The organism is Hoylesella nanceiensis DSM 19126 = JCM 15639, from assembly GCF_000379965.1.
Lineage (GTDB): Bacteria > Bacteroidota > Bacteroidia > Bacteroidales > Bacteroidaceae > Prevotella > Prevotella nanceiensis.
The window spans coordinates 57672-173014 of sequence record NZ_KB904333.1 but is presented as its reverse complement, the minus strand read 5'-3'; the positions used below and the strand labels follow the sequence as shown (position 1 = coordinate 173014).

The 115343-nt window shown below is 39.6% G+C and carries 86 protein-coding genes, 1 tRNA gene and 5 pseudogenes (2 of these 92 cut by a window edge); 50 read left to right on the top strand and 42 right to left on the bottom strand.

Annotated elements, in window-relative coordinates:
• The 4 genes in view from A3GM_RS0109625 to A3GM_RS0109610 are tightly spaced (at most 31 nt apart) and all read right to left on the bottom strand, a layout consistent with a single transcriptional unit that may run on beyond the window.
• Positions 1–985, bottom strand: the 5' portion of a protein-coding gene (locus tag A3GM_RS0109625) for an ABC transporter permease (protein ID WP_018363159.1). 74 nt of this gene lie to the left of the window's left edge; 985 of the gene's 1059 nt are visible here — the first part of the coding sequence; the start codon lies at positions 983–985; its stop codon lies beyond the left edge, outside the window.
• 31 nt (positions 986–1016) lie between these two features.
• Positions 1017–2483, bottom strand: a complete 1467-nt coding sequence (locus A3GM_RS0109620) for an ATP-binding cassette domain-containing protein (RefSeq protein ID WP_018363158.1) — start codon at positions 2481–2483, stop codon at positions 1017–1019.
• A 14-nt stretch (positions 2484–2497) separates the two neighbouring features.
• Complete coding sequence (locus A3GM_RS0109615; RefSeq protein WP_018363157.1) at positions 2498–3430, bottom strand: HlyD family secretion protein; 933 nt, start codon at positions 3428–3430, stop codon at positions 2498–2500.
• Between the two features lie 13 nt (positions 3431–3443).
• Positions 3444–4715, bottom strand: a complete 1272-nt coding sequence (locus A3GM_RS0109610) for a TolC family protein (RefSeq protein WP_025830171.1) — start codon at positions 4713–4715, stop codon at positions 3444–3446.
• A 189-nt stretch (positions 4716–4904) separates the two neighbouring features.
• Here A3GM_RS0109610 and A3GM_RS0109605 point away from each other — a divergent pair, with 189 nt between their 5' ends.
• From A3GM_RS0109605 to A3GM_RS11215, 3 genes are all read left to right on the top strand, one after another.
• On the top strand, positions 4905–5771 hold the full coding sequence (locus A3GM_RS0109605; protein ID WP_018363155.1) for a helix-turn-helix domain-containing protein: 867 nt from the start codon (positions 4905–4907) through the stop codon (positions 5769–5771).
• 104 nt (positions 5772–5875) lie between these two features.
• Positions 5876–6181, top strand: a complete 306-nt coding sequence (locus A3GM_RS0109600; protein WP_018363154.1) for a hypothetical protein — start codon at positions 5876–5878, stop codon at positions 6179–6181.
• Positions 6182–6543: 362 nt separating this feature from the next.
• Entirely contained in the window at positions 6544–7395 is an 852-nt protein-coding gene (locus tag A3GM_RS11215) for a PDDEXK family nuclease (RefSeq protein WP_018363153.1), read from the top strand.
• A 196-nt stretch (positions 7396–7591) separates the two neighbouring features.
• Here A3GM_RS11215 and A3GM_RS0109590 read toward each other — a convergent pair whose 3' ends face one another.
• Both A3GM_RS0109590 and A3GM_RS0109585 read right to left on the bottom strand, forming a co-directional pair.
• Positions 7592–8893 (bottom strand): alpha-L-fucosidase, encoded by a 1302-nt coding sequence (locus A3GM_RS0109590; RefSeq protein ID WP_018363152.1) that lies wholly within the window; start codon positions 8891–8893, stop codon positions 7592–7594.
• 146 nt (positions 8894–9039) lie between these two features.
• Positions 9040–9882: a hypothetical protein gene (locus tag A3GM_RS0109585; RefSeq protein WP_018363151.1), complete on the bottom strand. Its 843-nt coding sequence runs from the start codon at positions 9880–9882 to the stop codon at positions 9040–9042.
• 523 nt (positions 9883–10405) lie between these two features.
• On the opposite strand from A3GM_RS0109585, the gene A3GM_RS0109580 reads away from it, so the two are divergent.
• Both A3GM_RS0109580 and A3GM_RS0109575 read left to right on the top strand, forming a co-directional pair.
• Complete coding sequence (locus A3GM_RS0109580) at positions 10406–11692, top strand: Gfo/Idh/MocA family protein (protein ID WP_018363150.1); 1287 nt, start codon at positions 10406–10408, stop codon at positions 11690–11692.
• A 438-nt stretch (positions 11693–12130) separates the two neighbouring features.
• Positions 12131–13033 (top strand): Abi family protein, encoded by a 903-nt coding sequence (locus A3GM_RS0109575; protein ID WP_018363149.1) that lies wholly within the window; start codon positions 12131–12133, stop codon positions 13031–13033.
• Positions 13034–13163: 130 nt separating this feature from the next.
• Here the strand turns inward: A3GM_RS0109575 and A3GM_RS11650 are convergent, their stop codons facing one another.
• Together A3GM_RS11650 and A3GM_RS0109565 are read right to left on the bottom strand one after the other, a co-directional pair.
• The gene (locus A3GM_RS11650; RefSeq protein WP_018363148.1) at positions 13164–13313 is read right to left on the bottom strand and encodes a hypothetical protein; all 150 of its coding nucleotides are present in this window, start codon (positions 13311–13313) and stop codon (positions 13164–13166) included.
• A 257-nt stretch (positions 13314–13570) separates the two neighbouring features.
• The gene (locus A3GM_RS0109565) at positions 13571–14854 is read right to left on the bottom strand and encodes a glycoside hydrolase 5 family protein (RefSeq protein ID WP_025830165.1); all 1284 of its coding nucleotides are present in this window, start codon (positions 14852–14854) and stop codon (positions 13571–13573) included.
• Positions 14855–15099: 245 nt separating this feature from the next.
• Between A3GM_RS0109565 and A3GM_RS0109560 the strand changes: the two genes are divergently transcribed.
• Positions 15100–15426 (top strand): thioredoxin family protein, encoded by a 327-nt coding sequence (locus tag A3GM_RS0109560; protein ID WP_018363146.1) that lies wholly within the window; start codon positions 15100–15102, stop codon positions 15424–15426.
• A gap of 735 nt (positions 15427–16161) precedes the next feature.
• Here the strand turns inward: A3GM_RS0109560 and A3GM_RS0109550 are convergent.
• The 9 genes from A3GM_RS0109550 to A3GM_RS0109510 form a co-directional block, all read right to left on the bottom strand.
• Positions 16162–17565 (bottom strand): leucine-rich repeat protein, encoded by a 1404-nt coding sequence (locus tag A3GM_RS0109550; RefSeq protein WP_018363144.1) that lies wholly within the window; start codon positions 17563–17565, stop codon positions 16162–16164.
• A gap of 64 nt (positions 17566–17629) precedes the next feature.
• Positions 17630–17782, bottom strand: a complete 153-nt coding sequence (locus tag A3GM_RS11850) for a hypothetical protein (protein WP_340139657.1) — start codon at positions 17780–17782, stop codon at positions 17630–17632.
• Positions 17783–18195: 413 nt separating this feature from the next.
• The gene (locus A3GM_RS0109545) at positions 18196–20679 is read right to left on the bottom strand and encodes a glycoside hydrolase family 95 protein (protein ID WP_025830164.1); all 2484 of its coding nucleotides are present in this window, start codon (positions 20677–20679) and stop codon (positions 18196–18198) included.
• A gap of 827 nt (positions 20680–21506) precedes the next feature.
• Positions 21507–23825: a glycoside hydrolase family 3 N-terminal domain-containing protein gene (locus tag A3GM_RS0109535; protein WP_018363141.1), complete on the bottom strand. Its 2319-nt coding sequence runs from the start codon at positions 23823–23825 to the stop codon at positions 21507–21509.
• Positions 23826–23875: 50 nt separating this feature from the next.
• Positions 23876–24874 carry a hypothetical protein gene (locus A3GM_RS0109530; RefSeq protein WP_018363140.1) on the bottom strand — a complete coding sequence of 333 codons (999 nt, stop codon included), beginning with the start codon at positions 24872–24874 and terminating at the stop codon, positions 23876–23878.
• Between the two features lie 66 nt (positions 24875–24940).
• Positions 24941–26716: a SusD/RagB family nutrient-binding outer membrane lipoprotein gene (locus A3GM_RS0109525; protein ID WP_018363139.1), complete on the bottom strand. Its 1776-nt coding sequence runs from the start codon at positions 26714–26716 to the stop codon at positions 24941–24943.
• 58 nt (positions 26717–26774) lie between these two features.
• Positions 26775–29951 carry a SusC/RagA family TonB-linked outer membrane protein gene (locus A3GM_RS0109520; protein ID WP_018363138.1) on the bottom strand — a complete coding sequence of 1059 codons (3177 nt, stop codon included), beginning with the start codon at positions 29949–29951 and terminating at the stop codon, positions 26775–26777.
• Positions 29952–29978: 27 nt separating this feature from the next.
• Entirely contained in the window at positions 29979–31193 is a 1215-nt protein-coding gene (locus A3GM_RS0109515) for a glycoside hydrolase family 5 protein (RefSeq protein ID WP_026216181.1), read from the bottom strand.
• A 228-nt stretch (positions 31194–31421) separates the two neighbouring features.
• Positions 31422–35429 carry a hybrid sensor histidine kinase/response regulator transcription factor gene (locus A3GM_RS0109510; RefSeq protein ID WP_044124965.1) on the bottom strand — a complete coding sequence of 1336 codons (4008 nt, stop codon included), beginning with the start codon at positions 35427–35429 and terminating at the stop codon, positions 31422–31424.
• A gap of 419 nt (positions 35430–35848) precedes the next feature.
• Here A3GM_RS0109510 and A3GM_RS11815 point away from each other — a divergent pair.
• The 9 genes and pseudogenes from A3GM_RS11815 to A3GM_RS11800 form a co-directional block, all read left to right on the top strand.
• Positions 35849–36060, top strand: a pseudogene (locus tag A3GM_RS11815) (transposase); the annotation flags it as partial.
• A gap of 605 nt (positions 36061–36665) precedes the next feature.
• Positions 36666–37082, top strand: a pseudogene (locus tag A3GM_RS11460) (RHS repeat-associated core domain-containing protein); the annotation flags it as partial.
• Positions 37083–37264: 182 nt separating this feature from the next.
• Positions 37265–37585, top strand: a complete 321-nt coding sequence (locus A3GM_RS0109505; protein ID WP_018363135.1) for a DUF2147 domain-containing protein — start codon at positions 37265–37267, stop codon at positions 37583–37585.
• Positions 37586–37617: 32 nt separating this feature from the next.
• Positions 37618–37971, top strand: coding sequence for an Imm40 family immunity protein (gene imm40 / locus A3GM_RS0109500; protein WP_018363134.1), 354 nt, complete (start codon positions 37618–37620; stop codon positions 37969–37971).
• A gap of 639 nt (positions 37972–38610) precedes the next feature.
• A complete protein-coding gene (locus tag A3GM_RS0109495; RefSeq protein WP_018363133.1) occupies positions 38611–39342 on the top strand; it encodes a hypothetical protein in 732 nt (243 codons plus the stop codon).
• A 269-nt stretch (positions 39343–39611) separates the two neighbouring features.
• Positions 39612–40019: a hypothetical protein gene (locus tag A3GM_RS11210; protein WP_044124487.1), complete on the top strand. Its 408-nt coding sequence runs from the start codon at positions 39612–39614 to the stop codon at positions 40017–40019.
• A gap of 53 nt (positions 40020–40072) precedes the next feature.
• Positions 40073–40648, top strand: a complete 576-nt coding sequence (locus tag A3GM_RS11810; RefSeq protein WP_238299377.1) for an RHS repeat-associated core domain-containing protein — start codon at positions 40073–40075, stop codon at positions 40646–40648.
• 59 nt (positions 40649–40707) lie between these two features.
• A complete protein-coding gene (locus A3GM_RS11805; RefSeq protein WP_018363130.1) occupies positions 40708–41331 on the top strand; it encodes a hypothetical protein in 624 nt (207 codons plus the stop codon).
• A gap of 209 nt (positions 41332–41540) precedes the next feature.
• Positions 41541–41831, top strand: a complete 291-nt coding sequence (locus A3GM_RS11800) for a hypothetical protein (protein ID WP_025830141.1) — start codon at positions 41541–41543, stop codon at positions 41829–41831.
• A 255-nt stretch (positions 41832–42086) separates the two neighbouring features.
• On the opposite strand, the gene A3GM_RS0109465 is transcribed toward A3GM_RS11800, so the two are convergent.
• Together A3GM_RS0109465 and A3GM_RS11200 are read right to left on the bottom strand one after the other, a co-directional pair.
• A complete protein-coding gene (locus A3GM_RS0109465; protein WP_018363128.1) occupies positions 42087–42554 on the bottom strand; it encodes a DUF1896 domain-containing protein in 468 nt (155 codons plus the stop codon).
• Between the two features lie 25 nt (positions 42555–42579).
• Positions 42580–43810, bottom strand: a pseudogene (locus tag A3GM_RS11200) (site-specific integrase).
• A 783-nt stretch (positions 43811–44593) separates the two neighbouring features.
• Between A3GM_RS11200 and A3GM_RS0109450 the strand changes: the two are divergent.
• The 3 genes from A3GM_RS0109450 to A3GM_RS0109440 all read left to right on the top strand — a co-directional run bounded on the left by A3GM_RS0109450 (position 44594) and on the right by A3GM_RS0109440 (position 47144).
• Positions 44594–44911, top strand: coding sequence for a helix-turn-helix domain-containing protein (locus A3GM_RS0109450; protein ID WP_009434262.1), 318 nt, complete (start codon positions 44594–44596; stop codon positions 44909–44911).
• A 3-nt stretch (positions 44912–44914) separates the two neighbouring features.
• Positions 44915–46189: a type II toxin-antitoxin system HipA family toxin gene (locus A3GM_RS0109445; RefSeq protein ID WP_018363127.1), complete on the top strand. Its 1275-nt coding sequence runs from the start codon at positions 44915–44917 to the stop codon at positions 46187–46189.
• Between the two features lie 280 nt (positions 46190–46469).
• The gene (locus tag A3GM_RS0109440; protein WP_018363126.1) at positions 46470–47144 is read left to right on the top strand and encodes a DUF2971 domain-containing protein; all 675 of its coding nucleotides are present in this window, start codon (positions 46470–46472) and stop codon (positions 47142–47144) included.
• A 226-nt stretch (positions 47145–47370) separates the two neighbouring features.
• Here the strand turns inward: A3GM_RS0109440 and A3GM_RS0109435 are convergent.
• Positions 47371–49575, bottom strand: a pseudogene (locus A3GM_RS0109435) (glycoside hydrolase family 95 protein); the annotation flags it as partial.
• A 561-nt stretch (positions 49576–50136) separates the two neighbouring features.
• On the opposite strand from A3GM_RS0109435, the gene A3GM_RS0109430 reads away from it, so the two are divergent.
• From A3GM_RS0109430 to A3GM_RS0109420, 3 genes are read left to right on the top strand one after another with little or no spacing between them, the layout of a single operon-like run.
• Positions 50137–51429 (top strand): site-specific integrase, encoded by a 1293-nt coding sequence (locus A3GM_RS0109430; RefSeq protein ID WP_018363124.1) that lies wholly within the window; start codon positions 50137–50139, stop codon positions 51427–51429.
• A 12-nt stretch (positions 51430–51441) separates the two neighbouring features.
• Positions 51442–52764, top strand: a complete 1323-nt coding sequence (locus A3GM_RS0109425; protein ID WP_018363123.1) for a PDDEXK nuclease domain-containing protein — start codon at positions 51442–51444, stop codon at positions 52762–52764.
• Positions 52730–53707: a PGN_0703 family putative restriction endonuclease gene (locus A3GM_RS0109420; protein ID WP_018363122.1), complete on the top strand. Its 978-nt coding sequence runs from the start codon at positions 52730–52732 to the stop codon at positions 53705–53707. Before A3GM_RS0109425 ends, A3GM_RS0109420 begins: the two co-directional genes overlap by 35 nt.
• 142 nt (positions 53708–53849) lie before the next feature.
• On the opposite strand, the gene A3GM_RS0109415 is transcribed toward A3GM_RS0109420, so the two are convergent.
• The gene (locus A3GM_RS0109415) at positions 53850–54755 is read right to left on the bottom strand and encodes an IS982 family transposase (RefSeq protein WP_018363121.1); all 906 of its coding nucleotides are present in this window, start codon (positions 54753–54755) and stop codon (positions 53850–53852) included.
• Positions 54756–54875: 120 nt separating this feature from the next.
• Here A3GM_RS0109415 and A3GM_RS0109410 point away from each other — a divergent pair, with 120 nt between their 5' ends.
• Both A3GM_RS0109410 and A3GM_RS0109405 read left to right on the top strand, forming a co-directional pair.
• Positions 54876–55484 carry a DUF1643 domain-containing protein gene (locus tag A3GM_RS0109410; protein ID WP_018363120.1) on the top strand — a complete coding sequence of 203 codons (609 nt, stop codon included), beginning with the start codon at positions 54876–54878 and terminating at the stop codon, positions 55482–55484.
• 63 nt (positions 55485–55547) lie between these two features.
• Complete coding sequence (locus tag A3GM_RS0109405; protein WP_018363119.1) at positions 55548–56114, top strand: metallophosphatase domain-containing protein; 567 nt, start codon at positions 55548–55550, stop codon at positions 56112–56114.
• A 52-nt stretch (positions 56115–56166) separates the two neighbouring features.
• Here A3GM_RS0109405 and A3GM_RS0109400 read toward each other — a convergent pair whose 3' ends face one another.
• The 6 genes from A3GM_RS0109400 to A3GM_RS0109375 all read right to left on the bottom strand — a co-directional run bounded on the left by A3GM_RS0109400 (position 56167) and on the right by A3GM_RS0109375 (position 60648).
• Entirely contained in the window at positions 56167–56826 is a 660-nt protein-coding gene (locus A3GM_RS0109400) for a hypothetical protein (RefSeq protein ID WP_018363118.1), read from the bottom strand.
• Between the two features lie 21 nt (positions 56827–56847).
• Positions 56848–57771 carry a relaxase/mobilization nuclease domain-containing protein gene (locus tag A3GM_RS0109395; protein ID WP_018363117.1) on the bottom strand — a complete coding sequence of 308 codons (924 nt, stop codon included), beginning with the start codon at positions 57769–57771 and terminating at the stop codon, positions 56848–56850.
• A complete protein-coding gene (locus A3GM_RS0109390; RefSeq protein ID WP_018363116.1) occupies positions 57768–58115 on the bottom strand; it encodes a plasmid mobilization protein in 348 nt (115 codons plus the stop codon). Before A3GM_RS0109390 ends, A3GM_RS0109395 begins: the two co-directional genes overlap by 4 nt.
• A gap of 102 nt (positions 58116–58217) precedes the next feature.
• Positions 58218–59108 (bottom strand): CHC2 zinc finger domain-containing protein, encoded by an 891-nt coding sequence (locus A3GM_RS0109385; protein WP_018363115.1) that lies wholly within the window; start codon positions 59106–59108, stop codon positions 58218–58220.
• A 182-nt stretch (positions 59109–59290) separates the two neighbouring features.
• Positions 59291–60343: an AAA family ATPase gene (locus A3GM_RS0109380; protein ID WP_018363114.1), complete on the bottom strand. Its 1053-nt coding sequence runs from the start codon at positions 60341–60343 to the stop codon at positions 59291–59293.
• Positions 60340–60648, bottom strand: a complete 309-nt coding sequence (locus A3GM_RS0109375; protein WP_018363113.1) for a DUF3853 family protein — start codon at positions 60646–60648, stop codon at positions 60340–60342. Before A3GM_RS0109375 ends, A3GM_RS0109380 begins: the two co-directional genes overlap by 4 nt.
• Positions 60649–61005: 357 nt before the next feature.
• On the opposite strand from A3GM_RS0109375, the pseudogene A3GM_RS11645 reads away from it, so the two are divergent.
• The 5 genes and pseudogenes from A3GM_RS11645 to A3GM_RS0109350 form a co-directional block, all read left to right on the top strand.
• Positions 61006–61092 (top strand): annotated as a pseudogene (locus A3GM_RS11645) (transcriptional regulator); the annotation flags it as partial.
• A 138-nt stretch (positions 61093–61230) separates the two neighbouring features.
• Positions 61231–63069: a KAP family P-loop NTPase fold protein gene (locus A3GM_RS0109365; protein ID WP_018363111.1), complete on the top strand. Its 1839-nt coding sequence runs from the start codon at positions 61231–61233 to the stop codon at positions 63067–63069.
• Positions 63069–63923, top strand: coding sequence for a hypothetical protein (locus tag A3GM_RS0109360; protein WP_018363110.1), 855 nt, complete (start codon positions 63069–63071; stop codon positions 63921–63923). Before A3GM_RS0109365 ends, A3GM_RS0109360 begins: the two co-directional genes overlap by 1 nt.
• Positions 63920–65218 (top strand): Qat anti-phage system QueC-like protein QatC, encoded by a 1299-nt coding sequence (qatC, locus tag A3GM_RS0109355; RefSeq protein ID WP_018363109.1) that lies wholly within the window; start codon positions 63920–63922, stop codon positions 65216–65218. The genes A3GM_RS0109360 and qatC overlap by 4 nt, the downstream gene beginning before the upstream one ends.
• Positions 65218–65916, top strand: a complete 699-nt coding sequence (locus A3GM_RS0109350) for a TatD family hydrolase (RefSeq protein WP_018363108.1) — start codon at positions 65218–65220, stop codon at positions 65914–65916. Before qatC ends, A3GM_RS0109350 begins: the two co-directional genes overlap by 1 nt.
• A gap of 156 nt (positions 65917–66072) precedes the next feature.
• Here A3GM_RS0109350 and A3GM_RS0109345 read toward each other — a convergent pair.
• Positions 66073–66157, bottom strand: a tRNA-Ser gene (locus A3GM_RS0109345).
• A gap of 134 nt (positions 66158–66291) precedes the next feature.
• Between A3GM_RS0109345 and A3GM_RS0109340 the strand changes: the two genes are divergently transcribed.
• A complete protein-coding gene (locus A3GM_RS0109340) occupies positions 66292–68826 on the top strand; it encodes an endonuclease MutS2 (RefSeq protein WP_018363107.1) in 2535 nt (844 codons plus the stop codon).
• A 126-nt stretch (positions 68827–68952) separates the two neighbouring features.
• Positions 68953–69132, top strand: coding sequence for a hypothetical protein (locus A3GM_RS0109335; RefSeq protein WP_018363106.1), 180 nt, complete (start codon positions 68953–68955; stop codon positions 69130–69132).
• Between the two features lie 424 nt (positions 69133–69556).
• Here A3GM_RS0109335 and A3GM_RS0109325 read toward each other — a convergent pair whose 3' ends face one another.
• From A3GM_RS0109325 to A3GM_RS0109290, 8 genes are all read right to left on the bottom strand, one after another.
• The gene (locus A3GM_RS0109325; protein ID WP_018363104.1) at positions 69557–71869 is read right to left on the bottom strand and encodes a carboxypeptidase regulatory-like domain-containing protein; all 2313 of its coding nucleotides are present in this window, start codon (positions 71867–71869) and stop codon (positions 69557–69559) included.
• A gap of 236 nt (positions 71870–72105) precedes the next feature.
• Complete coding sequence (locus A3GM_RS11195) at positions 72106–72246, bottom strand: transposase (RefSeq protein ID WP_238299380.1); 141 nt, start codon at positions 72244–72246, stop codon at positions 72106–72108.
• A gap of 310 nt (positions 72247–72556) precedes the next feature.
• Positions 72557–75283: a fimbrillin family protein gene (locus A3GM_RS0109315; RefSeq protein ID WP_018363102.1), complete on the bottom strand. Its 2727-nt coding sequence runs from the start codon at positions 75281–75283 to the stop codon at positions 72557–72559.
• Positions 75284–75332: 49 nt separating this feature from the next.
• A complete protein-coding gene (locus A3GM_RS11640; RefSeq protein ID WP_018363101.1) occupies positions 75333–75506 on the bottom strand; it encodes a hypothetical protein in 174 nt (57 codons plus the stop codon).
• Between the two features lie 810 nt (positions 75507–76316).
• On the bottom strand, positions 76317–77987 hold the full coding sequence (locus A3GM_RS0109305; protein WP_018363100.1) for a RagB/SusD family nutrient uptake outer membrane protein: 1671 nt from the start codon (positions 77985–77987) through the stop codon (positions 76317–76319).
• Positions 77988–78000: 13 nt separating this feature from the next.
• Positions 78001–81093, bottom strand: a complete 3093-nt coding sequence (locus tag A3GM_RS0109300) for a SusC/RagA family TonB-linked outer membrane protein (RefSeq protein ID WP_018363099.1) — start codon at positions 81091–81093, stop codon at positions 78001–78003.
• A gap of 438 nt (positions 81094–81531) precedes the next feature.
• Entirely contained in the window at positions 81532–82419 is an 888-nt protein-coding gene (locus A3GM_RS0109295) for a carbon-nitrogen hydrolase (RefSeq protein ID WP_018363098.1), read from the bottom strand.
• A 26-nt stretch (positions 82420–82445) separates the two neighbouring features.
• Positions 82446–83519, bottom strand: a complete 1074-nt coding sequence (locus A3GM_RS0109290) for an agmatine deiminase family protein (protein WP_018363097.1) — start codon at positions 83517–83519, stop codon at positions 82446–82448.
• 122 nt (positions 83520–83641) lie between these two features.
• Between A3GM_RS0109290 and A3GM_RS0109285 the strand changes: the two genes are divergently transcribed.
• The 6 genes from A3GM_RS0109285 (at position 83642) to A3GM_RS0109255 (ending at position 90347) form a co-directional block, all read left to right on the top strand.
• Complete coding sequence (locus A3GM_RS0109285; protein ID WP_018363096.1) at positions 83642–84262, top strand: ATP-binding cassette domain-containing protein; 621 nt, start codon at positions 83642–83644, stop codon at positions 84260–84262.
• Positions 84263–84362: 100 nt separating this feature from the next.
• Positions 84363–85127 carry an ABC transporter permease gene (locus A3GM_RS0109280; protein ID WP_018363095.1) on the top strand — a complete coding sequence of 255 codons (765 nt, stop codon included), beginning with the start codon at positions 84363–84365 and terminating at the stop codon, positions 85125–85127.
• 3 nt (positions 85128–85130) lie between these two features.
• A complete protein-coding gene (locus A3GM_RS0109275) occupies positions 85131–86024 on the top strand; it encodes a DNA/RNA non-specific endonuclease (RefSeq protein WP_018363094.1) in 894 nt (297 codons plus the stop codon).
• A 460-nt stretch (positions 86025–86484) separates the two neighbouring features.
• Positions 86485–88503 carry a transketolase family protein gene (locus tag A3GM_RS0109265; protein WP_026216177.1) on the top strand — a complete coding sequence of 673 codons (2019 nt, stop codon included), beginning with the start codon at positions 86485–86487 and terminating at the stop codon, positions 88501–88503.
• 111 nt (positions 88504–88614) lie between these two features.
• Positions 88615–89058: a ribose 5-phosphate isomerase B gene (gene rpiB, locus A3GM_RS0109260; RefSeq protein WP_018363091.1), complete on the top strand. Its 444-nt coding sequence runs from the start codon at positions 88615–88617 to the stop codon at positions 89056–89058.
• A gap of 143 nt (positions 89059–89201) precedes the next feature.
• Positions 89202–90347: an acyltransferase family protein gene (locus tag A3GM_RS0109255; protein WP_018363090.1), complete on the top strand. Its 1146-nt coding sequence runs from the start codon at positions 89202–89204 to the stop codon at positions 90345–90347.
• Between the two features lie 91 nt (positions 90348–90438).
• On the opposite strand, the gene A3GM_RS0109250 is transcribed toward A3GM_RS0109255, so the two are convergent.
• Both A3GM_RS0109250 and A3GM_RS0109245 read right to left on the bottom strand, forming a co-directional pair.
• Positions 90439–91269: a zinc ribbon domain-containing protein gene (locus A3GM_RS0109250; protein WP_009227202.1), complete on the bottom strand. Its 831-nt coding sequence runs from the start codon at positions 91267–91269 to the stop codon at positions 90439–90441.
• Between the two features lies 1 nt (position 91270).
• Positions 91271–92059: a Nif3-like dinuclear metal center hexameric protein gene (locus A3GM_RS0109245; protein WP_018363089.1), complete on the bottom strand. Its 789-nt coding sequence runs from the start codon at positions 92057–92059 to the stop codon at positions 91271–91273.
• Between the two features lie 272 nt (positions 92060–92331).
• On the opposite strand from A3GM_RS0109245, the gene nhaA reads away from it, so the two are divergent.
• The 7 genes from nhaA to pflA all read left to right on the top strand — a co-directional run bounded on the left by nhaA (position 92332) and on the right by pflA (position 102090).
• Positions 92332–93666 carry a Na+/H+ antiporter NhaA gene (nhaA, locus tag A3GM_RS0109240; protein ID WP_018363088.1) on the top strand — a complete coding sequence of 445 codons (1335 nt, stop codon included), beginning with the start codon at positions 92332–92334 and terminating at the stop codon, positions 93664–93666.
• A 99-nt stretch (positions 93667–93765) separates the two neighbouring features.
• Positions 93766–96204, top strand: coding sequence for a C10 family peptidase (locus A3GM_RS0109235; protein ID WP_018363087.1), 2439 nt, complete (start codon positions 93766–93768; stop codon positions 96202–96204).
• Between the two features lie 368 nt (positions 96205–96572).
• The gene (locus tag A3GM_RS0109225; RefSeq protein ID WP_018363085.1) at positions 96573–96827 is read left to right on the top strand and encodes a hypothetical protein; all 255 of its coding nucleotides are present in this window, start codon (positions 96573–96575) and stop codon (positions 96825–96827) included.
• Between the two features lie 147 nt (positions 96828–96974).
• Positions 96975–98174, top strand: coding sequence for a threonine ammonia-lyase (gene ilvA, locus A3GM_RS0109220; protein WP_018363084.1), 1200 nt, complete (start codon positions 96975–96977; stop codon positions 98172–98174).
• Between the two features lie 93 nt (positions 98175–98267).
• Complete coding sequence (locus A3GM_RS0109215; protein WP_018363083.1) at positions 98268–98645, top strand: RidA family protein; 378 nt, start codon at positions 98268–98270, stop codon at positions 98643–98645.
• A 309-nt stretch (positions 98646–98954) separates the two neighbouring features.
• Complete coding sequence (gene pflB, locus A3GM_RS0109210) at positions 98955–101204, top strand: formate C-acetyltransferase (protein WP_018363082.1); 2250 nt, start codon at positions 98955–98957, stop codon at positions 101202–101204.
• A gap of 157 nt (positions 101205–101361) precedes the next feature.
• Positions 101362–102090, top strand: a complete 729-nt coding sequence (pflA, locus tag A3GM_RS0109205) for a pyruvate formate-lyase-activating protein (protein ID WP_018363081.1) — start codon at positions 101362–101364, stop codon at positions 102088–102090.
• 140 nt (positions 102091–102230) lie between these two features.
• Here pflA and A3GM_RS0109200 read toward each other — a convergent pair whose 3' ends face one another.
• From A3GM_RS0109200 to A3GM_RS0109185, 4 genes are all read right to left on the bottom strand, one after another.
• Positions 102231–104525: a GH92 family glycosyl hydrolase gene (locus tag A3GM_RS0109200; RefSeq protein ID WP_018363080.1), complete on the bottom strand. Its 2295-nt coding sequence runs from the start codon at positions 104523–104525 to the stop codon at positions 102231–102233.
• A gap of 25 nt (positions 104526–104550) precedes the next feature.
• Complete coding sequence (locus A3GM_RS0109195; RefSeq protein WP_018363079.1) at positions 104551–106032, bottom strand: glycoside hydrolase family 125 protein; 1482 nt, start codon at positions 106030–106032, stop codon at positions 104551–104553.
• 449 nt (positions 106033–106481) lie between these two features.
• Entirely contained in the window at positions 106482–107285 is an 804-nt protein-coding gene (locus tag A3GM_RS0109190; protein WP_018363078.1) for a TrmH family RNA methyltransferase, read from the bottom strand.
• 21 nt (positions 107286–107306) lie between these two features.
• On the bottom strand, positions 107307–108734 hold the full coding sequence (locus A3GM_RS0109185) for a CCA tRNA nucleotidyltransferase (protein ID WP_018363077.1): 1428 nt from the start codon (positions 108732–108734) through the stop codon (positions 107307–107309).
• 92 nt (positions 108735–108826) lie between these two features.
• Here A3GM_RS0109185 and A3GM_RS0109180 point away from each other — a divergent pair, with 92 nt between their 5' ends.
• From A3GM_RS0109180 to A3GM_RS0109150, 7 genes are all read left to right on the top strand, one after another.
• Positions 108827–109246, top strand: coding sequence for a hypothetical protein (locus A3GM_RS0109180; RefSeq protein WP_018363076.1), 420 nt, complete (start codon positions 108827–108829; stop codon positions 109244–109246).
• A gap of 62 nt (positions 109247–109308) precedes the next feature.
• Positions 109309–109851, top strand: a complete 543-nt coding sequence (locus tag A3GM_RS0109175) for a DUF1599 domain-containing protein (protein ID WP_018363075.1) — start codon at positions 109309–109311, stop codon at positions 109849–109851.
• Complete coding sequence (locus A3GM_RS11190; RefSeq protein WP_026216174.1) at positions 109844–111916, top strand: BT_3928 family protein; 2073 nt, start codon at positions 109844–109846, stop codon at positions 111914–111916. Before A3GM_RS0109175 ends, A3GM_RS11190 begins: the two co-directional genes overlap by 8 nt.
• Before the next feature lie 94 nt (positions 111917–112010).
• A complete protein-coding gene (locus A3GM_RS0109165) occupies positions 112011–112712 on the top strand; it encodes an SPOR domain-containing protein (RefSeq protein ID WP_018363073.1) in 702 nt (233 codons plus the stop codon).
• Positions 112713–112717: 5 nt separating this feature from the next.
• On the top strand, positions 112718–113299 hold the full coding sequence (gene folE, locus A3GM_RS0109160; protein ID WP_018363072.1) for a GTP cyclohydrolase I FolE: 582 nt from the start codon (positions 112718–112720) through the stop codon (positions 113297–113299).
• 219 nt (positions 113300–113518) lie between these two features.
• Entirely contained in the window at positions 113519–114271 is a 753-nt protein-coding gene (locus A3GM_RS0109155) for an exodeoxyribonuclease III (RefSeq protein WP_018363071.1), read from the top strand.
• Positions 114272–114744: 473 nt separating this feature from the next.
• A protein-coding gene (locus A3GM_RS0109150) for an efflux RND transporter periplasmic adaptor subunit (RefSeq protein ID WP_018363070.1) crosses the window boundary here: on the top strand, positions 114745–115343 show its 5' portion. The gene runs 598 nt beyond the window's last position; 599 of the gene's 1197 nt are visible here — the first part of the coding sequence; its start codon is at positions 114745–114747; the stop codon falls past the right edge of the window.

Genomic DNA, 115343 nt, shown 5'->3' with positions numbered 1-115343 from the left:
CTTCATAGTATATTTGTTCTATTCCAACTCCCATAATCATCAGCTTACGCATGGCGCTAATATAGTAGCGAGTTGGTACAACTGCCGACACATATTGCAATATTTTGGGCATCGATTCAATGGGAAACATCATTCCAGAAAGCATTATGATGGGCGTCATTAATACCATTGCCGATATGAGTAGTGCCATTAATTGGGTCTTTGCAATGGTAGAAACGAGTAAACCGAGCGACAAAGCTAAGAGGATATATATTGTTGATACAAAGAAAATCCAAAACAAAGAGCCTTGTATGGGCACGTTTAATACAAATGTTGCCATAAGAAGTATTACAATTAGGATAACAAAAGCAAGTACTAAGTATGGAATTACTTTGGCAACGACAATCATTAAAGGACGTATGGGAGATACAAGAAGCACCTCCATTGTGCCTTTCTCTTTTTCTCGCACAATTGAAATAGACGTCATCATGGCGCAAACCAGCATCAACAACGTGCCCATAATGGCAGGAACAAAGTTGTAGGCAGATTTCATTTGTGGATTATATAGCAACTTTGTATTTACTATATCATTTTCATAATTATTGATTACGGCATTGGCATAGGTTGTCCATTGCTGCGCCATGTTAGGGTCTGTGGCATCAATCATAAGCTGATAGCCAGACTTTCGGCTTGCAAAGTCTTGAGCAAACACCACTGCTATATCTGCTTTTTGTGCACGAATAACTTGCTCAGCCTCTGCAGGTGTGTCGACAACCTTTGTTATTTTGAAGTATTCTGATGCGGCTAAGCGATTGACAACCTGTTGAGTTGCATAGTCAGAGTTGCTCGTAACGATAACAACTCGTATATTTTTAACATCGTTAGTGACGGCAAAGCCAAATAGAAGCATCATAACTATCGGCATTCCGAATAGCATTAGCATTGTACGTTTATCACGAACAATGTGCTTAGTCTCTTTGATAATAAATGAAAAGAATTGCTTCATGTATATTGAACATTTGAGTTGAAAATGTGTTTTAGTCTGAACTGCGTGTAGCTTGGCGTGCAAGATGCGTGAAAACGTGATCCATATCGGGTTGATTAAGTTTTTCTTTCAGTTCTTCGGGTGTACCCAATGCCTTTATTTTGCCGTCTACCATAATAGATATTCTGTCGCAATATTCAGCTTCGTCCATATAGTGTGTGGTTACAAAGATGGTTATTCCACACTTAGCAGCATCATAAATGAGTTCCCAAAACTGACGACGTGTGGCGGGATCTACGCCTCCTGTGGGCTCATCTAAGAACACAATGCCAGGATTATGGAAGATACTTACAGAGAAAGCCAATTTCTGTTTCCACCCTAAAGGTAGACCTGAAACCAGCGTGTTGCGATGTTCTGAGAAATTTAAGCGTTGCAATAATTCATCGGTTTTATGGCTTATCTCATCGTCTTGCATACCATATATGCCTGCAAATAGACTGATATTCTCTGCAACCGTAAGGTCTTCGTATAGCGAGAACTTCTGACTCATATAGCCAATGTGCTTTTTTATCTGCTCATATTCAGTGCGAATGTCGAAACCTACCACTCTTCCTGTTCCGCTTGTAGGCTGATTTAGGCCTGTAAGTATATGCATTGCTGTGGTTTTTCCTGCTCCGTTGGCACCTAAGAAACCAAATATTTCGCCTTTCTTTACCGTAAAAGAGATATCGTCTACAGCGTGAAAAGAACCAAAGGCCTTAACAAGATGTTCTACTTCAATTACATTCTCAGCCTCTTTCTCTATCTTATGTGCTTCTTCACGCACGATGCTTGGTGGGTTAAAGATTTCTTTAAATTCTGTAAGAATCTCGTTAGGGGTTCCTATTCCCTTTATGGTTCCTTCAGAAAGAAAGGCAACTCGTTCGCAACGTCTCACTTCATCAAGGTAAGGAGTAGATGCAACTATGGTTATATCCCGCTCTTTCAGTTGTGCAAGTATTTCCCAAAACTCTTTGCGACTCACTGGGTCTACCCCCGTAGTAGGCTCATCTAAGAAGAGAATACTGGGCTGATGAATTAGCGAACAGCATAAAGCTAGCTTCTGTTTCATGCCTCCTGAGAGTGCACCTGCTTTCCTATTTTTGAACTTTTCGATTTGAGAATAGATGGCTTTTATTGAGTCATAGTTCTCTTCTACCGTTGTATTAAAGAGCGTTGCAAAGAACTTTAGGTTCTCTTCTATTGTCAAATCTTGATAAAGTGAGAACTTACCTGGCATGTAACCGATTCGCTTTCTGATCTCTTTCATTTGCTGAACCACGTCGAATTTATCAACAATTGCAGTCCCATTGTCTGGAAGAAGCAACGAACAAAGTATGCGGTACATCGATGTTTTGCCTGCTCCATCAGGTCCAATGAGCCCAAACACTTCGCCTTTCTTTACAGAAAAGCTAACGTTGTTCAATGCTTGTACCTTGCCATAGCGCTTAGATATGTTGTTTACTTCAATTGCATTCATCTCTTTCTACGTGATTAGAACTTTACTTCTCCATACATTCCGATTTTAGCATAGCCGTCATTTGCGAACTGAATCTTGATGGCATACACTAAATCTGCACGCTCATCATCGGTAAGAATAGTCTTTGGTGTGAATTCAGAGCGGTTAGATATCCATGTAATAACACCATTATATTGTTTCTTTTGTCCGTTTCCATAGTCTGCAAAGACAGTTGCTTTTTGTCCAACTTTAATGCTTTTGAGCTGTTCAGAGGTGATATAAGCTCGCATAAACATCTTGTTTGTATCTGCAACTTTAAAGAGTGGCTTGCCAATAGACACGAATTCGCCTTGCTCTACATACTTTTCTAGTACCGTTCCTTGTAGCGGAGAGAACACTTGAGTGTTGTTAATTTTCTCTTCTATTTGACGTTTTTGTGCCATCACGCCTTGCTTTTGTGCCTGAATAGCACTAATTTGCTTTTCGAGTGAGCTGTTATTGCTTTGTATTTGATTGCGAGTGGCTTCGTATTGTCTTTGTAATACCTGAATTTGATTGTTGATATCATCAAGTTGTTTACGTGGAACTGCGCCATCTTTAACCAATTCTGCGAATCTTTTTTGCTCTTGTTGCTCATGAGTTATTTGCTGAGAGAGCGATGCTAATTGCTCTTTTAGATTTAATTGGCGACTACTTGTTGATGAAGCAGTGGCATCTAATTGCTGTAATACCGCTGTAAGCTCATCTTGTTTCTGTTGAAGTTCGTAAGCATCAATATTGCCAACTACTTGGTTTGCTTTTAAGTTCTCACCTTCATTTAGGGTGAAACGCTTTAGTTCTCCAGATGATTTGGCAGCCACAGTCACCTCAGTAGCTTCGAAAGTACCTGTTGCATCATATTCTTTTTGATTGTTGCTGCATGATGTTATCACAAAAGCAAGGGCAGTTAATAAATATATCTTTTTCATATCCGTCTGTTATTTATTCGTTATTTGTATATTTGAGGTTGTACATTTCTTTAAGCATTTCGATGTCATGTATCGTTTGTTGAATCTTAGCAGCATTCTCATTGTTGATTTCTCGAAGTAGATTATTGACGTCAATGATACCATGTGAGAGCTTAGATTCAGCGGCTTTGCGAATATTTGTGCGCAACATTATGATCTCATCGTCTGTTTGTTTCATTGTATGATATCGTTTGATATTTTCGTTTTGCTGTATTTCTTCGAGTTGATTATTAAAGAGAAATATCTCACGAGCATTCTCCGTCATTTCTCGTTGCAGTCTTAACTTGGCCTTATCATTCTTTAATGAGTAGAGAGCACCTATGTTCCAAGAGAGCTTCACACCCACCATTCCGTTAAGACTCCACTTTCTATTCATCATATCTTCAAACATATTCAATCCTGGATAACCATAAAAACCTTGAGCAAAGATGCCTAGTTTGGGTCGTACTTGACTGTTTAATGCCTTTTCTTTTATGCTAGATAATTGGAGTTGATAATCAAATAGTAGCATTTCAGGTCGTTTATTCGTTGAAATGGTTGTTTCAAAGGGAGCTGGTTTTTGAACATTGCTCACCTTTATACCGCAAAATGTGCTTAATAAGTGCTGTAACATTTGCTGTTGCGACTTCAAACTCTCGTTCTGTTGTTCAACGCTTAGTCGCTCAGCTCTTATATTTTCGAAATCACTTGTTGCAATAGTACCGCCTTTTAGCATATTCGCAAGTTTCTTTTCGCTCGACAACAACAAAGCTTTAACATCGTCGTTGAGCTTGATTTGCTCGTTAAGAAGCAAAAGAGAGAAGTACATTTCATTAACACGTTTTCGCACTTGATATAGGTTTGTCTCCACTTGTGCCTTCTGAACCTTTTCTTCTTGGCGTGCAACAGAACGCAGACTGCTTATCGTTCCACCATCATAAATGGTTTGTTGCAGGTCTATTCCTACCTTATATTGGTCTTTCGACAAGCCTTTCATATTAATTCCGAGTTGCTGAAATGTTCCTTTCATGCTCTCAGGCCACGATGTTACATCGCTTTGGTAGGTGGCTTGCGCTGCAATAGCAATCTGTGGCAACCAACCTTTCTGAATATTTCTAACCGTTAGTTGTGTTGTTTGGCTTATTAAATCATATTGTTTAATCATGGGATAGTTCTTTTCTGCAGCCAATTGGCATTCTTCAAGCGTTTGTGCTTGTATGGCAGTTGCCATCATTATGAGGGCAAAAGATATTATTTTCTTTTTCATATAGCTTACATTTCTTTATTCTAAATGGAACAAATGTTTTGATGTTGCAAATATAGTATGCCGTTCTTTTGTCTTGATTAATCAATACACCGAATAAATTTCCTTTTTATACGATTCTTCTTAAGATCTTTCTTTTATATGATTAAATAATAATATATTTGCAATAAAATCATACAAAAGGGAAATTTTATGGATAAGGCGAAGCAAGTAAACCAGTTTTCATTGAATGATATCGATTTAGAAAGCCTCTTAAAAGTGCAGAATCATTCTTTTGCAAGTGATGATGCTGTTGTTATTTTGAATGGTGATATTCAACGAAGTCCTTTCTTTCACAAAGATGAAGTGTATCAATTTACAGAGCCTCGCATTGTTTTTGTGGTAGAAGGGCATGGAAGTGTTTGTATTAATTTAAAGGATTATCATCTTAAAAAGGGTAGTGTTATCTTGGTAGGAGGTGATACTATTCTTGAAGTGAACGAGATTTCTCCCGACACTCGTCTAACTGCTATTGTGCTTCGAGATAGTATAGACATACCTGAAGAGGTGGTGTTCCAAGCCTCACCAGTTGAGTTCGACAGACTACTACGTATGTTTTATCTTATATGGGACGTCATTCAGCTTAGTCCTTATCGCAAAAGAACAGTCCAAAATCTCTTTAAAGCGATCATTGCTAATATTCAAGAGATAAAGAAAGAGGAAGAAGATAGTGTAAATATAGAGGGCTCTATGCGTACACAAAATGTGTTCTTGCAATTCAAACGCTTAGTGCATCAGCATTGTTTGCAAGAACGTTCCATTCCATTTTATGCTAATTTACTTCACCTTACACCTCACCATCTCTCTGCAGTTATAAAGAAAGCCAGCGGACAAAGTGTGATGTTTTGGATCAATAGAGCCACTATTCAGGCGGCAAAGCTGTTATTGAAAAGCAACGATATGATGGCTTATGAGATTGCAGATCGTATGAATTTCCCTAGTGCATCAGCCTTTTCTAAGTTCTTTAAGCGTGAAACGGGCATAACTCCTCGTGCTTATCAAGAGAGTACACGCAAGTGATTGTAGTTCTCTTAATGCATTTTTAGGTGTGGAGGATATTGTACTAAGGCAAGGAGTATAATGGAATTTCTTATAAAAATGACAGCTATTCGAGGCATATAAATATGAAAATAAAGAAATATATTGCAGGAATTATTATCCTTGGAGGACTATCTTATGTAGTATATCGTTCGTTTATAACCGATATTTTATTGAGATTTGGAAATACAATGAACACGAAAGCGGTTATAGAAGAGCGAATAACGGGAAAGACTTCGTATCCAGTTCTTCGCTATAAGTTCTCTTATCAAAATCAAGATTATATCGGTTTTGCGTCAGAAACCTCAGGTTTGCAGGTCTCTGACACTATATCTGTAGTCTTTTTAGAATCTAATCCTTCGATGAATAGACCGCAGAAGGAAATGGAATAGAGGAGGAATGATAAGCAAAAAACAACTAAAGTAAAAGCTAAAGAGGCATTTATAGATAAAATGAGGCTATTTTTTTTATTTTTAATGGATATGTTTGGTTTAATATGAGAAATAAAGTATATTTGTAATAGTCATAAAATTATGGATTGTGCATAAATCTATAGAAGAATAATTAATATGTCTACTCGTATATGAAACTACGGTAAACAATTTCATTTCTTTAATTTATCTCCAACACTATAACAAATAGAATGTCTAAACTACTAGTATATCGGCAAGGTTGTTTTGTAATGCTTTGAGGTAATAACAAGATAGAAAATATGCATATGCAGTGAAAACAATTATAAAAAAACTATATAATAATGAAAAAAGATATTATTAATTCAGTCGTAGGTACTCCTCGCTCACAGGAGTTAGTAAGAAAAACTATTCCAATTCTTGTAGGTTGGGCTAAGCGTCGAGCTACTAATAAGACTTATGGAGACTTGATTTCTGCTTTGGGTTATACACGTTATTCTGGCATAGGAAGTATACTTGGGAATGTTGAATTGGTGTTACGAGAAGTCAGAAAAATAAAAGGTTATAAAGATGTTCCAACACCTAATGCCCTGGTTAAAAGCTCCAAAACAGATATTCCCTCTCATGGTTTCGAATTTGTATACCCTAATTATGGAAATCTTTCAGATATTGAGAAAAAGATATTTATTGCAGGTATAAATGATAGTGCATACAACTATTCTAAATGGGATGAGGTCTTGCACGAGTTAGGGTTGAAAAATGCTATACTTTTACCACAAAAACAATTAGATGCTATCAAAAATATGCAATGTGGTTATGGTGGTGAAGGGATAGAACATAAGACTTTAAAGGAATATATATGTCACCATCCTGAGAAACTTAAATTACAAAATATAGTTCTTACAGAAACAGAATACACGTTACCTTCAGGGGATAGACTTGATGTATTTTTTGAACTTGGAGACGGAACTCATGTTGCGATAGAAGTAAAACCCAGTAGTTCTCCTGAACTAGACATAATTCGTGGTATTTTTCAGTGTGTAAAATATCAAGCTGTTATGGAGGCTTTTAAAAGGATTGAATGTAGAAAAACAGAAATTAAAGTTATCTTACTTATCGCAAGAGAATTGTCTTCTCAAGAAAGATTGCTTGCAGAAGAACTAGAAGTATCATATATTGAGAATTTTAAGATGTAAATCTTTGTATGCAGTACTCTTATCTTTTTTTGAGATCTCGATCTCTGTGACAGCTACTTGGTAGAAAATAGCCTTATTTGTCTATTCTTTTATCTTTATAAGTGATAAAGATAAATTCGCCATAAAAAAAGTATAATCCGCAGCAACACTTTGGTTGCTGCGGATTTGTTATGAATAATGCCTTTGAAAATCTGCATTACAGACTTAGTTCAACGATATAATCAATGTCGGTGGGCACAGTATCGAGGTTAAGGGTGATGCCCTTGCCTGTCTTAGTGAAGTTAATTCGTTTGTTAGTGCCATAAACAACGGCAGATTTAACCTTGTGGTTGCCTGTTGGAATGAACAAACTAGAGTCCATGCAGTTCATAATATGAATATAAAGTTTGTTTCCTCGCTGTGTACTAACACCCCAATCGTGAGGACCAACGATACCACCACGAGTGCCATAGATGGTCTCTCCATATTTATTCAACCACTCACCGATAGTCTTTAAGCGGTCGAGTGCCAATGAAGGAAGCGCTCCTCCGGGTTCAGGACCAATGTTAAGAAGTAGGTTTGCGTTCTTTCCTGCAGCCCGAACAAGCATCTGAATCAACTCTTTTCCTGATTTATAGTTGCTGTCTGTGATTGAATATCCCCAGTGCTCGTTGATGGTTTGGCACGATTCTAAAGGCAAACGACTGATGTCTTGTCCCGATAATCCCGCCTTATTCTCACCTGGTAGGTCACGTTCAAATATCTGAATATCCTCTCCAGGGAAAGGAGTTGTGTGGTGATTGTTGCCGATGAGGCATTGTGGTTGTAGCTTATGAATGATGCCATACTGCTCTTCTAACTGCCAATCGAAAGGCTTTGCGTCGTTATCATGATCCCACCAACCATCGAACCAAATAGCTCCTACCTCGCCATAGTTGGTGAGTAGCTCGGTTAATTGTGTGTTCATAAAATTAAAGTAACTTGGCCAATTAGCCTTTTCTTTTGGTCTTCCAGTGCCACGGCCCGTTCTTCCTACTGGATAATCTTCTCTTCCCCAATCCAAATGTGAGTAGTAGAGATGCAACTTAATGCCGTGTCGCTTGCAAGCTTCTGCCAATTCCTTGATGATATCTCGCTTAAATGGAGTGCCATCAACTGAGTTGTAGCTACTTGTTGCTGTTTTAAAGAGCGAGAAACCATCGTGATGACGTGTGGTAATGGTGATATACTTAGCTCCAGCAGCTTTAATTGCGCTTATCCAAGCATCGGCATCGAACTCCGAAGGGTAGAAAGTTTTGGCCAATTTAGGATATTCTTGATAGTGAATGTCTCTGTTGGTCATAATCCATTCGGTTACACCCATCATAGAATAGAGCCCCCAGTGCAAGAAAACTCCAAACTTTTGGTCTTGAAATTGTTCACGTGCTTTAAGATTTTCTGCCGATGGTTGATAAGATGTTTGTGCCATGCCGACATAATTCATCAGCAGGGTTGCAACGATTAGTAAAGTTTTTTTCATGTCAGAATTGATTGTTTAGATATCTGCATACAAATATAATGAAAGTTCAGCATATAGATATCGAATTTCTTTAAAATGTGGATTAGATTGTATTGAGAGTATAGAAGAAGAGAGTGAAGGTACTCTTTGTGATGTGTCAAACAGATTTATTGGTGTATAATGGTGGGAGATGTTTGTGATTTAGATATATTTTTATGTAGTTTAATTTCAAATTCAGAATATATTTTTTCGCTATCTCCAGTGATATATCCGAATACTTGGATATCTACTCCTTCGGGACTTTTGAATACATCAGTTACAGCTCCATTCTTTAGGCATTCGTCATAATGATATTCTTCTGATGACTTTTTTAGTAAATCCATTAAAAAAATGGAGTATAGAAATTTCTTTTGGAATTCTTCAAACGTATATATTTTAGTGTTTTGGCGTGTCCTTGTTTGTATTTCTTTAGAATTTGTATCCACATCGTATAACGCATGAGCAAAAGCATTACGAATGATAGAACAATAACCTTTCTCAATAATAGCTCCAAGTTTTGAATCTTTTTGCTTTAAGGGGTTTATTATTTCGTCAACAATGAAGTTGTGTCTTTTATATTCGGGAATTGTTACATTCCATTTGTATCCTTTACCTGTAAGAATATTAGTCAAACGATACAACGATTTGAGGAAATATACAGACTCCCAGAGGTGGGAATAGATCATCATTTCTATCGAAAGATCATCAATTCCACTTGTACCCTCATAGTGAAAGCCTTCTTGATAATAATTTCTATTTAAGTAACGAAGATAAAAACCTTTACGAGTCTCATCGTAGTATTTATCAATTTCATAGTCTACAACGCAATTTGTTCCACGTTGAGCTTTGAGACCTTCTATTATATCACCACGACCAATAAATAAAATAAATGATAGATTATCTTGATTACGAATTTGCTCCATTGTTGTTATAATAACTTCATAGACTTCATCTCTAATTTCTTTAAGCATAGTTTCTGTTTTTAGTTTACGCAAAATTACTCAAAATAGCTTTTGAAGCCAATAAATAAATAATAAATATATAATCTATATGTTTTGTAAATTTTCTATTTCTTCTAAATATGGTATCTGAAAGCTTATTGTATGTAGTATGTTTTACCTTGATATTCCTTATCTTTATACAGACAAATTGAAAAGTGAAGCTTGATGTATATTTCTATTCGTAAGTCTTTTTTAAATGATAAGTAGAAGCTAATATTTTGCGCAATGGGTATGAAAAAGATTTTGGTATTCGTTTAGATGCTATTTTCTTGTGTGCTAATTACATTCTAATTGAGGTCTAATAGCAGTCCTTTTGATGTGTAATAGTTGTCCTTTTAAAAGCCAATAGCACGCCTTTTAGTTGCGTGTTTGGTAACTATTTGGTTTTATGCAACTTATAAAGCAAATATTTAAATTAGCTTTTTCGCCTTTCATCTTTCCTCTTTCTCACTTTTTTAGGTATATTTGCAGTAGAATAAAAAACACAATTACAATGGAAATGATGCCTGCAACACGCCCGTTAGAAACATTTATCCCAGCTCGTTTGGCTGGTCAGCGTGATGTTTTATCGTTAACTCTTGCCCCAATGCCTCAATTAAAAGTGGCTTTTGTGGGTGTGGGAGCACGTGGACAGATGGCTGTTACACGCTGGTGTCATATTCCTGATGTCGAAATTGTTGCGGTTTGCGATGCTTCAAAGCAAGTGACTGATGAGGTTGCACAGCATGTTGAGCAATTAGGAAGGCCTCGTCCTGCTGTGTTTTGGGGCGAAAATGGCTACCTCGACTTATGCAAAGAGCAGGCAATAGACCTTGTTTATATATGCACCGACTGGCTTTCGCATGTGCCAATAGCGGTTTATGCGATGGAACAAGGTAAGTGTGTGGCGGTGGAAGTGCCTGCTGCTCTCACTTTAAAGGATATTTGGGAGTTGGTAGATACGGCAGAACGCACGCAAAAACACTGCATGATGCTCGAGAATGCTGTGTACGATCATTTTGAAATGGCTGTTCTTGAGATGGTTCGAGAAGGCTTATTGGGCGAACTGGTGCATGTGGAGGGTGGTTATGCGCACCCTCTTGGCAATCGTTGGACGCCTTGGCGAATGGAATATACAAGTCGTAATTGTGGTGATGTTTATCCCACACACAGCATAGGACCTGCTTGTAGGTTGCTTGATATACACCGAACCGACCGCATGCACTATCTCACTGCCATGCAGACCGATGCTTTTTTAGGCCAACAGATATATCAAGAGGTGATGGGAGAGACTTGCAATAGTTTTGCGAATGGCGATCAAACGTCTACAATGATACGCACGGTGAAGGGCAAAACGATTCTTATTCAGCATAATGTAATGACTCCACGACCTTATAATCGTATGTTTCAGGCGGTTGGAACGCAAGGATATGTAGCCAAATATCCTATTCCTGAAGTGCTCTTAAGTCCCGAGTCTGCCGCTAAAGTGGGACTTGAACTCGACGATTGTAATGCGCCTTTGACTGCTTCACAAATAGAAACGTTACTCAATCGCTATGCTCCAGCCTTCTCTCAAGAAACAATGAAGATAGCTAAACAACTCGACTCACGTGGCGGAATGTCGTACTTTATGGACTTGCGCTTGGCTCAATGCTTGCAACAAGGCTTGCCTTTGGATATGGATGTGTACGACTTGGCTGAATGGTGTTGCATTGCTGAACTCTCAAAGCTATCTATTGAGAATGGCTCTGCACCTGTCCTCATTCCCGATTTCCTTCGTGGTGCTTCGAAGGTGGGGTGAGGGGGAGTAAATATTGTTATTTGTTGGAATGAAAAATATTTAATAAGATAGACTCTTTTTTGATTGAGGTTGTATTTATAGTCGGTTGTAATCAATTTTTTAATAATCGATATCTTTGGGGAATTGAAGGAGGAGAGGTGAGGATATAAAAGCCATTGTAAAATAAAATGAAAAAATATTGACAAAATGTAGATGTATTTGTAGTAGTTTACTTTATTTTCACAAGATACTATTAAATAAACTTTGATGTGTTCTTATCTTATCTTTGTGTTGAAAAAAGAGAAAATTACAAGAGGATAGTAGTCTTCTGAGATCCGAAAATGATGACGTGCTCAAACAAAATTTTATTAGTGTATAATGGGGTAAAGAGATAAATAATCAAATATATATAATGTAAAATTACTATTTTTTTATTATATTTGCAGAAAAGAATTTTGTATGGGAAGACAAGCAATAAACGTAGAAGAACAAATAAAACTGCTCCGTCAGCGTGGAATGCGTATTGATGATGAAAAAAAAGCCAGAGAAGTTTTACTCGATGTTGGTTATTATCGATTAGGTTTCTATTGGTTCCCTTTTGAACATACATTTCCAAGTAAAAATAACCGAACTCATAAATTACGAAAGGGGACAAACTTTGATCATATAGTAAAGTTGTATTACTTTGACTTTAACCTAAGAAGTATTCTCTCTAAGTATCTTAATCGTATTGAAATTCATCTTAGAACATTGATAATCTACTATGTATCAAACAATAATAAAACTTCTCCTACATGGTTTATTGATCCTGTAGTTGTTACTCCTGCATACATTAGAACGTTTGATCACAAAGTCTATAATAATCAGTTAAAGTGTGCTACTGCAATTCAGCAACACCATAGAAATCACATTAATGATAGGTATGCTCCTGCTTGGAAAACGCTAGAATTCATGACTTTAGGAGGTATTATACACCTTTTCAAAGCACTCAGAGATGAAACCGTTCGTAGAACGATCAGTGAGCAGTTTAAAGTTAGAAAACTTATAGTTTTTAAAAGCTATCTATCTGCTATTCTCACAATAAGAAACTATTGTGCGCATGGTAAAGCTCTTTATGATATTTCGTTGCCAACTTCTATAAGACGAGGTCCAGCGGGAAGAATGGATAGTGAAAGCTATCAAAAACTCTATGGTGCAATCAAAGTCATCTACTATATGACAGGAGTTGTATCTGTGAATCGTCAAGCTGATTTGAAGATAGAGTTGGTAGAATTATTTGATAAGTACAACGATAACGAAGAAGTCTTAAAAACAATAGCAGAAGCTACTGGGATAAAAAATATCAAAGAAATGTTTGTTTGATTCAGATATTAGCATTATCTTTGCACCAAAGAAAGTGCCGATAGAGACTTTAGTCGCTTTATTAGCACTATAAAAGGTGAAAAATGGGGCTGTACACTTAGTCGGTACAGTCCCACTCTTTTTATACCCTTTATGCATCATGGTTATTTCTCTTTTCTTCTGTTGAAGCAAGAGAAGTTGGCTGATTTAGAGCTGGCTTGTCAGGATTACTGCCTTTCTCGAATCCTAACCCACCTTGATCATAATTTAAAATAGCAGTATAAATTACTGAGAACACCATTTATATAACTTCTGTCATTGCCCCCATTTCATGGAACTCATAGAAAGAAAGTTTGAATTACCGAATGTAATACGACTCATTGGTTGTGGTAAAGGCATTCAAATAAGTTGTTGAACAAAACGAAAAATAGCCACGCAAAATCAAACTTTGCGTGGCTATTAGTTTTATTGATAGTGCTCTTACTACACTTTTCTCTTTGTCGAAATGTCTTGATATTTCCTTTAAACAAAAGGATAGGGGAGTATTCGTCGTGTTGATTATTTGCGTTTTGGCAGATTAGCGATACCCGCTTTTATGATATTAATGGTAGATTTGTCTGTTGAGAACACCGAGTAAAGACCCTGTGGCTCTTGTGGTGGGTCGCACATATAGTCGTCTCCAGGCACCCATTGTTCGTGTTTGGGTTGCGCATGACCTCCCCAACCCCAGAAGTTACAACCCTGTAAGTATCCGCCCTTGGCTAAGTCGTCTGCTAATAGCGAGAATACATAGCTGTAATAGGCGTCTCGAGCAGTGGTTGATGATTGTTTAGAGAAAGAAACGCCATCTCGTGGATAACCAAATTCTTCCATAACTAGAGGCTTGTTGATCTTAGCACAGATATCCAAATGGCGGTCTAAATACTCTTTTGTGAGGTCTTTGGCACGTTGCATATTTAGCATTAGCGAGTCTTTCTTAGCCCAACCCCAATTGTAAGGCCAAATATGTATGTTGCAATAGTCTACATTTGGGTCGGAACAGATGCGTTGCCACGAATCATAATCGACCTCACAACCGAACGCTCCTTCTGAACCTATGCTCACTAAGTGTCGCTTATCAATGCTCTTCATTATGGATGCAGTCTTAGCTAACCATGCTTCGAACTGTGGAAGTGCAGCCTTATCGAATGCACGTGGCTCGTTACAAATCTGCCATGACATAATAGCTGGATCGTCCGTGTAGGGCTTTCCCGTATAGCGATTAGTGCGTTTGAGAATGAAATTGACGTGATTGAAGAAGAGTTGTTGCGCCTTTTGATTGGTAGCAAATTGCGATGCGTATTTAACGTAGGCAGAATATCCGACCTCGTTAGGCTGTTGTGCCTTGCCTCCACCTGCGTTTTCGAGGTAAAAACCATAGCCACCACTCCATTCCCAAGAGTTGTTTAGGTAGAGCACAGCTACCATTCCACGGCGTTGAAGCTGCAACATTAGATAGTCGAGACCATCTAATATGGTATCGTTATACACGCCTGGAGAAGGCTGTAGCACGGGAGATGCTTTCCACTTGATTCCTTCTTCGCCGTCACTACCCACCAATATGCGCAGATTGTTTATGCCTAGGCGTTTCATTTCGTCTAGTTCACGGTTCAGTCTTTTTCTGTTTCCGCCCTTTCCTTTCGATCCAAGTATGGCTCCATACCAATAGTTTGTTCCGATAAAGGTGTAGGGTTTACCGTCACGATAGAGCTTTCCGTTCTCTACCGTAACGAAAGATTGCGCCTTAACGGCACTAGCACAAAAAAGAAATAGTGCCATAATGAGGTATTGTATTTTATTCATTTCAGTTTATTTTCTTTATTAATAAAATAATGAGTGTGTGATGTTTGTTATCTTTTTATATCAACTTAAATGCACAACTGCAAATATAGTTACTTTGTTTGATATTTCATCATATTGTTTTTATAAATGATGTCTATAATGCAATTAATGTAAATAAAACGAAGGGCAGTTGAAATAAAATAACTATATTTGTAGTTGCGCACTTTTGTTTGACAACGTACAATTATAATACGAAATAAGAATATATGAACCATCTGACAAATATCACCGAAATAGAAGAGATTATCAGTAAGAACCGTCTGTGCTTATTTTATATTAAGGCTCCCGATTGTGGTGTCTGCAATGTTATGCATGGTAAAGTAGAACGATTAGTAGAGAACTATCCTCAGCTATTATCGTTTTATACAGACATAACAGAGGAACCCTTGATAGCAAGTCGATTCCTTGTATATGCTGGTCCAACCGTATTACTTATATTAGAAGGCAAAGAGGTCTATCGCAGTTCTCGCTTTATAGATTTAGAAGAACTGGAAAGAAAGATTGTTCAACTAATAGAGTTTTTGGAGTTATGAGGTTGCTTGGTGCTTATATATAATTTGTAATGTTTACAATGCAGACTTATTTCATCTTGTTTTTCTAACATCAAAAGTTGGTATTAAAAACAATATCAAAGCCACGAGAGGGTAAATAAATAGACAAAATGGGTGTTTGATGATTAGAAATGCTAACATAGTAATTCTGTTTACAGTTTGATATGTGTTATAACTAAATATAAATGGAAGAATGATAGATTACAACAACATAGCGAAGATGTATGCAGAAAGTAACGGGTATGACTCAGTGCACCCATCAGTTGAACGAAATGGCTACAGATATTTTTATATAGATTATGCCGTTCGCTCCCGTTATTTGAAGCATCCTCATATTATAAAGATCAGTCTTATAGGAAAAATTGAGCGGGTACTTAACTTTGATGAGATATATTGGGTTGTAAAACAGGCTAAAGAGCCGTTGAAAATGTAGTAATATTAAAGTGCTGTAGTGAATTGAGAGCATGTTTTAGTAATGCTCTTTTGTGCTACTAGAAATATTTTCATTTAGTTCTTATATCTTTAGTACGCTAGTTCTATTTTTGGTTTGCATTTCTTTCTTATTTTATAGTCTTAGAGTAAAATCCATAGTGTCTTGTTGTTTTCTTAGAATCATGGTTCGCCTATTTTGAGAGGATTGCAGAAAAAGTAATTTTCCTATTCAATGATTAGGTATTTGGGGGCCATATAAGCAGATGAGTTTCTTTGCCTTATAGTTTACTCCTCTATGACATTGGAGAATTTAGACCAATTCCGTGTTTTACGATAAATAGCTACGGTGCCTTGAGGCACGTAGAGAGTACAACCTTCAACTTTAGGAACTATGCGAATCTCAAGAGGTTCTAACCATTTAAGGTGAAGTTTTGAAACAGAACAACCTAAGAAGGCTTCAACTCCCATATTAACAACTGTAGCTGGAATTGTTAGTTCGTTCAATGTAGATTTTGTAGTGAAAGCTTGATTTCCAATGGAGGTAAGGCTTACGTTGGATGTAAGTTTGATATCTTGCAGGCTAATACATCCATAAAATGCTTTACTATTAATTTCCTCTACATCAGCAGGGATATCTATTGTCTTAAGGCTTTTACATCCAGCAAAGGCTGAATGGCCAACTATTTTCAGATTTTTAGGGAGAATAATGCTCTTCAAATTAGTAGCATTGGTGAAAACTCCCGATGGTATCTCACCATACATAAAAACATCTTCAAATATTTTGGATGAGTGCCAACCGAAATACTCATATGGATTTTGATTACCTGCAACTATATTACATTCTGAGAGGTCTATATCTACAGGATATTGGTATAGGCTTTCATTTGTATCCATGAATAAATTTCTCAACAAGATAAAATCAAGACCATTAATATTACCTATTAGTTTAAGCGATCTGATACGTCGAAGATTGGTTAAATCATTTCCCATGAGCACTTGTAAACAGCCTGGCTTCTCACATATTATGGTCGTTGTGTTAGTAAAAGGTGCAGGCTCCTGAACCAGACATGGGCCACAATCCTGATTTGCAGTTTTCCCATTGACTTTAAAATCAACAGAAGCAACTCTACCTAATCCCTCATTTTTATCAATGGCAACCGTTATTGCATATTCATTGTCACCACTTGGAATAGTCTTAACCACTTTTGCCCATTTACAATCAGTAGGAGAAATTCCTGCGGACAACTTTCCCTTTGCTTTTACATGAATTTCGACATTACCACCATCAGCTCCTTGATAATAGATTTTTTTATCTGTACTAACTTTTGGATTACCATCTTGAAAAACCTTTATAGTAACAATCGTTCCCTGCACTATGAAAATAACATTTCCCTCTCTTGATGAAAGAGTATTATTTTCCAAGATTTCAATGCTCAATTGCCCTTTGCCATTAGAAAAAATAACGGTCGGTTTTATCCAGTTTTCACTAGATGAACTTGATAACTCAATTTGAGTATCCGCAGAGAAATCAAGAGAGATTGTTTTATGTTCAAAATTAGTCTTGATGCCACCGTGAACTATTCTTGCTGCTTCTTGTGTCCAACTAATATCTATTTCCTGTTCATTATTATGGCAGGCTGTCATAATAATTGCACTCAATATGAGTAATAATTTTAGAGTTTTGCGCATAATGATTCTATTTTATAGTAAATATCTTTCAAGTAGAGTAAAGTTTTTTACCCCAGTTACTCGCTTAGAGTCCTATAATTGTATAGTTTTGAAGTATCATAAGAGATATTTTACGTTTGGGAAGTGACTCTACCCACTCCCTTATTCCATAATAATCCAATACTTCGTCTCCATACTCAGCATCGTACAGATTGTACGTTGTCAAATAAAAGTGCACAACTACAAATATAGTTATTTAACTTTATACCTTGTTGTTTTTATTAAAAAAAAAACTTTTGCTAATGGAATTTTGTTTTATCGTTTCTCGTATTTTCCTGACGAAGTTCCTTTACCTCGTCACTTGTTGCTTCACGGACGGTATCACTATCAAGGCGAACTTTGCCAGCCTCTATAAAATCCTTATCCCGAGTTCAGGTTTGATTAGGATTTACTGAATAATTCTTTTTTTTGTTGTTATTGTGCAAATATACTTTTGTTAATAATTATAAATCAATCCCCAAAACTTAATTGGAACTCAAGTTATGCACTTTTGTTAGGCAACGTATAATATTCTATTTTGGAGGAAACAAAAAAGGAATCTGTTCAATAACAGATTCCTTTTTCTTCTTTACAAGATAATTCACTTAATAATTAGTTCTCTTGTACAAACTTTCCGTTGACATAGTTCAATGTGTAGGACTTATTTTTGATTGTCTTCAATACAAACTTGTCTTCTTTGTATCTCAATTCACAGTTTCCTCCATTCTTTGAAAGAATAGTAACAGATTTTAAAATGCCATTCTTCCAGCAAATGTCTAGTTCAAAGTTACCTTTGGCACAAAGACCTTTCACCTCTCCATCTTTCCATACATCTGGTAGTGCTGGTAGTAAGTGGATGAATCCCATGTGACTTTGCATTAGCATTTCGGTTACACCTGCTGTACCACCAAAGTTACCATCGATTTGGAAAGGAGGATGTGTGTCCCAAAGATTATCTAGTGTACCATTCTTTAGCAGGTTTCCATAGAGCTTATATGCACGATTTCCATCGTGTAGGCGTGCCCATTGGTTGAGTTTCCATCCCATACTCCATCCTGTAGCTCCGTCACCACGATGATTAAGAACAACCTTTGATGCTTCTGCTAATGTAGGAGTTGTGATTGGTGAAATTGTATGTCCAGGATGCAATCCGAACAAATGGTTGACATGTCGGTGCTGATCGTTTGGATCATCAATATCTTTCGACCATTCTAACAATTGTCCATAACGTCCTACCTTATAAGGTGCGATTCTTTTTAAGACTTCTTCCCATTGTTTACGCTCCTTTTTATCTACGTCCAAGACCTTTGACGCATCGATGGCGTTCATCAGTATTTCACGAATAACAGCATGGACAAAGGTTGTTCCTTCGTCAATTGGGCCATGTTCAGGTGAAGTTGAAGGAGCTGCTGTGTAAGTTCCGTCTGGCTTTTTCCATAGATAATCTACTGCAAAGATGGCACTACTCTTGATAAGGTCGTAGCCTACTTCTTTTAAGAATTTCTTATCTCGTGTATAGTCGTAGTAATCCCACACGTGAGTAGCAAGCCACGGACCAGCCATCGGGTTGAAGTTCCAAGACATATCTTCGCTTTCCAATGGAGCTGTAAATCCAAAAATATTACCAGAGATAGAAGCAGTCCAACCTCTTGCACCGAAATAAGCTTGAGCTGTTTTTTCACCGGGCTTAACTAATGTACGGATAAAGTCTATCAGTGGGAGTGCACATTCAGACAAGTTTGTCGATCCTGTTGGCCAATAGTTCATCTGTATGTTGATATTATTGTGATAGTCTACACGCCATGGACCGTCTACATTGTTATGCCAGATGCCTTGCAAGTTTGCAGGTAGATTGCCAGGTCTTGAACTAGCAATCAGTAAATAGCGGCCAAATTGGTAGTATAGCTCTTCTAAATAAAAATCTTCCTTACCATTACGATAGTTTATCAAACGCTGTGGGGTAGGGATGTCTGAAGTTCTTTGTTCACTATTTAACATCAAAGAAACTCGGTTGAACAATGAAGCATAATCTTTGTAGTGTGCTTCAAGCAAAGCATCGTAACCTTGTGCCACTGCTTTTTGCATCCATGCAGCTGTGGTTTCAGATGGATTAACACCGACGTATGTTCTTGGGTTCTTATAGTCTGGATTGAAGTTGACTTTATAATCTGTATCAGCGGTAATCAAGAAGACTACTTCATTGGCACCATTGATAGTCAATTTACCATTATCATTATTGATAGTACCTCCTTGGTTTAGAGCCTTGATACGGACTACATACTCCATTTGGTTGTTGTCAAGATGTGCTTTAAACACTAAACCGTTCTTCCCGTCTGTTTCCATCTTGCCAGTCGATACTGGATTTGCTTCGTAACTGAATACCAAATTCTGCTTACCTGGTTGGTCTGCCTTAAAACGAACAACCATAATATTATTGGGATAGGAGATGAAATAGTTACGTTCATATCTTACTCCATCTTTCTTAAACTGTACCACAGCCAATGCTGAATCTAAAGAAAGAGCACGTTTATACTCGCTCGTCCCAACGGAACTCAACCCTGTCTCTATATAGAACTCGCCCATAGTTGTAAAGTTACCAAAGCGGAAAGGCTTTTCCTTCCAAGATTCATAGGGAACGGTACTGTTAAAGTTCTTGCGTGTTAACAATGCAGCCTTCTTTTCATCGCCCTCAATAAATGCCTGTCGGATTTCTTTTAAATAATGTGCAGACTGCTTGTTTACATTCCAATATGCTTCAGCACCTGCTGACGTGTTGGGACCACCACGCCATAATGTTTTTTCGTTAAAGGTGATGCGTTCAGCCTCTATAGAGCCCATAACGTTTGCACCTAAGCTGCCATTGCCAAGGGGAAGAGATTGAGATTCCCAATCGGCATCTGGGTTTTGAGCTGTATCACCTGCTGATATTGGTTTGTTTCCGCCTTTCCACTTCTCAGGTGTATGTCCCCACCAAATAGCTTTGTTTGCTAACGTTGTAGGTCTATCAAACCAGATGGTAAGCCCTTCTTTTATGTCAGTGGCGTTTGCAGATAATGCAAAGCTAGCCATAATTGCTAAATGAAATATTTTGTTCATTATCATATTTATATGAGAGTTCTATTGATTGTTTGATTATTGTAATTCCTATATGGGGAAATAGTGTTATGATGTTGAGAACAAAGATACTGAAATATTTTGTATAGTAAGTGCTTTCCCCTTTTTTTTGAATTGTTGATGTCAAAATATATCCAAAACTTTCTGAAACGTATATTAGTAATTTTATAATGTCAAAAAAATAGCTTGATGGCTAACTATAAAACAGTGGTAGCCTTGAATATGTATAAATGTTCTTTACTGCAGTTATTTCTTTGCACTTTTGTTTGAAATGCTACAATTTTGCCTCAAAAGTGTAGCCAGATTGTAGCCATTGTAGAGTATTTAGGGAGTATTTATCCCCTCTGCACGTAGTCTGAGAAGAAGAATGTATATAAAAGAAAAGTATCATAACAACTTGTAGCTATGATACTTACGTTTTTGTTAGGATTTCTCTATTGGTCTGTTCAGAGTACCTAATGCGGAGAGAGACTCTGTATATGCCGAATGCCTCAGGCTGCTTGAATAAAGAGGATATATTCACAACGATATTAAGGTACATAATGATATTCAAGTTGATAATACATACAGAAGTCTGTTGAACAGATTTGATGTTATTTTGACAAGTTGGTAAGCATGGAATTATATAGTATTTATTGTTATTCTGATGAAGAAAGTGAAAAAGAAACAAAAGTCAAGATAAGTTCAATATGAGCAATATATTTCTCTACCTCATATTCACCAAAGATTTCCCAAAAATCCATTCCTAGCAAGAATACATAGAATATTCTTGCAGGAATGGATCCCAATCTTTATATCTTTATATATGCTTATCTATTGGCTGTCTGCCACAGATAAGTATCTGCACAATGAACAGAGGCAGTTTGGTCGGCAATCATCAACTTGAAGTCGCCTTCCTCCAATCTCCATTTACCATCCCAACCTACAAAAGCCAAGTCGTCTGCCTTTAATTCGAAGGTCACAGTCTTGGTCTCACCTGGCTGAAGTTCCACCTTGTCGAAGGCACGGAGACGACGACCATCTGGCACCATGCTGGCAACGAGGTCGCTGCTGAACAGGAGAATGCTCTCCTTGCCTGCCACCTTGCCCGTGTTCTTCACATCCACGCTCACCTTGATAATGTCTCCATGGCGGAAGTCAGACTTGGAAACCTTCAGGTTGCTATATTGATAAGAGGTGTAGCTCAAACCATATCCGAAGCCCCACTGCTGGGTAATCTTTGCATTGTAGTCGTAAGCCCCTTCCATCGTACCCACCTCCTCACTCTTCTTGAAGTCGTAGTTAGCGAGCGAATTGATTTCCTTAGGATAGGTGTAAGGCATCTTGCCACTGAAGTTTGACTTGCCCGATACCAAGTTTACCAAGGCATCGCCGCCCATGTTGCCAGGGATAAGGATATCGATGATACCCTGTGCCAATGGTTCGATGTCGGCGATGAGACGTGGACGTCCTTCATTCAGTACCAAGATGACAGGCTTGCCTGTCTGAGCCAAAGCCTTGACCAGATTGCGCTGGTTTTCAGAAAGCCAGAGGTCTGTCAGGTTGCCCGGAGTCTCGGTATAGGAGTTCTCTCCAATACAAGCCACAATGACGTCGGCATCCTTCGCTGCAGCCACTGCCCCCAGAATCTGAGGTTCGTTCTCCTCCCAATACTTGCCCTTTTCATTATAGGTAACACCCTGGTTCAAGATAACATTCTCCTTGCCATACTCATTGCAGAATGCCTCATAGATGGTATTATACTTGCCGGCAAACTCATCGGCACGATGGCCCTGCCAGGTATAGCTCCATCCACCGTCCAGACAGCGCATCTGATTGGCATTAGGACCCGTGAGGAGAATCTTCTTGCCATGCTGCAAAGGAAGGATATTACCCTCGTTCTTTAGGAGCACCATACTCTCGGTAGCTCCCTCCAAGGCGAGCTTGGCAAACTCCTCGCCACCAAACTTAGGATAATTCTTCAGTTTCTGGGTTGGGTTCTTGAAGAGATCGAGACGGTACTTCATACGAAGCACACGGCGACAGGCATCGTCGATGCGACTCATCGGAATCTTGCCTTCCTTCACCAATTCTACAAGGTAGCCACAAGCATCGCAAGAATAAGGTTCCATTATCATGTCGATACCAGCATTGATGGCGATGCGGAGTGCATCCTTCTTGTCCTTTGCCACCATTTCACGAGTATAGAGATTGTTGATGTCTGCCCAGTCGGTGATAAGCACACCATCCCATCCTGTTTCTTCCTTCAGCCATCCTGTCAGGATTTCCTTGTTGGCGTGCATCGGCATACCGTTGACGGAAGCGGAATTCACCATCACGGTCAAGGCTCCAGCTTGCAGACCCGCCAGGAAAGGAGCGAAGTGCTTCTCTCGCAAGTTGGCAGGAGAGATATAGGCTGGTGTACGGTCTTTACCAGTCCAAGGCACGCCATAGCCCATGAAGTGCTTCATTGAAGTGGCGATGTGATACTGGTCGATGTTATTTGGGTCCTCGCCCTGGAAACCATAGACCATCGCCTTGCCCATTTCTGAACTGAGGTAGCAATCCTCGCCAAAGTTCTCCCAGATGCGAGGCCAACGGGCATCACGACCGAGATCAACGGTAGGACTGAAAGTCCAAGGCACACTCACCGCACGAGTCTCATAAGCAGTAGCCTCAGCCGAATGGCGAGCAATCTCACGATTGAAGGTGGCAGCTACATTGATGTTCTGCGGAAAGAGGGTACCGTCTTGTGTATAAGTAGAACCGTGGTTCTGATCGAGACCGAAGACGCAAGGGATACCGATGCGCTTCATCGAAATCTTCTGGATTTGCTCGATGTACTTCTCCCACTGCTTGGCGGTTGGTGCGCAAGTGTTAGGAGCGTTGAGGATAGAGCCAATCTTATAGCGAGAAAGGATAGAATCGGTCTTGTGCTCGTCGATATAGAACACACCGTTCTTGTCGTTGGCACCAAAGAGGTCGGTCACCAATTCCATCATCTGACCTATCTTTTCCTCCAAGGTGAGTTTCTTCAGGGTTTGTTCTACTTGAGCCTCTATCTTAGGGTCGCTCTTGATAACTGGAACATTTGCGCTGGTTGTATAAGCAAATGCCAACATTGAAATAGATAATAATAATTTCTTCATAAATTCAAAGGTTTGACGTTTTATAATAAAACGGAAATCTTTCTAATATTTTATTCGATAGTTACTTTCTTTACGGTGTAACCGTCACCCACGAGGAGGAAACCATCCTGCTCTGTCAAACGTTGGATAGATAAGTCGGTCAGTTCAAACTCCCATTTAGCGGGTCCATCCACCATGATGTCGCCACGTTCTGGGTCGCCCTTACCAGTAAGGATGTTGTTCCACCAAGCAGTGGCAGCAGTACCCTGACCATTTCCATTCACATAGACACGGAGGATGGTGCCAGCCTTCACCTTCGAGAGGAAGGTATCCTTCAATGCATCGAATGGTGTACCCCATGTCACGGCAAACTCACCTTCCCAGATGGTGTTTTCCATAGATGGGCGAGCCTCGGTGGTTACCTTGATGGTTCCGCCAGCAAACTGTACACCATTGCCATCTACCAATGTAATGTCGTAATCGCCATTGGCGAGGTCGGAAGGAGCAGTAACTTTCAATGTCGTACCCTCATCGAGAACTTCAAAGGCAACCTCCTTATCAGCGATGAGAACTTTCTGAACGAGACCCAGGCTCTTGCACTCGTGGATGGTTGTAGTTTTTCCTGGAGCTACCCAAAGCTCGATGGCATTGGTACCCAAGGCTGGGTCATCGGCAGCAGGAGTCACAGTAACGTTCAAGGTGCGGGATGTGGTCTTGCCCTTGGTGGTGGTTGCCACAATCTTCAGTTCATGATTACCTACAGGCAAAGTTTGGTCGATGGTAGTACCTTCGGCAATCTGAGTGCCGTCGAGCAACCATGTCACTGTGGTGTAGTGAACAGGAGTCACCTTGATTTCTAACTTATAATTTGTCTTGCGGTCTATCTTGGAATCAGCCAAGTCGGTGTTCAAGATACGTGGATCGTCATTTTCGCTGACAGTGAAGTATGGATCATCGTCAGAAGAGCAAGAAGACAAGGTAGATGTACCAGCCAGTGCGAAACTCATGGCGAAGAGCATCATCATAGCCTTCAAGACTTTTCCCTTATATTGTTTCATTGTCTTATTCATAATTAATTATTCTATCTATTGTCCTATAAAACTTAACATTTAAGACTTAACATTAAACGCTTAACACTACTTGCTGTATCCCTTTCCGAATGGCGGTTTGAAGTCTGGCTGAAGGTTTACATCAGCCTTGTCCCACCAGAGGCGCTTGTGCCAGTCGTCTGTACCACCCATGCGGTCGATGGCAGCCTTGTAGTTGGCACTGTTGTACTGACCTTCCAACTCAGGATACTGCAAACGGACAGGCATTGACCAGTTAGAATCTGTGTAAGTAAAACCATTCTTGGTTAAGAGGTCACGATTCAAGATGGCAGGATAGTCAGAGCGGCGCATGTTTGCCCAACCCTCAGAAGGGTTCATCATGTGGAGAATCCAAGCCTGGGTGTTGATGGTCTCCTTAGGATTGTCACCCAACGGATTATTGGCAATGAACGCATCTATCTCTTCCTTGGAAATCTTGTTGGATGTAAGATAGTGGTTGTTGAGCAACTCCATGCTGGCACGAACACCAGCCTCGTAGTGGCTCTCTGCATCATCACCCCCAACATTCCAACCCTTGGTTGCAGCCTCAGCCTTGAGGAACTCCACCTCGGCATAGCTCATCAAGTCGCCAGGACAAGAAGGCATCTCGAAGTCGATGTTCAGGCAAGGACGACCTGCTCGGGCTATATAATCAGAGTTGGCATAAGTGTTCTCGTCTATCTTTGCATACTTCTTCAAAGTGGGAAGGTCATCAATCGTAGCTGGATTCATCCAGTCTGTGTACCAGGTAGCACCAGGATTGCAAGGCTCTTCACCGAGATCCTTGCTCTGGAAGTAAGCCAGGAAATCATCGGTCAAGTCGATGTTCTGCTCTTTGTCTGGCTTCACCTGACTACGTTTGATATTGTAGTAGTGACGGCAGATGCGATAGAGGCGAGGGTCGTTGGTATTCTGCAACTGATAGAATAAGGTAGAGCATACCATGGTAGGCGATGTGGCATCCTGACCATAGAGAATCTCTCCTAAGGCATTGGTGCGGAAATCGTAGTCGTTGGCTCCATCATAATAAGTATAAGGAGTATCAGCATATCTGATGTAAGCATCATCTGCTGCACTGGCAATAGCACCGGCAGCAACAGCCTTCTCAAACTCTTCCTTTGCCTTCTGTGGATTAACATCTGAAATGCGCATGGCATAGCGCATACGGAGCGCATTGGCATACTTCTTCCACTTGGCTACATCACCACCCATGCTGGTGACATCACCAGAAATGCGGTCGGTACCGGTGCCAAGTTGCTTCTCGCAAGCGTCAAGCTCCTCAAAGAACCAGCTGTAGAGTTCCTCTACGGTATCATACTTAGGGGTGGAGATGCCTGAGATGTAACCCAGACCTGCCTCCAAACAAGGCACGTCGCCGTAGGTGTCTGCCAAGACTGCCGTGAGATAGACACGATGGATACGAAGTGCCGCATTCAAGTTTGTCTTGTCTGCTGAATTGTGGATGGCATCCACAAGGTTCTTGATGCTGACCTCATAGTAGCGGTCCCAGACACGACGAGCGATGTCGTCCTCACGGAAGTTGGAACCTGCATAGTTGGTTACGTTCCAACCACCAGCGAAATACTGTGGAAAACCTGAGATATAGTTACGGTAGGTATCCATCAAACTGAAGTCACCATAAGTCTGCAACAAAGCAGTAGTCAACTGTGCGTTAGGATCGAGCTCGCTCACCTTAGTATTGTCGGTATTGATGTTGCTCAAGGTTTCATCTGAGCAAGAAGTCATCGCAGTGCCAGTTGTCATCAGGGCGAAAGCCATCAGTAGGCTGCTCTTACCTATATATTTCTTGATTATATTGTTCATTTTCTTACATTATTATATATTAGAACTCTTCTAAAGAAATTGATTTATTTTTTCGAGATTAGAACTTCACGTTCACGTTTAAACCATAGCTCTTGCGAGATGGTAGAGAGCCATATTCCAGACCGAGACCAGAGGTATTGTAACTGGAGTCTGGGTCGATGTTAGGAATATTCTTCCAAATAATGAATGGGTTACGAGCCACGAAGGATACGGTCAAGCCCTTGATATACTTGCCCAGGATGCTCTCTGGGAAGGTATAGCCGAAAATAATCTCACGACACTTCACATAAGAGTTGTCGTAAACGAAGGCACTCTGCACGCCATTTGCCACATGCTTCCAGTAATCCTCAGGGTTCACGGCGATGTCGTTCTTGCGATAAGTACCATCGCCATTGTCGATGACACCCTCTACGACAAATCCCTTGCAGTTACCTGCTTCACGCCATGTGCCAAGGTCCATACCCGAAGCCTTGCGAGCCTCCTCGGAAGTGTACCACTCCTCACGACCTGCCAATGTTCCCTTTGCCTTACCTGTCTGGTATGCGGAACGCATGGACATTGAGTAGATGTCGGCACCTACCTTCACATCGAATGCAGCAGAGAGGCGGAAGTTCTTGTAACTGAAGGTTGAGTAGAAACCACCTGTCCAGTCCCAAGAAGAGTTGCCTATGGTCTTGATTTTTTGGTCAACCTTTGGAAGACCAGTAGCTGCATCGACAACCATCTGTCCCTTGTTGTTGTAGAGGAAGTCGTGTCCACGGATGGCTCCATAGTTCTCTCCTACCTTGGCACCAACAGAAACACCGCACCAGTATGCCTTCGCCAACTCGAAGTAGTCCATGCCATTGGTGAGCGACTTCACCTTGTTGGTATTCTTCGAGAAGTTGGCCCCCAAGTCCCAAGCGAAGTCCTTGATCTGCAAGGCACGGGCATTGAGGGCAATCTCGATACCCTGGTTCTGAATCTCACCGGCATTGATGAGGCGGTAAGCATAGCCAGAGGTGGTGGTTGAAGCCAAGCTCAAAATCTGGTCCTTGGAGTTCTGGTTGTAATAGGTGGCATCCAAACCCAAGCGTCCGTTGAAGAACTTCATCTCCAAACCTACCTCGTAAGAAGCTGTCATAGTAGGCTTCAAGTCCTTGTTTGGCTGTGTTGAGTTGGCTATCATACCGATAGTATAACCCGAGTAGCTGTACTTGCCCGTGGTGTAGTTGAGTGCCAACTGGTATGGATCAGTATCGCTACCTACCTTTGCCCAAGATGCGCGAATCTTACCGTAATTGATGAACTTCTTGTTCTTGATAAACTCGGAGAATACCAAACTACCAGATACCGAAGGATATACGTATGTATTGTTATTGGTAGGGAGCGTAGATGACCTATCGCCACGGAGGGTTCCCTCCAGATAGTAAGTATGTTTGTAGCCGAGGCTCGCACTGGCATAGAGGGAAGAAATCTGCTTCTTATATATGCTCTCACGAGTATTCTGCTCCTGATAGTTCATGATGTTCTGTATTCCATTCATCTGCTGGTTGAGACCGACGTTGGTAGTGGTCTTGTTGTTCACCTTGAAGATGTTACCACCAGCGGTAGCATTGATATCGAAGTCGCCCCATGAGTTGTTGTAGAGGGCGAGTATCTCGGCGTTGAGTGTGCGGTTGTTGAAGATTTGGTCGGTAAGCTTTCCGGCAGGAGTACCTGGAGTTGTCTTGGCGATGAAGTCCTCGAAGTTCATGCTGTTGATGTCGGTACCGATGGTACCCTGCAACTTGAGGTGGTTGTCGATGTTCCAGATGGCCTTACCCGTAAAACGGAACACGTCCTTGTCGGATGTATTGCTGTTCTTATAGAGATCCCAATATGGGTTCTTGTTATACTGGTCGTTACCATTCCAGTTGGAATAGTTGCCGTCGGCATCCTCATAGTGCTTCAACCAAGCCTGGTCGTAGGTACCCGCCAGAGTCATGAGGTTCTTACCCACGTTGCTCTGGGAATCGCCAAGGGCAGGACGATTCTTCACCTTCTCACGAGTATAGTTGGCGGTAAAGTCGAAGTCAACAGGACCTGCGGAGGTATTAACACGGAGGTTGAAGTTGTCACGACTCATATTGGTGTTAGGCAGGATGTCTTTGTTGCGCATATCGGTAACAGAAAAACGCATACCCGTCTTACCGGAATTAACAGAGAGGATGGCAGAGTTTTGAGTGGTGAAACCTGTGCGGAAGAAATCGGAGGCGTTGTTAGGGTGCATCAAGAATGGACGCTCCTCGCCATCGAAATACTTGAACATGAAATCATCGGCCTTAGGTCCCCAACTAGCATTGGTGCCAGAGGTGCTGGATGCAGGAAGCTCGCCATTGTAGCCAGCACCATATATCTCCTGGATGTCGTCCCACTTAGCCAACTGGGTATCGACAGTGTAAGAACCATTGTACTCCACGGAAATCTTATCCTTCTCCGCCTTCTTGGTCGTAATCAAGATAACACCGTGGGAAGCACGGCTACCATAGAGGGCAGAGGCAGCAGGACCTTTCAATACGGTCATCGTCTCAATATCATCAGGGTTGATGGCAGAGATTCCATCACCCAGATCATAACCGCCACTTTCACCAGCACTGCCAAAGTTTGTATTATCCAAAGGCACACCATCCACCACGTAGAGAGGCTGGTTGTTGCCTGCCATTTCTGTATTACCACGAAGGAGCACGCGGGTAGAACCAGAAGCACCGCCAGCCGTATTCTGCACGACGAGACCAGCCACCTTACCTGAAAGAGAGTTGATGACGTTGGTTTCCTTTGCCTTACTGAGTTCCTCACCCTTCACTTCCTCCAAGCCATAGCCGAGAGCCTTGCGGTCTCGTTTGATACCGAGGGCGGTGACAACTACCTCATTTAAGGCTTTACCATCCTCTTGCATCTTGATTTTCATACCATTAGCAGCTTTCACGGTCATCGTCTTGTAACCGACGTAGCTCACTTCGAGTGTAGCTCCAGGCTTGCAATTCAGTGTAAAGTTACCATCCATATCAGTAACGGCACCATTTGTTGTACCAGCCACCTTTACGCTTGCACCAATCAAGGTTTCGCCAGTGGCATCCACCACTGTACCCTTGATGCCTTGGTTCTGCTGAACGCTCATAGCAGCATTGCTCATCTGAGCAGCGAGGATGGCAGAAGCAGGCATCCACATCAAACCTGCACCGAACAGGCCGAGAAACATGGTTTTCTTTCTCATAATAGATATTTTGTTTTTAGTTTAACATTATTCTTTCCCAAAGATTCCTTCGAGAATCCAAGGAGCATTCACCTTCATACTCTTGAAACGGTCGAAGATGCCATACTTCTCAGAGCCGTTGCCGAAGTGGTTGTTGTCCCAAACGAAAGTAGAGAAGCCTCGTTTGCGAGCCTCCGTAGTCAAGAACTTACAGTAGTAGGTCATGTTTTCATGTACTTTCTCTGAGTTTGACTTATAGTGATCGGTTACTCCCCATTCTCCTATAACGATACCCAGTCCTTTGTTGCTCCAGGTATTCACCACCTTGTCGAAGAAATCCGTCATCGTCTTCTCGTTTTCTGCAGGTATCTTGCCAGCATCCTTGTAGACATCACCCCAGTAATCGTAGGTGCAATCGCCGGCGTAGCTCCATGGCTGATAGTAGTGAAATTCCACACTCATATAGTTGTTGCCATTGCCTTCGGCATCCTTCGGAATGATGAATCCTCCATTCTCGATGCCAAACCAAGGGTTGCAAACGTAAGTCTGTAAGATGAGGTGGCGCTTGGCATTGTTGCCGCCTGTGGCACGAACCATATCCACGAATATCTGATTGTAAGCATTCTGCACTTCGAGGTTCTCGGCAGTAGGCTTGCTCCAGGTATCCCTGACGTGAACCTCATTGGTTCCGGCGAAAGCCAAGCGGCTGTCATAATTGGCAAACTCAGAGGAGATATTCATCCAGAGGAGCGCAAGCTTTTGGCAGTTTTCATCCTTATATTGATAAGTAGGACGACCTTCTAGCCATTTTTCATGATGCGCATTGATGATAACCTTGAGGTCATTATCCAGACACCAACCCACTACCTCCTTGATACGAGCAATCCAAGCCTTGTCGATGCTCATCGCCTGAGCATTGGTGATGTGGCACTGCCAACGGATTGGAATACGGATAGCATTGAAACCTGCCTTCTTCACGGCTTGTATCATCTTTTTGGTGACAACGGGATTGCCCCAAGCTGTCTCTGCATGGATGGAACCGTCAGGGTTGCCAATCTGCATCGACTCGCCATCCTGTCCAGGAGCTGAGCACTCGAATTCATTGCCGAGATTCCAACCTACTACATCCTTGTTCCATTGCTTGGCGGTAGGAATCGATTCGCTTGTATCAGGCGTATCCACCACCGAAGGACTAGCACTGCAAGAAAATACAGTAAACATACTTACAAATAGCAAGTAGACTTTCAAAAGGTTCCTTTTCATTATTAAGTTTATTGTTGTTTATACTTAATTGTTTATTTATTGCGAGTAATTGTTTGAACTTGGCTACAAAAGTATAGAAAAGAGGAAAAAAACTAGGTTAGAATGCAAACAAAAAAGGTTTCAAATCTAACTTATCTCCAGGTTTGAAACCTTACATTTGTATCTAACTAACTGAATATCAGACAGTAGTATTTTTACTTTCTTTGCCAGCAATTTACACTGCTCATTTTATTCATACTTACTAGGTGACACCCCGAAATGCTTCTTGAAAACTGTACTGAAGTACTTTACGTTTACAAATCCTGTCTTCACAGAGACATCCAAGACGCTATCGCCTTGCTTCAGATACTGGGCTGCCTGCTCCAAACGGATGAGTCGTATGAAGTCTTGCGGTCCTTGTCCTGTCAGAGTCTTCAACTTGCCATAGAAGAGGGTGCGGCTCATCGCCATTTCTCGGCAAAGGCGGTCGATGTTGAAGTTGGTGTCGCTCAGATTATCGAGGACGAGACGGGTTGCTTTCTCAACGAAAGCTTGGTCCATCGGATCCAATTCCGGTTCTTTTTCATCGGAAGATTTATTCTTTTCATCGGAAGCGGATGGCACGGAAGGTTCGCTTGGCAACAGGCTCTTTTGAGACGATTTCCCAGAGTCCTCTCCTCTGACAATGGCGAGACTTTGCTCTATATAGTATTGACTCAGATGGCGACGGTTCTTCAACATGCTCGCTATCTTGCTGGCAAGAATGGCAGAGTCGAATGGCTTGGCAATGTAATCGTCTGCTCCAAGGTCTAGACCTTCTATCATGAAGTCGCGCCCTGCCTTCGCTGTTAGGAGGATGACAGGCAGCCAACTGATCTCCTTGTTTTCCTTGATGCTACGGCAGAGTTCGTCGCCCTGCATACCCGGCATCATCACATCCGATACCACGATGTCACACTCACCATTCTCTGACAGATACTTCAAGGCAGCCTCACCACTCTCCACATCCACCACATGGTATTGGTCTGCGAAAGCCATACGGATGTATTGACGGAGGTCGTCGTTATCATCGACAAAAAGGAGCGTGTCCTTAAGCGATTCTTCTGATTTTATTTTTTCATTAGTAGACACGGAGTTATCGAAAGTTTCTGGCAAACTTGATGGCTTGGAAGAAACGGAAACATCAACATATCCGTTATCAGGCAATACAACCAAGAAAGCAGATCCCTTGCCTTCCTCGCTCTCGAACGTTAACTTTCCTCCCAGTTTCTGCACAAGCTGGCGAGTAAGCATCAAGCCCAATCCACTGCCCATCTCCTGAGAGTTGACTGCATTGGAGGCACGAAAGAAACTCTGGAAGATATGCTTGGCCTCGGTTTTCGGGATACCAATGCCGGTATCGCTTACCTGGATGCTGACTTGCTTACCAACCTCATCAAGCGAAGCAGAGATGGTGATGGTTCCACCCACCTTCGTATATTTTACAGCATTAGAGAGCAGATTCTCGAATATCAGATCCATCATAGAAAGATCGGTAGAGAAGGTATGCTGTCCACAGGTTGCCAACCGAAGATTGATATGTTTCTCCTGGGCTGACATCTGGAACTTATCCACCTGCTGACGCAAGAGAACAGACAGCTCCACTTTCTGCATGTGGACTTGTGTCTTCACTACGGCTATTTTCTGGAAATCAAGCAACTCGGTCACCATCCTCAGAAGCTTGTCGCCATTACGCAGTGCCATCTCCAAGAACTTTCGGCTCTTATCGCCCAGTGTAGTATCTTTCGCCAAGTCGGCAAGAGGAGCCAACACAAGACTCAAAGGGGTACGGATGTTATGGGCGGTATTCACAAAGAAGTTGATCTTGTCATCGTAGTACTTGCGATGCAAACGCTCTCTGTAGTAATCCCAGCCGAAATAGACTATAGCACCTAAGATACAGAGATAGGCAATCCATGCCCACCAAGAGTTCCACCATGGTTGGGCGATATGAATGTGCAAGATGGATTCTCCCAATATGCGTCCGTTACTCCTACCCTTTGCCTTGATATGCAGGGTGTAACTGCCAGGAGGCAAATTGGCGAAACGAGCCTGCTGGTAGGCAGAAGGCACACTCCACTGATGGTCATACCCCGCCAGGTAATACTGATACTGGATGTCGTGCTGATACGGATAGTTGATGCTCTCGAAATGCACGATGAGGGTTTTCTCATCATGAGAGAAACTCATCTTTCCTTCTTGCAACATCTCGAAGAGTTCTGCATGCCAATCTTCCAGTTGGTTAGCCTCATCGAAAGTCTTTCCTTCCACCTCAACACCCGTGATATGAAGAGGAGCCTTGTAGCTCAATCCCCTGGCAAACTTGGATGCCAAGACCACAGCTCCTTCACTGCTTCCGAATATCATTCGCCCGTCTTGGGTTCGGACCACAGCCATACGCTTGTACTCCCGCTCCAATCCCTTGAAGAAGTTGAGATTGGTCACCTTTCCATGATCGATGAAAGCCAGTCCCTTGTCAGTACTCATCCACACCTTGCCAATGGGAGTCTTGACCAAGGCATAGACGGTGTTGGAAGGCAAAGACTGCGAGATGGTATAGTTCTTAACCTGTTGCTTCTGCCAATCGTAGAGGTACAAGCCTCCTCCATCGGTGGCTATCCAGATATGCCGTGCATCCTGAAAATCCATCGCATTGACAAAGAAATTATAATCGACTGACGGAAATTCCGACGGATAGAAGAATCGACTGGCACGAAGGCTTCGCTTGTCGATACGATAACATCCATGGGTCGTTCCCACCGCAATAATCTTCTTATCAGGAGACTCCACGATACTCTGAACTTCATTGATTGGCAAGTAGTTAACGGAGTTATCCACATTTCCATTCTTTTCTAATGATGATGGGATATGTACCAAGTCTCCATCCAAACAACCTATCCACAAGCCTCCTTCGCTATCCTTGAAAATGCTATACACATAGTCGGTCTTTAACTTGCCATTCGACACAGAGTAAGCCCGATTACTGCTTCCATCGGCATGAACCTGAAAGATGCCATCACCATAGGTTCCCACCAAGACCTTGCCATCGGCAGTCTGACAAAGGGTAAGCGCCACCTTATTATATAGGGAATGATGCCACAGATGGGTTTGCTCGTCATAGATGCTCACCCCCTTGTCGGTAGCATACCATATCTTGCTATTGCGACCCTGTGCATCCACGCTCTGCATAACATCGTTCACACCATTATTGATAAGCGACTGGCTGTTGAGATACTCATGGCGCACAAACTCCAAGGTATGCTCCATAGGAATAGCCATATCCACACCTCCTGAATAGGAGCCCATCCAAAGGTCGCCAAGATGGTCCTTGCAAAGGGCATAGACGCCATTGCCATGCAATATATTTTCCGGTCTGCCATCCGTATTCAAAAGTAGATTCGTCTTACAAGTCTTCTTGTCGTAGGCATAGACACCTGCTCCATCTACCGCCATCAAGATGGTGGCTGCATCGTAGTGGATAATGGAACGAACAGGGATGAGCGGAATATCTGATAAGGATGAGAATTGCGTGAGAGAAGACAATGGCTTCCATGTTCTGTCATCGAGCAAGAGAATGCCACGATGGAAAGTTCCCAACCATATCTGATGAGCCTTCACGTCGTGATAAGAAGAAAGCACGGAATACCCTCGCAAGAGCAATCGAGGCTGGGCTGCATTTTGTGAATAGGCGAAGACTCCGGAAGGAGAACCTATCAATAATTGTTTGCCGAAGAATCGGATATGATTAACATATGTGTTCTTCAGAATGTATTTTCCTTTGTTATACGCTGTTTTGTCTTTGCTACCAGCAATAGATAGATGAGCCATCATATACACGCCCCTATCTAACGCCATCCAAAAGCATCCCTTGTCATCAACCAACAAGTCATTGAGCACCACACTTCCTCCAAGTACATTCGTCAGATTGACCTGGAGTTGGAATGTGTCTTTCACCTTATTATATATATAGATCTTTCCTTTATTATCATAGGCATAGATATGTTGTTGGCTATCCTTAGTCAACTTGATGTTTCTACCACTGGCATCACTAAACTGCATATCCGTAGCCAAGGTATAGTTCCGTACCTGTTGACCATTGTACCTGTCAACGCCTCGCTTGGTACTGATCCACATAGCACCATCCTCAGCCTCAACTATCGAATACACACGGGCACTGGAGAGTCCATTGTCCGTATTGAGATTCGACAACATCAGCATATTGCGGGTCAAATGTTCCTGAGCATGGAGCTGAGAACACAGCACCATGCACAAGAGCCACAGGAAATCAACCTGTAATCTTAGGAAATATGATAAGCCTTTATTTTTCATTTATCGGTCCAATGTATTAATTTCTTCCAGTCCCTTGGTTTGCTTCTTCGGCGTTATGCCGAGTCCCTTCAAGCTCTCCACCCTGCGCATTACGTTGTCGCTTCCATAGTAAAGCTGCTACCTTGTCTTATCGAAGGTCCTGGAAAGACGGGTTATCAGATCGTCGATACCCAGGAAGAAGCCGATGGCAAGCCCTATAATGATTCCTATTACTTTTTTTATATTGAAGTTGTCTTGACTTTTTGTTTTGTTAAAATCGAGAGGATTTCTTATCTTTGTATTAGCAAACCAAGCCTCAAATTCCTCTCATGTACAAAGTACTAGACAAAGATACAATAAAAATGAAATTCTACCTCATTTATCAGTTGCAAAACGTGGATATATTTGCCAAAGTAGACTGTCAGAGGTAGTTCCATACATTCTTTATAAGCTTAAGACTGGTTGTCTATGGTATATGCTTCCAGTTTCATCGTTCTTCACAGCAAAGGTTCTTCATTGCAAAACCGTATACGGACATTTTCGCATGCACTTTTGTTTGACAACGTACAAAAGTGGGTCAAGCAGTGGGTCAAATTTTAGGGGGTTCAAAATACCTACATTATTTCATAACTTGTGAGGTTTTGAGAAAATATTTTACAATAAGTAAAAGTGGGTCAAATCTAAATATTTGTACGCTTGCGTATAGCTGTAAATCTCATATTAATAGAGTATATTATGCAATTATATTATTGAGATATCGGTAAAATCTCATATTTTAAAAAGGAGAATTGCTGTCATTAAAGTAACTATATTAGTAGATTTCAATAGTTAGTAGTTTTCCTAAGATAGTAAAATTGTTATATGAATGTCCTTCTAACTATAACCTCTATCTTCTTTATTTTTTAGCTACACAATTTTTTTGTGCTAACATTGTTATCCACTTTTTTCTATTATGTAATGTTAAAACTTAAAAATGGTTATGTAAATCTTATTATTTTTTTATAATTTTGTCTCAATAAATTAAAAACCAACTACTACAATGAATGTATCTTCTAAAATTGGTATTTTGGCCACCTTATTATTAGTAAATGCTAATCTTTTTGCACAAGAAATACCATTTAGGCAAAGGGTGCATCGTATGATATGGTGATGTCGTTAGGACGGATGAGTGAGCCGCTGACCAAGGTGCAGAAGGTGGACTCAACGACGACTGCCAAGTCTTATAACTTCGCTTATAAATATGAGGACAGCAACCACCCGACGGCTTCCAATACAGATTGGACACGATCATTACACCTATGATGCTAATGGTAATCCAACGCTGGTGACAAATGATAGTACCAACACCACGAGGGAGATGTATTGGGATGAAGACAACCGACTCATGGTCTTAAGCGATAACGGCAAGACAAGTCGTTATACTTATAACGCTGCCGCGAACGTATTATGAAGAGTTACGGTACGATGGAGGAAGTGTATATCAATGGTGCACCGCAGGGAATCACGTTCCACGAGACGGATAACTTCACGCTCTATCCAGCCTCAATAATCAGCATTTCACAGTGCGCTATCTAGTAGAGTGACAAAATTATTAGATCCATTTAATTCTCATGATCCTGCGTTTCATATAGAAATCAGGCAGTACTAATTATAGAATCAAAAATTGATAGTCTCATTTAAAAAAGAGACTACACAATTATACTATATTCAACAATTGAGTTATATATTACATAAGATATTCAAATATGAAAAAATGTTTTATTTCAATAGTAGTTTTTATTATGCTGTCTTGCATGGCATCTTCGCCTCAGCATAGTCTTCAGTCCCGATTGTTTGGGACTTGGGCAACAAGTGATGATAAGGTTGCTGTATTCCAAATCGACAAGGATAGTTTGTATTATATTGATGAAGATCCTATTGTGGCAATACCTTATCAGTTTGCAGGCGATAGTATGACTATAGACGCTGACGGAACAACTATCGTACAACATATTTCATTTCGCAAGGATACGCTCGTTATGAAAAATCAGTGGGGCGACGTTAGTCGTTTTGTACCTATTAAATAAGCTGTTAATCGTATATAATATAGTTCCTTTTAATGAAAAAGAAAGATATAATCTCAATAATTCAAGATAATGATATTTCTGAATATTATTCCTTGAAGAATTTAGGTATTGAAGGCTATGCTTTTCCATACCAAGAAGCACTTAAAATAGTGCAAATATGCAAACTTTTAGTGATTCCAATCTTAGGTGGTGATGTATATAGTATGAATAATTCTACTATAGAGAACTCAGATGATAATTGGTATTATGATAGGACTCCAAATGAGTCATATTACAATTATGTGCAAAACAGTTGTAATAAATCCGAATCTTACATAAGGACTTTTAAAAATCATTCTTGTGATAGACCTTTATTTTCCTTTGTCCTTGAAGATCAATTAGAATAATCGAATACTGGCCGAATAGACGGTGCGGCTCTTGGCTGATTGGTTGGTTCTGGCTCTGATCCCGTTCTTCTTGGAATTGCTGGTGATTACTATGGAGGAGAATTTGGAGGATGGCTCTCTGATACTATTCTGTATGATTGTGATTAAACAATGACGAATATGTAGTTCTGCAAATCGAGTCTGGTAAAATGAGATTTCCATGAATATTCAAAAGTCCGGACTCGTCAATACTGGTAAAACTAGAAAATGCAGTGCCATTACTCGCTTCTAAAAAAACATCTACACTGTCAATGCAGTTATATAAAGATCCACCTATAATCACTGTGTCGCAGGTGCAATTTTTGCGACCTCAAAATAGGCTATCTTGTGTGTGTTATCAAGCACTTCCCAATGTGTTAGTCGTGGATTACACAAAAAATAGGAACAAATTGCTCCTTGCTCTGAGAAATTGACGAAACTGTCTGGTAAACTATTATTTTATGTTCAAAACGCGAAGAACTATTAACGTTTTTTTTAAACCAAAACGTTATCATTGTTTAAAGTCTTGCTGCGTTTCTGCTTGATGCTTGCATATTTCGGGAAAAAGGATTAACTTTACATATAGTTTACATTTTATACTAAAGTAAACATTATTGATATATGGCAAATGTGATAATATTGTCAGCAATACTTCTATCCGTAGTTGGAATTAACTATGGTTGTATGAAACTGGCTGTTCTGAATCCAAACATTATATCAGGATTCGAATTGAGTGAGGAACCTGAACAGAGAGAATATGACAAAGCGTGGCTTAGACTATTGCATAAATACATGCGCGCTGCTAACATAGTAACACTTATTGGTGGAATCGTAGGAATTATTAGCGGATTACAGATTATTTACTACCTGTTCTTAGTCCTCCCCATTAGCTTTGCTGCACTATTAGCTTATAGCCGTCGAAAGCTTATAGTTAAGAAAAAAGGGAGAAAGCTCGCAATGGTTATTACCATGTTGTTGGTTATTGGCCTTACTTGCCTGCCCATATTGTATTCATCTCAAAATGATCTCAAAGTAATTCTTTTAGACGATAGAATGGAAATTTCTGGTTTGTACGGTCTTGACATACCACTATGTAAAATAAGTGAGGCGAAATTATGCCAATCGCTTCCCAAAATTAGCATTAAAACAAATGGCTTCGCACTTGGAGAGACTTGTCTGGGACACTTTCGTACTACAGACGGAAAAGACGTAATACTCTTCACGCATTCAGATAATTTTTTTATACAACTTACACAGAGTGATGGGAATACATACTATCTATCATATAAAGACGCAAAAGCTACAAAACAACTCTTCAATAGAATTCAAAAACAAATTGAAATTACAAAATAGGATGGAAATAGAACCATTAATTAAGGAGCCAACTACGCTTACATTTGTTACTACAGAAAAGTGTAGCAGTGCATGCAGTAGTTGCTGCTTTCAGTGCTCGCCAAAACGTAGTAAAAGACTTACAAAAGAGCAAATGGTAGGATATAGAAATACAAAATTTCCTTATGACAATTGGCGCACTGCTGATCCAGGACATATTCATTATAAATGGCGATTAAATGATGAAGACTCATGGCACTGGTTTCGTTAAATATTAAGTAGTACAATTTATGAAATATTTTATTTTAAAGTGGTCATTAGAAAAAAAGCAGAACAATAAAACAAAACGAAGCTTATGGTGTCGTTTGCTGCATAAGATGATCGCTCCACTCAGTGCAAATCCTGATTTTGATGATAAAATAGAGGATGTTACTCTATGGTTTATTGAATATGACGATGTGGTAAATCATATTGCAAACAGAGAAATTGGATTTGCTAAAGATGGTAGGATTATTGTAAAAATGCCAGACGATAGAAATTATGGTTATTGGCTGGATACAAATTGCGAATTGGAAGATTTCAAAAAGATGGGTATAAATATGATAACCGAAAAAGAATTTAACGACTTATGGAATTCGGTCTATTACGATAGAGAAGCAAAAGAATTCAAGCAGACTGTTATCAAAAATGGAGACTAAAGAATGTATGCAATCTTACCTTCACGGACATTTTGGACAGCATCCTTTACGTTATGGATGAGAAGGGCACGAAAGTCTTCGATGCTTCATACGATGCGTGGGGCAAGCAGACGGTAACACTCAACACCATAGGTTTGCACCGTGGTTACACAGGACACGAGATGCTTAGTGAGTTTGACATCATCAACATGAACGGCCGCTTGTACGACCCTGTACTTGGCCGGTTCTTCAGCCCGGACAACTATGTTCAGATGCCGGACAACAGCCAGAACTTCAACCGGTACAGCTATTGTTTGAATAATCCACTGAAATATACGGATCCAAGTGGGGATTTTTGGAACCTTATCATAGGGGCAGCTATTGGAGGAGTTTTCAATTGGGCATCACATGGATTCCAGTTTAATGCGAAAGGACTTGGGCACCTCGTCACTGGAGCTGTTGCCGGAGCTGTTGGTGCAGGATTAGCGTCGGGAGTGAACGTTGCTATGGCTGGTGGTAACTTCTGGACTGGAGCCGCAGGATTGGCGAAGGGAATTTCTTCTACGGGATTCCTTGCAGGCGCTGTGCTTCGGGTGCTAGCGCTGGGTTTGCTGGTGGTTTTATTAATAATGCAGGCAATTCTTGGTTAGATGGACACAGCTTTGGAAAAGGTCTTCTTGCCGGCTTAGGTTCTGGAGGCTTAGGAACTTTGGAAGGCGGTATTGTTGGAGGTCTAATTGGTGGTCTTGATGCTTTAGACAAAGGCACGAACTTCTGGACAGGGAAGACAAACATTGACATAACTGGTGCATATGCCTGTTCAAATTGTAATTCATCAGGCTTTAATCTCAATGAAAAAACCGTTACTGGAAAATACGTAGGAGAATTCGAAGGTGTAAATGTGTTTGAAACCAAGAAACTTGGTAGTTTAGTTACTCCAGAATCTGATGGATACTATCATTATCGAGCAGTTACTGTCCCTGAGCGTGGAATCATTGCTGGAGAAGGTGTCTTCACTAGTGGTCAAAGGGCTGGTCAAGCTATGATGCAACATGAATTTGGACATATCCTTCAGTATCGTATGTTTGGCCCTGCAGCATATTGGCATGTAATCGCTCCAGAAAGTTTCGCCAATGCAACATTCTTCTCATCTTCCCATCATAAATATTGGACAGAGACATGGGCCAACTACCTTGCAAAAGGTCATTTTAGAGGTCTCTGGATAGGGGGAGTTGATTATCCAATAAAAAATATTAGTACCTTTAATTGGTGGAAGATGGTACTTGCTCAAATGCAGGGAATGATGATGGCTAAACCACGTGGATGTATTTAAATCACTTACTAAAATATATGAAAATAGATAAACTAAAATATATGAAAATAGATAAGAAATATAGAAATTTGTTAGGTGGTATTGCGATCATTCTTAGTTTGGTCTCTTCATGCATCCCTATATGTGATTCAAGGACTATCGCCATTTTCACGAATCGTACGAATGACACCTTATTTATAGGTGCCTCCCACTACGATACGATTGATAGTGTGGATTGTCTATTGCAACCTGCATATTTGCCTATTGATAGTGACCTCTATCCTTCTAAGGTGACGTTGTGGAATGGTATTGATGTCCAAGGTGACATCGTATATCCAGACTCGTTGTTTACCATAGATGGCAATTATCTATTCAACAATACCGATACCTGCTATTTCTTCTTAATCAAATGGAAAGATGCTAAAAATCATTTATGGGATGAAATCCGCATGAAGAAGTTATATCGTCGAAAAATAGTTGTTCGAGATTGTAACGGTAAGTTTGATCAGACGATTCAATAGAAAGATCCTAACCATGTCCCATACTCGTCGAAGGATACTATTATCGATTTTGTTCGATGCGTCTGCCTTGATGAAGGCAGGTGTGTGGACATCTTGATTCATGATGATTGTATTCATATCGGAGCTTTTAATAGTTCAAGAGCAGTTACAAGATGCGCAGACTACACAAAGACAAGTGTTTGCAAAACTTTTGTCGTGTGGAGTGGAGCGTTTATCTTGGCTCTTGACACTACAAAAGCTCCCGATGGTATTACATCAAGTCATGTTCTCACTATCGACAGTTGGCAGACCATTAACCTCGATGATCAGAACGATTGTCCCTGTCAGTTCGGTGTAGAGTTTCTCATACTCTGGACTTGCACCAAAGTCGTCTGTCAGTTCATACTTGTCGAAAACGCTTTGCACAGCCTTATTCTTCAGAAGCATTGGTGTTAGTCTTTCAGGAAGAGGAGAAGGGAGTTCTTTCTCGAACTCATTCTCTAAGACATAAACAAGGGTGTCGTACTTGGAGAAATGCAGTCCTTGATACAGAACTTCGCTTGCCATTACCTCTGCCTCTGGATGAGAAAAGCCTTGTGCTACTACATCACAGTAGGCAGTAAGGGCTTCATCGGCTCTTGACGTTATGAATGATTTGTCAGCCAGCATTTCAGGGAAATGCTCACTAAGATAAGTCTCTAACTTCAAACGGAAGTAAGAAAGTTCTTTCTTTGTTGTTGTCATAATCTTCTTGGTTTAGGGTTTTACATTATTTTGAGTTGATGCCCATAGCAACTTTGAACTTGTCTAACTTGCCAGCCAACTGTTCCATATCGTGTTCTATTTTCTTATTGGTAATACGGGCATAAATTTGTGTAGTTTTAATATTGGTATGTCCCAGCATCTTAGAAACTGATTCCATTGAAACACCTTTACTCAATGACATTGTTGCAAATGTGTGGCGAGCCATGTGAAAGGTTAGGTCCTTTTTAATGCCACAAATATCTGCAATTTCCTTCAGATATGAATTGGTTCGCTGATTAGTTAGCATTGGGAAAAGTTTACCATTACGATAGGTCTTGCCACTATACTTTTCGATGATATTCTTCGGAATATCCAATAAAAGAACATTTGTTGCAACACTCGTCTTTTGTCGTTTTGTCATTATCCATCGTTTGTCATCAAGGGTAACAATGTTCTCGGGAGTAAGGTTGGCTACATCAATGTACGCTAAACCTGTGAAGCACGAGAATACGAATAAATCACGAACCAATTCCAAACGTTGTATGCAGGTTCTTATTGACTATCTTTAAAGTTTCTTCATCTGTTAAGAAACCACGATTGACTGGCTCAAGGTGAAAGCGATGATTAAGAAAAGGATCGTGATGGATTACGCCCATTTTTCTTCCTAAAATCGTAATTGTCTTGAAAGTCTTCATTGTCTTGGTAGCTGTATTCGGGTTCTGACCAACTACTGTGCGAAGATAAATATCAAAATCGTGTATGATGATATAGGTGAGTTCAGACAAGCGTATGTCCGAACGTTTGTACTTATCCTGCAAAAAAGTCATAAAGTGTCGTTTGCAGACATTATATTTCTGAAAGGTGGCAGCACTTACAGATATGCCCACTTGCTTGGCAATATCTTTGTTGTGCTTATCGAAGAGTGTCATCATAGTTTCTACCTCTTCTTTCTTACCCAGATACTCCGACTTGATACGCTCCAAAGAAATGGTATCTGTCATTTCCAACTTTTTGAAGATGGTCTGCAATCCGCTTTGGATGTTATCCAATTCGAGATTAGTAGAAAGAACCTCTGTAGTCCTTCCCTTCAGTCGTTCTTTTTCACTATCCCATTGCGACTGCTGAACGGCAATACCTGTTGAGCCAATGGAAAGTCGTTCGTTGTTGAGATAGATTCTCAACATCACGGGTGTTTTACCCTCCTTGTTCACATAGTTGCTTCTTAAATAGAAGACTGCTCTGAAAATGGTTTTCATTTGCGCTGCTGTTGTTTAATTGTAGCCATGGCAAGGAAAGTTGTAGCCAAAATTTAATAATTGTAGCCAGCTTCTAATAGAATTGTAGCCAAAAGATTGAATTTTTAGCAGGATAAACTTCTGTAACCACGCTACAAAGTTCGACATATTTATTTGAATAACAGCAATTTGCGTGTACTCTATGCGTGCTCAGTACGAACTCTTGGCTACAATTTTTATTTTGCCTCAAAAAGTGTAGCCAGATTGTAGCCATTGTAGAGTATTTAGGGAGTATTTACCCCCTCTGTACGTACTCTGATAAGAAGAATAGATATAAAAGAAAAGTATCATAACTACTTGTAGCTATGATACTTACGTTTTTGTTAGGATTTCTCTGTTGGTCTGTTCAGAGTACCTAAAGCGGAGAGAGGGAAGTGGACTTCTATACAAAATCATTAAAGATTTATATCAAATCATATCAAAATTATCAGAACGTCAAGTAGTTACTGATATAATTTGATATGATATTTTATTTATTGATAACTTAGGTTCTAATACTTCGTAAAATAAAGTGGGGCAAAAAGTGGGGCAAAAACAAGGGGTTCAAGAAATCGGTTATTTTACTTTTCAAATTAACTCTGTAGTGAATTTATTTTACATCAGTAAAAAGTGGGGTAAAAAGTGGGGCAAAACTTTATATTTGATTAACTTTGAAATAAAGGTTATCAAATAAATATAAGAAAAACAAATAAAGTATTATAAACTAAACTTTTTATCGTATCTTTGTACTACAAAAGATACATTATGACAAAATTCACCAAAGCCAACTGGATGACCAGAGCACTACAAGAGAAGTTGAATGTAGTAGGAGAGCAATTCCGCCTTGCCCGATTACGAAGAGATCTGACAATGGATCAGGTTGCACAACGTGCGCAATGTACAAGGCTTACTCTCTCACGTTTAGAAAAGGGTGAGCCTACAGTATCTCTTGGTGTGGTAATGAGAGTACTCAATGCCCTGCAGCTTGAAGAGGATATACTCCATTTGGCTAAAGACGATAAGCTGGGGCACATGGTACAGGACCTAGGTATTAAGAATAAGAAACGAGCTTCAAAAAGATAACACATGGAAAAATTAGATGTGATAGCCAATTTCGACTGGATGGATAAGGAAGAGAAGGTAGGCACTCTTGGGCATGAATACCTAAGAGGCTCTGACGTATTTTCTTTTGAGTTTGATAAAAACTGGATCAAAACCTTTCCTAAAATTTACTTTGGGCAAGACCTCCGCCCATATCCCGGGGTACAATATAGCCGAGATAACCACATCTTCGGTTGTTTTTCTGATGCTCTCCCTGACAGATGGGGGCGGCGACTGATAGACTTGCGTACTTCACTTGAGACAGAAGGGAAAGCAAGCCATACCTTATCTGATTGGGACTATCTCAAAGGCGTGGAAGATGAGCTGCGTATGGGTGGTTTTCGCTTTCAGGACCTAGATAGCGGAGCATTTATCAGCTCTACGCCTGGTTACAGCGTTCCGCCTGCCATACACATTGACGAACTTTTACAAGCTGCTAAAGAGATAGAGAAAAGTGAGTATAAGCATTTGGAACCAGAAAAGAAGTGGGTACAAAGGCTTTTTCAACCTGGTTCCTCAATGGGTGGAGCACGCCCAAAGGCTTGTGTGCAGAGTGACGGTCATCTTTATCTTGCCAAATTCCCTTCCATCAATGACAACATCAATGTATCTCGATGGGAACACTTCGCACATCTGATGGCTAAGGAATGTGGTATCAATGTTGCCGAAACACAGGTAATTAGGGCAGGGACTGGTCAGGATATACTTCTCTCTAAGAGATTTGATAGAACCGAAGAGAACAATAGAATCCACATAGCTTCTTCTCTCACCGTCCTTGGCTTCACTGATGGCGACGGACAAAGAACAGGAAAAGGCTATTTGGATATTGTGGATTTTATCATTTCAAGAGGTGGCAACCATATAGAGGCTAATTTAGAAGAACTATACAAGCGAGTTGCCTTCAATATCTGTATTGGTAATACAGACGATCACTTTAGAAATCATTCGTTCCTGCTTGGAAGGGAGGGTTGGGAATTATCTCCTGCATACGACATGAACCCTACAAATGGTATATTTCAAGCATTGCTTATCGATACCAACACAAACGATAGTTCTCTCAACAGCCTTTACAATGCCCATGAGCTTTATATGCTGGATGAAATAACCGCAAGAGGGATTATAATGGATGTAACAAGAAACATGAAGTATTGGGAGAATATGGCAGAAAATATAGGACTTCCCCGACGAGAAATCAAATACTTCACGGAAAGATTTGAAAAAGGTATGGAATTTCAATATGGATTAGGACTTCATCGATGAGGTCAAACCAATAGGTCTGTTACTTCTTGCAAAGCTTAAAGAAAACAATTACAGTATTGTGGAAAGAAATGAGCTACAGACAGAAGAAGACCTTAATACTGACGGAGTTAGCTTTAAAAGATAGTAGAAATTACAATCACCATCAAGTCATAAACAATTATAATATGCCTTGATGATGTTATAATAATATGACAGTATAATAGAATAATTATAAAAACATTTTAGCTAAACAAAATACAGATTATTAACCAGTTGCGTTATCACTAAAAACAAGATAAATATGTGTGAATTGAAAGATAAAACATATTATAAGTTCCAAAGACTTGATAAGTTTGAACGTATCATCGAAATTATTCTCAACAAAAAACTTTACGGTGCTGTATACAAAGAATTGAATGATCCAATGGAGGGTAAGTTTAATCGTGAAGGTTTGGTTAAAGACGATTTCAAAGAGATATATGGACAACTTGAAGCTACAAGAATCTGCTCTTTAATGACAAAACAGGAAGGCAAGCAGGATTTCCCTGATAATTTCTTAATGTGGTCACACTATGCAGACAGCCATAAAGGATGCTGTTTTGAATTACAAATAACAGGGGATTATAATAAAGACTGGAAATTGACAAAAATTGATTATAAAAATCAACTTCCTATAGTAAAAGGTAGTGTTGACGAAAAGATCATGCATATACTATCTGTCAAAGACCCTATATGGAAAGATGAACATGAGGTTAGGGCAATTAGAATATATAAAAAAAGCAATTTTAAAGATCTTTCAGCATTTTATCATATAAAAATTAAAGCTATATACTTTGGTAAACGAGTGAATAAGGAGAAGTGTCAATTCTATAAAAAACTCATTTCTAAAATTGATAGCAATATAGAACTTTATAAGATTATTGAGGAGAAAAAGAATACTGGATTCTTTCCCAAACTGACATACAAAGAATTGTAAGTAAGGTAAAGGAAAATAGGAAAAGGCAACTATCATAATTCTTACTAACAAAACAATATTTTATTGTAACAGCAAAGCCTTAAGATTTTGCTGTCCACATAAATTCAAACAATCAGAGGTTTATCTGCAATGCGAGTAAATAGGAACTACAAATATAGATACCAGAAAAGAACAAAGGAATCAGTTGTTAAACAGATTCCTTTGTTTTCTTAAAATTGTAATACTCTTAACTGTTATCGACTACAAATTTTCCGTTGATATAGTTTAAAGTATAGGTCTTTCGCTTGACCGTCTTTAATACAAACTTGTCATCTTTGTATCTTAACTCACAGTTGCCTCCATCTTTTGAAAGAACAGTAACGGAAGACAAACTACCGTTCTTCCAGCGGATGTCTAACTCAAAGTTTCCCTTAGCACAAAGACCCTTCACTTCTCCATCTTTCCAAGCATCTGGCAATGCAGGCAGTAAATGGATAAAGCCCATGTGACTTTGTATCAGCATTTCGGTTATACCAGCTGTACCTCCAAAGTTACCATCAATCTGGAAAGGAGGATGAGTGTCCCACAGATTATCCAGTGTACCATTCTTCAGCAAGTTTCCAAAGAGTTTATATGCTCGGTTTCCATCATGCAGACGTGCCCACTGGTTGAGCTTCCATCCCATACTCCATCCTGTAGCTCCGTCACCACGATGATTCAGTACCACCTTTGATGCCTCTGCCAATGCTGGCGTTGTGATAGGTGAAACAGTATGTCCAAGATGTAAGCCGAACAAATGGTTTACATGTCTGTGCTGATCGTTGGGAGCATCAATGTCCTTCGACCACTCCAACAACTGACCATAGCGTCCTACCTTATAAGGTGCAATCTTTCTCAAGACTTCTTCCCATTGCTTACGCTCCTTTTTATCTACATCTAAGACTTTCGAAGCATCTATGGCATTCATTAAGATCTCACGGATTACCGCATGTACGAAGGTCGCACCTTCATCTATCGGTCCATGCTCTGGTGAGGTTGAAGGTGCTGCTGTATAAGTACCATCTGGCTTCTTCCAAAGATAATCAACGGCAAAGATAGCACTACTCTTGATGAGGTCATATCCCACCTCTTTCAAGAACTTCTTATCTCGTGTATAGTCATAGTAGTCCCACACATGAGTAGCAAGCCACGGACCAGCCATTGGGTTGAAGTTCCATGACATATCTTCACTTTCCAATGGTGCAGTGAATCCGAAGATGTTTCCAGAGATAGAAGCAGTCCAACCTCTCGCACCGAAATAAGCTTTCGCAGTCTTTTCACCTGGCTTAACTAACGTACGGATGAAGTCTATCAGCGGAAGCGTACATTCTGATAAGTTTGTAGAGCCTGCTGGCCAATAGTTCATCTGTATGTTGATATTGTTGTGATAGTCTACTCGCCACGGTCCGTCTACATTATTGTGCCAGATGCCTTGCAGGTTGGCTGGTAGGTTGCCAGGTCGTGAGCTGGCAATTAGTAGATAGCGGCCAAACTGGTAGTATAGCTCATCTAAGTAATAATCTTCCTGACCCTTGCGATAGTTTATCAAACGCTGTGGAGTTGGGATATCTTGAGTTTTTTGTCCATCATTCAATGTCAAAGAAACGCGGTTGAACAAAGAGGCATAATCCTTGTAATGTGCTTGAAGTAAAGCATCGTAACCTTGTGCCACAGCCTTTTTCATCCAAGAAACGGTTGTCTCAGATGGATTCACGCCTACGTATGTTCGAGGGTTCTTAAAGTCTGGAGCAAAGTTAACCTTGTAGTCTGTATCCGCTGTAATCAGAAAAATGACTTCGTTAGCTCCATTGATACTCAACTTCCCATTGTCATTACTGATGGTACCACCTTGATTCAGAGCTTGGATGCGGACTACATACTCCATCTGGTTATTGTCAAGATGTGCCTTGAATACCAAACCATTGCTTCCATCCGCTTCCATCTTACCCGTCGAGACTGGGTTTGATTCGTAGCTGAAGACTAAGTTCTGCTTACCAGGTTGGTCTGCCTTGAAACGTACAACCATAATATTATTCGGGTAAGAGATGAAATAGTTACGCTCATATCTCACCCCATCCTTCTTAAACTGTACCGTTGCCAACGCCGAATCCAAAGAAAGAGCACGCTTATACTCGCTCATACCGATAGAACTCAACCCTGTCTCTATATAAAACTCACCCATAGTAGTGAAGTTACCAAAGCGGAAAGGATTTTCCTTCCAAGACTCATAAGGGACGGTACTATTAAAGTTCTTGCGTGTCAGCAATGCAGCCTTCTTTTCGTCACCATCAATGAATGCATGACGGATTTCATTCAGATAATGTGCTGACTGCTTGTTCACATTCCAATATGCATCGGCACCAGCAGACGTATTTGGACCACCTCGCCACAAAGTTTTCTCGTTAAATGTGATACTTCTATTAGGGCGTGTCACACGATAAGAGGAAAAATACGGCAAGTAGGGGACAATGTGTTTATGTTATAGCTATATTGTCTTGCTGGTCCATAAATGCAAAACAGCTCTTACCTATAACTCAAAATTAGGGGTCGAGTCTCTTCTTCTGAAAGAATTGATATGATTTGATATAAAAGGTTCGAATCACATCTTTTTGATTTTTTAATTAATCATTCATATTCAAGTACTTAGATGTTACGAAAATAATTTACAAGAAAAAGTTGTTTCATTGCTTTTTCAGAATCTTCGGAGTAAAAAGTGGGTCAAAAAGTGGGTCAAAGGAAAATTGGGGATAAAGAAAAAGTCCCTAAGTCATTGTGACTTAGGGACTTAATCGATGAAATAATGCGGAGAGAGAGGCTCTTTCTCTCGAACTGTCACAAACTATCAAATCGTATCAATCTATTGTAATATAGTAGTTTACGCAAAATGTTAATAAAATGAGATTTCACGGAAAATCTTTGGTAATATCATTTTTAGGGTGTAAATTTGGGTGCATAAAACAATACACCCGAAGGTATGAATATCAAACGGAACATCATCTTCACGTTGGAGAGCAGGAAGAAGGACGGAGTTCTTATCACAGAGAACGTACCTATTCGTATGCGCGTTAATTTTGCGTCCAAGCGGATTGAGTTCACCACTGGCTATCGCATTGATTCAGCCAAGTGGGATGCAGATAAGCAGCGTGTGAAAAATGGTTGTAGCAACAAACTGAAACAATTGGCTTCTGAAATCAATGCTTCGCTCTTGGAGTATTACACGGAAATACAGTCAATCTTTAAGAGGTTTGAGGTAGAGGACGTATTGCCAACGCCCGAACAGATAAAGGAGGCTTTCAATGCTTTGCACAAACCTGTGAGCGAAGAATCTAAGCCAAAGAAAGAAACGTTGCCTTGTGATTTCTTTCAGGTGTTTGATGATTTTGTCGAGGATTGTGGACGTCAGAACAATTGGACGGACTCCACGTTTGAGAAATTTGCAGCCGTGAAAAATCATTTGACCAACTTTCGTGAAGGACTGACCTTTGAGTTCTTTGATGAGCGAGGCTTGAATGACTATGTGGGTTATCTGCGTGATGTAAAGGAGATGCGCAACACAACCATTGGCAAGCAATTGAGTTTCTTGAAATGGTTTTTGCGCTGGGCTTTCAAGAAAGGTGTGCACCAGAATAATGCCTACGACAGTTATAAGCCGAAGCTCAAGAGTACGCAAAAGAAAATCATCTTCCTCACTTGGGATGAACTCAACCGTTTCCGAGAGTTCAAGATCCCTTCCAACAAGCAGGCTCTCGAACGTGTGCGAGATGTTTTTCTCTTCCAATGCTTCACAGGCTTGCGCTATTCGGATGTGTTCAATCTCCGCAGAAGCGATATTAAAGGCGACCATATTGAAGTTACAACGGTCAAGACTTCCGATAGTTTGATTATAGAACTGAATAATCACAGTAAAGCGATTCTTGACAAGTACAAGGATGTGGCATTTGAAGATGACAAGGTGTTACCTGTTATTACTAACCAGAAAATGAACGATTATCTTAAAGAGTTGGCAGAATTGGTTGGTATTGACGAACCTGTACGCCAAACTTATTATAGAGGTAATGAGCGCATTGACGAAGTTACACCTAAATATGCCTTGCTTGGAACACACGCTGGTCGTAGAACGTTTATCTGTAATGCACTTGCATTGGGCATTCCTCCGCAAGTAGTTATGAAATGGACTGGGCATAGCGATTACAAGGCTATGAAACCATACATAGACATTGCGGACGACATCAAAGCGAATGCCATGAGTAAATTCAATCAATTATAACACTGAAACAATATGAGCCAAGAAATAAATAAAGCAGAGAAACAAGATTTATCACTCGTTGTTCAAGCCATCGGTTCCGACCTCGAGCATACACAAGTACGCATGATAGCCTCTGCAAATGCAGATATGCTTTTCCACTATTGGAAAGTAGGGCATTTTATTCTCTACCTCCAAAAGAAAGAGGGTTGGGGAAGCAAAGTCATAGACAATCTTTCCGAGGCGATACGTTCTAAATACCCTGATAAGAAAGGTTATTCCACTCGTAACCTTATCTATATGTGTCAATTCGCCAAAGCCTATCCTATGGAGATTCTATTAGAAATGGGTAAGGTTGAAAAACAGTTTAATAGTCCTTCGGTAGATAATGTATTACAACTAACAAGCGAACTCAATCAATTTACGCAAGAACCTCTTGCGCAAATTCAAACTACAGGTAATCAAGGAGATATAATTACGCAAGAACCTCTTGCACAATTAGGAGAGATATCTAAAGCACTGTCTGTCATTTACCAACACGATATAAATCAGATAGAAGAAATTTTTAAGCAGTCTGCCGTAGTTCGCACTAACTGGGCGAGCCATGTTATATTGCTTAATAGCAAGCTGCCTTTGGGTGAACGTTATTGGTATATCACGCAGGCGGTTGCCAATGGTTGGAGTAGTAATGTTCTGCAAATGCAGATTGAGACCAATCTCTTTGGCCGGCAGATTACAGCAAAGAAAGTGAGCAACTTCTCTGTGCGATTACCCAAACCGCAAAGTGACCTTGCCAATTATCTGATGAAAGACCCATATATCTTTGATATGATGGGACAGACAGATAAAATGGCAGAACGAGACATTGAACGGCAATTGGTTTCTTATATCACCAAATATCTTTTGGAAATGGGTAGTGGCTTTGCATTTGTGGCACAGCAGAAGCATTTTGAAGTAGGCGATTCTGATTTCTATGCTGACCTCATTCTCTATAACATCCAACTACATGCATACGTTGTTGTCGAACTCAAAGCCACACCTTTCAAGCCTGAATATATGGGACAACTTAACTTCTACATTAATGTAGTAGATGATACCCTACGTGGCGAGTACGACAATAAGACCATCGGGTTGCTACTCTGCAACGGAGGTGATAAGGTGGTGGCGCAATATGCCCTTTCAGGTTACGACCAACCAATTGGTGTTAGTGATTACCAACTATCAAAAGCAATCCCTGACAATCTAAAATCTGCTTTACCTACGGTGGAGGAGGTTGAAGAGGAGTTGAGCAAGATTGTAGATAAAAACATATATACAACATTTGATGATGAACCCGTATCAGCACAAACAATCGAATAAACAAGCAAAACTATTAGAGTTACATCCTCAATGGTTTAACAACGATAAAGGAGGGGGTGTGTTTCGTGGAAACTCATACCCATTTATCTTGACTAATCCTATCAACAACCTTTTTGAGGGGTTTAGAGATGATGCACTCTTTTATATGAAAGAGAACCACATTAAGAGGCATACGCAATGGGGCAATATGAAATCATCACAAGTAGCTTGTTTCAATCATTTATTCGGAATTCGAAACTGTCAGAAACTTATTCTTGAGATGTTAAATACAGCTCAAAATCTTACTACCTTTCAAAGAGTTCTTCCTATTCCGTACGAAGCAGATGAAACTTATATTGCTTTCGAGGTTGTGAGTAAAGGTGATTGGTTGGGAGAGGGTATTCCTACAAGAGGTTCAAATTGTACTTCCATTGATGCCTTTATTTTCGCTGAAGACTTTGAGGCAAAAAGATGGCTTATACCTATTGAGTGGAAATACACTGAAGCCTATGCTTGTGAAGATAAATCAATAGAAGGGAAAGGACAAGAACGTTTTGAAGGCTCATACAAAGGCAAAACAAGGCCTAATCGATATTCTCACTTGATAGAACAATCAAAGTTCTTGCATAGTGTTCAAGAATATGAAGGAAGCATATACTATCAAGAACCTTTTTATCAACTTATGCGACAGACTCTCTGGGCGGAACAAATTATGAATAAATCTATTTGCGAAGAAGAACTTTCCGCCCAAAGGATGATGCACATCCATATAGTTCCAGAAGAAAACAGATTTCTTATACTCCCTTCACAATATCGTAAAGAAAGTATTAGTGCACATTGGCAAAAACAACTGAAACATCCAGAGCTATACATTTGTATTTCACCAAAGAGATTTATGTATTCCATTCTTAGCAAATTGAACGGCAATTTAGGTGAATACTTGCAGTGCAGGTACTGGGATTAAATTCTTAGGCTATAAATTTTGTTGTATTTACCCCAATAAACTGTATAAAACAAGTTCTTGGAGTATTTGTTATTTATTCAAATGTACGTTGTCAAATAAAAGAAACACAACTTGATATCTAATTAACGTAAGTTCGACGAATTCAGAACAATGCAAGCTGTGTGTCAATGGTCCTTTGTACATTGATGCACGGCTTCTTTGGAAACAGGCAATAGGCCGCAATTGCTCCTAATAGGTTGACGATGAAATTGTCAAAGCATCTATGTCCGGAGTGTTCCACTTGTGCAATGTTCTTTAGTTCATCATTCACCGTCTCTATAATGGCTCTTTTTCTGAGTAAAAGTCTATCTGAAACACTCATTAACGCTCCTTTCATGTTACTTTTCAATTTGGTAATAAGCTGTATTCCGTCAACGAAAAGCCTTTGAAAGAGGTTCTTACTGATGTACCCCTTGTCACCGACCAACTTACCATGTATGAACTCTACAAAAGCGTTATACTCCAAAGGCTTACGATCATCAATATCTCCCGGCGTTATCATAAAGTTGAGAAGCTCTCCTTTCTCATTACAAATCAAATGCAATTTGAAACCGAAGAACCAACCCATAGAACATTTCCCTCTTTGGGCTATGCCTTTGAAAACTTTGTGAATATGTATTCTCTGGTTTTTGCAGACACGCAATGGAGTACTGTCAACAAAGCTTATGCCCGTGCATTTGCCCAAGAGGACCTTCTTGATAAATAAGGTTAAGGGTATGACTACATCCCTTTCCAATTCTACTATACGGTTATAAGAGACAACATTGGGAAAGAAATGGCGAAGATGCTTGCATACTTTTTCAAGATAGAAATGTTTAAAGCAGCGATAACCGGAATCGTGAAAAAGAATCATTATCAGCATGACTTCGGCCTTTGACATTGTAGAATTTCGATGATATTTTCTTTTTCCAATAGGTTTTAGTGTATATTTTGCTATCATAGCATCAAAAAACTTGCAGAAGTCGTCTGCCATACAAAAGATTTCTGTAATTTTGTCTTCGGTGATCATAGCAATTTTTTGTTTGTAATTCTATGTATATCGAGACCTTAGAGTTACAACAAATTTCGCTAATCACCAAATTTATAGACGTTTATAATTCGTCGAACTCACGTTAAATTAGGATAAAATATGAGACGAAGAATCGAAAAAGATGGTTGGTCGTACATTTACGAAGATACTCAAAAATGTGATTATGAGTTTACTTCTGTACGCTACATCTTAGGAAGAGAAATTGATAAAAGTAAAACAAAAGCATTGATTTGCATTGGTATTAACCCAAGTACAGCAATACCAACATTGCTTGACCCTACACTTTCAAGAGTGCAGAAGTATGCTCAAAACAGTGGAGAATATAATGCATGGTATATGATTAATGTCTATCCTCAACGAGCAACTAACTTCAACGATGTAGACACAGATAAAAACTACCAAATGGTACTTCACTTAACAAATATTGATTCAATAAAGAATCTATTAGAATCCGTTAAATGTGCTGATGTATGGTGTGCTTGGGGAAGCCACATTGCCAATGGTAAGCGTAGATTTTTACATGATCTCTTGGTAGGTAACCAAAAGAAAAATATACAAGGAATAATGACCTTATTCCAAGGAGATTACACCTTTAAGACATACAAAATAACAAAAAGCGGATTCCCAGCTCATCCACTTCTCATGCGGAAGAATGATAAACTACAAGAAGTAAAGTTAGAAAAAATATTATACAATAATACAAGATAGTTTTAAGTATTCACCCTATAAAAAGAATATAAATGAAACCTAAAATCATCATAGCGCCCTAACATGACAATACTTCAAATCTCAGACACCCACAATCGACATCGGTTATTGACCAATTTACCAACAGCTGATGTTTTGGTGCATTGTGGAGACTTTACTGATATGGGTACAGAAGAGGAGGTTCTCAACTTCCTGAACTGGTTCATCGAACAGCCTTATCGTCATAAGATTTTTGTCACGGGTAATCATGATCTATGTTTATGGGAAGCTGAAAACATAGAAGACTTGCCCAATAATATTCATTTCTTGCAAGACAGAGGCTGTGAAATGGAGGGAGTGAGATTCTTTGGTTTGACATACAATCATCAAGAGAGCATCATACCGCATGGTGTAGACGTACTTATTACACACGAACCACCTGCAATGATACTGGACAAATCCAACGGAATACATTGGGGAAATCTATCTTTGAGAAATAAGGTGTTGGAAGTAAAACCCAAATTTCATCTTTTTGGCCACGCCCATGACGCATATGGCACGGAACAACAAGGAACGACTACCTTTTCAAACGGTGCCGTCCTTAACGACCATTATCAGTTGTGTAACGCTCCTTTGTTGTATAAGGTTTAACTGATAGTTAATGCGTATTCTAACAGGACTAAATATTTTCTTGAAATGATTGCTATTTCTTCAAATGCTTCTTAAGCTCGTTTTGCTCTTGCTTAATCTTATCTTGTTGTAGCAACAACTTGGCTTGTTGTTGCAGGGCTTGCTCGTAATCGACAACCTTTTGTTGCATCTGCTGAATGGCCTTGGGATTGCGATACATTATAAAGATACTATCAAGATGAGCGAAGTCCAAAGTTGTGGCTTTGCCTTTCATACGTAAATAGCGGTAGCGGAGGTCGTAATCGGAGGCGGTTTGCAGTTGGTTGGCTCCCATGGCGAAGAACCAGCAACTGGCCATAACCAAGCCACAAACTAATAGGAGCAACATACGCTCGGCTAATTGCACGCTGGCAAAGAGTGAGTAGTTCTTATATTCTACGGGCTTTTGTTGCTCTTTGATGAGTTGCTGCAAGGCTTCAAACTTCGGGTCGAGTTTCTTGCTCGACTGCGAGAGTGCCTCCAAAACAAAAAGTTGGTACTCCTTGATTTTGGCTTGCGTCTCTTTGGAAAGATGAATTTGCACGGTTTCTTGCGTTGTAGTGCGCGCTGCTGTTGAGTTGGCAGGCTGTTCTGCAAGCGTGGTGCGTAGTTCTGCTTGCGCCTTACTGATGGATTTGCATTCTTGTTTGAGTTCTTCGAGAATGTCGAGAACAGGGGCTATTTCGTTGTTCATACAGTTTTAATTTTGAAATGATTAAATTCTACGTTTGCGGTTGGCTCTGTTGCGAAGTTTCTTTTGGAAGCGAAGTTCATCAACGTCCACACTTCCGCTGGGCATAGGCATCGTAAAGACTTCGCCAAGTGCATCGGATAAGTCGCTTGCAAATCCGCTCTCATCTATCGAATGTGCCATTGACTCTTTCGATAGATGTTGCTGCGCCTGCTGAATGTTTCGTTCTATCTCTGCATTGAGGCGCGAGAAAGAGCAGGAGCGGTCTATCTTTGAGCCACTGAAACTGCAACCGTCTTTCTCGAAGATGATACCTTGCACGACATTCGTATAGCCTTTCGTCTTGAAACGAGTGGCAATGCCTTGCCTCTCTAAGTCTGCGACAAAGTCTTTCCAATTGTTCGATTTGGGCAAAACTGCTTTGATTCCATCGAATATCTCATAGCGCAACTTGTCTTCACCTCGCAGTCGGTGGCGATTTACCGCCTTTTTCCCTTCGCCAAGTGTCAAACCGCAGCGCTCAGTCAGTTCTCGACAAATCTTTGTTGAGCGGTATTTCTCATTGCGGTCGCTGATTGTCTTGCCATCATTGTCAATGCGATTGATGCAAATGTGCAAGTGTGGATGCTGGCGGTCGCTGTGCCTTACGATAAGGCTCTGCGTATTGCCATAGCCCATCTTCTCTAAATACTCATTGGCAATCTTCACCATCACATTATCTGTCAGTCGCTCGGCATCGCTGGCTGAGAACGAGAGTATCGTGTGGCAAACAGGCTTCTGCACGTTCGGGCGCATAGAAGCTTGCAGAGTGAACTCGTCGGCGCATAGGTCGTGGTCGATAAAACCAATGTTATTACTCGCTAAAACCTTAGCTTTTCCTTTCTCTTTGCTAAACATATAATTGATAACTCCTCCGAAATCTGCTCCTTTAATAATCTTGGCAATCATAGTTTCAAGCGTTTGATGAGTTCATAAATGAGTACTTTCAGTGCGTTCAAATCTTCATTGAGGGTAGAAATGCCAAAGGAATTGAGCCGATGGGCTATCTGATTGAGATTGTTTGCCATACCTGAAACTGTGCGGATGAGTTGCATCTCTCCAGGTGTGATGCGCGCCTTGACCTCTGCTTTTGTAATGAGCCGTCGCAAAAACTCGGTGCGAGTGATGGATGCCTCGCGCGCTTTACCTAGCAGGGTGTAGTACTCCATTGTGTTGAGCCGAAGAAGCACTTGGTATTTCCGTTTCTCTGATAAAGTCTTAGTGGGTCGTCCACCTTTATTCTTCTGTTCCATTTTTATTTTTTTTGATGAGACCAACGGGATTTTCACCTACCAAAGGTGGGAGCAAGTAGGTTTTGAGATACTCAAAACACAAACTTGCTTCCCTGCTAAATACTATCTTCTGATGCCACGCTTCGTGGTCAGTAACGAAGGTTGACTTTCTTGCACTTTGGACTGAGATACAAGCCATTCGTTGAGGTCTTTGTGAGTTTGATAGCGAACAGAACCGTCTATGACAGATGGGTAAAACTGCTTCAAAACTTCAAACGATTTTCGTCCTGCTTCATCATTGTCCAGAAAACTCTCAACTTGCTTGTAGCTTTTTAACTTCTCTTGAATACGTGGCAAAAGAGCCAAAGAATTAAGAACTATGGTGTCGCAGGTTGAAGAAAGATTTAGCGTTTGCCACGACAGGAAATCCATAAACCCTTCAAAGATTTGTAAAACGTCTGTGCCTTTACTAATAGTTGTAATCGCTTTTGGAGCTATGCAGCCTTTGAAATAAGGACTACGAAATTCCCAACCGCCAGCATCGTTTGCAAAGCCAATAGCATAGTATGTCCGATTGGTATTATTGTATCGAATTTCAGAACAGAATCTATTGGCAATGCTGAGAGATATTCCTCGCTCTGCGATGTAACGTAACAAATAAGGATTGGTAAGTGATTGCACAGATATGATTTCTAATTTGTGCTTAGAGGTTTTTCTTTCACCGCCAAAAGAAAAATCTTGATGCACTATTTGTTTTGAACCGGTTAGAAACTCAATGGCTTCGTTCATGGTGCAATGCTGTAAAGCACGCACAAGGTCAATGATATCTCCATGTTCGCCAGTTCCAAAGTCATACCATTGATTACGCTCTGTATTTACTTTGAATGATGGCGTACTTTCGTTACGAAGTGGGGAGCAGTACCAAAAATGAATTCCTTGTACTCGTGCAGGTGAATAACCCTGTTGCTGCAAATAAGCTGTGATAGAGATTTGCTTGATATTTTGTATTTCCATTGTGATTTTGTTTTGATGTTTGAAAAGAATAACTCTCAGCCTTTTTCTTTTGGAGGTTGAAGGGTTTAGGATTGGTCAGACAGTCGTACACTATAGGCACCCCTTTGCGTCCGACCAAGTTTGTTTCTCTTTGGTCGGATTGGTTCAGGTATATATAGCCTGTGTCCGACCGACCAAAGGTTTTATTGTAGAGAATTATGACTGAGCCGATATTTTCCTCGTTCTTCCTTAACCACTATGCCTTTGTTGAGCAAGAATTGCAAAAGCTCCTTGAGCTTTGTTTGTCCGTAGGATTGTCCCACAACTTCTGCATAAGCCTCTTTGAGAGCTACGATAAGTTTACTATATGGCAAAATTTCGCTTGTAGAGAAGACTGGTTCCAACGCCTTTCGATGTTTGTTAGTGCTTAACTCTTGGTAGAAGAAACGATGCGACTTCTGTTCATTGTCGGAATACGAGAAATCTATTTGAGGAATGCAAATCTCATCTTCACCCTCCTTTAGTCGAAAGGCAAATTTTTCAAAGGGTTTGGAGCGGATGATGGAGGGCGCAACAAAACTGCGTTCAGGCAGCGTGTTGTCTTTCGTGATTTGCAAGACTGTCTCTGCCTTGTTGTTGAGTTCCGTCCCGATATGCCCTCGTGCATTGTCGTCGCCCTTATTGAGGTGAAGCACAGTTTGGATGTGGATGTTTTGTTCGCTCGTCCATTGCATCAGGTCGCCCACTAACTTGGTTGCCTCCGTTGAATTGTTGATGTCAAGCATCAAATCCCGAATGCCGTCAATGACTACCAAACCCACATTGGGTGTATTGTAAATGGCATAACGAATAATTTCTCTGCGTTCATTAGGGTCAGCAATGGCTCTAAGATGACTGAACTTCAAATTCTGTGGTTCCTTGTCTATCGGTAGTTTTGCCAATCTCAAAATACGTTGCATCACAAGTTGGCAATGATAAGGGCTTTGTTCCGTGTCAAAGTAAAGAATAGTGCGTTTACTTTCAGGAAATGATGCTTGATATTCCAGCACCTGCCCATTGATAAGGGCTGCTGCAACGATGGCACTCACGTTGAAAGTCTTCTTGGCTTTTGCCTTACCTGTCGATACACTGAAGTTCCCCAGTGTGCCAATAATGGCTTCACCTGCTTGCAGTACAACTGGAGGAAGTGCAAACTCATCGGTTACATGAATGAGCGACTTTTGCCAAATGTTTTCATAATCAGTTGTATTCATCATCGTCCTCCTATCTTTCGCCCTGCCAATTCAAGTGCAAGGTCAGCATCAACAATAATCTTACGACCGACTTGTGTAATGGCACGATTGATTTTACCACTCTGCTTAATACGGTTAGCTGTAGGCAGGCTACACCCAAAGAGGCGTGCAATGCCAGTCAACCCGTACACATATCGCTTTTCTTCTTTGGAGGAAGAAGCCTTTGTTAATTCCCTGCTCGTGGATATATTACTGTGTTGTGCAAGGAAAAGTAATTCTTCACCAGTCATCTGCCAAACAGGCTTGTCTAGTAATTCGTTTATCGTCATAATCCAATTGTTTTGAAATGAATAACTCGCCCTTGCGCATAGGGCGTTCAGTCAGGTCTGACGATGCAAAAGTAGAGGGCTTTTGATGTTATTCCAAGAGGTAAGGATATAGCGGGAAGTAGAGGGAAATGCAAGGAAATCAACGACTATCAAAAACGCTCAATATACATTCTAAAAGTAGACTATTTGGGGCAAATGCACGTTGTTTTTCAATCATCATTGATTGTTTAAGAGATTCCTTAGGGCTTCCTCTCGCTGGAAAAACTATTTTCAGTAGCGTGAAAGTTCCATTTTTCTTCGTTTTATTCATTATAAGTTCATATCTTTGTAGACAATATCAAGATAAACTATCATCCGATTGGACAGAGGAAAGAGCATAGTAACCTTATCAAGGAACATTTGAAAAAGCAAGGCATCACCCAAACATGGCTCGCCAAAGAGTTATGCGAATTTTACTCACCTATTAGGCAAGTTATGTACTGACGATTACTATGAATGCTTGCGTCCTATATGACAGTTGATAATCTGATATGACTTTTGGGGTATCCATAGATATTATTAGTAAAGAAAGGATAAAAGAATATGTGGCCAGATAAAGAAACTGAGATTGACTACCTAAATTTTGGTTACATGGTAAATCTGGTTGCTAATATAGCAACCAATAGAGATTTGTCACCATCAACAATAGGGCTGTATGGCGACTGGGGCAGTGGCAAATCCAGTCTGATGAAATTAGTTCAAAAGAAGATTGAAGAGAAGTACCCTAAGGACGAGAAAAAGAAAGATACTGTTAAAACCCTATGCATAGAGTTTAACGGTTGGCTTTTCGAAGGATATGAAGACACCAAGACTTCTCTTTGTGGTGCGATATTGGATGCACTTGCTGACAAGAAACGCTTCAGCAAGGAAGTGACAGATTATGCAAAAGAACTGATAAAGAAAATTGATATCAATAAGATTTTAGGGAAAGGAGTCAAATATGGATTGGATTTATTTCTGTCTGGAGGTATTGGGATATTGACCGATTTGTCGCTTAGTAGTTTACTTTCTACCATTAAGTCTAATGCAGGCGAAGTACAAGCGAAAGACATAGAAGAGATCCTTAGTATGCTAAAGAAGAACGATAAGACACGGACAGAGATCAAAAACTTTCGAAATGAGTTTAAAGATCTGCTGAATAAGAGTAAGGTGGAAAATGTCGTTGTGTTCATTGACGAACTAGACCGTTGCCTGCCCGACACCGTTCTTGAAGTTTTTGAAGCCATGCGATTATTCCTATTTGTAGAAGGCATGTCATTTGTTATAGGCGCAGATGAACGCCTGATACAGTATTCCATAAAGAGCAAATACAAAGAAGTTCCAGGAAATAATTTGGATATTGGGAAAGAGTATCTAGAGAAAGTAATCCAATATCCGTTATACATACCTCAATTGACACGAGCTGAAGTCAATCAGTATCTTGCTTGTTTGTTGTTGAAACAAACACTGTCTGATGAAAAGTTTAAAGAAATACTAGGTATAGTCTATACTTTGACTCCAGATCAAGACTTTTCTATGGACCTTATTAGTGACAAAGCACCAGATCTTACAGAGAATTGCAAACAGGAAATGGCACTTGCGCGGCAAATTTCATCTGTATTGGCCCCTAGTATTAATGGAAACCCTCGACAGTGTAAGCGTTTTTTGAATACGTTGTATATGAGGCTTAAACTTGCCGAAGCAAGGAATGTAATTCTTGATAAAAATATATTGGCCAAGCTTATGTTAGCAGAGTATTTCAATCCTGAATTTTTCAAGGCTGTTACCAAACCTGAAAATAGAGAACTTTTCAAGGAATTTGAAAAAGGAGAAGTATTGAATGATGAAAATCCTTTTGCTGTGTGGAAAGAAAAGGATTGGGTAAAAAAATGGATGCAAAACGATACACGATTAGAGGACGAAAATTTAGATAAATATGTTTATTTCTCAGATGTTAAAAACCGCTATGGGCAATCAAACCTTGATCTATTGAGTCCAACAGCCCGTAAGTGTTATGAGCTACTTGTTAATGGGACTGAGATGAATAGAAATAGCGCTTTGACGTTTATTGGTAAACTTGCACCTGGAGAGAAAGCTATTATTGCATCAGAGGTGTTTGCTGTGATAGAGAATAAATCTACTATGAATGTAGAGGTGCTAAGGTCTTATACAGAGTTCTGTATAAAGGCGGGAATGATGGAAGAAGCGTTGAAGAAACTAATGGAGCAACCTGCAAGTAAATATAATGCTATTGCCTATGGTCAGTTAACTCCATTTATTACCAAATTATCGTTAGATGAAGCAACGAAGTTTAATGATTACCTTTCGACAAATATAGAGGTAAAGAAGACCATTGAGAGACAGAAAAAATTAGAGTCAATTATACCTTCAAATAAAAAATAATGGGAACATCAAGTTTATATAGAGGCCCAAAGATAACATCTTTATTACCGCCAGATTACGATCCTGATGCAAATCTTGGGCAGGATGCGCCAAACGAAACTATACCAGCTGAAGATGGAGCAGAAGAGGCAGAACCGTCCCAGGGCGATCCTGAGAAAGAAAAATCAAAGGAGGAAGATCAACCTAACCAACCTTCTGTCAAATGGGGCACAGCACGCAGTTCGATGAGGAAAGCCATGAATAACAGAAGCAGTAGCAATGCCAAAAGTGCTATAAGAAATTATACTAAAGCCCTTGGTGGGCATACCAACGCCACGCGACAGGCTGCGAAGGTTCGCAGAACGGCTGGAACCCTCTACACCTACTTCGCTGGCCCCCCTGAAGTCATTCGCCAACGCCTTATTGAAGCAGGTATACGGTTTGATGGAAGACCTACGAAAGATATCTTTAATGATATCTGTGGGCTTATTGCTCCAGTACCTAATGATCTTGAAGATTCTTTGGCAAATAAGGCTCTGCGTGAAATCTTTGCTGATGTGGCAGCAGATCAGAGCATAGACCTCAATCAACTTGAAAGTTTCAATGAAAAATTGCTGCAACGATTGGTGGGTGGATTGATAAAGCATTATATTTTTAACAAGCTATTACTACAATCAGAGCAGACTGCACTCAAGAACTGTGAACAGATATCAGACTTACGGGAATTGGAAAAATCTATTAAGATATACATAGACGGGATAGTTGACAGTATTATTCCTGATATTATCAAGAGTGGTTTGAATCCAGTAGATTTCAACCGAGCATTGGAAACGTTGTGTGATATTTCTTATCAACAAATGGAAGAATTACGATGAAGGATAGTTTTGTTTTTACATTGTCAGAATATGATAAATTTCATGTTGATGGCTCAAGAAGAGTAAACATTAATGATTCAACAGCATTCCAATATACATTTTGGAATCCAACTACTGGTATGGGAAAGAAACATATGTATGTCACGCCCCAGCGATTTACCGATGAGGCCATGGACTTATTATATATATCCCTTATGGTATTCTGTGTTGACAGGAGTGTAAGTCGTAAAAAACAGGATGATGCATGGACTCGTAATCTTGAGCTATACATCCCGGTAAAGGCTTATGAAAAATGGGAACATTGCAAATCTATTCTTGTTAATGCCCTCAACTTCCTGACTGGGGATCACTGGACGATACATTTTAGAAAAAGAGTAACCTTAACAGAAGATGAGGACAAATACATAAAGGGCAGGTGGCGCTACCGTTGCTCTGTCAAAAGGATTGATACAGATGTATTCTGTATGCTTTCTGGAGGATTGGATTCATTCATAGGTGCAATCAATCTACTCAAAGACGGGAAAGAGCCTATATTTGTCAGTCATTATGGTGGAGGAAAGGGTGTAAAAATATACCAAGACAGTGTGGTAAACTCACTGAAGATTCAATATGCTGTTGATTCCAAACGATTTTTTAGGTTTTATGCTGCTTCTCAAAATGGCGCAGAGGACACGACACGTTCCCGTTCGCTGATGTTCTTTGCCCATGCCATAGTCCTTGCTTCAGGTATTGGACATCATGTTGACTTGTATGTGCCTGAAAATGGAGTGATTTCATTGAATATTCCCCTGACTGTTATGCGATTGGGTAGCCTTAGTACGCGCACAACTCATCCGTATTTCATGGGGATGTTCCAAAAATTGTTAACCGGGCTGGATATTGACATTTCGTTAGTCAATCCTTTTCAGATGCAGACAAAAGGTGAGATGATGAAGACATGCAAAGACCTTGATTTCCTTAACGCCCATTATCAGGACACATTGTCTTGTTCGCACCCTGACCAAGGACGCTGGACTGGAGATGCAGTGGGGCATTGTGGAGAATGCCTGCCTTGTACTATCAGGAAAGCGGCAATAAAAGCTGCAGGATTGGATGATGTCACTACTTATCGACATCATTATGAAACGGAAACAGGAATAGAATCATTACGCTCTTATAAATTGGGGTTATCAACGCCAAAAGACAGTTATGCGGCTATACAGATGTCAGGTCCAATTTCGGAACATCTACATGATTATGTCAGTCTTTACGAACGAGGTATCAAAGAATTGGAAAATCTAATCAATTTACTATAATGGAATACCTCTACGACACCCATTTTCATTTGGATTTACAGAAAGATCGAACTGCGGCTATTCGAGAAATTGAGGAGAATAAAATATATACTATAGCAGTTACTAATTTGCCGGATTTATATAGGAAGGAATCTGGTGAGATAGCGAGCAAGTATATTAGATTTGCACTTGGTTTTCACCCAGAGTTGATTCATCAATATAAGAGCCAAATTCCATTAATGTGGGAATTCTTGCCTGAAGCGCGTTATATTGGAGAAGTAGGCTTGGACTTTGTTGATACGACTTATAAGAACGAACAGATAGCCTTCTTCAATGAACTGATAGAAAGATGCCGTTTTGATAGAGACAAAATAATAACGATCCATTCACGTCGTGCCGTACGTCAAGTTCTGAGAATTATTGGTAATAATTATAGGTTTAAGCCTATCCTTCATTGGTTCACAGGTAGTAATGATGAAATACTTGAGGCTGTAGATGCTGGATTTTATTTCTCCATCAATGGAGCGATGATGGCTTCTAAAAGATTTCTCGCCTTACTTCCATTAATCCCTAAAGAACGATTATTACTGGAAACAGATAGTCCATTTACATATTGCCAGAAGACACACTCCCACACGCTGGACAACATCATGCGCCTTATAAAGAAAGAAAAAGAGAATGTTGATCTATGGTGCAATTTAAAGACGATATTGTCGTAATAATAGTATTCTCACTATATTGATTTAGAAAGAATCAAGTTTGCGAAAATAGTTGTGTTTATTCCCAAGAAGTTTTGTAACTCTTTTAGGATTACTTGTTTTTGGGTGTAATAAAGGGTGTAAATCGCATAACTCGCTGATTTACACCCTTATTTGCGGAGAGAGAGGGATTCGAACCCCCGGCACCTCTCAGTGCGACGGTTTTCAAGACCGTTGTAATCGACCACTCTACCATCTCTCCTTGTTTAGAAAGAATATTGTGTTCTAATTCTAAAGCGAGTGCAAAGGTAAAGAATTTTATTTAAACTCCAAAATTTTTTGATACTTTTTTCATCTTTATTTTGTAGTTAAATGAACTTACACTATTTTTGTATTATGATTTATCCCAAAGATTTTGAACATAAGATTGGATTCAAAGAGATTCGTGATATCTTGAAAACTCTTTGTTTATCGGTGCTTGGAAAGGAACAGATCGACTTGATTTCTTTTTCAACTGATCATGATTTTATACTTTCACGATTAGATGAAATAAAAGAATTTAAGCGAATTGAAGAGCAAGAAGATGAGTTTCCTCTTCAATATTTCTATGATATGCGTCCTTTGTTAGCTCGTTTGCGAATCGAAAAGACCTATCCTGAAGAGCACGAACTGATGCATCTTCAGCGTTCGCTCAAGGCCATTATAGATGTGGTTGCCTTCTTGTCACGCACAGAAAGTAGCGATGCCACCTCCGAAAAAGCCAGTTTTTTGTATCCAACCCTACACCAACTCACGCTCAATATCAATGTCTTTCCCCATGTTTTAAAGCGAATAGGGGAGATGCTCGATAAGTTTGGGAAGATAAGAGACAACGCCTCGCCCACATTATATAATATAAGAACCGAGCTAAGTAAGATCGAAGGCTCAGTATCTCGCATTCTCAATGGCATCCTTCGTAGCATTCAGCAAGAAGGACTTATAGAGAAAGATGTCACTCCAACCCTTCGAGATGGTCGATTGGTTATCCCAACACCTCCAGGAGTGAAACGAAAGATACGTGGAATTGTGCACGATGAGTCGGCAACAGGAAAGACCGTCTTTATAGAACCTGCTGAGGTTGTAGAGGCAAATAATAGAATTCGAGAGTTAGAAAACGAAGAACGACGTGAGATCATACGTCTGCTCACCGAATTTGCCAATACCATTCGTCCTGAATTAAATGAGATGAAAGATTCTTATTTGATTCTTGCTCAGGTTGATGCGATAAGGGCTAAGAGCAGACTGGCAAAGCAGTTCCATGCCATCGAGCCCGTTGTAAAATCGCAAGCTCATATCGATTGGGTACAAGCCGTGCATCCTTTGCTTCAACGCTCATTAACCAAGCAAGGGAAAAAGGTTGTTCCGCTCGATCTCACGCTGTCTTCAGACCAACATCTCCTTATTATTTCAGGACCCAATGCAGGTGGAAAAAGCGTCTGTTTGAAGACTGCTGGATTGTTGCAATACATGCTTCAATGCGGACTTTCTGTGCCAATGGCAGAAAATTCTACAATGGGCATCTTCGAAAGTATCATGATTGATATCGGTGACGAGCAGAGTATAGAGAACGACCTCAGTACTTATTCGAGTCACTTGCTCAATATGAAGATGATGATGCGCCACTGCAACCCTAAAACCCTGTTGTTGATAGATGAGTTTGGAAGTGGAACAGAGCCTCAGATTGGAGGAGCCATGGCGCAGGCAATGTTGCATCAGTTCTATAATAAGAAAGCTTTTGGCGTCATCACCACACACTATCAAAATCTAAAGCATTTTGCCGATAGTCACAAAGGCGTGGTGAATGGAGCCATGTTGTATGATAGAAAAGAGATGCAAGCCCTCTTCCAATTGTCGATAGGACAGCCAGGAAGCTCTTTTGCTATCGAGATTGCTCGGAAAACAGGTATTCCTGAAAGTGTCATTCAAGAGGCATCGGAACTCGTTGGTTCCGATTATATCCAAAGTGATAAATATCTTCAAGATATAGTTCGTGACAAACGCTATTGGGAAAACAAGCGACAAACGGTGCATAAGCGTGAGAAAGATATCGAACAGGTTATTCAAAAGTATGAGAAAGAGATAGCCGAACTCAATCAAAGTCGTAAAGACATTCTTCGAAAAGCCAAAGAACAAGCCGAAGAACTCTTGAAAGAGAGTAATAAGAAGATTGAGAATACCATTCGAGAAATTAAGCTGAAACAAGCCGAAAAAGAAGCCACACGCCAGCTTAGAAACGAATTGAGCATCTTTAAAGAGCAGGTTCAAGATATTGACAAACAAGCTGAAGATGAGAAGATTGCTCGAAAGATAGAACAGATAAAGCAGCGCAAAGAACGTCACGAGAAGCATAAAAAAGAAAAAGGAGAACGTGAGAATAAGGCAGCAGCAGCTCTTAGAGCCATTCAAAAGCCTGTTGCAACAGAAAAGAAACAAATTGTTGTGGGCGACACCGTTCGTATAAAAGGACTTTCTTCAGTGGGAACCATCGAACAAATTGTGGGCAATAATGCTACAGTTGTGGTGGGCGATGTGCGCACAAGGATCAATCTCAATAAGTTAGAAGCAGCAAAAGAGGTAGCAAAAACAACCAAAACCGTATATAATATCAGTAAAGAAACCCGCCAAGCCATTGAGAGTAGAAAGCAGAACTTCCGTCAAGACCTTGATGTTCGTGGACTTCGAGGCGATGAGGCACTAACAAAAGTAATGCATTTCATTGATGATGCCACTTTGGTAGGTATGCCTCGAGTGCGTATTTTGCATGGAACAGGAAACGGAATATTGCGTACACTCATTCGACAATACCTCAATACTATTCCTGCCATCTCATCTTTTAAAGACGAACATGTGCAGTTTGGTGGAGCAGGAATCACCGTTGTAGATTTCGATTAAAAGCTTATAGCAACTAAGTGGTATCTATAAAACAAGCAGCAACGTATTTTTAATAACGTTGCTGCTTGTTCTTTTATATAATCTTTGATGATGATTTGTTTTTAAGTAAATAAAAGTCGTAAAACAATGGCTAGGGTGAAATATTATAATGAGAGAAGATTTCATGAATCGTTAGATAATCTTACACCCAAAGACGTATATTTAGGGCAAGGGGAGAAAATCAAAAAGATAAGAGAAATAATAAAGCAAAATTCAATCAACAAAAGAATTTTTGATAATAAAACAATGAAATATCAGAGTAAATAACTATATTTGCAGTTGTGCACTTTTGTTTGACAACGTACAAATAGAATCTATTTCCATATTTACATCTATACAGTGTAGACCTATATGTTCTATGACGGAGTTCCATTGGGATTTCTTTGCATTTTCAGACGTCCACCTTAAAACACTTACAGGTTGAAGGGATGTCTAGAATGTATGCCAATAACACTACTTTCATCGTTAATTTCAACTAGAATTGAATTAGGAGATTCTACTTCATTCGTAGTTTCAAACCGGCAAAGGATTACTATTCCTCTATTTAGCCGTTCTATAATAGGAATATACATACGATACTCTTCTACATTATCGGCATAACATACAGGCAATCCTTTAAAACGAGTCAATACAATTTCCCAAATTTTATTGTTTACGATTGTGGTAGTAGTAGTTTGATTCATAAATCGATTTATTTGAGAATACCAGCATTTGTATCCTTATTATCTAGCTCTATATCTTGAGCCTTTGATTTCAGACCATGATCCCACCTCCACGAGAAAGTAAGGAGAATATGGTTACCCGCCTCAAGGTTGCGTTGATATAACATCTTTCGCACAACATTATTCGTTGTTATGACACTACTATTCGTTCCAGTAGATTGCAAAGGTTGCTCCCATACCAATCCTAATTGATAGTTCTTCCACTTGTACATCGCGCTAAGAGAGCTAGCGTATTCATTGTACCAAATACTCTCAGCGTGTAGGGCATTGTAGCGACTACGTATGTTAGCCGAGAGATAAAGCTTACCTAAATAACTCTCAACTCCCAAATTGCCAAAGAAAAAACCACGGCGATTATTGTAAAGTTCGCTATCAGCGTGGTAGTGAATGTAACTTCCCGTGCCACTCAATACCAGTTTATTTTGAAATAATGCATAGCGCAAATATGCCGTCAAAACCAATTGTTTGAAGTCACGTTGATTTCCGACACCATTGTCAAAAAAGACGTGTTCATTCTCTTCTTCCGTACGAGTTAGGGTTGGCATAATTGCATTTTTGTTGTATGCATATGTCCCTTGTAACATAGCATAGCACTTTTGAGTGTAATAAGCTAACGTTAGCGAATGCTCAATGTGATTAAATGGCTTCAAACCAGAATTTCCCACGCGACGCTCCCATTGGTCAATCTGATACGCAGCATTATTCATAGAACTCAGGGCTGGAAGACGAGATGCAAGATTGAAATCATACTCCAAACTCAGACGTTGATTGATGGCATAGTTGAGTTTACCGCTTGGGCTAAACATCTGCTTGTGGTAACGATCACTTTGTTGTTTGTAATACTGATCTTCTATGGCCAAATTTGCACTGCCTGAAAATTTTCCCCATCGACCATCTAGCTGAACGTAGACCTTAGAGCTAATGTTTATCATCTTTCCTTCGTTAGATGCGCTACTCGTATAGTGGTTTTTTGTGTGCTCATAGAAGGAATGTATACCAGAAGTCAAACTACCCCATTCGAAATCCTTGCTGTATCTCGCTTCTCCAATAACTGATGATTTCTTTCCTTCCACACCATAGCTAGTTTGAAAACCATTGTCCTCTTGGTTATAACGATAATCGTAGTCTGAGTTGATAGACGTACCCACCGCATTAAACATAAGTACCTGCTTGTTAGGTAGATATTTCTTGAAATACAAGTTGAGCGCATTTGAATTATATTCGTCTCGATTATGGGTGTGATAAATGTAGTCGCTCTTTCCGGTTTCGCGAACGAGGAACGACTTTTTCAGCTTAGGAGTACGATGCGATGTGATATAGCCTTGTACCTGAAACACGAAATTGTTTGGCTGTGTAAAATTGTATTTAAGCGTTGTACCGTGCGTAGCCGATAGAGTACGCATCAATAGACTTTGTTGTTCAATCTTATGCCAAGAATTATTTGGTAAGAGATATTGTCGTAATTCTTCTGATTCTTGACGTGAATAGTTTTGGTAGTCTTCATTTTGATTAATGGAGAACTGGGATTTATCACGAATGTAAGTGGCAAAGATATTGTTGTTTCCTCTCTTGAAAAGGATAGAATTGGTGGTGTTCATTCCCAATGATATTCCATTTCTAGCTTGTTTGAGTACGATATTAATTGCCATCGCGAGTTGATCACCATACCTCATACCTGGTTTACGTACGACTTCCACGTATCGTATCTGTTTAGGGTCTAATACTGCCACTTCATTGGCATCGGCAGGGATGTCATTAATCAATATCGCCACCCCACCCGAAGGATCAAGAGAGCCTATGGTGCGATTAAAAGGATTAATATCCAATAGTGGAATGGGGAGTTTTTGTAATAAATCCAGTCCCCCTCCCGAGGTCTCTGTTTGTTGCTTTGAGGGATAGATAGCTTGCTTGTCGGCTGTAAAAACATTACGATGGATACTAACCATGACTTCTTTCAGCTGCACACTTTGAGGAGACATTATTAGTGTGCCTAAAGATAAAGATGCTTCCTTGTTTACTTGTACTTCTGCAATGTAGTCTGCATACCCTATATGTGTGCATACAAGAGTGTAATTGCCCGGATTGACACCCTTCAGAATGAATGTTCCATCAGAAAGAGATTGTGTTCCTTCCATTACTTGTGTTCCTTCCAGTGTGCGCATAGTTATGTTTACGCCAACAATAGGGGTGTTAGATGAGTCTGTTACAACTCCTTGTATATCAGCTGCTTGTAGGCATATAGAATACAGGGTAGATAAGAGAATGATAGAAACTGTTTTCATTATAGTAATGCTTTAAGTCTTTTGGTTATTGCGTTATATCTTTCGAACTTTTGATTCATGTTCTCGAATAATTGTGTTGTATTCCCAGCGCGAGAATTGCACTCCGTAACGTCGGAGTACCCAAACTCACTCTGTACAGAAATAAACGGCCATATGACAAGTTTATTGTACGTTGTCAAACAAAAGTGCACAACTGCAAATGTAGTTATTTACTCTGATATTTCATTGTTGTATTATCAAAAAAATCTTTTGTTGATTGAATTTTGCTTTATTATTTCTCTTATCTTTTTGATTTTCTCCCCTTGCCCTAAATATACGTCTTTGGGTGTAAGATTATCTAACGATTCATGAAACCTTCTCTCATTATAATATTTCACCCACCCATCGATAGCAGTTTCCAATTCAGGGGGACAAGAAATGTACTTTTGTTTGATAACGTACAGGGATGAGTTGGGCTTAATTTTATAGACAAAAGAATTCTAAAAAGATGATGGGAAAACAAAATAAAAGGCAGGATTTCTATATAGAAACCCTGCCTTTGCCGTATGAATATTAATTAACTACTATTGAGGATCGTCTGTCTTTTGAGTTAATTTTTTATTAAGATTTCCCTCTCTTTGTGGGATCGGATAGAGAGTGATCTCCGTATTATTCCTACTTTTATTTGATTTATTTTGAAATCATTGTTTAGTCTGCCACAGGGCGAATAGAACCTGCAAGACTACGAGTGAAGTTTGTAAATGGACTTACTAGACTATTCGTAATGTCTAAAGCGCAACCCGCACTCAAAGAGGCTGGAATTCCCGTCCAATAATATCCTCTACTCTTTACACCATATAGATTACCTTTAGAGAAAGTGCGTGAGCCTATTGCGGGATAGTAAATAGTAGATGGTGATGTTGCATCTTTTGTGTAGAAATGCCAACCATCGTCCCAAGCACCAAGGGCATTGATCTTAGCTCTATTAGATTCAGAAACACCAGTTGTTGTGATGCCAGAGAAGGTATTCTTAGGAGGCATATGGAAGCCAACTGGGTTAGGATCGTAAATGGTTTTTATGATGGTGTTGGTAGTTTCCTGTTGCTTTGTTGTATTCATAGACCACAAGTTGAAGTAACTATAGTTAGTTCCCCACGAATTTCCGTCGTTATAAATCTTCTCAGGATTTTGAATTGCATTGGCAATAGAGATGTCATTACCGCCTTGTTCAACTATATTTCCGCCATAAAGAGTGTTTGTTCCAGGGAAAGCATCTTTACGTCCAAATTGATAAAGAGTTGTAGAATATTCTCTTTCGGTGTATGGATTTTGAGTAATGGTGACATAAGTGATATTCTTTTCGCCATTGTTACCTGCTTCTTGCTCAACCTTCATACGTGCAACACGTGCCACTTCATAGCTTGTTGCCTTCCATTTAAATAGAACATAACCAAGGATATGTCTTGTTAAAGTGAACTTATCCTTTTGATAGTTTGTACATTCGATAGTTTTTAGGGCTTTTGTTTGGTCGAACCAAAGGTGCCAACTCCACATCACTTTGCCGTTATTATCTTTAACAGCAATAACAGCGTTACCATTTTTGATTTTATCTGCAGGCACATGGAAGTTTACAAACGAGTTTGCTCCATCGTTAGTTACAGATAAATTTTCTACAAGTCCATCTTGATCCATCCATACAATAGATGCTTGTGTTGCTGGAGTTGCAGCGTTTTGTAGGTTGATATAAGGACTATTGATATCCTGTCCTAAGTGATCTTTAAAGGTACTTAGAATATCTTGCCCTGTATTAGCTGTCTTATATGAACTTGGGTTGTCTGCACTATTTGTGATAGCATTTCCATATACCAAAGGAATGCGATAGTAACCAGGAGCAGAAATCAAATAACTATTAGCTGTGTTTTGAATAGCATCGTCGCCAGTAGTGTTCGATAAGTTGTAATATTTGCTTGCAGTTCCCTTAGGGGTAGCTGTTTGAAGCACCTTGTTATATTCGTTAAGAAGGTCCTTTAAATCTGCTTTTGTTAAGCTTGCTACGCCTTGTTCTGCAGCATCTCCGCCTTCACCGCTTTCTTTAGACATATTAGTTAACCACGAAGGTTTATTCATTCCTAAGTCAACCCAAGTGCCAGTTTCGGGGTTAAACTCTTCAAAGCCTATAGCTTTCCATTTCACTGCACGTTTTGTTGTGCCATTAGGGTCAATCTTATAACTTGTAATGGTGTAACCTTTTGATTGACTTTCGTTATAAGCTACATTTTCAGGACTGGTAGATTCAAGTACAAAATTCCAAGTAGAATTCTTTTCACTCAACTTATAAGTCTTTGTAGTACCAGCTAACCAAGAGCCTTTAAGTTCGCTTTCTATTTTTGTTCCGTCTGTAAACTGAACATAAAGAACCACATGATTTCCTGTAAGTGTTTGAGGAATCATATAGAAAGTGCAGTTGTCTCCGTCTTTACCGACAATCACTGTGTTAGGATTCTCATTGGTGCTTACTGCAATATTGTCGAGCTTAAACACTTGGCGGTCTTTTAAACTGCTTTCAATCCATGTAGCATCGCTTCCGTTTAAATTGTTAGAAAGAGTGTATCTACCCTTACTTAAAGCATTGCGGATTTCGATTTTATCAATCGTTTTGTTGATAGATAGATTTTGACCAATCGCAAATTTGATTGCAGTTAGAGCGTGACGGAAATCCAATTGTGTGTTAGGTGCAGTACCACGAGTAGCATAATGCACATTGCCAGTACATGCAGTCATCAAATCTTTTTGATTTTTTGCATCTAACTCGTTCTCAAAATCGATATAAGGAGTGCCTTCGTATGTTTCTTCAGAAAGCTTTATTTTAGAGTAGCCATCAGTTATTTGAGGGAAAACAGCATAGAAACGAGCGTATGGTTGCTCCCAAGCCCAAGGAATATAGCGTGTTAGTTTTCCATTGCTTTGGGTGATTTCTTTGTAGAACCATGCAGGTTTTGTTGTTATTCCAGCTTCGGTTGTGCCACGATGTCCCGATGTTGAGAAGTTTTCTGTTATGGTTTTAACTACATTTGCACGAGTTGCTGCACTGGCTTTAACTGGGTTTACACCTTCAATAGTGGTTTCAATAATACATAGTTGATCGGCATTGGTTCCTCTTACAGATAGCTTTTGCGTTGCAAGGTCTGCAGAAGAAAGATGGGGATTAATGGCTCCTCGGGTGATTGTTTGTCCGCTATTAGCGATAGCACGTGTTTGAACATCGTTTATTGTAAACGACACAGGGACGTCATTGTCTCCATTGTTGTCTTTATTCAATAGGTCGTTGTCGGCACAAGAAACAACCGACAAGGTGGCAATACCTGCTAAAAGAACTGTCGATAATGTCTTCTTTCTGTTATAAATAGCTTTGAACAGCTTGTTAATTTTCTTCATACTTCTTCTAAATTGAACTACTTTTAGTTATTACTACTTTGTTAATTGATTATCCTTCGATGTCTGTATCGCTGTTGTCCTCTGTTGCTTCAATCACATTTACATTGGTTGAGGCATTTGCATTGGGACTTGCAGCCATTAAAGAGCTGGCATCGGATAGGTCGAAAGCATAGCTAAGTGGCTTAATATAAGCCTCTTTTACGTGTTTTTGGTTTTTATTCATGTTACTTTTGTATTTTGAATTACATTTAATTCAAGTTTGTTTGAAAAGCAATTGTAGGTTTTCTAATGGCGGTTTAGATCTTTTACGCCATTAAAGAAATGTCGCACAACTATTCGAATACATCTAAAATGTATTGTCGTATATGTGTTGAAATATTATGTTACGCCACAGAATGGTGAACAATATCACTATAATTGCTTAGTTTAAATGACCTGTTTAATTATAGTCTACTTGTTTAAATTTCTAGATACTTTTTTATTAAATGAGTTGCAAAGTTATTTATTTTACTTAATTTGTACAAGGAAAATGCATAAAAAGTATGCGCAAATAAGAAGTTTTGTATTTATTGTTTCTTTATGAAGGTCGTATTATAATTCTTTTTCTGCCTTAGAAGGCGTATTTTAACTATTTATAGAGTTAGTGGTTTGCATTTTAAAGGTATTTTGTGATCTGTAGGATTTAAGGTTTTTCACATGTTAATACATTCTTATAAGAAGTGTTTATATTACTTATTTTTTAGTATTATGCTTGAATTGGTTGTGACAAACACATAAGCAAGTTGATGTTTTCACCTAAGGAAAGTCTATAATGTATTAAGTTAATCATAGTCCTTGTAAATAAAAGCATTGCTTTTGCGTGCCAATAGCGGTGCTTTTAAGGTGTAAACTCATTGCTATTGCAAGGCAAAAAGAGTGCTTTTATATTGAATGTGGAAGACAAAGGGCTTGTGAAAGGAGATTTCATAGCAAAATAAAAGGCAGGATTTCAATACAGAAACCCTGCCTTTGCCGTATGAATATTAATTAACTACTATTGAGGATAGCCTGGATTTTGAGTTAATTTCTTATTAAGATCTCTCTCTTTCTGTGGAATTGGATAGAGAATATTGTGATCTTCGTAATGACCTGTACGCACAACTACTTGCTTAGCGTCAGCATCTTGAGAGTAAAGAATACAAATCTTACCATCATCTCCTGCAGCTGCAGAGGGCGAATCAACAAGCTTATAGCGCAAACCAAGTATGGGGGCGTTAAGCACTTGTTTAGCAATTCCCCAACGACGGATGTGCCATTGACGTTGACCACCTTCTAAAGCAAATTCCACACGCCATTCGTTTTGAATACGTTCACGTAGTTCTTTTTGTGTAGCGCAATAGGTTGGACTAGCCGAATTGGTGTTTTGTAGCTCTGGCATACCCACTCTTTTGCGAACAAGATTCACCGCATCGAAAGCTGATTGACTAAGACCATTGAGCTCGTTTTCTGCTTCTGCATAAGTAAGAAGAACCTCTGCATAGCGTAAAATCTTATAATCTGAGTCCATATGCCAACCATCTGTCTGTGGATCTATTGTAGGATCGAGCCACTTTTGTTGGTTATATCCAGTTGCAGTAGCGTCTCCGTGTGTGCCAATACCTGTTGGGTGACAAGATTTCAAAGGCGCAGTTCTAAGCGTTTTGCCATACATTGTTTCTCCATCGTGTAGCACATTCACCTCCAAACGTGGGTCTCTATTAGCGAAAGGATTTGTTGGGTCGTAGATAGTAGACTTGCTGATAGGTGCTCCGTTGATATCTTCGAAAGCATCAACAAGGCTTTGTGAAGGGTTAAGACCACCCCATCCCTCAGTTGGAAATGCTTCCCAACCAATGAGATACCAGTCTGACTTGTTTGCAAGGAATTGACGTTTAAGAATGGTTTCTTTGCAACTTGCATCGGTAGCACTCCAGAATAGTTCCTTATAACGACCTGTATTGCCAGAATCCCACAATTCATATACGCCTAAATCCATTACTGCTTTAGCTGCATCTCTTGCCACTTGCCAGTCGTTTTGACTAAGAGCTGCACGAGCTTTCATAGCCAATGCGCCTCCTTTTGTGATGCGGGCGTCATTCGCTCCGTCCCATTCTGTAGGAAGATTAGCCGCTGCAAAGTCGAAATCTTCAAGTATATGCTTGTACACTTCGGCTTTAGGTGTGCGTGTAATGTTCTCTTGATCACTTAGTTTAAGTGGCGAATCGGTATAGGGAACATCACCAAATTGTCTGATAAGTTGGAAGTATTGATAAGCTCTAAAGAATCTTGCTTGAGCCAAGATGTTATTCTTTTGAGCGTCAGTCATACTGGTTATATTAGGCGTATTGAGAATAATAATGTTCGCATTGCGTATTGTTTCATAATTACTCTTCCAGCTAAAGTCTTGTGGGTCGTACACTCCTTTAGCCAAATTGCCTTCAGCCCACTTGATACCATGCACGGCATCATCAGAGTTAATGGCTTCATCTGTAAGCCCAACGATGCCTTCTCCGTCCCATTCAGGAGCGCAAGTGTATAGCTTGTTCACCGCTTTTACGGCATCATCGTTGTTCTTCCAGCCATTTTCAGAAGCTACTTCATTGATTGGAAGTCTATCTAAATCGGCGCAAGAAAATAAACTTGTGCCAATAAATGCAGCTATTATATATAAAGATGTCTTTGTCATAACGTTGAGAATGTTAGAATGTTACTTTTAATCCTAATGTCACTTTCTTGATGTTTGAGTAGAAGTTACCACGTGTATCAGATGGAGATTCTGGGTCGATACCATCTAAATGGTCGAAAGTAAGTAGGTTTTCTCCTGATAGATACACTTTAACTCTATCAATACCAAGCTTCTTTGTTATGGCTTGAGGAACGTTATAGCCTAATGTTATGTTCTTTAAACGAACATAAGAAGCATCTTGAAGCCAGAAAGAAGATGTTGCAAAGTTAGTTTGAGAGTTACGAGTTACACGTGGATAGGTGGCATTGTGGTGAGTAGGAGTCCATCTGTCGAGGTGGCGTTTCAACACTTTTCCACTATTAAAGAACGAATAAGCCGATTCCATAGTGTAGTAAGCGTCAACGTCAAAGGCTCCTTGCCATAGCATAGACATATCGAAATCTTTATAGAATAGAGAGATATTAAGACCTGTTGTCCAGCTTGGGAAGTTCTTTCCAATCACTTGTCGGTCTGCAGCTGTTATATCATTGTCTCCTTCAGTCAAGTTCTTATATCTGATATCTCCAAGTTGTTCGCCGCCAGTTCGTTTAGGACCAGCTGCCAGTTCTTCTTTAGTATTGAAGAAACCATCAGCAACATAGCCGTAGAAAGAACCGATAGCATAACCTTCTTTGAACCAATATTTATCGTTATCAGGGTCTGGTCCGTCTGTACCTTTTAAGTTTGTGATCTTGTTTTTCACATAAGAAAGGTTCAAATTAACCGAATAACGGAAGTCTTTTCCAATCTTATTATTGTGATAAACATTAAGGTCAAAACCTGTATTTTCAACGCTACCTGCATTTTGATAAGGTGCTTCTACACCAAGAACTCCTTGAATTGGAAGACGAAGAAGCATGTCGTTAGTACGTTTCTTGTATAGATCTAACTCGAAACCAACCTTGTTTTGCAAGAAACCTGCTTCGATACCAAGTTCGTAGTTGGTTACAGTTGCCCAAGTAAGATTATCGTTTACATAGCGAGATTCATACATACTTGTTGTCAATGTGTTGCCAATTACAGATGTTCCGTATGCGAAAGTGCTTACAGTTGGATAAACATCGTTTTCTTTCAACTCAACATTACCGGTCTTACCCCAGCCAAGTCTGAACTTAAGATTACTGATCCAATTGAACTTATCCTTAATAAATGGCTCCTCAGAAGCTCTCCATGCTAATGAAACAGCAGGGAAATAACCCCATCTGTTGCCCTTCTTAAATACAGAAGAACCATCAGAACGCAAGTTGAACTCAAAGAGATACTTATCATCATAGTCGTATTGTAGACGACCAAAGTATGAACATTGAATCTTGTCTAATCCGTTATCTTCATTTTTTTGACTCTTAGAATCAAGTGCATCTAATGCCTCTTGCAAATCATTAGAGCCACCACCTTTGCGACTTGTCTTTGTATATCGATAGGTATAATCCACCTTTTCATATCCAAGAAGTGCGTTGACAGTGTGGTGTTTAGCAAAAGTTTTGAGATAGTTAGCAAGGAATTGGGTAGTATACCAGTTCCAGTTATAATAATTGTGTTGTCCTTCTCTATCACCAGTGTTGGCAATATTGTTTCCACTTCCATATTCATAGTGAGCCTTAAAGCGTCTATAATCTTGTGCATCGTGGCGTATGTTGTAGAGAGCTTTCAAGCTTAAACCTGCAAAAGGACGTATTTCTGCATAAGCAGAGCCAAAGAACTGACTATTATAAATAGTGGTTTTACCAGTTGCATAACCTTGAAGTGCAACAGGGTTGTTCATACTATTATAATTAAATGTGCCGTCTTCGTTGTAGATTTTGTAGGTTGGAGGGATACGATTCACATAGTGCATCAATGAAGCAGAGCCTTCGTAGTTGTCGTTTGTGATGCCTCTGTAAGCAGAAGCGTTAAGACCTATCGACAACCATTTGGTTACTTTAGAGTCAATGTTCATTCTTCCAGTGAAACGTTTGTAGTTTCTTGCTCTGGTTAAACCATCTTGATAGACGTAACCAACAGAGCCCATGTAAGATGTATTCTGTGAACCTCCAGACAAAGAGACATTGTGTTGAGTCTCTATTGCTGCCTTCTTAAATACCTCTTTATACCAATCTGTATTGGGATGTCCTATTGGATCGCTTCCATCTCTATACTTTTGAATGTCTTCATCGCTAAAAGGTTGAGCTGCATTAGGGTTCTCATTCTTTGTAGCTTCGTTGAAAAGCATAGCATAGTCGGCTGCTCCTAAGAAGTTAAGGTGAGCTGTTGGACTGGTTGAAGACACCATACCAGAATAGTCAATACGTGCTTTTTGATTGTTTTGACCTTTCTTTGTGGTGATAACGATGACACCATTGGCAGCCTGAACACCATAGATTGCAGCCGAAGCAGCATCTTTTAAGACAGAGATAGACTCGATATCTTGAGGGTCGATGTTATTCATTGAACCAGGAACTCCGTCGACAATGGTTAGAGGAGCAGCTGCATTGATAGAGTTTTTACCACGAATTGTGAGGCTACCTGTTTGTGAACCAGGCTCTCCAGAACGTTGAATTGCAGTTACACCAGCCATAGTTCCTGCCAAAGCAGCAGAGACACTTGACACAGGACGACTTTCTAATTTCTCCGAATTGATAGATGCAACCGAACCAGTTAGGTTGGCTTTCTTTTGCACACCATAACCAATTACAACCACTTCGTTGAGCGATTGTTGGTCTTCTCGTAAGATAATGTCGTAAGTTGTTTGATTTCCTTTAACTTTAAAGGCTTGAGGAGAGTAGCCGATGTACACCACTTTGATAGTTGTACCCGGTGCTACTGAAAGAGAGAAGTGGCCGTTTACGTCGGTAATCGCACCAGTTTTATCTCCATTTAGTTCACTGATCGAAGCGCCAATAATAGGCATTCCGTTCTCATCTTTAACCGTTCCCGAAATGGTTTGGGTTTGTTTTTGCTCATTGCTAACACTGTTTTTGTTTGGTGCTGCAAATGAGTTGATGGGCGCAAAGGCTAATAACCCTGCAGTTAAGGCTATTAAGCGTGCACTGCTTTGATGCGGAATAGTCCGCTTTTGTTTAGGTTCCATAATTCAATGAGTTTGTATAGATAGTAAAATTTATTAGCAAAAGGTTGTCGTAAGGTTAACAACTAAATGTGTTTTGTTGTGCTATAAAAGTAGTAAAAGAACCCAATACTCAATAACTTACAATGTTATTTTACTGAATTTTAACAATAAAGATGTTCTATTCTTCCTTTTTTTACGTTGTGTGCGCAACTCAATTATTTGATAATCAGTGAACTTATGGAAACTAAAAGGATAGCTTTTGTTTCCTAATTGCATTGAGATTGCAGTGCAATAGCATTGCTTTTAGATAGTAATATCAATGCTTTTGAGGTGGAAACGAAAACGAGTTCTCAACTCATTGCAAATCAATGGGGTAGAGAACTCGTTGAATTGAATGTTTATCCTCGTCGAAACAACGGGGCATAAACATCAACTATGGGGTTGAATAACCTAATTATCTTAGTCGATAAAACGCTTAGTAATGTTGTGATATTCGTCTATTCGACGGTCACGAAGGAAGGGCCACCAGCGTCTAACCTGCTCACTTCTTTGTAAATCGATTTCAACAATAGTGCATTCTTCTTCTGTTTCAGACGCACGATAGATGAATTCGCCTTGCGAACCCGCAACAAATGAGCTTCCCCAGAAGGTAATTCCTTGTGTTTGTTGTGATGGATCGGGTTCGAATCCCACACGATTTACAGCGATAACAGGCAATCCATTTGCCACAGCATGGCCTCTTTGAACAGTTGTCCACGCTTCTCTTTGGCGTTGTTTCTCTTCTTCTGCATCGCTACTTTCATAGCCAATGGCAGTAGGGTAGATTAATAATTCAGCTCCATTCAATGCCATTAGGCGTGCAGCTTCAGGGTACCATTGATCCCAACACACTAAAATTCCGAGCTTACCCAATGAAGTTTGGATGGGAGTAAAGCCCAAATCGCCAGGTGTAAAGTAGAACTTTTCGTAATAAGCAGGGTCGTCTGGAATGTGCATCTTGCGGTATTTGCCAGCAATACTACCATCTTTTTCAATCACAACAGAGGTGTTGTGGTATAGTCCTGCAGCCCTTTTCTCGAATAACGAGGTTACAATTACAACGTTATTTGCTGCTGCAATCTCGCTAAAGAAAGCGGTAGAAGGACCAGGAATGGGCTCTGCTAAATCGAAGTTGTCTACAGTTTCGATCTGACAAAAATAAAGACTGTTATGCAATTCTTGTAGAACAATGAGCTGAGCACCTTGTTTTGCAAGTTGTTCAATGCCCTTTTTCAAGCGTTGCATGTTGTCGTTTATATTGTTAGTGTTGTGTTGTTGAATGAAACCAACCTTTATTTTATTTTGCATTATCGTTGTTTTTAGGATGTTATTGATTAGAGAATACCTTCTGCTTCTTGTGGAATTTGCATTGTAAGGCAATGCAATGAGCCGTGTTGTTCGATGACAATTTGAGCATCTATACTAATAATTTCTCTGTCAGGAAACGCCTCTTGCAACACTTCGGCAGCCTTTTTATCGTTCTCAGGCTGATTATATGTAGGCAAAATAACGGCATTATTGATAATAAGAAAGTTGGCATAAGTAGCAGGAAGACGTTGATTTTCGTCGTCATAGATAGCCTTTGGCATTGGTAACTCAAGCAAACGATAAGGCTTATTGTCGAGTGTTTTAAGGGCAATTAGTTGTTCTTTAAGAGCCTTAAAGTCGTTATATTGCTCGTCGTTTGTATCTTCGCAACCCACATAAACAATGGTGTCGTTAGGTGCAATGCGCACAATTGTGTCGATATGTCCATCAGTGTCGTCGCCAATTAGCTCACCATGATCTAACCAAACCACACGTTTTGCATTAAAAAAGCCAATGAGTTGTTCTTCAATCTCTTGCTTAGTAAGGGGCTGATTGCGGTTAGGTGCCAACAAACAAGTGCTTGTTGTGAAGATAGTTCCTTCGCCATCGCTTTCAATAGAACCGCCTTCTAAAACGAAATAATTGCAGTCTTGCCACTTACCTTTTATAATATTGTTGTCGCAAAGATATTGATTGATAGCGTTATCATATTGCGATTCGAACTTCTTTCCCCATCCATTGAACTGAAAATCCATGTAAACAGGTTGGACAGAACCATCGTTTTGCTTTTCAAGAAGGGTGATAAAGCCATGATCTCGTGCCCAAGTGTCGTTCGTTTTACATTCAACTACCGTCACATTTTGCATCAATTGTGGTCCTAACTCATCGTTAAGCATTTGCAAAACCTCTTCTTTTTGCTGAGCAACAACTAACACTTTCTCGTATTTTGCAATGGCTTTAGCCAGTGAGAGCAATGTTTTATAAATCTCATTGAGGTATGGACACCAGTCAGTTTCAGCGTGTGCCCATGTCAACATCACGCCTTTTTGAGGATACCATTCAGCAGGTAACACTCTATTTTGTTGTTCGTTTTGTGTCATTTGGTGCAAAGTTATACATAATAATCATAGGAAATGGAAAAATAAAGAATAAATTTATTCTTTTAATAACTAGGTGAAAAAAAACTAGTAACTTTGTAACTCTAGAGTAAAAGAATATTAGAATGAAGCTAGAATTAAAAGATATACCTTTCGAAACCATTGGTTCTGCGTCCTCATATAGCTTGTCTTTCACCGTCGAAGGACAAGAGTTGGTGAGCATCTACACCACCAATGCCAGTGAAATGGGGTGCTTGTTTGAGTATATTTTAGGCTTTAAGCCTTATAAATCGGGGTATATCAGTATTGATGGAGCCGTTGTTGACACCCAATCGGCAGCCTATTTCAGACAGAGTATGGCTTTTGTTCCAACTCATTTTTGCGAGTATAAAGAGAGTGTTATCGACCTTTTTCATCTTCATTTAAAAGCAAACGACAACAAAGAAGCTCATTGCAAAGAGCAATTAAAGCAGATATTGAAAGAAATAGGCATTGATAAAGAAATTTTGAAGCAGAAATATTGCAGTTTAACTCCATTCGAACAACAGGCAATACTCTTGTGTTTTTCGATTGTTTCGCCTAAAGATTTGGTGTTAATAGACCATCTATGGTGCGATGAAGAGAATGAAGGACACACCATTATTCAATATCTTTTAAATAAAATAAGAGAGCAGGGGAGTGGCATTTTAGCTGTAACAAGCAGCGAAATCCTTGCCAATAGCGGAACAAAACGAATCAATGTATAAAGCATTGAACATTGAAGTAGATTGAAAAGAACAATATAACAGAATTAAAACGATAGGCTTTAAGGGCATATCTAAAGTAAAATAAGAACATAATAAATATATGACACTATCTTTTTTTAGTTGCATTTTTATCATCATATTGTTGTTCCTTCCTATGTATATATTATATAATGTAGGTTCAACAAAGCAAAACCGAGTGTTTGTTGCATTGCTAAAGATGGGCATTGGTGCAGTGGCTGTAGGCTTAGTGATATACTATGCCATGAAAATAAATAACGCCTTTGTCAACATCCTCTTATCTCTTGTGGCTCCATTGTTAGCCACTTACGCTGCAACATTAAAGAAACTGCCCCATAGAAAGCATTTCTTTACTCCCTTGCTCATTGCCAATTGTGCCGTATTTCTATTGCTTGTGTTGCCTGCTCACTATGCTTTGTCAGGTGCAGACAACTTCTTTTCGGCACAATATCTGCTACCTTTGTTGCCCATAACCTATTGTTCGGTAGCCGTTTCCACAGCAAAAGGAATAGACACTTATGCCAATGGATTGCTAAATGATGGTAAGTTATACTATTATCTACAAGCAAACGGAGCCACTCACAACACTTCTATTGGCTATTTGTTGCGTCGTGCCATCGAAAAAACAACAATAATGAACCTTAAACCCTTGTGTCTTGTGGTTTCGGGAACAGCTCCTTGGATCTTATGCGCAATGATAATGTGTGGCATTGGCATTGGAGAAGCCCTTGTTGCACAGGTAGTTTGCGCTCTACTTGCATTCACTTCGTCTATCGTGTCGTTGTTCATTTGCCTAACAATATCGCAAAAATACACCTTCGATCCATATCAACAGTTTAAACAATAGACGATGAATAAAAAACACATACTATATCTTTTTAGCATTATCTTGTTCTTTTCGTGTGGTGATTTGAAAGAATCGAGGCGCATTTGGCAGGATAAACACACGCAGAAAATTGTTAAAACCGTTGTTCAAGAGATTGACAAAGAGCTGAACAAAGAAAGCAAATCGAAGAAAATAGAGGCAGTGTCGGATACGGGTTCTACTGTTAGTCGAGTGCTTTTGCCTGCAAAAATCACTCAAAAACCAGAGCAATTGATGTATAAAACTGCCTATGTGGTGTCGTATAACAGCGAAACTAAAACGCCAAACTATGTGGCTTGGTTGCTAACGGCGGCTCACACAAAGGGCAAGCATAAACGAAACGGAAATGCTTTTCAACCTGATCCTGAGGTGAAAGGAGTGCAAGTAACTACTTTCGACTATGTTCGTTCGGGCTATGATCGTGGACATATGTGTCCTTCTGCAGATAATAAGTGGAGCGAAAGAGCACAACAAGAATCATTTTTGATGACCAATATTTGTCCGCAAGCACCCAATTTGAATTCAGGAGACTGGAGTGAATTAGAGCAAATGTGCCGTAGTTGGGCACGCAAATGGGGCGAAATTCACATCGTTTGTGGTCCTATCAATCCACAAGAAAAAGGCCGTCGCATTGGTCCTAACAAGGTGTTGGTTCCCAAAGGCTTCTTTAAAGTGGTGTTATACAATGGCTCTTCGCCTAGAGCAATAGGCTTTATCTATCCCAATGATGATACAGATAAGCCCGTAAAAGCTTATGCAACATCAGTAGATGAGGTGGAACGCATCACAGGTTTCAATTTTTTTGCATCGCTAGACGATAAGATAGAGAACGAAATTGAGAAGAATTATAATTTTAAAGATTGGGATACTTCTAACTAATTCTTCTTCCTTCGTAATGCAATGACAATCAATTGATTTTCAAAATACATCGTTCATTAAAAGTAAACTCAATGTCTTTACCTTGTAAAAGCATTGAGTTTATTCGTTAAAAGCAGTGCTATTCTAAGTCAAAAGCATTGACTTTAGAAATCAATTGCAATGACTTACGTTGAGAACTAAAAAGTACTTAAATTCTAAAAATAAGACTACTAAAATGAAAGTGCAAAGATTAAATATAGAGAGATCGACGTTGATGAAATGTGAAATAAAGCATATTAAAAAAGAAGAACTCTTTCTTTTAATAAGAAAAAGCGAGATAAAGATTCAAAAGTATAACATTTAACATTAATACTTAATACATGTCAATAATTATGTTTAGTAAAAATAACGACTTATAGCGTTGCAAGTATCAATTTAAAGCAGTACTTTTGCAATACAAGTTTAAACTTTATAACAAGATATGAACCAAAAGACATTAATGAATCGGGCAGCAGATAATATCCGAATTCTAACTGCTGCGATGGTAGAAAAAGCAAAATCGGGTCATCCAGGGGGTGCAATGGGTGGCGCAGACTTTATCAATGTGCTCTTCTCTGAATTCTTAATATACGACCCAAGTAATCCTTTCTGGGAGGGAAGAGACCGTTTTTATCTTGATCCCGGTCACATGTCGCCCATGCTTTATTCTGTTCTTGCAATGCAAGGCAAATTCACTTTGGAGGATCTTCAGCAGTTCCGCCAATGGGGTTCGGTAACTCCTGGACACCCAGAACGTGATATTGCGCACGGAATAGAGAATACTTCAGGTCCTTTAGGACAAGGACATACATTCGCTGCAGGTGCTGCTGTGGCAGAAAAATACCTCGAAGCGCATTTAGGACACGAGGTAATGCAACATAAGATATATGCATTTATATCTGATGGAGGCATTCAAGAAGAGATATCTCAAGGCACTGGTCGCTTAGCAGGAGTGCTTGGATTGAATAATCTCATTATGTTCTACGACTCAAACGATGTTCAACTCTCTACAAACTGCGATGTTGTGATGAGAGAAGACACCGAAATGAAGTATAAATCATGGGGTTGGAACGTTATAACTATAAATGGTAATGATGTTGATGAGATAAGAAAAGCATTGACATTAGCTAATCAAGAGACCGAACGTCCAACGCTTATTATTGGTAAAACCATCATGGCTAAGGGCGCAGTTCAAGCAGATGGTACCAGTTATGAGGGCGACTTTAGAACACACGGCGCTCCTTTAGGAGGAGATGCCTATATCAATACAATCAAAAACCTTGGTGGTGACGTTGAAAACCCATTCGTTATCTACGACGATGTTGCTGAACTCTATGCAAAGAGAAATGCAGAACTAAAAGAGATTGTAGCAAAACGTCAAGCAATTGAAAAGCAATGGGCTGCTGAAAATCCAGAAAAAGCAGCTAAAATGGCTGAATGGTTCTCTGGAAAAGCACCTAACATCGATTGGAGTAACCTCGTTCAAAAGCCTAATTCACCAACAAGAGTAGCTTCGGCAGCATGTCTTGGTGTTCTAAGTGAGCAGGTTAAGAATATGATTGTGTCGTCTGCTGACTTGTGTAATTCAGACAGAACAGATGGATTCCTTAAGGATACGCATAACATAATACGTGGAGATTTCTCTGGAGCATTCTTCCAAGCGGGTGTAAGTGAGTTGACTATGGCATGTATGTGCATTGGTATGTATTTGCATGGTGGTATCATTCCTGCTTGTGGAACATTCTTTGTATTCTCTGATTACATGAAGCCTGCAATTAGAATGGCAGCTTTAATGCGTGTTCCTATTAAGTTTATTTGGTCGCACGACGCCTTTAGAGTGGGCGAAGATGGTCCTACTCACGAGCCAGTTGAGCAAGAAGCACAAATAAGATTAATGGAAAAGCTTCGTAACCACAATGGAGAAGACTCTGTAAGAGTATTCCGTCCTGCTGATGTTAATGAGACAACAGTGTGCTGGCAGATGGCTATGGAGAACATGAATACACCTACTGCATTGATATTCTCACGTCAAAACGTAGACAACTTGCCTGAAGGTACAAACTATGATATGGCTCGTAAGGGTGCATATGTAGTGGCTGGATCAGACGAACAATATGATGTTATCTTGTTAGCATCGGGTTCTGAGGTGGCAACTCTTGTGTCTGGAGCAAGTCTTTTGCGTGCAGATGGTGTGAAAGTGCGTATTGTTAGCGTTCCTTCAGAAGGTCTGTTCCGTCGTCAAACAAAAGAATATCAAGAAGAAGTGCTACCAACTGGTAGTAAGATATTCGGCTTAACAGCAGGTTTACCTGTGACTCTCGAAGGCTTAGTAGGTAGCAATGGCGAAGTGTTCGGTTTGAATTCATTCGGCTATTCAGCTCCTTTCACTGTGCTAAACGAGAAGTTAGGCTTCACAGCAGAGAACGTTTACAACTGCGTTAAAACAATGTTGAACAAATAAAAATTACGATATTAATAGTGAATGATTGACATGTTATCTTGTATGATGCAAGGAAATAACAGAAAATCATTCACTATTCTTTTTATCAATACGAACATATTGAAATAGAATATGAAAGCAAAAGTAATAGGATTGGCAAGCGACCATGCAGGATTTGCATTGAAAGAGTTTGCAAAGAAATATCTACAAGAAAAGGGATATGAAGTGAAAGACTTTGGAACAAACAGCGAAGCTTCGGTTGATTATCCTGATTTTGGTCACGCTTTAGCTAACGCTGTTGAGGCAGGAGAAGTGTATCCAGGTCTTGCAGTGTGTGGAAGTGGAGAAGGAATTAGCATGACTCTCAACAAACATCAGCATATTAGAGCTGCTCTTTGTTGGTCTCCTGAGATCGCACACATGACTCGTTTGCACAATGATGCAAATGTATTGGTGATGCCAGGAAGATATATTAGCAACGAAGAGGCTGCTAAAATTATTGATGAATTTATGCAAACCGACTTTGAAGGCGGACGTCATCAAGCACGAATAGATAAAATCGCTGTAGAGAAATAACTTTTCTTTTATTTAAACGCAGTGTCAATATAGGCTTTTATTCTCTTTCTTGAGACAGGGAATAAAAGCTTTTTCAGTTTTAAAACAAATCTTACAGAGGCTATATATAATATAGGTGTAAAATAAAACAATCAGTATTGAAAATGAATAAAGAAACAACTGTACAACAAACCAATGTAGATTTTGCCGTATATGGTGGGTCAAAACCTCATTATCTTATTCTTGATGGATTGCGAGGAGTGGCTGCTTTAATTGTGATATGCTACCATTTATTTGAAGCTTATGCTATTAATCCTGTAGAACAAAGCGTTAATCACGGCTATCTTGCAGTGGATTTCTTTTTTATGTTGTCGGGTTTTGTAATTGGATATTCGTATGATCGTCGAATAGATACGGTGTCTTCGTCTAACTTTTTATTACGAAGATTGATTCGTTTGCAACCTATGGTGGTGATAGGAGCAATACTTGGAGCTGCCATGTTCTACTTTCAAGGATGTGAAATGTGGAATGTTGGCTCGGTAGGACTAAGTTCTTTGTTCGGAACAACACTGCTGAATTGCTTTTTAATACCTTCAACTATGTCTATGGATATACGTGGTTGGGGCGAGATGTTCCCTCTAAATGGACCTTGTTGGTCGCTTTTCTTCGAGTATATTGCTTATGGTTTGTATGCTTTTATATTTAGAAAGGTTTCAACTCGTGTGCTTTGGTGGATTGTTCCTTTGTTTGCAGTGGGATTAACCTATGCTGCTTTCCAAGGAGATTATTGTAATTTAGGCTGGGGATGGGCTCTAACGAAAGAGAATTTCATTGGTGGAATGTTTAGATTGTTGTTCTCTTTCACTGCAGGATTGCTCATTTCACGCACCTATCACCCTGGAATTATCAAGCATCCGTTTATTATTGGAAGTATTGTTTTGGTGGTATTGACTTTTATGCCCAATGTTGGTGGACACGAATACAATTGGATGAACGGCATTTACGATGTCTTCTGCATTACATGTGCCTTTCCTTTTGTAATGTGTATAGGGGCTTCTGCAACGGCAATAAGCGATAGAACAAAGCGAATTGCCACTTGGTTAGGCGATTTATCTTATCCTGTTTATATTGTACATTATCCTCTTGTTTATACTTATTATGCGTGGGTTAAGAACAATGAGTTGCCCTTTAGTAGTGCCTATCCAGCGGCAATAGCTGTGGTTGTTGTCTCAATTGTATTAGCACAACTATGTTTTCGCTACTATGATGCACCGCTAAGAAAATATTTAAGTAATCGATTTGTAAAGTAAAAGCATTGACTTTAGGTCTAAAAAGCATAGTTATTACAATGCAAAAGGAGGCTTATTAACGTGTAATAAGCCTCCTTTTATATAGAGTTAATTATTCTCCTTCTTCCTCTTTAGCCTTCTTTCTGATAGCTCTTTTGCGCTTTGGCTTGTCTTCAAGTGTAGCATCTACGGTCTTAACTCCAGCTAAATCTGGGTCAATCATAATTCTACCGCAATATTCGCACACGATAACTTTCTTGTGCATCTTGATGTCTAACTGTCTCTGAGGTGGTATTTTATTGAAACAACCACCACAAGCATCACGCTGAACGTAAACAATTCCTAAGCCATTACGAGCGTTCTTGCGAATGCGTTTGAAGCTAGATAGAAGACGAGGTTCGATCTTTGTTTCTAGTTCTGCAATTCTTTCTCTTAGCTTTTCCTCTTCTTCACGAGTCTCTTGAACGATCTCATTCAACTCACTTCTCTTGTGTTTGAGGTCTTCTTGACGTTCTTTGATGTTCTCTCTACCTTCTTCTAAGGCGTGAGTTTTCTCTTCTATCTTGATAAGAGCTTCCTTAATCTTCTTTTCGCACAACTCTATTTCAAGACTTTGGTATTCGATTTCCTTTGTAAGAGTATCGTATTCACGATTGTTCTTCACTTCATCTAACTGCTTTTGATAGCGTTCTATGCTCTTTTGAGCTTGATCCATCTCCACACGTTTCTGTGTTACTGCAGTTTGAAACTCACGAATTTCTTGTTGAATCTTATCGATACGCAATGTTAAACCCGCAATCTCGTCTTCTAAGTCTTGTACTTCTAGAGGTAATTCACCACGAAGTGCTCTCTTTTCATCTATTTCTGACAAGCTTGTTTGTAGTTGATAAAGAGTCTTTAGCTTCTCTTCAACCGACAATTCAATAGGATCTTTTTTTGCCATATTATATATATATTATTGGATTTGTATTGATTTTAGTGATAAAACAGGGTACTCCTGGACAGTTATTCTCGATGATTGATTTAAAAATCTCAGTGGTATACTGTTCGCTTTGATAGTGACCTAAGACCGCAATTTGTATCTTTTGCTCTGTATCAAAGTAGTCGTGATAATGCATTTCGCCCGTAATGAAAGCGTCTGCACCTGCTTTTATAGCATCATTCAATAGGAATGAGCCCGCACCTCCACACAAAGCTACCTTTGAAATGGGGCGTTTTAAAAGTTCATTGCATTGAGCGCAATCCACATCGAAAGTGCTTTTTAAAAGCGATATAAATTCATTTGCATTTAAAGGTTGTGCAAGTTGACCTATAACACCGCTTCCGCCAGCTACTCCGTCAACATCTTTTGTGTCTCCAAAGAATTGCAAGTCGTGCATATTTAGCTTCTCTGCAATCTTAAAGTTCACTCCATTCACTGCGCTATCTATATTGGTGTGCATTGCAACAATAGTAATATTGTTTTGCAAAGCCTTTATAACACAGCGTTGAACGAGTGTTGTATCGGTGACACAAGATAGCTTTTTAAATATCAATGGATGATGTGCTACAATGATGTTACAGCCTAATTCGATGGCTTCATCAATCACTTCTTCGGTCACATCCAAACACAATAATGCCCCTGAGCTTTCCGTCTCTGTCAATCCTACTTGCAAACCGGCATTATCATAGCTCTCTTGCAAGGGCAGAGGCGCGAACTTTTCAAGGGCATGAATTACGTCTTTAATTTTCACGCATGTATATTTTAATGAACTACAAAGTTACAATTTTATTTTGATAGATGATTTTTAGAATCCTGCCTGTTAAGATTTTTTAAATTATAAGTGAGGTGATTACCCTTTTTATGTTGATGAAATTCCACCTTAGAAGAGTGGAAATAGTATTGAAAATGACCTGTTTTAGATAAAAAAGCAGTGTAATTGTATTTAAATTAGTGTGAGTTTGTTATTTAAAATAAATAATATTACTTTTGCAATACACAAGGAAAAACAATGAATATAGGTTTATGAGAAAGCGAGTAGAAAAGAAATTAAACCATCATTTGATGTTACCTATAAAGTTATTTATGGGTAGAGAGAAGTCGGGCGGTATCGTTTTGCTTCTCAGTGTTGTGTTGGCTATGGTCTTAGCCAATACAGATTTTGCTACAAGTTACTTTCATTTCTTTGAGCAAGAGGTAGGAATGATTGTCAATGGACAAACTTATTTGAACTATTCTTTGCATCATTGGATTAACGATGGCTTAATGGCTGTTTTCTTCTTTGTGGTTGGTTTAGAGCTAAAGAGAGAATTTATAGGAGGCGAACTGGCAGATGTTAGAAACACCATACTACCCATTGGAGCTGCCATTGGTGGTATGCTTGTTCCCGCTTTGATTTATACAGCCCTCAATATAGGCACACCTCACGCCATGGGTTGGGGTATTCCGATGGCAACCGACATAGCCTTCGCCTTAGGAGTGGTGTATCTTTTAGGCAATAAGGTGCCCCTTTCGGCAAAAGTATTCTTAACAACTCTTGCCATAGTAGACGACCTTGGAGCAGTACTTGTTATTGCCTTCTTCTACACTTCCGAGCTTTCTGTGGTGAGTTTGCTCTTTGGTTTAGCCTTTCTTGCAGTGATGTTTATTGGCAATAGATTAGGAGTTAAAAATCTATTCTTTTACGCAATACTTGGGATAGGAGGCGTTTGGGTCACCTTTTTACTATCAGGTATCCATGCAACTATCGCTGCAGTGCTTGCCGCTTTTATGATTCCAGCCGATGCAAGAATAAATGAATCAGTGTATATCAAGCGTTTAAAGAAGCAATTGAAACGTTTTGAACACGAAGAATCCAATGACGTTCGAATCTTAGAAGAAGGACAAGTGGGCGTGTTAGCAACCATCAAGCGAGACACCTCCATTGCTATTCCTTTGCTACAACAGCTCGAACACACCTTAGCCCCAGTGGTAACATTCCTCATTATGCCCATCTTTGCCATTGCCAATGCAGGTATTAGCTTCACCAATCTAAGTATATCAGATATCTTTTCCACCCATGTTGCGCTCGGAGTAGCTTTAGGTTTGCTCATTGGAAAGCCTCTTGGTGTGGTAGGTGCAACCTTCTTAATGGTTAAAATGCGTTGGGCAACCTTGCCAAGTGCCATCACCAAGCGCACAATGGTAGGTTTAGGTATGCTTGCTTCCATAGGTTTCACCATGTCGATGTTTATTTCTACACTTGCATTCGACAACGAATTGTGGCTGACACAAGCAAAAGTGGGAATCTTTTTGGCTTCCATTTTAGGCGGAATAGGAGGTTATATCCTTCTAAATCAGTCACCAAACAAAAATAAATAATATTTACTTGTCTACTGATATTAACCCTATATTCATTAATTAACGTAGCATAAAGAACATAACAAACACAAACACTTGACTAATCGAATAAACAAACAAATGAAAAGAACATTACTTTTTGCGCTAACAGTGTTAGCCAATAGTGTGCTTGCGAGCGCAAATCCTATTACAAAAGGACAGGCATTGAACATTGCTTCTAAGTATATTAGCAACCCAACGCTGTCGAACAAAATACCTAAAACACGCTCATTAAAAGCAAACGAGCAACCAGCTTATTATATTTTCACCAGCTCTAACGATGATAAGTTCGTTATTGTATCAGGAGAAAGCAAGCTAAATGAAGTGGTTGCTTATGGAGATAAGATGTCGAAAGATGAGAGTAAGCAATCACCCTACTTCAAACAGTTCTTAAAAGACTATGAAAGAGTGGTGAAAGCTGTACGTAGCAATACCATACAAGCATCAACCACACCAAGCCAACTCAAACGAAAAGTAGAACCATTGCTAACTTGTAAGTGGAGTCAATACTTTCCATTTAATAAATATACCCCTGTAATTGATGGTAAAACAACCCCTACAGGTTGTGTGGCAACAGCCACTGCACAAGTGATGTATCACCATAAATGGCCAAAAAATCGCCCTGCAGACTATATAGCATCAACAGGGGATGAGGCCAGAAAGAGCAGTACTTATTGGTGGGATGATATGAAAGATACCTCGGATAAGATGTTTTCAAGTCGTTCTCAACAAGCTGTTGGAGTTTTAATGTATGATATTGGTAAGGCAGTTAGAATGAGATATTATCATAAAGGAAGTGATTCTAACTTGGAAAACGCATGCAATGCCCTTCGTCATACATTTAATTATACAGTGCGATATCTTGTTAAAGACGTTCTACCTGCAAATGAATTCCTAAAAGAAGTGATGCAAGAGCTATCTGATGGATATCCTGTTTTAGTTGTAGGAGGACCTCATGCCTTTGTTTATGACGGCTATGATGAGCAAGGATTTATACACACTAACTGGGGTTGGGGTGGTCAAGAAGACGGCTATTTCGATATAAATACCGTTTATTTAAATGTTTCTGGATTTGCACTTAGTGGTACTTTCTGGGACGATATTTCTGTTGTATTTGCACATCCAAACAATGGAATAGCAACTCCTTTCAAGGATATAGAACGTGCTTTAAATGCTCGTTTAACCACAACATTTACTATTAATAAAACACAAGGAGTACGAAACGAAAGCTTTTCTGCAGAAATTAAAAGGGTAGGAGCATATAGTTCTGCGAAAGAAGGCTTAGGAGTATTCACCGGAAAGGTTGGTCTTGCGCTCTATGATGATCAAAATAAGCGAGTAAAAATATTCAAATCAAACAGTGATAATATTCAATGGGCTACTATTTTCACCACATTTAATTTTGATGTATACAACATTAATTTTGAAGGATTGCCCAATGGTAACTATCGTTTGGTGCCTGTTTACTCAGAAATGCTTGATCCTGTAACCAAAGAAAATGGTGAATGGAAGCCTATAAACTACGCTAATGAGATACAGGTAGAACTTACATCAAATGAAGTTCGTATGAATGAGAACAATCCTAAAAATGATGTAACAATGGAAAAGGCACCAAGTTTGTTGGCACCTTTCTATGAAAATTCAGGTAGTATGGCTGCTTTTAGCTTTACAATGTACAACCCAGGCCGTGAAGAAGTGCGTGGTGACTTGGTGATGACATTCAAAAATAAAGCAACCAATGAAGAGTTTAATGGTTTCTTACTTACTCCTAACGTGGTAGCTCAACGTCTTGGACATACTTCTTTCACTATAAGAATGTTAGCACAATATTACCAATCAGGTAGAATAGGTAGTTTATCGCCAGGTAAATACGATGTAACCTTTTCGATAAAGGCTAAAAGAAAGGGAGCAGAGGAGGTTGTTGTTCCTATCAAAATGCAAAAGCCTTTTGAAGTAGAAGTATTGCCTTATGTAAATAGAGGAACAATTGAGTTTAACTTTGTAGACTTCCTTGTAGATGGTAAAGATGCTAATTATAGCACCTTCGAACTAAACAAAATAAGTGAAATTGGTTTGCAAGTGCATTCAAAAATATCGGGTTGGGTAATTAAAGATGGTTATCGTGGTCCACTATATTATCGTTTGTACGACCTAACTGCAGATAAATGGATTGAGGTAGGCTCTCTAAATAATGTGAATTTGCCTTATGGAGATCTAAAGAATGCAGCATCAACACGCATCACTTTCCCTGCTTCAAAATTAGAAAAGAATCACTCTTACGAAGTACATATTGAGATTGTGAGAAACGGAAATCGTGAAGATGTTTGGAATCCTCTTACATTCCGCAATACATTCCACGCAGTAGACAAATTGAAAGCCACAGGTATTGGCTCGCTCGAAAGCGAAAATAAAGCTCCAAAGCACATCTATAACGTTCAAGGAGTGCGCCAAACACAGGCTTGGGATGCCCTTCCTGCAGGTGTCTACATTGTAGATGGTAAGAAAATAATGAAGAAATAAACATAGATTAGTTCCGTTTTAAGGTAGAAAGGAAATGTAGCTAAAAGGTTGTCTTTATGCAAATAGAGACAACCTTTTTTGATGTTGCCACCCAACGTGAAATAGAAGCAAATCTAAAGCTATGCTATTGCATGGTAAAAGCGTTGTTTTTAGACTCTAATAGCAGTGATTTTGCAACGCAAAAGCATTGAGTTTTGAAAGTGATGAAAAGGATGTGAAAAAGTAACTACATTTTTCTTCTTTTCCTTTCATGGGTTTTCTCTTATCGAAAAATCGTCCTGTTAGGGCTATAAAAAACTCTTACCTCAACTCTTTACCAAAAAAATATTTATACTTTTGTAATTGAAATCATTATAGAGCAAAACGTAATGTCCTCTTTTTTCAATAAAATAAAAAACAAACTTCAACAACTTTCATTCCGCACAGGTGTTATCATCACACTTTGTTGCATTCCTTTTTACATCTTGTCGTTTGCGCAAATGGCTCTCGATATCGACGTAAAAACAAAAGGAATTCTTTGGGTTGTGCTCTTTGGACTTGCCAAAATATTTCAATATACGGGCTTAACCATCTTGGGAGTGGAGGGTTATAAGCGATTGAAGCAATATTTTAAGAAAAAATAGAGAGAGCAATTGCAGGGCTAAGGTAGGCGAAAGGCAGTGCTAAACGAAAAGTAAAAACTTTGCTTTTTGTGCAATAAAAAATCAAAAGCATAGAGGTGTTTTCCAAATAAAATACTATATTTGTGATGAATAAAAACCAATAAATCTATGCTCACTATTGATAAATTCTACAATGCACGTATTGTACTCGAGAATATCTTGCGAAAAACCGATTTAGTGCATACTAAAAAGGTGAATACAACATGCGAAGTGTATCTTAAACCCGAATGTTTACAACGCACAGGGTCGTTTAAAATAAGAGGAGCTTACTATAAAATATCGCAACTTTCGGATGAAGAAAAGGCGAAAGGAGTGGTTGCTTGCTCGGCAGGAAACCATGCACAAGGAGTGGCTTTGGGTGCAACTTCTATGGGAATAAAGTCTTTAATATGCCTACCAGAAGCGGCTCCGATGAGCAAAGTGGAAGCAACAAGACGTTTAGGAGCAGAGATTTGCTTGGTGCCAGGGGTGTATGACGATGCCTATAATCGTGCACTTGCCATGAGAGACGAATTTGGTTATACCTTTATTCATCCTTTTAATGACGAGAATGTTATTGCTGGTCAGGGCACTATTGCATTGGAAATTCTCGAAGAATTGCCCGATGTAGACGTGATTGTGGTGCCTGTTGGAGGCGGAGGACTGATTTCTGGAGTGGCTTATGCGGCTAAAACGCTGAATCCTAACATCAAAGTATATGGCGTTCAGGCAGAAAATGCGGCGAGTATGCTTCGAAGTTTAGAAGCCAAAGAACCTGTGCTTTTAACCTCAGTGAGCACTATTGCTGACGGAATAGCCGTTAAAAAGCCTGGAGACATCACCTTTGACATTTGCTCGAACTATGTTGATGGGGTAGTGACTGTTAGCGAAGAGGAGATTTGTGCTGCCATATTGCGATTGATTGAGAAAAAGAAAATGGTGGCAGAAGGTGCTGGTGCTGTGGCTGTTGCTGCGGTGATGTTCGACAAAATACCTGTTGAAGGCAAAAAAGTGGTGTGTCTTGTGAGTGGAGGTAACATCGATGTAACAACGCTCGGTCGTGTGATTAGTAGCGGATTGATAGCCAGTGGTCGCCTATGCTCAATACACATTGAAGTGAACGATCAACCAGGTACACTCGCACAAACATGCGCAATTGTGTCAAAATTAGGCGCAAACATCATAAGTGTGCATCACGACAGAGCCATGAGCAAAGGAAATGTAAGGGTATGTGTGGTGAAACTTACTGCAGAAACACGTAATGAGGAGCATCTTCTCGAAATAAAATCCACCTTAAAGAAACAGGGTTTCAACGTTGTGAATGATTAAAATTGATGTGAAGACTCATCATTTTTAGGTATTACACCGCAATTTAGAATATCATAGATAAACAATATAATCAATAAAGATAAAAAATCAATTATGAAAACAATTCAAACAACTAAGGCACCAGCCGCAATTGGACCTTATAGTCAAGCCGTAGAAGCTAATGGTTTTGTGTTTGCTTCAGGACAATTAGGTATTAATCCTGCTACAGGAGAATTCGTAGAGGGAGATGTTCAAGCTCAAACTCGCCAAGCATTGACCAATGCTCGTGCAATAATGAATGAGGCTGGACTTGATCTTAACAACGTAATTAAAACAACAGTGTTCTTAAGTGATATGGCTAACTTTGCAGCAATGAACGAAATTTATGCAGAGTTCTTTAGCGAACCATATCCTGCTCGTTCTGCAGTGGCAGTGAAAACACTTCCAAAGAACGCTCTTGTAGAAGTAGAATGTATAGCTGTTCGCCCCTAATTATCTATATATAAAATAGGTGTTTGCCATCAATTCTTTTGTGAAAAATCAGCATAAAAGGGTTGATGGCATTTTATTTTGCATTTAATATATTTTTAACATTCTTCTTGCAAATGGTTATTTTTATTGCATTTTGGGCGGTTTTGTAATGTGGAGTTTGCAAAATCATCACTTGTAGGTATTGCGTATATGTATAATTATATATACTTTTGCACTGCAATTTGATGATAAAATCAACAATTGTAACGAAAAATAAAACAGAAAGTACTTTCGAGTACGCTTTTAATAACAAAACAAATACAACTCAAAATGAAGAACGAATGGAGAGGATTTAAAGGCAGTCACTGGACAGAAGATATCGATGTACGTGCCTTTATCCAAGACAACTACACTGCTTATGATGGTAATGCTGACTTCTTAGCAGGTCCAACAGAAGCAACTAATAAGCTTTGGACACTACTACAAGGCCTTCAAAAAGAAGAAAGAGCAAAGGGTGGAGTTCTTGATATGGAAACAAAAATAGTATCAAGTATGACTGCTTATCCTGCAGCTTATATGGGCGAAGGTACCAAAGAACTTGAAAAGATCGTTGGATTGCAAACAGATAAGCCTCTAAAACGTGCATTTATGCCTTATGGAGGTATTAAGATGGCAGAGCAAGCTTGTACTACTTATGGTTACGAACCAGCTCCTGAACTTCATAAAATATTTACTGAATACCACAAAACTCACAACGAAGGGGTATTTGATGCATATACAGATGAAATGAAATTGGTGCGTCATAACCACATTTTAACAGGTCTTCCCGACACTTATGGACGTGGACGTATCGTCGGAGACTATCGTCGTGTAGCTTTATATGGTGTTGATTTCTTGATAGAGAAAAAGAAAGCTGACCTTAGAAACACTGGATGTGGCGTGATGACTGATGAGATTATCCGTCAAAGAGAAGAAATATCTATGCAAATAAAGGCCTTGAAGGAAATGAAGGAAATGGCTCTTATTTATGGATATGATATCTCTCGTCCTGCAATGAACGCACATGAGGCTGTGCAATGGCTATACTTTGGCTACTTGTCTGCTATCAAAACACAGAACGGAGCAGCGATGTCGGTTGGTCGTATCTCTACTTTCTTGGATATATATATTCAACGTGACATGGAAGAAGGTACTCTAACAGAAAGCGAAGCACAAGAACTTATCGACCACTTGGTAATGAAATTCCGTATGGTTAAGTTCGCTCGTATCCCTTCTTACAATCAACTTTTCTCTGGAGATCCTATCTGGGCGACCCTAGAAATGGCGGGTATGGGTATGGATGGACGTTCAATGGTTACAAAGAACGATTTCCGTTTCCTTCATACTCTTGAGAACATGGGTCCTTCTCCTGAACCAAACTTAACTGTATTGTATTGCTCTCGCCTTCCAGAAGGTTTCAAACAATATGCGTCTAAGATCTCTGTTACAACCAGTTCAATACAATATGAGAACGATGATGTAATGCGTCCGATATGGGGAGACGACTATTCTATCTGCTGTTGTGTATCTGCAACACAGACAGGAAAGGAGATGCAGTTCTTCGGAGCACGTGCAAATCTAGCTAAATGTTTGTTATATGCAGTGTCAGGAGGTGTTGATGAGAAGACAAAAGAACAATGCGGACCTGCTTATAGACCAATTTCTGGAGATGTATTGAACTACGATGAGTTCCTACCTCGATTCATTGATATGATGGAATGGTTAGCTGGTATTTATGTAAATACCCTTAACTTGATTCATTATATGCACGACAAGTACTTCTATGAGGCTGCAGAATTAGCATTAATCGATACCAATGTGCGCAGAACTTTCGCAACTGGAATAGCTGGTTTCAGCCATGTTGTAGACAGCTTGTGTGCAATTAAATATGCAAAAGTAAGTATTATCAGAGATGAGAACGGTTTACCTGTAGACTTTAAGACTGAAGGTGAGTTCCCAAAATATGGTAATGATGATGATAGAGCTGATGACATTGCAGTATGGTTGTTGAAGACTTTCATGACAATGATACGTCGTCACCACACATATCGTGATTCAGAAGCAACCACAAGTATTCTAACTATCACCTCAAACGTGGTATATGGTAAGGCAACAGGTAACACTCCTGATGGAAGAAGAGCTGGAGCTCCATTCGCTCCAGGTGCAAATCCATCTTATGGAGCAGAGAAAAACGGTCTACTTGCATCGTTAAACTCAACTGCTAAGCTTCCTTATGAATACGCACTTGATGGTATTTCAAATACACAAACGATCAGTCCTACTACTTTAGGACACACAGAAGAGGAGCAAGTAGAAACACTTGTGAACGTAATGGACGGCTACTTCGATCGTGGCGCACACCATTTGAACGTGAATGTCTTTGGTGTTGAAAAGCTCATCGATTGTATGGAGCACCCTGAAAAAGAAGAATATGCAAACTTTACTATTCGTGTTAGCGGATATGCAGTGAAGTTTATCGACCTAACTCGTGAGCAACAGTTAGACGTTATCGCACGTCAAGCTCATGGACGTATGGCATAATAGCCTTTGGTTGTATAACAATATTAAAGTGCAAAGGCTCGAAATATAGTCTTTGCACTTTTCTTTTTATATCGGATAACTGCCCAAGTGGCTGTTTATTCAAGGCAAAGAATCATATTATAACACAAAAACAACACTTTATTTAGTATCTTTCATTATGACAAAAGCTGCAGTACATTCAGTTGAAACCTTTGGGTCTGTTGATGGACCAGGTATTCGTTTTATCATATTTCTTAAGGGTTGCAAGCTTCGTTGCAGATATTGTCACAACCCAGATACATGGAATCCCGATTCAAAAGATATGCGTTCGGCAGATGAATTGCTCGAACAGGCTTTGAAATATCGTACTTATTGGGGAAAGAAAGGCGGTATTACGGTTAGTGGAGGAGAGGCTTTATTGCAAATGGACTTTATGATTGAACTCTTTAAAAAGGCCAAAAAGCTTGGTATTCATACCTGCATAGACACCGCAGCCCAACCATTTACAAGAGAAGAGCCCTTCTTTAGCAAGTTTAATGAGTTGATGGAATATACAGATTTGTTGTTGTTTGATTTGAAACACATCGATAGTAACGAGCATAAGAAATTGACAGGACGAGAGAATGACAATATTCTCGACTGCGCTCTTTACCTCTCTGAGCTACAAAAGCCAGTGTGGATACGTCATGTACTCGTTCCAACAATAACCGATAATGATGAATATTTGCATCAATTACGTGCCTTTATAGATCGATTGAATAATGTAGAACGAGTGGAAGTGTTGCCCTATCATGCTTTAGGCGTGTATAAATGGGAGCAGATGGGCATTCCTTATACATTGAATGATGTGGCTTCTCCAGAACAAGAAAGAGTGGATAATGCTCGCAAAATATTAGGAGCAGTGTAGTTCCTGCATAAGAACAGGAAAATAGAAGACATAGAAAAAGCTCGAAAGAGATTTCTCATTGGTTACCAATATATAATAATGTGGAAACCAAAAGAAAGGCAAATAGCCTTTAGAGAACCTCTTTCGAGCTTTAATTATTACTATTTTTTCAATTCATCAGTAAACGAATAAGGAGCATCTTTCTCGTTTATTCCCCTTTGTTTATTGGGTTCTTTACTCATGTTATAAACGATATTGCAGCCTTTAAGTAGGTCAGAATGATTGAAGAACGTTTTAGAATAAGGAGCACCATTTATCGTAATACTATTGATAAAACGGTTCTCTTCGCTGTTCTTTGGCGCATTCAATGTGATAGTCTTGCCATTTTCGAGATGCAATTGCATTTTCTTGAAATAAGGAGAGCCTATCACATATTGTGTAGTTCCAGGACAAACAGGATAGAACCCCATTGCACTAAACACATACCAAGCCGATGTTTGACCATTATCTTCATCTCCGCAATAGCCATCAGGAGCACTTGTGTAAAGGCGATTCATCACTTCTCTAATCCAATATTGAGCTTTCCATGGCTCACCAGAATAGTTATATAGGTAGATTGCGTGCTGAATAGGTTGGTTTCCGTGTGCATAGTTACCCATATTCATAATCTGCATTTCACGTATTTCGTGAATCACTCCGCCATAATAGCTATCGTCGAAGATAGGAGGAAGATTGAAAACAGAGTCGAGCATAGCGTTAAAGTGTTGCTTTCCGCCCATTAATTGAATTAAACCCTTCACGTCATGGAATACAGACCAAGTGTAGTGCCAGGCATTTCCTTCAGTAAATGCATCTCCCCACTTCAAAGGATTGAATGGAGTTTGGAACTTTCCATTAGCAAGTTTACCACGCATTAATTTCGATTCGCTATCGAACACGTTGCGATAGTTAAGTGCACGTTGTTTAAAAGGAGCTAACTCTTTTGCAGACTTGCCCAATTTCTTTCCTAATTGATAGATACACCAGTCGTCGTAAGCATATTCAAGGGTACGAGCAACGCTCTCATTGATTTTTACATCGTATGGAACATAGCCCAACTTGTTGTAATATTCAACACCTTTTCTACCCGTAGAACCCACCTTTGGATGCACATTGTTAGCACCATGTTTCACTGCTTGCCAAAGAGTTTCAATGTCGTAGTTACCTAAACCCTTAATGCATGCATCAGAAACAACCGATGCAGAGTTGTTACCCACCATGCAATCACGATGTCCAGGACTTGCCCATTCGGGTAAGAAACCACTCTCTTTATAAGCATTGGCTAAACCTTCTTGCATCATTTCGTTCATCTTTGGATACATAAGGTTGAGGAATGGGAACAAACAACGAAAGGTATCCCAGAATCCAGTGTCTGTAAACATATAGCCAGGAAGCACCTTTCCGTTATAAGGACTGTAGTGTATGATGTTGCCTTGTGCGTCTTTTTCGTAGAAACTACGTGGGAATAGCACCGAACGATATAAGCAAGAGTAGAAAGTGCGCATATTATCTACATTGTCATCTTCCACCTCTATGCGTCCAAGAACATCGTTCCAGCGTTGTTTGCCTTGTTCTTTTATCACGTCAAACGAGTTGTTGCCCAATTCTTTTAGATTGATTTCAGCTTGTTCGGCACTGATAAATGATGATGCAACACGTGCTTCAATCTGCTCGCCTCGTTGAGTTTCAAAACTAACAATAGCCCCAGCATGATCGCACGACACGCTTTCTACACCCTCTTTTAATGTTCCATTTTTAACAGCTGCAACGCTCTTAAAGGGTTTGTTGAATACAATTACAAAGTAGTTCTTAAAGTTTTCGGGCACACCACCGCTATTTTTGGTAGTATAACCAATAATCTTGCGTTCAGAAGGGATAATAGTTACTTCCGAACCTTTGTCGAAAGCATCTATCACCACATTCGAAGCATCATTTTTAGGGAATGTAAATCGAAATATGGCAGCACGTTCTGTTGGCGCAATCTCAGAGGTAATGTCATAATCAGCGAGGTAAACCTTATAATAATAAGGTGTAGCCTGCTCTGCTTTATGTGAGAACCAAGAAGCTCGTTCGTCTTCATTAAAGATGCGTTTGCCCGTTGTTGGCATTATAGAAAACTGTCCGTAATCATTTATCCATGGGCTTGGTTGGTGCGTTTGTTTAAACCCTCTAATCTTTTCTGCAGTGTAAGTATAAGCCCATCCGTCGCCCATTTTACCCGTTTGAGGCATCCAAAAGTTCATACCCCATGGCAAAGCGATGGCAGGATAGGTGTTACCTGTAGATAAGGCGTAAGAAGATTGAGTTCCGACAAGTGTGCTAACATCGTCTACAATGCTTTTCTTCGCTTGATCAACGCTGCTCGAAAGCAACATTGCAAGCGAAAAAAATGCTGATAATATTATGGTTTTATTCATTTCGTCTAATAGTTTTTATTCAGAATTATTGAAGTGGTGCTGTGCTACTGCGTTGAGCTGATAGTAGAACATTGAGCTTTCCATCGTCTATTAACTTGATAATCAATTCGCCAAATAGCGTGTTTTGCCATGCAAACCAATCTCTTGTGTATTTAGAAGGATTGTCTTTATTAAACGATTCATGAATAAATCCTTTTCCTGCGTCTGTATTCATCAATTGTTCGATGCACCATTTAATTTCAGCATCATCGTTAGAAGTAAATGCTTTCATCATAATTGTCATAGGCCAAATCATATCATAGCCTGTATGAGGACTACCAATACCTTCGCCTGCAGTGCCTTTAAAGAAGTAAGGGTTGTCTTTACTCCACACAAACTTACGGGTGTTTTGGTATATTGGGTCGTTACTTGGAACGTCACCTAAATAGCTTAGGCCTAAAAGAGAAGGCACATTAGCATCGTCCATCAATAATTGACTGCCAAAGCCATCTACCTCAAACGCATAGATCTTACCATATTTAGGGTGATTTACCACTGCATATTTTTGCAGAGCATCGTGTACTTCGTTAGCAAGATTGGTGCAATTGCTTGCCAATTGACTATCCTTATTAACCGTGTTCAAAATTTCTGCAGCCTTATTCAATGACGATACAGCCATAAAGTTAGATGGAACCAGGAACAAGAAAGTTGTTGCATCGTCGCTTGGACGGAATACTGAGGCGATAAGACCAACAGGATTAACAGGTGAACCGAATCCTGAATTGGAAGCAGTATCTAATTGTCGTGCTGTTTCTCGCATGAAACTATAAGATCCCTTGCCATCTTTTCTTTGTTGTTCACGGAACGTTTTGAGAATATTTTTTACTGCTTTTTGCCATTCTTCGCCAAAGATAGAAGTGTCTCCAGTGATCTTCCAGTACTCATAAGCAAGGCGAATAGGGTAGCAAAGCGAGTCGATTTCGTATTTGCGCTCGTGTAATTCTGGTTTCATATCAGTCCAATCCTTTTGCCATTCGCCACCTGTTGGACCCATGTTGAATGCATTTGCATAAGGATCAATATTGATACATTTCAATTGTCGTAAGATAACGCCACGCAACATCTTACGAAGATTTTCGTCCTTGTTGACAAAACGCAAGTAAGGCCACACCTGTGCGCTCGAGTCTCTCAACCACATTGCAGGAATATCTCCTGTTACAACAAAGGTATCATCTGTGCCATTGAAGTGTACAGTGGTGTCGAGTGTGTTGGGATAGCAGTTTTCGAACATCCAAGCTAGGTATGGATTCTTTCTAAGAAGCTTAGTAACTTCTTTAATTTTCTTCTCTATCACGTCTGATTTAAATAAACGTTCGCTCTCTTGTGGGCGATTGCTTTTAATGAAAGTGTTGTCTTTCACAGCCACCATAGAAGCGTTGTTGAGCGACAAATTACCAGCATTTGCAGTGCTGAACGATAGAGACAGCGTTAGAGCTGTTGCGAAAATGATGTTTCTTTTTTGTTTCATAGTAATGTATATAATATGTTTTCTTATTTAATAGATCGTTTCTTATCTCCTTAAAAGTCTCAAGAAATCGCTTAAATGCATCTCGCATACAATCCAAAAAGGCTTTTCTGCAAAGTTAGTTATTAAAAATGAGAAAACAATATTTATGTCTTATTAAAATTGAGATAAGTCAAACTTTCTTTAAAACCGAAACCACTTTGAATAGACATAAAATGCAAGTGCGTTGTAAAAGTGTTGCTATTGGGAGCAAAAAGCATTGAGATTAGGGCGCAATAGCATTGCTTTTGCAAGGGAAAAGCAGTGATTTTACTTTAGAAGAAGATAGAGGTAGAAAGATAGGCAAATGATGGTTGCCCATCAATTGTAAAGAATTAGGTGAAAAAGATAATGAGTTGAGGTGATAAGAATACGAAAAGACCCCCTTATTATATAATGTGTAAAAACGAGAACTATGTTTTTTTACAAAGTTCCCAAAATGCAACAGCCGATGCTGCAGCCACATTTAGCGAGTCGACAGCGTTATGCATGGGTATTTTAACAACATAATCAGTATTTAAAATTGTTGATTCTGCCAAGCCATCTCCCTCAGTCCCCAAAATAATAGCCAACTTCTTTTCTTTCTTTAGACGTGCATCGTCGATGTCGATAGAATTGTGTCGCAATGCCATAGCAACGGTTTTAAAGTCATGTTGTGCCACTTCTTCGATGCCATTATCGAGCCATGTCCATGGAATAAGAAAGATAGAGCCCATCGAAACACGCACGGCTCGTCGATTAAAGGGGTCGCACGAACTCTTAGTTAATAGTATTCCATCGATCCCAAGTGCTGTCGCCGAGCGGAAGATTGCACCGATATTCGTTGTATCTACAACCCCGTCGATAATGGCAATGCGTGAAGCTGTGTCGCAAATGCTTTCGACAGAGGGGAGAGTAGGGCGTTTCATGGCGCACAATACACCACGACTTAGCGTATAACCCGTTATCGATGCTAAGACATCTCGTGTGCCAGTGTATATGGGTATCGTTGGATTTTGAGTGATGATGTGTGCAGCATCGCCCGTGATATGACGTTCTTCGCATAGAAGAGCCGTAGGAATAAAGCCTTGTCGAAGAGCAACTTCAATCACTTTAGGACTCTCGGCAATAAACAAACCCTTGTCGGAATGTTGCTTATTGCGTAGCTGAGCCTCTGTAAGTGCATAGAAAATGTCTACTCCAGGGTGATCTAATGAATCGATATAGATGATGGGCATCGTACAAAAAGAACGTTACTTTTAAGATATAAGTCCCATTTGTTTTGCCTTGTTGGTGAGTAATTCCATCAAAGCCTCACGTTCGTTGGGAACCACATTGTCGAGAACAGCATTCTTAAGCGTTTGCTTTAAGGTTCCAACAGCAGGTCCTTGAGGAAGATGGAACATCTCCATAATCTCGTTTCCGTCTATCACTGGTTGTAAAGCACGCTTGTAGTCACGCTCCTTTAAATCTTCAATCTTCTCACGAACAATGCGGAAGTTATCTAAGAAACGTTGCTTTCTCATAGAGTTCTTCGTTGTGATATCGGCCTCGCAAAGTGTCATTAAGTCGTCGATGTTGTCGCCTGCATCGTTAATTAAACGTCGAACAGCACTGTCTGTAACCACATCATCGGCAATAACAATAGGTCGCATGTGTAGGTCTACCATTGATTGTACATACTTCATCTTAGCATCTAATGGTAGTTTTAGGCGTCTAAACATTTGCGGAATCATTTTAGCTCCGATGAAATTATGGTTGTGGAAGGTCCAACCTGCAAGGTTTTCCCATCGCTTACTCTTTGGCTTTCCAATGTCATGAAGCAGTGCTCCCCATCTAAGCCATAAGTTATCGGTGTGTTTAGCGATGTTGTCTAAAACCTCAAGAGTGTGATAAAAGTTGTTCTTATGCGCTCTTCCGTTGCGTGTTTCCACAATATCAAGGGCGCAAAGTTCAGGGAGTATAATTTGAAGCAACCCGCATCTGTAAAGGTCTATGAATCCTTTACTTGGCGTTTTGCATAACATAATCTTATTGAGTTCGTCGCTAATACGCTCTCCACTGATAATTTTTATTCTTTCAGCATTCTCTATTAGCGCATCAAAAGTTTCGTCTTCGATAAAGAAATTCAATTGAGTGGCGAAACGAATACAGCGCAACATGCGCAAAGGGTCATCAGAAAAGGTGATATTTGGTTCGAGAGGTGTGCGTATAATTCCATCTTCTAAGTCTTCTATTCCATAGAAAGGGTCTACCAATTCGCCAAATCTTGCACTGTTTAAACACACTGCAAGGGCATTGATAGTAAAGTCTCTGCGGTTCTGATCGTCTTCAAGTGTGCCGTCTTCAACTATTGGTTTTCTCGAATTTCGTTGATAGCTCTCTCGTCTTGCACCAACAAATTCAACCTCTATACCTTTATATTTAACCTGAGCAGTGCCAAAATTGCGAAAAACAGATAAGTGAGCGCCATGCCCAAGCATAGCTTTTAGTTTCTCGGCAACGGCAATTCCGCTTCCAACTACAACAATATCAATATCTTTCGAGGGGCGTTCTAAAAATAAATCTCTTACGTATCCGCCTACAACATAGCACTCTAATGATAGTGCATCGGCGGCTTTAGAAATTAAGTGAAATATGTCTTGATTTAGAATCTTAGCTAAATCAGAGTTTGAAAGATTTCTCATCCTAATGTAAATTCTTCTTAATATGCCTACAAAGATAGTAAAAATACCCTTTTAAAAGTACTCACTATGGATATTTTTCGTATTTTTGTGGCATGAAGAAATATGTTTTCATAATGCTAGTTCTTTTTATTGCAGTGGCATGTAATCAAAGTCAATGCAATAAAGCGGCTCAAATGCTTGAGGATATAGACACCTATTATAATGAAGGTGACTATAAACGAGCATTGGACTCTATCTCTGCGCTACGTGTGAAGTATCCTTCTGCGATAGAAGAACGTAAAAAAGCTCTTGTAATTTGGCAAAAAGCATCGCTTAAACAAGCCGAACAAGAAATTGTGAAAACTGATTCTGCATTGCAAAACATTCCCAACCGCATTGCAAGTGCCGAGACATTGTTGCAAAAGAATCGCTTAGGTTTAACCAGAGATTCATTAAGAGCTCGCTATGATGCAATGTGTAGTGTTGTGAGAATGATAAAAATTAGAATGAAACAAGAGATTTGTAAAGAGTAAAAAGGTCATTTTCCTTTTTATTTTGCCATTTCATTTGAAATGCGTAAATTTGCACTTACGTTATGGAAAAAGGAAATACAGAAGAACAATTTCAGGCAGCATTATTGACATGTCGTAATGTTTTTGCTTCAAAGTTACACGATTATGGACCATCGTGGCGCATTCTTCGTCCCTCATCTCTTACAGATCAGCTCTTTATTAAAGCCAAACGAGTTCGCTCTTTGGAAATAAAAGGAGAGTCATGGGTGAACGAAGGTATCCTACCAGAATTCATAGCAATGGTGAATTATGGTTTGATTGGTTTGATACAGCTTGTTCATGGCTTTTCAGATACAATCGATATAACTGCTGAAACTGCCCTTGAATTGTACGACAAGTATGCAAACACTGTCCTACAATTGATGATAAAGAAGAATCACGACTATGATGAAGCATGGCGAGAGATGCGTGTTAGTAGTTATACTGATTTGATTTTGACCAAGATTCAGCGCATAAAGGAAATTGAAAACCTTGATGGTAAAACTCTTGTTTCTGAAGGAATTGATTCCAACTATATGGACATTGTAAACTATTCAGTGTTCGGCATTATCAAACTCTGTGAGTAGTATTAAAAATATCATAGTGAACTTGTGTCGCTTGTTATTAGCGATTACATTCATTTTTTCGGGATATGTAAAGGCTGTAGACCCACTTGGGACACAATATAAACTGCAAGAATATCTCGAAAGTGTATCTTTACACTCTTTTATACCAAGTTGGTTGGTTCTGGTTATTGCTGTTCTTATTGCGGCAATAGAATTCTCTTTAGGTATATTCGCATTGTTTGCTGTTCGCAGAAGGTCTACTTCTAAGTGGTTATTGGTGATTATGTCGATAATGACAGTTATCACTTTTGCGGTTTATTTCTTTAATCCTATTCGTGATTGCGGTTGCTTTGGCGATGCAATTAAATTGACAAACGGACAAACCTTACTAAAGAATATCATCTTGTTGGGCTGTTCTGCGCTCTTATGTTATCGTCCTTTGCGAATGATTCGATTCATTTCAAAGAGCAATCAATGGCTTCTTATCAATTATACCATTATCTTTATTCTGGTAACAAGTGTTTATAGCTTATACAAACTACCTATATTTGATTTCCGACCATATCACATTGGAGCGGATATTAAGAAGGGAATGGAGATTCCAAGCGATGCGGAAACACCTCAATACGAGACTACCTTTATATTAAAGAAAGATGATGTGCAGAAAGAATTTACGTTAAATGATTATCCAGACAGCTCTTGGACGTTTGTAGATTCAAAGACAAAGCTCGTTAAAGAGGGCTATGTTCCACCAATAAAAGATTTCTCTATCTCTACAAAGAGAGGTAAAGACATCACCGACTCGATTCTAAATAATAAAGGATATACCTTCTTATTAATTGCACCTTGGTTGGAAAAGGCAGACGATACCAATTTTGGTGAGATCGATAGACTATACGAATACGCCCTAGATAAAGGCTATCCTTTTTATTGTTTAACTGCAAGTGGTGACAATGGAATCAACTCTTGGATTGAACTTACAGGTGCGGAATATACTTTCTGTCATACAGATGGAACCACATTAAAGACGATTATTCGAAGCAATCCAGGTTTATTGCTCTTAAAAGACGGAAAAGTGGTGAACAAATGGAGTCACAATGATTTTCCAAGAGATGAGGAATTAAAAGGCAACTTAGATGAGCTTGCCATCTCAAAGCCACACGTTGCAAGTACAATGACAAAGATATCAAAAATCTTTTTGTGGTATTTGTTACCCTTAATCCTACTCTCTATTGCTGATAGAATATGGGCTTGGAGTCGTTGGGTCAAAGAAAAAGAAAAGTCAAATAAATTATATAACAAACTCTTTAAAAAGAAAATAAATATGAGAAAGAAAATTGTAGCAGGTAATTGGAAGATGAATATGAACCTGCAAGAAGGCTTAGCGTTAGCTAAAGAACTAAATGACACACTAACAGTAAACAAACCTAACTGTGATGTTGTTATCTGTACACCATTCATTCACTTAGCAATGGCTGCACAAACTCTTAACTCTGAGGTTATAGGACTTGGTGCAGAGAACTGCGCAGACAAAGAAAAAGGAGCTTACACAGGTGAAGTTTCTGCAGAAATGGTAAAGAGTACAGGTGCTCAATACGTTATCCTTGGTCACTCAGAGCGTCGTCAATATTACGGAGAAACACCAGAAATATTGAAAGAAAAAGTTCTTTTAGCTCTTAAGAACAATCTTAAAGTGATCTTCTGTATTGGTGAATCACTTGAAGAAAGAGAAGCTAACAAGCAAAACGAAGTTGTTAAAGCTGAGCTAGAAGGTTCTGTGTTCAATCTAACAGCAGAAGAATTCAAGAACGTAATCATTGCTTATGAACCAATTTGGGCTATTGGTACAGGTAAAACTGCTACTTCTGACCAAGCAGAAGAAATACATGCATACATCCGTTCAGTAGTTGCTGAGAAGTACGGAGACGCAGTTGCACAAGAAACTAGCATCCTTTACGGTGGTAGCTGTAATGCAAAGAACGCTGCAGAGCTATTCTCTAAGGTTGATATCGATGGTGGTTTGATTGGTGGTGCATCACTAAAAGCTGCTGATTTCTTAGGCGTTATCGACGGTTGGAAGAAATAAATAAATTGAATATTGGGATAGTTGGCATGTAAGTGTCAACCATCTCAATATTTTCTTTTATCCAATTTAAATATATAAATAAGGTATTAGGATTATGAAACGTTTAGTTGCATTGTTCATAATGGTGTTAACTGGGGTTGCAATGGTATGTGCACAGAACTACACCGAGCACATACAACAACGCAAACAAAACCAGGGAACAGTTGTAATAAACCAAAGTAAAGAGATTTCTGAATTGGTGAATGGGGCTAAAACAGGCTCTGTTACACCCGTTGCGCCTGCTCCTCAAAAGGAAAAAGGCACCACTCCACAGGATAATAAGACTACCGAAAAAACACAACCAACTACTCCTTCTACTGCACCAACAAAGCAACCAGCCACAAATGGCACACCTGCTCCAAAGCAAGAAGGCGATTCAAAGAAAGATTCTACAAAACACGAACAAGATAAGAAGAAAGTAGAAACCCCTCAAGACGATAAAGAATTAGAAATACCAGTTGTCGATACTCGAAAGAAAGTGATGGTTGGTAGTTATAAAGTAGATGGTTATCGTGTGCAAGTTTACGCAGGAGGAAATTCTAGAAAAGACCGTCAAACAGCCGAAGAGATAGGTGCAAAGCTTAAAAGAAGCTTCCCAACAGAACCTGTTTACGTACATTTTTATTCGCCAAGATGGATTTGTCGTATCGGAAACTATCGTTCTTATGATGATGCAGTGCGCATGCTTAAAGACGTAAAAGCAATGGGATTTAAGCAAGCATCATTGGTTAGAGGTAAGATTACGGTTCAAAATTAATAGAGATGAAAAACGAAAAGGAATCTAAACTGCCAATTGTTGCTCTCGAAGAGCATTATAAGCATATTCTTGAATTAATAGGAGAAGATTGCAATAGACCTGGACTTGAGCGCACGCCACAACGTGTTGCCCAGGCAATGTGCGAGTTAACAAGTGGTTATAATGAAGACCCTTCGGCAGAACTCATCAACTCTTCTTTCAAAGAAGAATATCAACGAATGGTGATTGTTAAAGACATTCGTTTTTTTTCAATGTGCGAACATCACCTACTTCCATTCTATGGAAAGGTGCATGTGGCATATATTCCCAACCAACTCGTAACAGGATTAAGCAAGATAGCACGTGTAGTGGATATTTTTAGTCATCGACTTCAAGTGCAAGAGCGTTTCACTCGTGAAATAAAAGAGTGCATCGAAAATGCTCTTCAGCCCCAAGGTGTGATTGTTTTTGTAGAGGCTGAGCACATGTGTATGCAGATGCGAGGCGAAGAAAAACAGCATGCAGCCATCACAACAATTGATTATTGTGGTGTATTCGATGATATAGAACGACGCAAAGAATTTATTGCAATGATTCAAAAACATTGATATTGCAAAGCAAAACATCCTTATTGTTAGAAAAGAACAAAGCAGTTTTTCTCGAAGTAGATTTTATTGCAAACCAATCTTTTCACTTTCAAAACAGATTGTTATTCTCTTTCTATAATATAATAAGGTGTAAACAAACACATTTTGATGTCGTTTTAAGATAGAAAACAACGAATAAAACAGAAACTCCATATATTTACCCCATAAAGAACAAGTAAAATGAAATTTATTTCATGGAATGTAAATGGCTTAAGAGCCAGCGTAACAAAAGGATTTGAAGATATTTTTAAAACCCTCGATGCAGACTTTTTCTGCTTGCAAGAAACAAAGATGCAGGCAGGACAACTCGATTTGCAGTTCGAAGGGTATGAGTCTTACTGGAATTATGCCGATAAAAAAGGCTATTCAGGTACTGCAATATACACCAAACACACCCCATTAAGTGTGCAATATGGTATAGGTATCGATCAACACGACCACGAAGGACGTGTCGTTACTCTTGAATTTGAGCAGTTTTATTTAGTAACTGTTTATACACCCAACTCACAAGACGAGTTGAAACGTCTTGATTATAGAATGGAGTGGGAGAGAGATTTTCAGGCATTCTTAGCCAAACTCGATGCTAATAAACCTGTTGTGGTGTGTGGAGATATGAATGTTGCTCACCAAGAAATAGACTTGAAGAACCCTAAAACCAATAGACGTAATGCGGGATTCACCGATGAAGAGCGTGAAAAGATGACCAATTTACTTGCTAATGGTTTTATTGATACATTTAGATATCTATACCCCGAGCAAGTAACTTATAGCTGGTGGTCGTATAGATTCAAAGCAAGAGAGAAGAATACAGGCTGGCGTATTGATTATTTCCTTATTTCAGAACGATTAAAAGATCATCTCAATGACGCAAAGATACATACAGATATCTTTGGAAGTGATCACTGTCCTGTTGAATTAGACCTTACTTTTTAAGACTAATAAATACAATCATTGACATTAATTTGGTGCCTTGAACACTGGAGCAAGAATTCTTTTCAATAGCATTCTTGCTCTTTCTTTTTTCCCTATACTTAGTCTTTCTGCTATTCTTTCATACAATAATAAGTATAGCTTGTATTTTATAGATACGCTTTCATCTTCTTTTTTATCATAAAAGCAATGCTTTTATTCTCTAATCTCAATGCTTTTACACTGCAATGTCAATGCTATTGCAAGCTAATTCGATAGCTTTTATTTTCTTGTTCTTTATCACTTCAAAGTTGATTCAAGTCACCTTGAAAATAATTGTGCGTTAATAAGTCATAAATATATTTCTTATTCGTTTTAATATAATGTAAAAGGCGTATATTTGTAATTCGGAGACGCAAATAATGCAAAAAGTTTTACAACAGGGTAATAAATTGTTAGGCACCGAAAAAATAAATATATAATTATAATAACACGTTATGAAACAAAAAGTATTATTCTTAATTGCTGCTGTATCTTTGTTTTTAACCTCGTGTGGAGGCGGAAAACAAGGCGCAGGTTTTAATGATAATGAATATCCTGTACGCACAATTGAGTCGCAAGGGTCTTCAAGTGAAACTCTATATCCAGCCACTATTCGTGGTGTTCAAGATGTAGAAATACGTCCAAAGGTTTCTGGTTTTATTACGAAACTGTTGGTAAAAGAAGGTCAGAGAGTAACAACTGGTCAGCTTTTGTTCGTTATTGACAGCGAAACTTACCAAGCAGCAGTTCGTCAAGCCAAAGCAGCTGTAAGCTCAGCAACAGCTCAATTGAACACTGCTAAGTTGACTTACGATAACAGTCAAAAGCTATTTAATAGTAATGTAATAGGTCAATACGAATTACAAACAGCTCAAAATACTTACGAAAACGCAAAAGCTGCGTTGGCACAAGCACAAGCTTCTCTTGCATCTGCAAAAGAAACATTGAGCTATTGCTTTGTAAAAAGTCCTACAAGTGGTTTAGTCGGAAGTCTACCTTTTAAGGTTGGAGCACTCGTTGGACCAACAAGCCCACAGCCATTAACTACTGTTTC

Coding starts and splice junctions, on each gene's coding strand:
- A3GM_RS0109620 (WP_018363158.1), bottom strand. CDS start 2,483: ATGAATGCAATTGAAGTAAACAACATATCTAAGCGCTATGGCAAGGTA.
- A3GM_RS0109615 (WP_018363157.1), bottom strand. CDS start 3,430: ATGAAAAAGATATATTTATTAACTGCCCTTGCTTTTGTGATAACATCA.
- A3GM_RS0109610 (WP_025830171.1), bottom strand. CDS start 4,715: ATGAAAAAGAAAATAATATCTTTTGCCCTCATAATGATGGCAACTGCC.
- A3GM_RS0109605 (WP_018363155.1), top strand. CDS start 4,905: ATGGATAAGGCGAAGCAAGTAAACCAGTTTTCATTGAATGATATCGAT.
- A3GM_RS0109600 (WP_018363154.1), top strand. CDS start 5,876: ATGAAAATAAAGAAATATATTGCAGGAATTATTATCCTTGGAGGACTA.
- A3GM_RS11215 (WP_018363153.1), top strand. CDS start 6,544: ATGAAAAAAGATATTATTAATTCAGTCGTAGGTACTCCTCGCTCACAG.
- A3GM_RS0109590 (WP_018363152.1), bottom strand. CDS start 8,893: ATGAAAAAAACTTTACTAATCGTTGCAACCCTGCTGATGAATTATGTC.
- A3GM_RS0109585 (WP_018363151.1), bottom strand. CDS start 9,882: ATGCTTAAAGAAATTAGAGATGAAGTCTATGAAGTTATTATAACAACA.
- A3GM_RS0109580 (WP_018363150.1), top strand. CDS start 10,406: ATGGAAATGATGCCTGCAACACGCCCGTTAGAAACATTTATCCCAGCT.
- A3GM_RS0109575 (WP_018363149.1), top strand. CDS start 12,131: ATGGGAAGACAAGCAATAAACGTAGAAGAACAAATAAAACTGCTCCGT.
- A3GM_RS11650 (WP_018363148.1), bottom strand. CDS start 13,313: ATGGTGTTCTCAGTAATTTATACTGCTATTTTAAATTATGATCAAGGT.
- A3GM_RS0109565 (WP_025830165.1), bottom strand. CDS start 14,854: ATGAATAAAATACAATACCTCATTATGGCACTATTTCTTTTTTGTGCT.
- A3GM_RS0109560 (WP_018363146.1), top strand. CDS start 15,100: ATGAACCATCTGACAAATATCACCGAAATAGAAGAGATTATCAGTAAG.
- A3GM_RS0109550 (WP_018363144.1), bottom strand. CDS start 17,565: ATGCGCAAAACTCTAAAATTATTACTCATATTGAGTGCAATTATTATG.
- A3GM_RS0109545 (WP_025830164.1), bottom strand. CDS start 20,679: ATGAACAAAATATTTCATTTAGCAATTATGGCTAGCTTTGCATTATCT.
- A3GM_RS0109535 (WP_018363141.1), bottom strand. CDS start 23,825: ATGAAGAAATTATTATTATCTATTTCAATGTTGGCATTTGCTTATACA.
- A3GM_RS0109530 (WP_018363140.1), bottom strand. CDS start 24,874: ATGAATAAGACAATGAAACAATATAAGGGAAAAGTCTTGAAGGCTATG.
- A3GM_RS0109525 (WP_018363139.1), bottom strand. CDS start 26,716: ATGAACAATATAATCAAGAAATATATAGGTAAGAGCAGCCTACTGATG.
- A3GM_RS0109520 (WP_018363138.1), bottom strand. CDS start 29,951: ATGAGAAAGAAAACCATGTTTCTCGGCCTGTTCGGTGCAGGTTTGATG.
- A3GM_RS0109515 (WP_026216181.1), bottom strand. CDS start 31,193: ATGAAAAGGAACCTTTTGAAAGTCTACTTGCTATTTGTAAGTATGTTT.
- A3GM_RS0109510 (WP_044124965.1), bottom strand. CDS start 35,429: ATGCTGATGTTGTCGAATCTCAATACGGACAATGGACTCTCCAGTGCC.
- A3GM_RS0109505 (WP_018363135.1), top strand. CDS start 37,265: ATGAAAAAATGTTTTATTTCAATAGTAGTTTTTATTATGCTGTCTTGC.
- imm40 (WP_018363134.1), top strand. CDS start 37,618: ATGAAAAAGAAAGATATAATCTCAATAATTCAAGATAATGATATTTCT.
- A3GM_RS0109495 (WP_018363133.1), top strand. CDS start 38,611: ATGGCAAATGTGATAATATTGTCAGCAATACTTCTATCCGTAGTTGGA.
- A3GM_RS11210 (WP_044124487.1), top strand. CDS start 39,612: ATGAAATATTTTATTTTAAAGTGGTCATTAGAAAAAAAGCAGAACAAT.
- A3GM_RS11810 (WP_238299377.1), top strand. CDS start 40,073: ATGGATGAGAAGGGCACGAAAGTCTTCGATGCTTCATACGATGCGTGG.
- A3GM_RS0109465 (WP_018363128.1), bottom strand. CDS start 42,554: ATGACAACAACAAAGAAAGAACTTTCTTACTTCCGTTTGAAGTTAGAG.
- A3GM_RS0109450 (WP_009434262.1), top strand. CDS start 44,594: ATGACAAAATTCACCAAAGCCAACTGGATGACCAGAGCACTACAAGAG.
- A3GM_RS0109445 (WP_018363127.1), top strand. CDS start 44,915: ATGGAAAAATTAGATGTGATAGCCAATTTCGACTGGATGGATAAGGAA.
- A3GM_RS0109440 (WP_018363126.1), top strand. CDS start 46,470: ATGTGTGAATTGAAAGATAAAACATATTATAAGTTCCAAAGACTTGAT.
- A3GM_RS0109430 (WP_018363124.1), top strand. CDS start 50,137: ATGAATATCAAACGGAACATCATCTTCACGTTGGAGAGCAGGAAGAAG.
- A3GM_RS0109425 (WP_018363123.1), top strand. CDS start 51,442: ATGAGCCAAGAAATAAATAAAGCAGAGAAACAAGATTTATCACTCGTT.
- A3GM_RS0109420 (WP_018363122.1), top strand. CDS start 52,730: ATGATGAACCCGTATCAGCACAAACAATCGAATAAACAAGCAAAACTA.
- A3GM_RS0109415 (WP_018363121.1), bottom strand. CDS start 54,755: ATGATCACCGAAGACAAAATTACAGAAATCTTTTGTATGGCAGACGAC.
- A3GM_RS0109410 (WP_018363120.1), top strand. CDS start 54,876: ATGAGACGAAGAATCGAAAAAGATGGTTGGTCGTACATTTACGAAGAT.
- A3GM_RS0109405 (WP_018363119.1), top strand. CDS start 55,548: ATGACAATACTTCAAATCTCAGACACCCACAATCGACATCGGTTATTG.
- A3GM_RS0109400 (WP_018363118.1), bottom strand. CDS start 56,826: ATGAACAACGAAATAGCCCCTGTTCTCGACATTCTCGAAGAACTCAAA.
- A3GM_RS0109395 (WP_018363117.1), bottom strand. CDS start 57,771: ATGATTGCCAAGATTATTAAAGGAGCAGATTTCGGAGGAGTTATCAAT.
- A3GM_RS0109390 (WP_018363116.1), bottom strand. CDS start 58,115: ATGGAACAGAAGAATAAAGGTGGACGACCCACTAAGACTTTATCAGAG.
- A3GM_RS0109385 (WP_018363115.1), bottom strand. CDS start 59,108: ATGGAAATACAAAATATCAAGCAAATCTCTATCACAGCTTATTTGCAG.
- A3GM_RS0109380 (WP_018363114.1), bottom strand. CDS start 60,343: ATGATGAATACAACTGATTATGAAAACATTTGGCAAAAGTCGCTCATT.
- A3GM_RS0109375 (WP_018363113.1), bottom strand. CDS start 60,648: ATGACGATAAACGAATTACTAGACAAGCCTGTTTGGCAGATGACTGGT.
- A3GM_RS0109365 (WP_018363111.1), top strand. CDS start 61,231: ATGTGGCCAGATAAAGAAACTGAGATTGACTACCTAAATTTTGGTTAC.
- A3GM_RS0109360 (WP_018363110.1), top strand. CDS start 63,069: ATGGGAACATCAAGTTTATATAGAGGCCCAAAGATAACATCTTTATTA.
- qatC (WP_018363109.1), top strand. CDS start 63,920: ATGAAGGATAGTTTTGTTTTTACATTGTCAGAATATGATAAATTTCAT.
- A3GM_RS0109350 (WP_018363108.1), top strand. CDS start 65,218: ATGGAATACCTCTACGACACCCATTTTCATTTGGATTTACAGAAAGAT.
- A3GM_RS0109340 (WP_018363107.1), top strand. CDS start 66,292: ATGATTTATCCCAAAGATTTTGAACATAAGATTGGATTCAAAGAGATT.
- A3GM_RS0109335 (WP_018363106.1), top strand. CDS start 68,953: ATGGCTAGGGTGAAATATTATAATGAGAGAAGATTTCATGAATCGTTA.
- A3GM_RS0109325 (WP_018363104.1), bottom strand. CDS start 71,869: ATGAAAACAGTTTCTATCATTCTCTTATCTACCCTGTATTCTATATGC.
- A3GM_RS0109315 (WP_018363102.1), bottom strand. CDS start 75,283: ATGAAGAAAATTAACAAGCTGTTCAAAGCTATTTATAACAGAAAGAAG.
- A3GM_RS11640 (WP_018363101.1), bottom strand. CDS start 75,506: ATGAATAAAAACCAAAAACACGTAAAAGAGGCTTATATTAAGCCACTT.
- A3GM_RS0109305 (WP_018363100.1), bottom strand. CDS start 77,987: ATGACAAAGACATCTTTATATATAATAGCTGCATTTATTGGCACAAGT.
- A3GM_RS0109300 (WP_018363099.1), bottom strand. CDS start 81,093: ATGGAACCTAAACAAAAGCGGACTATTCCGCATCAAAGCAGTGCACGC.
- A3GM_RS0109295 (WP_018363098.1), bottom strand. CDS start 82,419: ATGCAAAATAAAATAAAGGTTGGTTTCATTCAACAACACAACACTAAC.
- A3GM_RS0109290 (WP_018363097.1), bottom strand. CDS start 83,519: ATGACACAAAACGAACAACAAAATAGAGTGTTACCTGCTGAATGGTAT.
- A3GM_RS0109285 (WP_018363096.1), top strand. CDS start 83,642: ATGAAGCTAGAATTAAAAGATATACCTTTCGAAACCATTGGTTCTGCG.
- A3GM_RS0109280 (WP_018363095.1), top strand. CDS start 84,363: ATGACACTATCTTTTTTTAGTTGCATTTTTATCATCATATTGTTGTTC.
- A3GM_RS0109275 (WP_018363094.1), top strand. CDS start 85,131: ATGAATAAAAAACACATACTATATCTTTTTAGCATTATCTTGTTCTTT.
- A3GM_RS0109265 (WP_026216177.1), top strand. CDS start 86,485: ATGAACCAAAAGACATTAATGAATCGGGCAGCAGATAATATCCGAATT.
- rpiB (WP_018363091.1), top strand. CDS start 88,615: ATGAAAGCAAAAGTAATAGGATTGGCAAGCGACCATGCAGGATTTGCA.
- A3GM_RS0109255 (WP_018363090.1), top strand. CDS start 89,202: ATGAATAAAGAAACAACTGTACAACAAACCAATGTAGATTTTGCCGTA.
- A3GM_RS0109250 (WP_009227202.1), bottom strand. CDS start 91,269: ATGGCAAAAAAAGATCCTATTGAATTGTCGGTTGAAGAGAAGCTAAAG.
- nhaA (WP_018363088.1), top strand. CDS start 92,332: ATGAGAAAGCGAGTAGAAAAGAAATTAAACCATCATTTGATGTTACCT.
- A3GM_RS0109235 (WP_018363087.1), top strand. CDS start 93,766: ATGAAAAGAACATTACTTTTTGCGCTAACAGTGTTAGCCAATAGTGTG.
- A3GM_RS0109225 (WP_018363085.1), top strand. CDS start 96,573: ATGTCCTCTTTTTTCAATAAAATAAAAAACAAACTTCAACAACTTTCA.
- ilvA (WP_018363084.1), top strand. CDS start 96,975: ATGCTCACTATTGATAAATTCTACAATGCACGTATTGTACTCGAGAAT.
- A3GM_RS0109215 (WP_018363083.1), top strand. CDS start 98,268: ATGAAAACAATTCAAACAACTAAGGCACCAGCCGCAATTGGACCTTAT.
- pflB (WP_018363082.1), top strand. CDS start 98,955: ATGAAGAACGAATGGAGAGGATTTAAAGGCAGTCACTGGACAGAAGAT.
- pflA (WP_018363081.1), top strand. CDS start 101,362: ATGACAAAAGCTGCAGTACATTCAGTTGAAACCTTTGGGTCTGTTGAT.
- A3GM_RS0109200 (WP_018363080.1), bottom strand. CDS start 104,525: ATGAATAAAACCATAATATTATCAGCATTTTTTTCGCTTGCAATGTTG.
- A3GM_RS0109195 (WP_018363079.1), bottom strand. CDS start 106,032: ATGAAACAAAAAAGAAACATCATTTTCGCAACAGCTCTAACGCTGTCT.
- A3GM_RS0109190 (WP_018363078.1), bottom strand. CDS start 107,285: ATGCCCATCATCTATATCGATTCATTAGATCACCCTGGAGTAGACATT.
- A3GM_RS0109185 (WP_018363077.1), bottom strand. CDS start 108,734: ATGAGAAATCTTTCAAACTCTGATTTAGCTAAGATTCTAAATCAAGAC.
- A3GM_RS0109180 (WP_018363076.1), top strand. CDS start 108,827: ATGAAGAAATATGTTTTCATAATGCTAGTTCTTTTTATTGCAGTGGCA.
- A3GM_RS0109175 (WP_018363075.1), top strand. CDS start 109,309: ATGGAAAAAGGAAATACAGAAGAACAATTTCAGGCAGCATTATTGACA.
- A3GM_RS0109165 (WP_018363073.1), top strand. CDS start 112,011: ATGAAACGTTTAGTTGCATTGTTCATAATGGTGTTAACTGGGGTTGCA.
- folE (WP_018363072.1), top strand. CDS start 112,718: ATGAAAAACGAAAAGGAATCTAAACTGCCAATTGTTGCTCTCGAAGAG.
- A3GM_RS0109155 (WP_018363071.1), top strand. CDS start 113,519: ATGAAATTTATTTCATGGAATGTAAATGGCTTAAGAGCCAGCGTAACA.